The sequence below is a fragment of the Mycobacterium leprae TN genome, assembly GCF_000195855.1.
Lineage (GTDB): Bacteria > Actinomycetota > Actinomycetes > Mycobacteriales > Mycobacteriaceae > Mycobacterium > Mycobacterium leprae.
The window spans coordinates 2710560-2825902 of record NC_002677.1 but is presented as its reverse complement, the minus strand read 5'-3'; the positions used below and the strand labels follow the sequence as shown (position 1 = coordinate 2825902).

Here is a 115343-nt window from a genome sequence, read left to right as displayed (position 1 = left end):
GTACGCCCGAATTGGTCGGCCAACGCCGGTACGGTGCGTTCTATGCTCAGTGCTAGAGGTGAATTGTACCCCAGGCTGTACTAATGCTCGATGTCGAATCGAGCGAAAACTCAACCCGGCGATGCGTCGCGCTAGATCAACCAAATTATACTGGAATCTTGTCGAGTACGCGGTCAATGCCATGCGATCATTGGTTATGCCAACACTTACGCATCTGCCAACATGTTGGCAGATGCGTCTATCTAGCCCGCGTGTCATAGTAGTGGGGTACAGGTTCAATCTGAACTTGCCTGGACAAGTGGCGCATCAGTACACTGAAGATACAGATTGTAATCCTACTCTGCCGCTGGGCTGACAGCGTGGTTAGCCATAGTTTTTAGGTATAACAACGATAGGCAAATGGCGCTCACTGACGACGAACAAGTCGAACTGCTAGCTAAGTCCGCTGTATATGGGACTAGATTATGCGGACCCAGTGGCGCCGGCTGACCGCAACTTTGCCAGAACAGCCAAGGCAAGGATCTCCACGCCGGTTGAAGCAGTAGCAGCGATCAATCAAGATGTGGAAAACTTGTTGCTCTCGTTGTTGGCGTCAATCTATCATGCTGCACCGAGATTAAAATTGTTCGTGGGATTGGGTTCTCGATTTTGTGGTGCTGCCGCCGGGATCAATGCCCAACACTGAGTGGACACCACCAAGGTAGCTTGGCCACAAACCAAACCGTTTGTCGGCCATCTCTTCGTTGCCATCGCGGGTGCTTCCTTGACGAGAGTGCGTCGGACCTCGAGCAGGTTAGCCATCCCAGCATGCTCTGCTCGCCGGATAGTCGTCCGACGGTACCGGTGCGGCCAGTGTGCTCGTGCGCTCCAGCGTTCTCCGCATGTCTACCGGGTGCAGACCGTCGCTGCGCTGAGTGCCGTGCTGATGTCGCCCAAATCGGTTGCTGTCGAAGGCAAAGTATTCAGTAACGCCGTCAGATAAGACTTCGTCGTCTCTGTTTGATGCTCGAAGTGATGCTGCACGTTCTTAGACCAGGGTATGCTGGCGCGGTGAACGGGCACTCGAACAACGGCAACGATGATGAAACATCTACCACCCCTACGCTATATATTTTCCCGCATGCAGGTGGAGATGCGACATACTATGTCCCATTTTCCCGGGAGTTTTCAGCGGACATAAAGCGGATCGCTGTTCACTACCCAGGGCAGCGCGATGGGTATGGCTTGCCGGCGCTTACTAGTATTCCCGCTCTCGCTGACGAAATCTTTGCGATCATGAAGCCGTCGGCGCCGCCGGAGGGGGCAGTCGCTTTTTTTGGTCACAGCATGGGCGGCATGCTGGCTTTCGAAGTTGCGTTGAGATTCCAATCGGCGGGGTATCGTCTTATCGCCCTTTTCGTCTCGGCCTGCTCGGCTCCGGGGTATATTAGGTACAAGCAGATCAAAGATTTTTCCGATAACGATATGCTGGACTTAGTCGTCCGCATGACCGGCATGAATCCGGATTTTTTTGAGGACGAAGAATTCCGTGTTGGAGTGCTTCCTACATTGCGTGCGGCCCGCATCATTGCAGGTTATAATTGTCCGCCAGAGACGACGGTTTCATGCCCAATTTATACTTACATTGGCGATAAGGATTGGATTGCTACCCAAGAAGACATGAAGCCATGGCGTGAGCGAACTACGGGAGCGTTCGCGATTCGCGTGTTTCCTGGGGACCATTTCTACCTTAACGGAAATTTGTCAGAGCTAGTATGCGATATAGAAGATAAAACCCTCGAATGGTGTGATCGAGCTTAGCTGGGTCTATCGGTCGCGGATCGGTCGGCGTTCGACGCTAACTGTTGTCCACCCTGTCACGCACCATGACCCATGACCGGTGCAGTTGGAGTTAGGTGTGAATCTCGTTACAAATTGGGACATCAGTCCCAAAGTTGGCCGCAGGCTCCCTGTGTAACACGAATCGCACTTGGCCGACCATCGTCCGCCGATTTACCACAGGTCATACCAACGGCCGTAGAAATCGCGGGTAGGGACCAGTCAAGGTCTAGCTGATAGAGTAATAGAGTAGAAGCACCTGTCGATGATGTGGACGATCGCTGGGAAGCATATGGATTTTTCAACCAATGCACCCAGCTGTCTCTGGAAGAGATTACCCTAACATGTCAGGAAGATTGTATGGGGGGAATTGTATGGGGAGCAGGTTTAGTCAAGGGACAGTAGGTTTGACACCATGCAGATGGGCTTCGGTAGGCACGCAGACGTGCCTCGATAGCTAGAGCTGCGTAATCGTCACAGCAGCCTGGTCAGCTCAGCTTGCTGAGGTTTCCCAGCGTCGGGAAGTCGAGCTGTGCGATCCATCGGGGGGGTAGCACAGTTCGGGTACATCATGAACGCGGTCAGGCCAATGAGCTGTCAAACCGAACGGAAGGTGGAAGGTGTGGTATGGTCGTAACCAACTTTTCCGTCCCCGCTTTGCTGAAAGAACGGGCGGATCAGCAGGCTGACACTACCGCCTACACATACATCGACTACGGGTCGGACCCGAAGGGTTTTGTTGAGAGCTTGACGTGGTCGCAAGTTTATATGCGTTCATGCGTCCTTGCTGACGAACTCAAATTGTGTGGTGTGCCCGGTGATCGAGTTGCAATTTTGGCGCCACAGGGACTGGAATATATTATCGCGTTCTTAGGGGCTCTTCAGGCCGGATTTATCGCGGTACCTCTTTCGCCACCGCAGTATGCGATTCACGACGAACGCGTTTCGGCGGTGTTACGGGATTCTCAACCGATCGCTATTCTTACAACTTCATTTGTGGTTAGTGACGTGGCGAAATACGCATGTGAACAAGATGGGTGGAACGCTCCGTCTGTCATTGAGATCGATCTGCTTGACTTGAACGCGTCACTCCCGCTTCCAAAAGTCCCCCAGCCTTTTACTAGCCCGGCTTACCTCCAATACACATCCGGGTCGACACGTACGCCAGCCGGTGTTATGGTGTCGCATAAGAACGTTATCGCTAACGTGCAGCAAAGCATGAACGGCTATTTCGGCGATGCCGCAAAAACTCTGAACACGACCGTGGTGTCATGGCTTCCCTTGTTTCACGACATGGGCTTGATTCTTGGGGTCTGTGCTCCAATGGTCGCGGGGCGAAGCTCGGTGTTGTTGAGCCCTATGTCATTTTTGCGGCGCCCCGCCTGTTGGATGCAACTTCTTGCCACTACCCAGGCGTGTTTTTCTGCGGCACCGAATTTTGCCTTTGAGCTGGCCGTACGCAGAACGTCCGACGACGACATGAACGGACTCGACCTCGGGGATGTGGCCGGAATCATCAGCGGCAGCGAACGAGTCCATATCGCAACGGTGAAACGTTTCACCGAGCGCTTCGCTCGGTTCAATCTCAGCCCCTCGGTGGTACGACCCTCGTACGGGCTTGCGGAAGCGACCGTGTACGTGGCGGCTCCGGAACCTGGCACCGCACCTAAGGCGGTTCGTTTTGACTACGAATACCTGACGGCCAGTAAGGCTAAGGCCCGCCGAGCCGAAGGGAGTGTCGCGACCGAACTAATTAGTTATGGCTCCCCTGATGCATCGGCTGTGCGAATCGTCGATCCGGAGTCCATGATCGAGAACCCTGCTGGAATGGTTGGGGAGATCTGGGTACAGGGCGACCACGTTGCCATGGGGTATTGGCGGAAGCCCGAGCAGACTGCACGTACGTTCAATGCAAAGATTGTCAACCCCGCGCCTGGCACTTCGGAAGGTCCGTGGCTGCGGACCGGAGATCTGGGTGTTATGTCAGACGGCGAACTGTTCATCATGGGCCGCATCAAAGACTTGCTCATTGTCGATGGTCGCAACCACTACCCGGACGACATCGAAGCGACAATCCAGGAGATCACCGGCGGTCGGGTCGCGGCGATCACTGTGCCGGACGACCTCACCGAGCAGTTGGTGGCGATCATTGAATACAAGGAACATGGAGCGTCCGCGGAAGACCACATGCACAAAGTCCATTCGGTGAAGCGTGAAGTCACATCCGCTATATCGAAGTTACATAGTTTGCATGTGGCCGACCTCGTTCTGGTGTCACCGGGCTCAATCCCGATCACCACAAGCGGCAAGGTCCGACGTTCGGCCTGTGTCGAACGTTATCGCAGTGACGGATTCAAACGACTGGACGTGACGGTATGACGGCGAGCATTGGTAGCGAAGCTGACCTTTGCCACTGGCTAGTCAACTACTTGGTGACTAATATCGGCTGCACACCGGATGAAGTCGATCTTAATCTATCGTTGACCGACTTGGGTATGAGCTCCCGTGATGCAGTTGTGCTCTCCGGGGAATTGACCGATTTGTTGGGTAAGACCGTATCCCCGATTGACTTCTGGGAGCATCCGACGATCAACGCGCTGGCCGCCTATCTCATTGCTCCCGCACCTGACCCCGAATCAGAATCGGCGCCACGGCGCTCGGTCCAGGGTGCACTCGAGGAGCCGATCGCTGTCATCGGGATGGGGTGTCGTTTCCCAGGGGGGATATCTGGTCCAGAAGCGTTGTGGCAGTTTCTGTGTGACCGTCGTTCCTCCATCGGACAGGTTCCCAATGAACGGTGGGAGCTCTTCGACGACGGCTCGCCGGAAGTAAAAGCACTGCTCGCCCGTACTACGCGGTGGGGGTCATTCTTGGAGGATATTGACGCCTTTGACTCGGAATTTTTCGAGATCTCACCCAGCGAGGCTGACAAGATGGATCCGCAGCAGCGCCTTCTGCTGGAAGTGGCTTGGGAGGCGTTGGAGCACGCGGGAATTTCGTCCAACTCGCTGCGTCGTTCGCAAACAGGAGTATTCGCCGGATCGTGCCTGAGCGAATATGGTGCTATCGCTTCCACCGATCTCTCCCAAGTGGATGGCTGGAGCAACACGGGTGGCGCGATGAGCATCATAGCGAACCGCCTTTCGTATTTCCTCGACTTACGTGGTCCATCGGTGGCGGTTGATACGGCGTGCTCGTCGTCGTTGGTAGCGATCCACTTAGCCTGCCAAAGCCTGCGGACCGCGGATGCCAACCTGGCTATTGCGGCGGGCGTGAATTTGCTATTGTCTCCGGCCGTATTTCGTGGCTTCGACCAGGTCGGGGCGTTGTCGCCTACCGGTTGTTGCCGCGCGTTCGATGCTGCGGCGGACGGGTTTGTGCGCGGTGAAGGTGCTGGCGTAGTGGTGCTTAAACGGTTGACCGATGCGCAGCGCGACGGTGATCGGGTGCTTGCCATTATCCGCGGTTCTGCTGTCAATCAGGATGGCCGCTCCAACGGGCTGATGGCTCCTAACCCGGCGGCCCAAGTAGCGGTTCTGCGCACCGCGTATGCCAACGCAGCAATGCCACCGACTGCCATTGACTACGTCGAAACTCATGGGACCGGGACTCTGTTGGGAGATCCGATAGAAGCGCGCGCTTTGGGTGCGGTGCTGGGTCGGGGACGTGCCGAGGATTCTCCGCTACTGATCGGGGCTGTTAAGACTAACCTGGGTCACTTGGAGGCTGCTGCGGGCATCGCCGGCTTCATCAAGACAGTGTTGGCGGTGCAGCGTGGCCAGATTCCACCGAATCAGCGTTTTGAAAGCCCGAACCTGCATATTCCTTTTGCTGAGTTGCGTATGAAAGTTGTTGATAAGCATATGGAATGGCCGGATACAGGGCATCTGCGGCGCGCGGCGGTGTCATCGTTTGGCTTCGGTGGGACGAACGCGCATGTTGTCATTGAGCAGGGTCCTGAGCTGACACCGGTCACAGAATGCAGTTCCAACACTGCGGTGTCGACGTTGGTGGTGACGGGTAAGACGGCGTCGCGGGTGGCAGCGATGGCGGGGATGCTGGCCGATTGGGTTGAGGGGCCCGGTGCTGAAGTGGCGTTGGCTGATGTGGCCCATACATTGAATCATCACCGGTCGCGGCACGCCAAGTTCGGCACCGTGGTTGCCCGTGATCGGATCCAGGCAGTGGCTGGATTGCGGGCGTTGGCCGCCGGCAAACAGGCGCCCGGTGTGGTCGGGCAGCAGGATGGCACACCTGGGTCAGGAACGGTGTTTGTGTACTCGGGACGTGGTTCGCAGTGGGCGGGGATGGGGCGTCAATTGCTGGCCGATGAACCGGCTTTCACGGCCGCGGTTGCCGAGTTGGAACCGGTGTTTGTTGTCCACGCCGGTTTCTCGTTGCACGATGTGCTCGCTAATGGCAAAGAACTGGTTGGTATCGAGCAGATCCAGCTGGGGTTAATCGGCATGCAACTGACGCTGACTGAGTTGTGGCGTTCCTATGGGGTGCAACCTGATTTGGTGATCGGGCATTCGCTGGGTGAGGTGGCCGCCGCCGTGGTGGCTGGGGCGCTTACCGCCGCTGAGGGGCTGCGGGTGACAGCCACTCGGTCGCGGCTGATGGCCCCGCTGTCTGGGCAGGGCGGTATGGCACTGCTCGAACTCGACGCGGTCGAGACGGAGGCGTTGATTGTCGACTACTCGCAGGTGACATTGGCGATTTACAATTCGCCGCGCCAAACGGTGATTGCCGGGCCCACTGAACAGATCGATGAGTTGATTGACCGGGTGCGCGCGCAGAATCGGTTTGCCAGTCGGGTCAATATTGAAGTGGCCCCCCACAATCCGGCGATGGATGCGCTGCAGCCGCAGATGCGTTCCGAGCTCGCCGATGTGGCCCCACGGACTCCGACGATTCCGATCCTTTCCACCACCTATGCTGACCTTGGCTCGTGCCCGGTGTTCGATGCCCAGCACTGGGCCACCAACATGCGCAACCCAGTGCATTTCCAGCAGGCCATCATGACCGCTGGAACTGACCACCGCACTTTCATCGAAATCAGTGCACACCCGCTGCTGACCCAAGCCATTACTGACACCCTGCACGGTACCCGGTGCATCAGCATTGGGACCCTGCAACGCGATGCCGACGACACCGTCACCTTTCACACCAACCTCAACAACGTCCACACCGTCCACCCACCACACACCCCTCATCCTGCGGAACCACACGTAACTATCCCCAGCACTCCCTGGCAGCACACCCGCCACTGGATCCCTCGGAAACGTTCGGTCAACTCTATTGGATTGGCACCCCAGGTGGGCACGCTACTTGGCCAACACACCGCGGTCTCAGGGATTCTTCCTATCCACTTGTGGCAGGCGCGGCTAGCGCCGCAGGCCAAGCCGTACAGGGGTTGGCATCGAGTCCACGGTGTCGAGGTGGTCCCTGCTTCTATTGTGCTGCGCACAATCCTTTGTGCTGCAGCAGAATTGGGTTATTCTACGCTATTCGAGATCCGATTCGAGCAACCCATTTTCGCTAATCTCCCCCGTTTGATCCAAGTCGTCGTCGATAACCAATTGATCAGCCTGGCCTCAAGTCCGGCCACCGAAACTCCTCAGCACCGGTGGACGCGGCATGTGACCGCGCAGCTTTCCTCAGCATCGGCGCGTTCCGCGGTTCCATCGGACCACCCGGATCAGATTAATGGTCATCTTGAGGTGATTTCGGACCCGATTCCCGACGTAGCTTCGCTGCTCGCGCTGTGTGGGGTTGACGGCCTGCCTTTCGAGTGGTCCGTCAAGTCATGGGCGAAAAAGACGCAGCAGTCAACCAGCCGCACGGTTGAGATCGAATTTCCCGATACCCTGCCCGACGGGGCGATCGCGCCGCTACTCGACGCCGCAATTCTTATCCCAGCGCTGGCGGACGTTACCGAAACGCAATTTTACGTGCCGGCAAGCATTAAGCAGGTGTGGTTAGGCGACACCGCTACAGGACCATGTGGTGCGGTGACGCTAAATCGCACTGCTTGCGACGACGACGGGATTACCGTCGATGTCACCGTCGCCGACGGCAGCGGTGTGCCGTTGGCGTTGATGCGGTCACTTCGGTATCGAGCGTTAGACCTTGACAACGCGCAACAGGACTATTCGACTGTTTTCGTTGAATCCCATGTGGATGCCCTTACAGATGCCAGGAATTTCGTGCATGCGATCGATTGGCAACCGCGGACCGACCTGGATTGCTCCAACACCCCGGTAGCCAGTTCGGGGTCTGTCGCGGTAATCGGTGATGCTCGCGCTGGGTTTGGCTTGCTGCTCAAGGAGGCGGGCTATACGTTGGCTGCGCCTGCTGATGGGGTGTCTGAGGTACGTTACGTTGTTTATGTCGCGGATCCCCACCCGGCAACCACTGCCGAGACCGACGTCGACTTTGCCGTGCGAATCACTGCTGAGATCAGCGATTTGGTGAGGGCTTTGGCGAAGCGGGAGCCGGGCAAGCCTGTAGCACTGTGGATCGTCACACGCGGAGTTTACGAATCGGTGGCCTCGTCCGCGTTACGCCAGAGCTTCCTGTGGGGTTTTGGGGGCGTCATCGCCGCGGAGCATCCTGAGATGTGGGGTGGACTCGTCGATCTTGCGGCTAGTGCTCTTGGAGCCGATCGCGACGACATTCTCGACCAATTTGGGCCGACGCTTGCCAGTCTGCTTCAAACACCGACCAGGTCGATCGTGGTATTACGTGACGGCGTCGTGCTTGCCCCGACATTGGTGCCGATCCGAAGTGAGCCGGTGCGCAAATCTTTGCAATGCAAGTCCGATGGGGCCTACCTCATCACCGGCGGAATGGGTGCACTTGGTCTGCTGATGGCTGATTGGCTCGCTGACCGCGGCGCTCGTCGACTGGTGTTGATGGGCCGTACACCGTTACCGCCAAGGCGGGACTGGGAACTCGACACTCTCGATGCCGGACTGCGTCAGAAGATCGATGCTATTTGCGCCCTTGAGATGCGGGGAGTGACAGTCGAAGCCGTCGCGGTTGACGTCGGACACCACGACGATGTGCAGGCCTTGTTGGCCAAGCGTGACCGTGACGGCGCCGCGCCGATCCGGGGGATCATTCATGCGGCAGGCGTTACGAATGACCAACTAGTGACGAACATGACCGACGATCCGGTTCGTCAAGTTATGTGGCCTAAGATCGCCGGCTGCCAGGTGCTGCACGAGGCCTTTCCACCTGGCAGTGTGGACTTTTTCTACTTGACCTCCTCGGCCGCAGGAATATTCGGCATCCCGGGTCAGGGCTCTTACGCTGCCGCCAATTCCTACCTGGACGCGTTGGCGCGTACGCGTCGCCAGCAGGGCTGCCACACTATGAGCATCGACTGGGTAGCCTGGCGCGGGCTCGGATTCGCCGCTAACGCGCAGATTGTCAGTGATGAGTTGCAGCGAATGGGGTCGCGTGATATCACGCCTTCGGAAGCGTTCACCGCGTGGGAGTACGTCGATGCCTACGACGTTGCACAGGCGGTTGTATTGCCGGTCCCTAGGTCCTACGGGTCCGCCGGATCGACTGCCGGGGATAGCTATCTAGTCCCGGCACGAAATTGGTCGCAGATGGAGGCCGCCGAGGTACGGAAGGAGCTTGAAAGTGGCTTACGGACCATCATCGCCGCAGAGCTCCGGGTGGCCGAGGCGGAGCTGGATACAGATCGACCATTCGCCGAACTTGGACTCAACTCCCTTATGGCAATGGCGATTCGGCGTGAAGCCGAGCAATTCATTGGTATAGAGCTGTCGGCAATCATGCTGTTCAACCATCCAACCGTTGCGTTACTAGCCGCGTATCTGACAAAAGTTGTCGCACCGCAGCACGATTCGCAAGGAGACGAGATGGCCGCCTTATCCGCCTCGGCAGGAGGCGTATTAGATAGTCTCTTCGACCGCATCGAATCGACATCGACTGAGGCCGAAGGGTTGGTGTAAATGCGGACCGCTTTCAGCCGGATTTCCGGCATGACCACGCAGCAGCGCGCGGCTCTTATCGAAGAATTCACCAAGCTCTCTCGGATTGCTGTGGCAGAGCCCATCGCGGTAGTGGGGATCGGTTGCCGGTTTCCTGGGGACGTGACCGGGCCGGATAGCTTCTGGGATCTGCTGATCGACGGCCGCAACGCGATCTCGAGAGTGCCGGCTGATCGTTGGGACGCGGATGCGTTTTATGACCCCGACCCGTTGACGCCGGGTCGGATGACCACGAAATGGGGCGGTTTCGTCTCCGATATCGCGGGTTTCGACGCGGCATTCTTCGGTATCACGCCACGCGAAGCTGCAGCGATGGACCCGCAGCAGCGGATACTACTCGAGGTTGCCTGGGAAGCTCTCGAAAATGCTGGAATTCCACCGGATTCCCTGGGTAATAGCCGAACCGGCGTGATGATTGGCGTCTACTTCAACGAATACCAATCCATGTTGGCCTCCAGTCTGGAGAATGTAGACGCCTACAGCGGAACCGGAAACGCTCACAGCATCACTGTAGGCCGAATCTCCTACCTGTTGGGGCTGCGTGGTCCATCGGTGGCGGTTGATACAGCGTGCTCGTCGTCGCTGGTGGCGGTGCACCTAGCTTGCCAAAGTTTGCGGCTACGCGAAACTGACCTGGTCCTCGCCGGCGGAGTGAGCATCACGCTGCGCCCGGAGACGCAAATCGCAATTTCTGCATGGGGATTGTTGTCTCCGCACGGCAGGTGTGCGGCGTTCGATGCTGCGGCGGACGGGTTTGTGCGCGGTGAAGGTGCTGGCGTAGTGGTGCTTAAACGGTTGACCGATGCGGTTCGTGACGGAGATCTGGTGTTGGCGGTGGTGCGCGGTTCTGCTGTCAATCAGGATGGCCGCTCCAACGGCGTTACCGCTCCGAATACGGCGGCGCAGTGTGATGTGATCACCGATGCCTTGCGCTCTAGTGACGTTGCGCCCGAAAGCGTGAACTACGTCGAATCCCATGGCACCGGTACCGTCCTGGGTGACCCAATCGAATTCGAGGCGCTGGCGGCCACGTATGGCCGCGGTGAGAGCGCATGTGCGCTGGGGGCTGTTAAGACTAACCTGGGTCACTTGGAGGCTGCTGCGGGCATCGCCGGCTTCATCAAGACAGTGTTGGCGGTGCAGCGTGGCCAGATTCCACCGAATCTGCATTTTTCGCAATGGAATCCGGCTATCGACGCTGCATCGACTAGATTCTTCGTCCCCACTGAGAACTCCTCGTGGCCGATCTCGGACGGTCAAGCAGGGCCGCGGCGCGCGGCGGTGTCATCGTTTGGCCTCGGTGGGACGAACGCGCATGTTGTCATTGAGCAGGGTCCTGAGCTGACACCGGTCACAGAATGCAGTTCCAACACTGCGGTGTCGACGTTGGTGGTGACGGGTAAGACGGCGTCGCGGGTGGCAGCGATGGCGGGGATGCTGGCCGATTGGGTTGAGGGGCCCGGTGCTGAAGTGGCGTTGGCTGATGTGGCCCATACATTGAATCATCACCGGTCGCGGCACGCCAAGTTCGGCACCGTGGTTGCCCGTGATCGGATCCAGGCAGTGGCTGGATTGCGGGCGTTGGCCGCCGGCAAACAGGCGCCCGGTGTGGTCGGGCAGCAGGATGGCACACCTGGGTCAGGAACGGTGTTTGTGTACTCGGGACGTGGTTCGCAGTGGGCGGGGATGGGGCGTCAATTGCTGGCCGATGAACCGGCTTTCACGGCCGCGGTTGCCGAGTTGGAACCGGTGTTTGTTGTCCACGCCGGTTTCTCGTTGCACGATGTGCTCGCTAATGGCAAAGAACTGGTTGGTATCGAGCAGATCCAGCTGGGGTTAATCGGCATGCAACTGACGCTGACTGAGTTGTGGCGTTCCTATGGGGTGCAACCTGATTTGGTGATCGGGCATTCGCTGGGTGAGGTGGCCGCCGCCGTGGTGGCTGGGGCGCTTACCGCCGCTGAGGGGCTGCGGGTGACAGCCACTCGGTCGCGGCTGATGGCCCCGCTGTCTGGGCAGGGCGGTATGGCACTGCTCGAACTCGACGCGGTCGAGACGGAGGCGTTGATTGTCGACTACTCGCAGGTGACATTGGCGATTTACAATTCGCCGCGCCAAACGGTGATTGCCGGGCCCACTGAACAGATCGATGAGTTGATTGACCGGGTGCGCGCGCAGAATCGGTTTGCCAGTCGGGTCAATATTGAAGTGGCCCCCCACAATCCGGCGATGGATGCGCTGCAGCCGCAGATGCGTTCCGAGCTCGCCGATGTGGCCCCACGGACTCCGACGATTCCGATCCTTTCCACCACCTATGCTGACCTTGGCTCGTGCCCGGTGTTCGATGCCCAGCACTGGGCCACCAACATGCGCAACCCAGTGCATTTCCAGCAGGCCATCATGACCGCTGGAACTGACCACCGCACTTTCATCGAAATCAGTGCACACCCGCTGCTGACCCAAGCCATTACTGACACCCTGCACGGTACCCGGTGCATCAGCATTGGGACCCTGCAACGCGATGCCGACGACACCGTCACCTTTCACACCAACCTCAACAACGTCCACACCGTCCACCCACCACACACCCCTCATCCTGCGGAACCACACGTAACTATCCCCAGCACTCCCTGGCAGCACACCCGCCACTGGATCACCACACCGCTGGCAAGCACGACCGCGCTGCAACATCTCGACCGCAACAGGGTTACGACGCACGCTACCGGAATTGGAAACACGGAACTCGATGACTGGATCTACCAGCTTGACTGGCCGACTCGGCCCCTGACAAGTGAGCCTGGTGCGACGTGGGCCAGCAGCGGCTCGTGGCTGGTGGTGTCCGATGCCGGACTGTCGGATGAACTGGCTCGGTTGGTGGTATTGGCCGATCCTGCATCCCGGGTTGAGTACCTCGCACCTTCGGCGCTTGATCATGATGTGAGCACGCTGCATGACCTGCATAACGCTTTACGGGGTGTCGATAACGTACTCTATGCACCATCGGTCTCGACCGAATCTGTCGACCCTGTCGATCCGGAGTCCGGGTACCGGCTGTTCCATGCGGTGCGACGGTTGGCGGCCGCGATGGTTGCGGGTACTTCGAAACCGAAACTCGTCGTCGTGACTCGCAATGCTCAACCCGTTGCAGTGGGTGAGCGCGCCAACCCCGCCCACGCGGTGTTGTGGGGCTTTGGCCGAACATTGGCGCTGGAACATCCCGAAATTTGGGGTAGTGTCATCGATCTCGATGCGTCGATGCCTCCCGAGTTGGCTGCCCGGTGCATATTGGACGAAGTCGCTAGCCAGGACGAAAAAGACCGAGAGGACCAGGTCGTCTACCGAGCGTGTCTACGTCGCGCACCACGGCTGCAAAGGCGAACTGCATCCGCGGTGTCGTCGGTGAAGTTGAGTTCGGGGCAAGATACCACTCAGCTCGTCATCGGGGCCACCGGAAATATCGGACCGCATCTGATCCGTCAGCTCGCCGCGATGGGGGCCACGACGATCGTCGCCGTGTCTCGCAATCCCAGCACCCGGCTGTTAGAGCTGGATAAGAACCTCGCCGCAACCGGGACGAACCTCATCTCGGTTGCGGCGGATGCGACCGACCCTACCGCGATGACTGCGTTGTTCGATCGTTTTGGAGTGGATCTGCCTCCGCTAGAGGGAATCTACTTAGCGGCTTTTGCTGGCCGTCCGGTCTTGCTGAGCGACATGACTGATAACGACGTGGTCGCGATGTTCCGACCCAAACTGGACGTCGCATCGCTGTTGCACCGTTTGTCGCTGAAACAGCCTGTAAAATACTTTCTTTTGTTCTCCTCGATCTCAGGTCTTATCGGTTCACGATGGCTGGCGCATTACACCGCGACCAGTGCTTTCCTGGACATTCTGGGCTACGCCCGGCGGCTGGTAGGATTGCCTGCCACTGTCGTGGCCTGGGGCTTGTGGAAATCGCTGGCCGACGCGCAGCAAGACGCGACCCAGGTAAGCGCTGAATCCGGCCTGCAACCCATGACTGACGACGTAGCGATCGGGGCATTGCCGTTGGTGATGAGCCCGGACGCGCCAGTGCATTCGGTTGTGGCGGCAGCGGATTGGCCGCTACTGGCCGCTGCATACCAGACCCGCGGGGTGCTGCGCATGGTCGATGACCTGCTGCCCGCACCGGGCGAGGTACTGATGCAGGAAAGTGAATTCCGCAAAGCCCTACGGACTTGCCAGGCAGAACGCCGACATAACATGTTGTTCGACCACGTTAGTGCTCTGGTCGCCAAGGCGATGGGACTGCTTCCCGCTGAAACACTCGACCCGTCGGCTGGCTTCTTCCAACTAGGCATGGACTCGCTGATGAGCGTGACGTTGCAGAGAGCCTTGTCGGACAGCCTTGGCGAGTTTCTGCCGGCGTCTGTCGTTTTTGACTACCCGACCGTGTACAGTCTTACCGATTATCTGGCCACTATACTGCCTGAATTTCTGGAACCAGAAGCACCATCTGGGCGGACAACGGCCGACGCATATGACGAATTCACTGAATCCGAGTTGTTGGATCAACTTTCGGAAAGACTAAGAGGAACGCAATGACCGCCTCGACACCTGATCGCCGGGCGATCATCACCGAGGCGTTGCACAAGATCGATGATCTCACTGCACGCCTGGAAATCGCCGAAAAGTCCAGCACTGAGCCGATCGCAGTGATCGGCATGGGGTGCCGATTCCCGGGCGGGGTCAACAACCCCGAACAGTTCTGGGATCTGTTGTGCGATGGCCGAAGCGGCATCGTTCGGGTTCCTTCCGACCGATGGGATGCCGATGCCTACTATACGGACGATCACACCGTGCCGGGCACGATATGCAGCACCGAAGGCGGTTTTCTCACCGGCTGGCAGCCTGATGAGTTCGATGCGGAGTTCTTCTCAATTTCCCCGCGCGAAGCATCGGCAATGGACCCGCAGCAGCGGTTGTTGATTGAGGTCGCTTGGGAAGCGTTGGAAGACGCGGGTGTCGCGCCGCACACCATTCGTGGGACTCAAACCTCGGTATTCGTCGGTGTTACCGCTTACGATTATATGCTCACGTTGGCGGGCCGGTTGCGTCCCGAAGATCTCGACGCCTACATACCAACCGGAAATTCGGCGAACTTTGCTGCTGGACGGTTGGCCTATATCCTCGGGGTTCGTGGACCGGCCGTGGTCATCGACACGGCTTGCTCGTCGTCGTTGGTGGCGGTGCACCTGGCGTGTCAGAGCTTGCGTCACCGAGAAAGCGACGCGGCTTTGGTGGGTGGAACCAATTTGTTGCTTAGCCCGGGACCGAGCATTGCATGCTCGCGTTGGGGGATGCTATCTCCGGCGGGGCAATGCAAGGCCTTCGATGTGTCCGCCGACGGGTATGTGCGTGGCGAGGGTGCCGGGGTGGTGGTGCTTAAGCGGTTGGATGACGCGGTGCGCGACGGCAACCGTATCCTCGCCATAGTGCGTGGCTCGGCGGTCAACCAGGACGGCGCCAGCAGCGGAGTGACCGTTCCCAACGGGCCGGCGCAGCAGGAGTTGTTGCGCACCGCGTTAGCGTCGTCGAAGTTGACGGCTGCTGACATTGACTACATCGAGGCCCATGGAACGGGAACGCCGTTGGGTGATCCGATCGAACTCGACTCGCTGAGCAAGGTTTTCAGCGATCGGCAGAGCCGGCGGGGCTCTGTCCCGTTGGTGATTGGGTCGGTGAAGACTAACCTCGGCCATCTGGAAGCGGCAGCTGGGATCGCTGGGTTCATCAAGGCGGTGCTGGCTGTGCAACGTGGTTTCATTCCGCGGCACCTCAACTTCCACCAGTTGACAACACATGCCAGTGAGGCTGCATCGCGGCTAAACATTGCGTCCGAAGGCCTCGAATGGCCGACTGTCGGTCGGCCGCGCCGGGCGGGGGTGTCGTCGTTCGGCGTCAGCGGGACGAATGCACATGTGGTGCTCGAGCAAGCACCGGACCCGGTAGCAGTGCCAGCACCTGGGCCGGCGCTGCGCCTTGTTCCTGCGGTGTCGACACTGGTGGTGTCGGGTAAGACAGTGCAGCGGGTGGCCGCGACAGCATCGGTGCTGGCTGATTGGATGGAAGGCCCTGGAGCTGCGGTGCCGCTGACTGACGTTGCGCACACCCTGAACCACCACCGGGCCCGGCACACCAAATTCGGCACTGTGGCGGCCGTTGATCGGGGCCAAGCGGTGGCGGGGTTGCGTGCGCTGGCCGCGGGTCAATCCACCTCCGGTGTGGTGGCCCCCCGTGACAGCGTTGTTGGTCCGGGCACTGTGTTCGTCTATTCGGGCCGAGGATCGCAGTGGGCCGGAATGGGTCGCCAACTGATGGCCGACGAGCCGGCATTCGCCGAAGCTATTGCCAAACTAGAGCACGAATTTGTTGTACAGGCAGGTTTTTCGTTGCACGAGGTAATCGCCAACGGCAAGGAGCTCGTAGGCATCGAACAGATCCAGCTGGGACTGATGGGAATGCAGCTGGCGCTGACCGAGTTGTGGCGCTCCTACGGGGTAGAACCCGATGCGGTGATCGGTCACTCTATGGGCGAAGTCGCCGCCGCGGTAGTGGCCGGGGCTCTGACTCCTACCCAGGGTTTACGGGTCACTGCGACCCGATCGCGGCTAATGGCGCCATTGTCCGGTCAGGGCACAATGGCGTTGCTCGAACTCGACGCCGTGGCCACTGAGGCGTTGATCGCCGACTATCCGCAGGTGAGCTTGGGGATCTATGCTTCCCCGCGCCAAACTGTGATTGCCGGGCCGACGGCCATGATCGATGCTCTGATTGACAAGGTGCGCCAGCAGGACGGTTTTGCCACCCGAGTCAACATCGAGGTGGCACCGCACAACCCAGCCATGGATGCGCTGCAACCTCAGATGCGTTCGGAGCTAGCCGATCTCACTCCGCAGCAACCAACCATCCCGATCATCTCTACCACATACGAGGACTTCGGCAGCACCCCTGTCTTCGACGTCGAGCACTGGGCGACTAACATGCGTAATCCTGTGCGTTTTCAGCAGGCCATTACTCACGCTAGTAGCGGTGTCGGCGGCGACTATCACACCTTCATTGAGATCAGCGCACACCCACTGCTCACTCATTCGATCAGTGACATTCTGTGCAGCATCGCCGGCACAGCCGAAGAAAATGCTGTCGGTGCGGGCTATTTGAGCATCGGCACCCTACAACGCGATGCTCACGACACACTCGAGTTCCACACCAACCTCAACGCTACGCATACCAGCCGCCCTCCCCGAACTCCTCATCCGCCCGAACCGCACCCGGTGCTGCCCATCACTCCGTGGCAGCACACTCGCCATTGGATCAGTGCCATGTCGGCGGCATACCACAGGGCAGACACTCATCCTCTGCTTGGCGTTGGTGTTACCGATCCCACCAGTGGCACCAGAGTATGGGAAAGCCAATTGGGCCCTGATCTGCTGTGGCTGGGGGATCACGTTATTGACGATCTCTGCGTATTGCCGGGTGCAGCCTACGCCGAGGTTGCGTTGGCGGCCGCGACGGACACCTTTCCAAACGAGCGAGTCGAAGGAGATCAGCCGTGGATGATCTATGAGCTTGACCTTCATCAGGTTTTGCACGTGACCGAAGGCACTGTTCTCGTTACCACGCTCACCGGCGACCAGCAGCGGTGCCGGATTGAAATGCGCACTCGCAACGGTTTTTCGGGTTGGACCACTCATGCCACTGCCACTGTTGGTCCTGCCGAGTCAGTGCAACCGTCAGATCGCGAGGAGCGCACCGCAACCCCGGTCGATGTGGTGGATGAACTGGGCCCCGAAGACTTGTATCAGCGGCTGTGCAGCGCCGGTCAACAGCATGGTCCGGCGTTTCAAGGGATCGTCGGGCTTGCGGTTGAAGAATCTGGTGCCGCCCGCGCTGAGGTGCGGTTGCCTTCGTCGGCCAGAATGGGTTTCCGCGACTTCTTGCTGCACCCGGTAATGATGGATATTGCGTTACAGACACTGGGTGCTACCCGGATGGCGACCGATTTAGCCGGAGGGCCGACCGCCCGGAAAACATTGGTCCTACCAGTACGTTTTGCGGGCGTGCATGTGTACGGTGATGTCACTCGCGGTGTCTGTGCTGTCGGGTTGCTGACCGCAACCGAGGGCTTGGATCGGCTGGTTGGCGAAGTTGTCCTGACTGATCTGGACGGGCAACCGCTACTTGTCATCGACGAAGTCCAGATGACGGTGCTTGGAGCCGGCAGCGACGCAACGGAACTCACCGATCGCCTATTCACGTTGGAGTGGGAACCTACACCGCTGTATAAGGAGGTTTCGAGATCTTCCGCGCAAGGTGGCTTGTTGTTGATCGGTGACGTCGCCGCGGGTGACCCGCTGTTGCTTGCCTTACAGTCGTCGCTGCGCGCCCGATTGAGTGAAAATGGGCCTCCACCAGTGGATTGCGTCTCCTTTAGCGACGAAGTGAAGCTGCAGGCGGCGATCACTCGAACCGACATCAGCTGGGATGGCATCGTCGTGGTGTGTCCGCCGCGAGCGAGCGATGAGTCTTTGCCCGATGATGCTCAACTGGAACTAGCGCAGACGCGCACACTTCAGATCGCCGGCGTGGTTCAAGCAGTGACGCAAATGGGTGCTCGCAAGAGTCCACGGCTGTGGATCGTCACCCGAGGTGCGCAGCAGCTTAACGCAGGCGAGTCAGTAACGTTGGCGCAGACTGAGCTACGTGGAATTGTCCGAGTGCTGACGTTCGAGCATTCGGAACTCAAAGCGACCCTGCTTGACATTGAAGCTGACGGCACCGACTCACTTGACGACCTGACCGAGGAGCTGCTGGCCGGCTCGAACCACGACGAGGTCGCCTACCGGGACGGACAACGTTATGTCAACCGGTTGGTGCCGGCTCCCATCACGCCGAAAGGCGAACTTGCCGGCGAAACTCGTCGCAAGGTTGTAGAACTGGGTGGCTTAGGTGCTGTCCAGCTGCAGATCGATCAACCCGGACGACTGGACGCATTGACGGTGCACCAAGTCAAGCGGGGCGAGCCGGAAGGCGATCAGGTCGAGGTTCGTGTCGTCGCTGCGGGACTCAATTTCAGCGATGTGCTCAAGGCGATGGGTGTGTACCCGGGACTCGACGGTGGAGCACCGGCGATCGGTGGCGAGTGTGTCGGCTACGTGACAGCCATAGGAGACGACGTTGACTCTGTCGAGGTTGGTCAGCGTGTTATCGCCTTTGGCCCCGGCACATTCGGAACATACGTGGGTACGATTGCCGATCTCGTCGTCCCAATCCCCGACACCTTATCCGATCACGAGGCAGCCACGTTCGGCGTAGCGTACCTCACCGCCTGGCACTGCCTGTGCGAGGTTGGGCGGCTGTCTCCCGGTGAACGTGTGCTGATCCATTCCGCCACTGGTGGTGTCGGCATGGCTGCGGTTTCGATCGCCAAGATGCTCGGTGCCCGCATCTACACAACGGCCGGTTCGGATGCCAAGCGACAAATGCTGTCCGAGCTCGGTGTCGAGTATGTCGGTGACTCGCGAAGTGTGGACTTCGCCGACGAGATACTCGAGCTCACGCACGGTTATGGCGTCGATATCATTCTCAATTCTCTTGCAGATAAAGCGATTCAGCGCGGTGTGCAGATACTTGCTCCCGGTGGAAGGTTCATCGAAATCGGCAAGAAAGATGTCTACGACGATGCCAACCTGGGCTTGGCCGCGCTGGCAAAGAGTGCTTCCTTCTCCGTAGTAGACCTTGATTTGAATCTGAAACTGCATCCTGCCCGGTATCGCCAACTGCTGCAACACATCTTGGCGCACGTGGCCGATGGTAGATTGCCGGTGCTTCCTGTCACTGAATTCAGTCTGCACAACGCTGCCGATGCATTTCGGCTCATGGCCTCCGGCAAGCATACCGGCAAGATCGTCATATCAATACCGTATGAGGGCAACATTGAAGCGATCGCGTCCCCGCCACCCGTTCCATTGGTCAGCCAAGACGGCGGTTACCTGGTCGTTGGCGGTATGGGCGGTCTTGGCTTCGTCTTCGCGCGATGGCTGGCCGAGCAAGGAGCGGGATTGATTGTCTTGAACGGACGTTCGTCCCCCAGCGATGATGTTACGGCGGCCATAGCGGACTTGACCGCAGCGGGCCACCGGATTGAGGTGGTCACGGGCGACATCTCTGAACCCGGTACGGCGGACCGACTGGTGCATGCGGTCCAAAGCGCAGGCTTCCGGCTGGCCGGAGTCCTGCACAGCGCCATGGTTCTCGCTGACGAGATCATGCTGAATATGACGGATTCTGCGGCGAGGCGGGTGTTCGTTCCCAAAGTCACCGGCAGCTGGCGGTTACATCAGGCCACCGCTGCGTTCGAAGTCGATTGGTGGTTGACCTTCTCCTCGGCTTCCTCGCTGCTCGGTACACCAGGGCAGGGTGCGTATGCCGCCGCGAACGCGTGGGTCGACGGCCTGGTAGCCTATCGGCGTTCGCTTGGACTACCCGCCGTCGGAATCAACTGGGGCCCATGGGCTGAGGTGGGGCGTGCCCAATTCTTCGCTGGTCTCGGTGTTTCGCTGCTCACCGCCGAGCAGGGTCTGGCGGCGATGCAGACGGTGCTTGCCGCTGATCGTGCGCAAACTGGTGTGTTCAGCCTCGATGCGCGGCAGTGGTTCCAATCTTTCCCGGCTGTGGCGGGTTCGTCGTTGTTCGCAAATTTGCGCGACACGGCAACCCTGAAAAGCGGGGAGCGGCGCGGCGTGGGCAAGATCCGTGCGCAACTGGACGTTCTCGACGCAGCCGAGCGCCCGGGACACCTCGCGTCGGCGATCGCCGACGAGATCAGAGCGGTGCTACGCTCGAGCGATCCAATCGACCACGACCGGCCGCTGGAAGCGCTGGGTCTTGATTCCTTGATGGGCCTGGAATTGCGAAACCGGTTGGAAGCCAGTCTGGGCATCACGTTGCCTGTCGCGCTGGTATGGGCATATCCGACAACTGCTGACCTTGCGGCCGCACTATGCGAACGAATGGACTATGCGTTACCGGCCGAGGTGCAGGAGGCGACTGACACAAACGCGGAACTGTCCAAAGCGGAGATGGACCTGCTCTCTGATCTGGTCGAAGCCAGCGAGCTGGAAGCTGCAACGAGAGGCGAGTCATGACGAGCTTGGCAGAGCGTGCGGCGCAGCTGTCGCCGAACGCGCGCGCGGCACTGGCACGCGAACTTGTCCGTACCGGGACTGCTTTCCCAACCGACATTTCAGAGCCAGTCGCGGTGGTGGGCATCGGATGTCGTTTCCCGGGGAATGTAACTGGCCCGGATAGTTTTTGGCAGCTGTTGGTCGATGGCGGGGACGCGATCAGCGAAGTTCCGCCAGATCGGTGGGATGCGGATGCGTTCTACGATCCCGACCCGTCGGCGTCAGGGCGGATGACGACGAAATGGGGCGGCTTCGTTCCCGACGTTGATGCTTTCGACGCCGAGTTCTTTGGCATCACACCTCGCGAAGCCGTGGCGATGGATCCGCAGCATCGGATGCTGCTCGAGGTTGCCTGGGAATCCCTTGAGCACGCCGGCATTGCACCGGATTCGCTGAGCGGCACTCGAACTGCGGTGATGATGGGACTTTCCTCGTGGGACTACACGATCGTCAACATCGAGCGCAGAGCCGATATCGATGCCTACCTGAGCACCGGAACTCCGCATTGCGCGGCAGTAGGACGGATCTCGTATTTGTTAGGATTGCGTGGTCCGGCGATGGCCGTGGACACTGCGTGCTCGTCGTCGCTGGTGGCAATCCACCTGGCTTGTCAGAGCTTACGGTTGCGTGAGAGTGACGTGGCATTAGCCGGCGGTGTGCAGCTCATCTTGTCGCCTTTCACCGCCATCGCGTTGTCCAAGTGGTCGGCGTTATCACCGACCGGACGATGCAATAGTTTCGATGCCAATGCGGATGGATTCGTGCGTGGCGAAGGTTGCGGAGTAGTGGTGCTAAAACGGCTAGTTGACGCGCTGCGCGACCAGGATCGTGTGCTGGCTGTGGTTCGTGGTTCGGCGACCAATCAAGACGGTCGGTCCAACGGCATGACCGCGCCTAACGCGCTGGCGCAGCGCGACGTTATTACTACCGCCTTGCGGCTCGCGGATATCACCCCAGACAGCGTTAACTATGTTGAAACACATGGAACCGGAACAGTGTTGGGAGACCCTATCGAGTTCGAATCGCTGGCTGCCACTTACGGCCGCGGCGAAAGCTCCTGTGCTTTGGGGTCGGTCAAGACCAACATCGGCCATCTAGAGGCTGCCGCCGGAGTGGCCGGATTCATCAAGACGGTGCTGGCGTTGCAGCACGCGTACATTCCGCGTAATGTCCACTTTACTCAATGGAACCCGGCCATCGACGCATCCACGACTCGGCTGTTTGTGCCCACTGAGAGCGCACCATGGCCGGCAATTCCGGGCCCGCGTCGTGGAGCGGTGTCATCGTTCGGGCTCAGTGGGACTAACGCCCATGTAGTGATTGAGCAGGCGCCAGACACGACTGTACCTATATCGGCAGCTGTTGGTAGGCAGTATGTTTCGGCTCTGGTGGTGTCGGGTAAGACTGTTACGCGGGTGGCGTCGGCAGCCGCAGTGTTGGCTGACTGGATGTCGGGACCGGGCGCGGCGGCACCACTCGCCGACGTGGCGTACACGCTGAACCAGCACCGGGTTCGGCACCCCAAGTTGGCAACCGTGATTGCGCGTGATCACGCGGATGCCGTTGCGGGGTTACGGGCGCTGGCGGCCGGACAGCCACGAGTGGGAGTGGTGGGTTGTGATCAGCATGCAGCTGGGCCCGGTCGAGTTTTTGTGTATTCGGGTCAGGGCTCGCAGTGGGCCGGGATGGGTAGGCAGCTGCTGGTCGATGAGCCGGCCTTCGCCAAGGCGGTAGCTGAACTGGAGCCCACGTTCGTTGCTCAGGTAGGTTTTTCGCTGGAGCATACACTCGCCTATGGCGACGAGGTGGTAGGTATCGAACGCATTCAGCCGGTGCTGGTGGGGATCCAGCTGGCGCTCACCGAGTTGTGGCGTTCTTACGGGGTGACTCCGGATGCTGTGATTGGGCACTCGATGGGTGAGGTGTCCGCGGCAGTGGTAGCCGGCGCGTTGACGCCCGAGCAGGGCTTGCGGGTGATCGCTACCCGGTCCCGGCTGATGGCGCGTCTGTCGGGTCAGGGCGCGATGGCATTGCTAGAGTTGGACGCCGACGCCGCCGAGGCTCTGATTGCTGACTACCCTGAGGTGACGTTGGCAGTGTACGCTTCGCCACGCCAATCGGTGATTGCCGGCTTGCCGGAGTCGGTGGATGCGGTGATATCGGTGGTGGCGGAGCAGAATCGGTTAGCGCGCCGCGTCGATGTCGAGGTGGCTTCGCACCATTCGATCATAGATCCGATTCTGCCCGAGTTGCGAAATGCGCTAGCGGATTTGGTTCCGCAGACGCCGATCATCCCGATAATCACCACCACTCACGAACACACCCAGGCGGTGATGGACGCCGACTATTGGGCGGCTAACCTGCGCAACCCGGTGCGATTCCACCAGGCCATCGCACAGGCTGTTAGCGGCGTCGGTGGATTCAATCGTACCTGCCACTCTTTCATCGAGATCAGCCCCCACCCCGTGCTCACACACGCTATCACTGACACCGTCGGCGGGTCCGGAGGCCATGTTGTCACGTCGGCGATGAACCGCGACCTCGACCAGACCCTGTTCTTCCACGCCCAACTTGCCACCGTCGGGGTGACCGAGTCGGATAGCGCCAAGGGTCGATTGGTGGACCTGCCACCCACGCCGTGGCAACATTCGCGATTCTGGGTTGCGGATCGATCAGCGATGTCGGAGCTGGCCGTGGCCCACCCGTTGCTCGGTGTGCATGTCGAAATGCCCGGCAGTGGAGACCACGGCTGGCAGGCAGATGTCGGAACCGACGTATGTCCCTGGCTAGCTGACCATAAGGTATTCGGCCAGCCTATTATGCCGGCTGCTGCGTTTGCTGAGATCGCTGTGGCGGCGGCCAGCGAAGCGCTCGGTGTACCCGCTGGCACTTCTGGGGCCAATATTGTAATCCACCAGTTCGAGGTCGAGCAAATGCTTTCCCTCGACAACCACACACCGCTCACGACGCAGTTGACCTATCACGGGAACAGCAAAATTCGGGTCGAGATCTATTCTCGCTCACCTCGCGGTGATTTCTCTCGGCACGCCACGGCCAATGTTGAGCATGTATCGCACAATGCCGTGCAGCCGTTCCAGCAAGCACCCGGTTCTTCGAACGGGGTAACCGTGTCTCCAGCCGATTTCTACGCTGTGCTACGGCAGACTGGTCAACACCATGGCCCGGTGTTTGCTGTCTTGACCCGGATAACTCGGCTGCTTGACGGTTCCGCGGAAACCGAGATCACTCTTCCCGACGAGGTTCCCCGGCATCCCGGATATCGACTCCATCCCGTTGTACTAGATGCGGCATTGCAAAGCGTCGGTGCCGCAATACCTGACGGTGAGGTCGCTGAGTCGGCGGAAGTCAGCTACCTGCCGGTGTCGTTCGAGGCGATCCGAGTGTACCGCGACATCGGTCGGCACGCCCTGTGTCGGGCACGTTTGACCAACCTCGACGGGGGTACCGGCAAGTTGGGCAAGATCGTCTTGATTGACGACGCTGGTTACGTAGCAGCCGAAGTGGATGGCATTTACTTGCGACGTATTGAACGCCGTGTGGTGCCATTACCGTTGGCGCAGAAGATCTTCGACGCTGAGTGGATCGAAAGCCCGATCCCGGCTTCGCGAGCTTTGGAGCAGATTACCGAGACAGCGCGCGCAAGTTGGTTGGTACTTACCGACTGGGATCCTTCGATCAAATCCCTGACAGACGAATTCATTGCGAGATGGCGCTCACCAATGCGACGGGTGTACACTGCAAATCTCCACGACGAATCGGCGATGCTTGCCGCATTCGCAGAGACGGCGGGTGATCCAGAGCACCCACCTATTGGCGTGGTCATCTTCGTCGGCGGTGCGGCAACCGGGCTGGACGATGGGCTGGTGCAAGCGCGAGACTCGGTGTGGTCGATCTCGACTGTCGTTCGTGCGATCGTAAGTACGTGGCATGGCCGATCGCCACGGCTGTGGTTGATCGCCGGTGGTGGTCTTTCCGTTCAGGATGACGAGCTGGGGGCTCCCGCGACGGCTGCTTTGAAGGGCCTGGTGCGAGTGCTGGCCCTGGAGAATCCGGACCTGCGCGCCACCCTGCTCGATCTGGATGCCACGCAAGATCAGATCGCAGCACTGACTGCAGAATTGCACAATTCTGCGAGCGAGTTCGGTGGCGATGATGTGATCGCGTGGCGGGGTCAACACAGATTCGTCGAACGGCTGTGTAAGGCCACATTGGATGCTGGCAAAGACAATCCTGTGGTTCGCCCCGGAGCGGCATACATCGTGACGGGTGGTCTTGGTGGCCTTGGCTTAGTCGTTGCCAGATGGTTGGTAGATCGCGGTGCCGGCCGGGTGGTCCTGGGCAGCCGCAGCGACCCCACCGAGGAGCAGCGCAAAACTCTGGTCGAATTGGAAGCTCGTGCCGAAATTGTGTTTTTGCGCGGCGATGTGACGTCGCCAGGTGTGGCCGAGAGTCTGGTCGCGGCGGCAGGACGAGCGGGCGGCCAGTTGCGCGGCATCGTGCACGGTGCGGCGGTCATCGAAGACAGTCTGGTGTTCACCATGACCAGAGAAAACTTGGAGCGAGTTTGGGCGCCTAAGGCCACTGGCGCGCTGCGGATGCACCAGGCCAGCGTTAGCTGCGAGCTCGACTGGTGGTTGGGGTTTTCCTCTGTTGCTTCGCTCTTGGGCTCGCCCGGACAAGCGGCATATGCATGTGCCAGTGCATGGCTCGACGCTCTGGTCATGTGGCGCAAGGCATCCGGTTTGCCATCGGCGGTGATCAACTGGGGTCCGTGGTCAGATGTGGGTGTCGCCCAGGCTTTGGTAGGCAGTGTTCTAGATACAATCACTCCGGCAGAGGGCATCGAGGCTATCGACTCGTTGCTGGCTGCCGGTCGGACTCGCACGGGCGTTGCCCGGTTACGTGCCGATAAGGCTCTGGTCGCATTCCCGGAGATGCGTAGCATCAGCTACTTCACCTGGGTGGTCGAGCAGCTGGCCGCGGCGGGTGACCTGGGTGACTGGGTCGGGTCCGACACGCTTGCCGATCTCGATCCGGCAGAGGCCCAGCGCGTGGTGACCGAGCGGATGTGCGCGCTTATCGCGGCGGTTATGGGTTACGCTGACCGATCAACAGTTAATCCTGCTGTGCCGTTGACCGAGCTGGGGCTGGACTCCCTGATGGCGGTGCGGATCCGTAACGGTGCACGGGCGGACTTCGGCGTGGAGCCGCCGGTGACATTGATTTTGCAGGGCGCGTCCCTGCAAGACTTGACCGCCGATGTTGTGCGTCAACTTGGGCTCGCGGGCCCAAAGCAGGCGCTCGAGAACGCTGACACCGTTCGCGACCGCGTTCAGCAGCGTGCGGCGGTGCGACGTGGAGCCGTGATGCGGCGCCGACCTAAACCTGACGTACAGGGAGGATAGAAACCAGTGATTACCCCCGACAACGCGATCGCGGTGGTCGGCATGGCCGGCAAATTTCCGGGCGCCAACGATGTGTCGGCGTTCTGGACCAACCTTCGGCGCGGCAAGGAGTCGATCGTCACCCTGTCTGAGCAAGAGCTGCGCGACAACGGGGTCAGCGACAAAGCACTGGCCGATCCGGCGTATGTGCGTCGCGCACCGTTACTCGACGGGATCGACGAGTTTGATGCTGACTTCTTCGGTCTGCCGCCGCTGGCCGCGCAGGTATTGGATCCACAACACCGGTTGTTCCTTCAGTGCGCGTGGCATGCGCTAGAGGATGCAGGTTGTGACCCCGCGCAGTTCGACGGCTCGATCGGAGTATACGGAACCAGTTCTCCCAGCGGTTATCTCTTGCATAACCTGTTGTCGCATCGCGACCCCCACACCGTTTTGGCTGAGGGACTCAACTTCGACCAGTTCAGTCTGTTCCTACAGAACGACAAAGACTTCTTGGCAACTCGGATATCGCACGCGTTCAACTTGCGCGGCCCGAGTATTGCGGTTCAAACCGCGTGCTCGTCGTCGCTCGTCGCGCTGCATCTGGCCTGCCTGAGTCTGCTGTCCGGCGAATGCGACATGGCACTGGCCGGCGGATCGTCGTTGTGCATTCCGCACCGTGTCGGTTACTGGCACTCCCCGGGATCGATGGTCTCGGCTGTTGGCCACTGTCGGCCCTTCGACGTGCGGGCCGACGGTACTGTCTTCGGCAGTGGTGTTGCGTTAGTGGCCCTCAAGCCGTTGCAGGCCGCCATCGACGCCAGCGACCGAATTCATGCCGTCATCCTCGGGTCAGCGATCAACAACGATGGATCCATGAAAATGGGTTACGCGGCGCCCAATCCTGCCGCTCAAGCCGATGTCATCGCGGAAGCTCATGCGGTGGCCGGTATTGATTCGTCGACTGTGAGCTATGTCGAGACCCATGGAACCGGTACCCCGCTCGGGGACCCCATCGAAATCCAAGGGTTGAAAACGGCATTCGAAGTGTCGCAGATACCCCGCCCGGGCCCATGTGTACTGGGGTCGGTCAAATCGAACATCGGCCACTTAGAAGTTGCCGCCGGAATCGCGGGTCTGATCAAAACGATTTTGTGCCTGAAGAACAAGGCGATTCCCGCGACGTTGCACTACACCAGTCCGAATCGGGAGCTGCGTCTGGACCAAACTCCGTTCGTCGTGCAAAGCAATTACGGCCCATGGAAGTGGGACGGCGTGCGTCGGGCAGGGGTCAGCTCGTTCGGGGTCGGTGGTACCAACGTCCACGTCGTCTTGGAAGAAGCATCAGTTGAAGCATCCACTGTTGCTGCGTCGACCGGTCCCCAGGTGATCCTTCTGTCAGCGCAAACCGCTGCGGCGCTTGGTGAATCGCGGGAAGCTCTGGCCACGGTGTTAGAAAAACCAGGCGCACCGGACCTGTCCGACGTCGCTTATACGTTGGCCGGGCGCCGAAAGCACAACATCACGATGGCTGCCGTCGTCCGTGACCGGGAGCATGCGGTCACGGTTCTGCGGGCGGCCGAGCACGACAATGTTTTCGTTGGCGAATCCGGTGCTGATACCGGGCGCAGTGCCGCCGCCTCAATCACCACCTTGGGGTCAGATCGCGTCGTTTTCCTGTTTCCCGGGCAAGGTGCTCAGCACGTTGGAATGGCCAAAGGACTCTACGACACAGAGTCCGTCTTCGCTGAACACTTCGACACCTGTTCTGCCGGATTCCGCGAAGCGATGGATGACCTGGATTTGCATTCGGCGATATTCAATGGTACCGCAATCGATCTGGAGCGCATCGACCGTTCGCAACCGGCGCTGTTCACGGTGGAATACGCACTGGCGAAGTTGGTCGAAAGCTTTGGCGTAGGTGCCGGGGCCTACATCGGATACAGCACTGGCGAGTATATCGCAGCCACCTTGGCCGGGGTATTCGACCTCGAGACGGCGATCAAAACGGTGTCGTTGCGTGCCCGTTTGATGCATGAGTCGCCGCCGGGAGCCATGGTTGCGGTGGCGCTGGGCCCCGAGGACATCACCGAGTACTTAGCAGAGTATTCTGCTAAGGGCGTCGAGTTGTCCGCCGTTAACGATCCCGGTAACTGCGTGGTCGCCGGGCCCAAAGACCAGATTCGCGCGTTCAGCCAACGTCTTGACGAGGTGGGGATACCCGTACGTCGGGTCCGTGCCACTCATGCGTTCCATACAAGCTCGATGGAGCCTATGCTGAGAGAATTCTCCGAATTCCTTTCTCGTCAACAGCTTCGCGTTCCGAACACACCGTTGCTGAGCAACCTCACCGGAACCTGGATGTCCGAGCAGCAGGTCACCGATCCGGAAAACTGGACACGTCAAATCAGTTCCACGATCCGCTTCGCCGACGAGCTAGACGTGGTGCTGTCGCAATCCGGGCGAGTCCTTGTCGAAGTTGGTCCCGGTGGCAGCTTGACCGGTTCGGCGATGCGTCACCCGAGGTGGTCGAGTGGGCACCGCGCTGTTCGGCTCATGCGCCATCCGCTTCAGAACGTTGATGACCACGACACGTTCCTGCGCGCACTGGGTGAACTCTGGTCGGCTGGAATCGAAGTTGACTGGGCGCCGCAGCGTTCGGTCATGCCGCACCTCGTTTCCTTGCCCGGATATCCGTTTGCTCGACAACGTCATTGGGTCGAACCCCGATATACGATCTGGGCGCAGATTCCCGGCGCGAGCAGTGGTTCGCCGGTTGACTCCAGCGTCGATTCCGCCACCGTTGAAGGGGTGCGAGGCGGGGAGTCGCAGACTGAGGCCACGTTGCAGCGCATCTGGTCACAGTGCTTAGGTGTCAGTTCAGTAGATCGGAATGCCAATTTCTTTGATCTAGGCGGCGACTCCTTGATGGCGATCAGCATCTCGATGGCCGCGGCCAACGAGGGTATGACCATCACACCGCAGGATATGTACGAGCACCCGACTCTGGCCTCGTTGACGGCTGCCGTCGATGCCTCATTCGCGTCGAGTGGGTTGGCGAAACCACCGGAGGCCGCGGCGCATCCGGCGGTTCCACCCAACATTGCTTACTTCCTCGAGCGGGGGTTGTGCGACACTGGCCGCTGGCGCGTTCCATTGATCCTGCGGCTTGACCCCAAGATAGGGTCAGACGACATTCGAGCCGTGCTGACCGCAGTGGTCAATCACCACGACGTCTTGCGCCTCAGCCTCGTCGACAACGACGGAATGTGGGAACAGCACATCGCGGCGACCGGAGAATTCACTCGGCTCTTGACCCAGACGCTTCCCGACGGTGTAGCCGCCGGCAGTGCAGAGGAACGGGCCGTGGTATCCAGTATTCTGGCCGAACTCATTGCTAGTCAAAGTGATTTGAACGAGCCACTGACCGCCGTGCAGATCACAACCGCTCACGGTGGTCCGCACTATCTCGGTCTTGCCGTGCACCAGATGGTTATCGACGATGCATCGCGCCAAATCTTGGGGACCGATATCATCACCGCGTTTGGGCAGCGGCTGGCCGGCGAGGAGATCACGCTGGAACCGGTCACCACTGGGTGGCGGGAATGGTCACTGCGCTGCGCGGCCCTTGCGACGCATCCGGCAGCCCTCGACACTCGCTCTTTTTGGATCGAGAATGCGAACAAGGTGAACTTGTGGTTGGCTGATGTCTCGCTCAATACAGATGTTATTCAACCGCCCGGTGCCGACGATCTGATTAGGATGCCGTGCACGCTAAGCGTTGAGCAGACGTCCGAGCTGGATGATGCCCGGCGTAGGTTTCGCCGATCGATTCAGGCGATCGTGCTGGCCGCGCTTGGTCGCACAATTGCCCAAACGGTCGGTGATGGTGTGGTCGCCGTAGAGCTTGAGGGCGAGGGCCGTTCGGTGTTGCGGCCGGACGTCGACGTGCGCAGAACAATCGGTTGGTTCACGAACTATTACCCAATTCCGCTGGTCTGCGTGAAGGGCCAGGGCGCGCTTGCGCAACTAGACGCTGTTCATAACACCCTTAAATCCATTCCGCATTACGGAATTGGATACGGATTGCTGCGGTATATGTACGCGCCGACCGGACGTGTATTCAGTGCGCAGCGCACGCCTGACATTCACTTTCGGTACGTGGGCGTTGTCCCTGAGCCGCCATCCGTCGATGCTACGGTACAGTTCGACTCGGACATGACGATTCCGGTGCAAGAACCGGTTCCTGGGATGGGCCACGCCATCGAACTTCGGACGTATCGGTTTGGTGGTTCACTGCATCTAGATTGGTGGTACGACATCCGGCGGATTCCGCAGGTAACAGCAGAAGCACTCGCGCAGTCCTTCCCGGTCACGCTTAGCAAGTTGATCCAGGAAGGCATAGCTACGCAAAAGGATGCGCACGACGAGAGTGAAATGGCTGGGGCACCCCAAGCGGGCGTTCTGGTGGACCTGTCAACCCTGGATGCCGGCTGAGGAGGATCGGATGCGCAACAACGACAAGGCCGTGATGGTTCGCGGGGTTCGTAAGACCTACGGCAAGGGCAAGATTATCGCCCTGGATGATGTTAGTTTCGACGTGGATCGCGGTGAAGTGATCGGTCTGCTCGGCCCGAACGGTGCCGGCAAGACGACCATGGTGGACATCTTGTCGACGTTGACCCGGCCGGATCGTGGCTTGGCTACCGTCGCCGGCTACGACGTGGTTTCCGAACCGGCCGGGGTGCGTCGCTCGATCATGGTCACCGGACAGCAAGTAGCTGTCGATGACCAGCTTTCCGGTGAGCAGAACCTAATTTTATTCGGTCGTCTGTATGGGCTGAGCAAATCTGTGGCGCGCGTGCGGACGCAAGAACTGCTCGAGCAATTTGACCTCCTGCACGCCGGGAAGCGGCGGGTGGGCACGTACTCGGGCGGGATGCGTCGGCGGATAGATATCGCGTGCGGATTGGTGGTTCAACCCCAAGTGGCATTCTTGGATGAGCCCACAACCGGGTTGGATCCGCGGAGTCGGCAAGCTATTTGGGATCTAGTGGCCAGTTTCAAACAGATCGGTATTGCCACACTGCTGACTACGCAGTATCTCGAGGAGGCGGATGAGCTCAGTGATCGGATCATCTTGATCGACCACGGTACGGTCATTGCAGAAGGCACCGCGAGTGAGCTCAAGCACCGTGTTGGTGAGACTTTTTGTGAAATAGTACCGCGCGATTTGAAGGATCTGGGCACTGTCGTCGCAGCGCTGGGTTCGCTGTTGCCCGAGCGCAGCAGGGCGATGCTCACGCCCACGTCAGACCGGATTACGATGCCGGCGCCGGATGGCACGCAGACGCTTATCGAGGCTGCACGTCGGATCGACGAGGTGAGTGTTGAGCTGGCTGACATTGCGCTACGCCGGCCGTCGCTCGATGACGTATTCCTTTCGATGACAACGGATCCCAGTGAGTCGCTGAGCCATCTAGCGGCGGGGGCGATGCGATGAGCATGCCGGCACTAGCTCCGATTCCGGCCTCGAGGTGGCCAAGCACAATCATGGCAAAGCCACGTCGGTCGACGCTCCGGCAGTGGTGGGCGCTCACTACGCGCTATTATACGGACATCAAGTTGTTTGTGTTTGAGAAAACAATCCAAATTGGCGCACCAGTGGTATTCACGGTGGGCCTCTATCTACCGTTTGCCATACCGTGGAATCATTTTGTGGGTGGCCCTAGCTCAGGCATCGCCAGTAACTTAGGGCAATACGTCACTCCGTTGATCGTGCTGCAGTCTATCGCATTCGCCGCGATCGGATCAGCCTTCCGGGCAGCAACCGATTCTCTGAGAGGCATAAGTCGACGGTTTCGTACTATGCCGATCGCTCCGGTGACGCCGGTGCTCGCCCGTGTGACGGATGCCGTGCAGCGATGCTGTTGGGGTATGGGGGTAGCGCTGATTTGTGGACACGTGATCGGATTCCAGTTCCATCGCGGTCCCCTCTATATCGTTGGATTTTGTGCATTGGTGCTCGCAATCGGAGCCGCGCTGTCATTCGCCGCTGACCTGCTTGGCACTGCGATCAGGAATCCCGACGCGATGCTGCCGCTACTGACTTTGCCGATCTTGATCTTCGGACTGTTGTCGGTCGGTCTCATGCCAGTCAAACTGTTTCCTCGCTGGATTCACCCTTTTGTCCTTAACCAACCAGTCTCCCAGTTCGTGGTGGCGTTACGCGCACTGGCCGGGGAGACCACTAAGACAGTCATACCAGTGGCGTGGTCTGTTATGGTTCCGACGTTGGCGTGGCTGTTCGGTTTCCTGGTGGTTCTGGTGCCCATATGCCTCGTCATTTTGTTTAGACGGACATGATCACTATGATAAGTCAAACAGTAGGACTGGTACCCGCGAGCTTGCAGTACCCGAACAATTCTGTTCGGGCGCTCGTTTCGCAGACTTTGTTGCAGACCAAGCGGTTACTCACTCGGTGGGCGCGCGATTATGTCACCATCATTGGTGCGCTCGTGTTGCCGATTTTGTTTCTGGTGGTGTTGAACATCGTGCTGGGTAATCTGGCTTACGTTGTAACTTACGACAGCGGGCTATACAGCTTTGTGCCACTAATCACCCTTGGCGCCGCGATCACTGGTTCAACATTCGTCGCTATCGACCTTGTGCGCGAGCGTTCCATCGGTCTGCTTTCCCGACTATGGGTGTTGCCCATTCATCGGGCATCGGGTTTGCTTGCTCGAATCCTCGCAAACACAATTCGGACTTTCGTCACCACCCTTGTGATGCTGGTTACTGGGGTGATACTCGGTTTCCGGTTTCGGCAAGGTGTGATTGCAAGCCTTATGTGGGTTAGTGTCCCGGTGATATTTGGTATTGCCATCGCCGTTATGGTGACTACCGTGGCGCTTTACACAGAGCAAACATTCGTGGTTGAAGCGGTTGAGTTGGTGCAAGCAATCGCGGTCTTTTTGTCCACCGGTCTGGTACCACTAAACCAGTATCCAGGATGGATTCAGCCTTTAGTCGCTCATCAACCGGTGAGCTACGCTATTGCGGCGATGCGCGGATTATCGATGGGGGGGCCAGTCTTAGCTTCGATGGTTGCTATGCTGGTGTGGACCGCAGGCATTTGTGCCTCCTGTGCGGTACCCCTGGGAGTCGGCTATCGACGGGCGTGTACGCATTGACGCAATATGTGGTGGCCCCGCATGTGGTGACCAGTTGGGAGTCTTGAGGTGTTCGCCGGATCCGTGATCCGAAAGCTGTCGCACAGTGAGGAAGTTTTCGCGCGATACGAAGTTTTCACTTCTATGACGATCCAGTTGCGCGGTGTTCTAGATATTGATGCGCTGTCGGAGGCCTTCGACGCGCTCGTGCAGGCTCATCCAGTTTTGGCCAGTCATCTTGAGACAAGCTCCGATGGCGGTTGGAACCTCGTTGCCGACGACCTGCTCCACCCTGGGATCTGTGTTGTTGACGCTAACAACGGGGCGCAGTCGGGTTGTGGTGGAATACAGTCCGAAACGCGGCTCGACCAGAGCGTTTCCCTATTGAATCTGCGACTTACCCCCCGTGAGGGAGGAGGTGAGCTCGTACTCTATATTCATCACAGCATGGCTGATGGTCACCATGGGGCCGTTTTGGTCGATGAGCTGTTCTCCCGCTACACCGACGTGGTGACTACTGGTGACCCTGGCCCGATAATCCCCCAGGCTACACCGCTGTCTATGGAGGCCGTGCTACAACAGCGGGGTGTCAAGAAACATGCCCTTTCGGGAGCTGAGCGCTTTATGTCGGTGATGTATGCTTATGACCTTCCTGCCACCGGGACGCCGGCTGTCCTCGCCGAACCTGGATTGCCTCAAGCTGTTCCGGTAACCAGACTCTGGCTCACTAAGCAGGAGACATCGGATCTCGCGGCGTTCGGTCGTGAACATCGGCTCAGCATCAACGCCGTGGTAGCGGCGGCCATTCTGATGACCGAATGGCGACTCCGCGAAACCCCGCACGTTCCAATTCCCTATGTTTACCCCGTCGATTTGCGATATGTTCTTGCCCCTCCTGTGGCCCCGACCGAAAGCACCAATTTACTCGGGGCGGCGGGTTACCTTGCTGAGATCGGACAGGACACCGACATCGTTGATCTGGCAACCGATATCGTTGCCACACTTCGGGCTGACTTAGCCAACGGCGTGGTTCAGCAGTCGGGCCTGCACTTTGGTACGGCATTCGAGGGAACTCCGCCCGGGTTGCCGCCACTTGTCTTCTGCACTGATGCCACTGCGTTCCCGACGATGCGTACACCACCGGATCTTGCGATTGAAGACATTCAGGGCCGGTTCTATTGTTCGATTAGTGTCCCCCTGGATCTCTACTCCTGCGGTGTCTACGAAGGCCAACTGATCATCGAGCATCACGGACATATCGAGGAACCGGCAAAGGCTCTCGAGGCAATACGTTCCCTGCTGTGCACTGTTCCCTCGGAGTACGGCTGGATTATGGAGTGACGTGTAGTGTCCACCGTTGTAGATAATGGCTTGCACCCGGGGGTCGGGGCCGAGGGCATCTCCGTGCGAGACGACCTGTTGTGGTGTCATTGGAAGCCCCTGATGCCTCCGACTGGGCCGTCTGTGCGGTTGCCGGAACGGGACCTCAACAGTCCTGATACCGAGTTCTGGATTTATTCCGACTGGCCTTGTCTTCCAACAGATCCGCAGCGGCGTTAACGCTTTCGTCAGGTTTGCTCATCCGATTCGCGACCTCGCGAGCACGGGTAGCGTACTGCGGGGCAAGGATCGTGCGGAGATCAGCGGCCAGTGACCTTTGGGTGGTGGCGGAGAATCGCCGGCCTGCACCGACTTTCAGCCGCTTGATCTGAGCTGCCCAGACCGGCTGTTCGATAAAGATCCAGAGGATCAGTGTTGGGACTCCGGCCCTCAGGCTTGCGGCAGTGGTTCCGGCGCCACCATGGTGCACGACGGCGCGGCAGGCGGGAAATACGGCCGCATGACTTACTGATGTCACTATCTTGACGTGGTCAAACTTGGGCACCTGGGTTAAGTCCTTAGGTTTAACGGAAATTAACGCACGTTCCCCTAAATCCGCACAGGCTGCGGCAATCATCGCGACCGTATCGGTTGGTGATACGATCGGCATGCTGCCGAAGCCGAAGTAGATTGGCGGTGTCCCGGCAGCTATCCATGACAAGACTTCGTTGTCAGCGGCCGTCGGTAACTCTAGGGTTAGTGCGCCAACAAAGGGCCTGCGGTCACCGTATTCTGCCCACTCTGCGGCCAACCCAGGAAAGCAGAGCTCGTCATAGGCCTGGATCTCGAGCGCCCCTCGTTTCACGATCCGTCGTGTCGAGAGTGAGGTTGCTTTTGGCAGGCCTAGTTCGCGGCGCTGAGCATCTTCGGGTTTTTTCGCTAAGAGCCAGTGTGCTCTCCAGACCGTCGCGAGTATGGCGCGATTTAACGGCGACGGCAGGCTAGGAATGATTTTGCCGTTGACCCGTGCGGGAACGAAATGCAGCACTCCAAACGGAATGCCGTAGTACTCAGCGACGTTGGCGACGACCCCCTGATAGACCACGCCCGTCATCACCAGGTCGGCTCCATCTGCCAGTGACTTCAAGTCCGTGGCCATGTCCGCCCATGCTTGGCGGAGTTGCTGCAGAGCTTTGATCGGCGGCAGAATTTTCCACCATTGGCGCCATTGACTATAGGTATCGCGGGCCAGAAACTCCTGGGTATCCGGCCCGTAGGCAACCGCGGCCAGCCCGGCCGACTCGACGAAGCGAAGCATGTCAGGGGGGACACCAATGCGAACTTCATGGCCTCGGCGCTGCAATTCCAGACCGAGCGCGGCGAACGGCTCGACATCACCGCGAGACCCGCTGGCAGCCAAAGTAAATTTCATTTAGTGTCTCACTGCTTTCACGTAATTTAGTGTTCGTGTGTTGTGTGTGTGTCGTGAACGCCAATGGCATATTGTCACGGACGAATCGGAGTATTCAATGATTCAGCATCCACGATGAGAGTTCGGCTATCAAACGTCGACATATCCTGCAGCGGCAGGGACACGGTGATCGTGTTAGCCCATGCCAGTGTCATCGCTCTAATGGCCGCATGTTTCCGCTCATAACTTGACTGGCTGAACTTAAATTCTTTATGAACTCCTTAGTAAATCGACGACGGTCGTCATACTGGACTGTGGCGAGGGAAGTTAGCACGCGATCATTAAATACTAATTTTTTCTGTAAAATAACTTGATAGGAAACATTTAGAATTTTATATTCGCCTGCGTGGTACTTCAAAAACAGGTTGATTGCCCATGCGGGATTGGCTCGCGCGCGTAGATAGCCGGGCCATAAAAAGTCGTCGAAAATTAGTATCCCGCCCTTCTCTAACAGGCGCCAGGCGGTGATACCATCTGCTAAAACATCGTCACCAAAGTGCGATCCATCCACATAAATCACATCAAATTTCTGTTCTTCTCCGAGCAGTTGAGGCAACACGTGCAGCGACGATCCCTTACGCTTGGTTAACCGCGCTGCACACGGAGTTAGATTGCTATCAAAGCGAGCTTCGAGGCTTCGCAAATCCGACGGTGCATTGTGCTGGTGTTCATCGCTACCGGCCCATGTGTCCACGGCCGTCAAGTGCCCTTGGGTAAAATAGGTCAGCAAGAATAGGGTTGAGCGACCCTCCCATGATCCGATTTCGAGGATTCGCACAGGTGCCTTACGATCGAAGACCCTTGAAAAGATGTCGCTCCACACGACGATATTCCGATCGGTCATATCGAAGTATAGTTCTTTGAACTGCCCTTGAACTGATTGCTCTTCGAATTCGGCGCGGATCTGAGCCAAGTGTTTTGCAGTACCGGATGGAATTCCTTGCTTGACCAGAAAATAACGCAATAAGGCTGCAAATCCGTGCCATATAATGATAGGATTTACTATACCTGAATAAAATAGAAATGCAAACCCGAAGCGAAGTAAAAATACAAGGCATCGGAGCGTCCAACTAATTTTTGCTGCCACTATAATCACATTTTCCTTAGATATTATTTTGACACAACCCAACGTGCCCATTTTTCGCAGCTCAATACTGTACACTCTGATTCCATGTAATGTTTCAGCGAGATTGCCTACTAGAGCCTAATTCTTTAAGATCATAGCACACTTGAGTATCCCCGGGCGCGCCGTTACGCCAGCAGGCCGCCATGAATGCCCCATTGTAATGTTGTAGGTGGAGCCAGTGCGTACAGGGAGCGATCCTGCTACCTTGGCAGGTGACTCGGTGGTGGTCAACCTCGATCAGAAGCGATGCGCTCGCGCAGCTATGTGATGTTGATCATAGCTCACAGCGGGCCGTCTGTCGATAATATTAATATATTAGTTTTAGGGGAGGGGGATGGCATTATGGAGAAGCCTGATGAAGCGTCCGAACCTGATTATCGACGTTGGCATGCATAATGGACAAGACACCGCGTTCTATCTCGCCAAAGGTTTTGATGTTGTTGCGTTAGAGGCGAATCCCGTTCTTGTTGATGCCGCCCGTATTCGATTCGCATCAGAGATCGAGTCTGGACAGCTGCAAATCCTTCCGGAGGCTATAGCCGAGACGGAGGGCACATTGCCGCTAGCTATCTGTGACGAAGAGTCGCTTTGGACTTCGATGTCTCCTGCAATAATCGAGCGTAATAAGTCGGTGGCGGGGGTGACATACCACTACATCGATGTACCTGCTCGGACGTTCGCCAGTGTTCTTGAGGAAGTTGGGGTGCCCCATTACCTCAAGGTCGACATCGAGGGGTTGGACATGCTCTGTGTCCACGCTCTGAAGCAAGCCGACAATCTACCGGACTTCATCTCTATTGAATCGAACGTGAGTTCTCCCGGGGGCGCATTTGACGCAGCGTTTGAGGAGCTTGCGGTGCTCTGGGAGCTCGGATACCGCCGTTTCGCCTACGTGGATCAGCGCAAACATTCGAGGTATAAGCCGCCTAATCCGGCCAGAGAAGGTTGCTTTGTCGGCGTTGATTTTACAGAGCACTGCAGCGGGTTATTCGGTGAAGAATTGCCTGTTCGATGGGAGATGATAGATAAGGCCGTGCGGAAGGCACAGGTCCTACAGCGCCGCTACAATGTTAGGGGCTTTGGTGGCAAAGGGATGCGATCATTGCAACGACTACTGCCGATGCCTAGCTATCGCACGGTGTCGAATTTCACCAAGCGTCCGTTCGGACGGCGCGTTGTCACATGGACGATGGAGGTCGTCTTGTCCGGGTGGTACGACTTACACGCCCGGCTGGATTGAGCTAGGTCGATCAGGCGCCGACTTGAACGTGATTGTTGATGCGCTGAACTTCTTCCGAACAGATTCTAAGAGTGGAGAAGTCGACTCAATTTCTTGTCAAATAGCGAAATGATTCTGCGCTAAGAATTTTGCCCCGTCGCTGCCGAAGGCATTGTGGTTGTTTGAGCCAAGTTAGCTGGTTTGGCGGGTAAGCTGAGGTCCAGGCGCGGTCCGCGAAATCATGTCCTCATGCGACGCACTGGCCAGTTAGGTGATCTTTCCATGAACATCCATCCATGAACAAAGTTCGGTTATTCGGGATGCGTGGCCTTCGTGAGTGTCGAATCGCTGGGACCGCAGCAGTAGCTGTTTAGCGACCTAGTCAGGCACATTTACTGAAGATTAGATTGTCCAGTGCGTCATAAGTATACTGCAGACAGCCAGCCAATACCCGCGACAGATGTTCAGTGACTTCGCGATCAAGGCGTGTAGAAACTCGCGGTCCATCCAGTCCGTATGCACTTTCGTGATTGCGGACCGCGGTCGAGTCATGTGGCCTGGGGTCCACGACCTCAAGCTCGCCGAACACCTCGGCTGGTCCCAGGATGGCCATTAGGTGTTCATTTCTGTCTGGAGAGTTATGGCTAATCGTAATTTAGTTGGATTTGATGATATAAAGTTGCTCGCCGGGCTCTCCTTCTGCGAACACCGTCCGGTTTGGTGAGAAGGAAAACCGGGTGTACTTGTGTGCTTACCGCAGACCAGATATGCGGTTGCACTAACTCATAAAGGTATGGTGCTCGCCAAATTCATGTCTATACTAATAAAGATTGATTATAAGTTTTTCGCATCTTAGCCGCGCAATTTCTCGGTTTTCATAGTGGTTTGGTGTCATGCGCCTGTCCTCGTAGGAGGGGCCGCTGGACGGTTCCGCTCCGGCCTTCTCTCGCGATGTTGAGGAGGACTCTAACATCCTTGCTAGCTTCGTTCCACGGTCTGGGCAGCCCGCACAGCCATGTATCACGACCTGCTTTTGGCTGCCACCGGTCGAGGCTGGGGCAGCGGCAACGTAAGCCGGCCGGAACGGCCAGCGTCTCAAAGTTCTCTGCGCTCTGAGCAGATCACGCCAGGCGTTCGAGACCAGGTGCGGATCGATGTTCTGCCCAGAACCTGTTTTGTGCACTTATCAGCGATACACTCCTCGAGTTTACGGCGTACGAGGGTGTGGTTCGACGAGTAGGTACGGGGTTTAGGCATAACGGGCTCGGTTAGCCGCGGTGTGACTCATGGCCCGAAATATCAACAGAATGTTGTCTTATCGGGTCAAGAAGCATGGACTGGTGCTGCTGCGCAGTAAGCATGCACAACCCCCGGCAACGAAGTTCGTTTCCAACATCCCAAATGTTTAAACCTTGAACATCAATCACGCAGCGTTTAGGCAGTTTTGCGGTTATCGCCACGACCAGCCTAGGGAAGTAACGTGTCATCGTCCGCTTGTTGCGGTTGCTCAACTTGACCCGGCCGCCGTCGCGAAAGCATTCTGGACCTAAACCATCCCGTTTTGGGCTCATACGACGTATCCGTTGGGTTCGATCGAATCGACTTAGACGACATCGGCGAGTTCTTCTTCTTCTTCTTCTTCTTCTTCTTCTTCTTCTTCTTCTTCTTCTTCTTCTTCTTCTTCAATGCTAAACTTATTCCCGTCGGCGTGCTATATTATAGGGAGCTAAGTGCCCCCTGTAGCAGGTCCGGATGAAGCGCGTTGCCTTGACAACGCCTGGGGTTGGTTCTTCGATCGAGTTTTACAACGCTCAATTCATTTCCCCTAATGGCACCGTAGTAGTTCTGGTGTTCCCCAGTGTGTTCTTTGCCAACTTAGCGCCAGCAATGGCGACAGTTTCGTCGCCGGCAACGTTTGCTGCGGTGTTCTTTTCCCCACCGCTATTAGCCGGGATTTTTTCTTGAGGAGGGGCACTTCGGTGATCGTCTTGGTAGGGAAGCGACTTTGGTCGCAACGTTGTTTGATCATGGGCCTCTTCACCGTGGCGGTGGGTTTTCTCCCCGGCGTGGCTACCATCAGCTTGGCCGGCGTAATTGATCTTGCTTACGTTGCGGCTGCTGCAGGCAATAGCGTTCGGTGGCGAATGGGCTGGATTGGCACTGGCTAGTTGCCTAACACGCGCCGGGAGACATGCGACCATTATAGGAATGGCCATCCCACTCGGCAGCTGGTGTGGGCCTTATGCTTGCCAACCTGGTTATGCTGGCCGTCAACTTCACTCTACGAAGAGACCAGCCCCGCGTCTATGAGATGGAGGTTGGTGGATGCCGTTTCTGCCCAGTGCTATACTGGTTATTGTCGCTCTATTACGTGCGCCTGAACATTCGCTGAACCCCGGCTTTCGCGTTCTGTAAGCGGGATGAGCAGAAGGATGTCACCGTGCCTTGCGCCTCCATAACCGAACTTTTCCGGATCCAGCTTCGACAGGTCGTTCTTGCAGTCGGTTCCGTGATCAGGCTATTCGTGCTGAGCTTCGTAGTCGGGAACTTATCTTAATGAACTACGTGCCCTCGAACTTAACCATCTAGGGGACCTGATCCTGATTGTTGGTGCGCTAGGTGGGTTGTCGATGTTCGCTTTTTGTGGTGCCGGCGCCAGTCTGGCTGGATCGTTTCAGCCGACGAAGTATTATGTTGTGCGGCTTGGTTTTGGCGCGTCCTGGGCGTTTGTAGTGATGCCATTTATGGGTACTTATGACTCCGTCCTGATGGATGTTGTTGTCGCCGTATAGTATGCCACCGTGGGTGTGCTGAATGGGCAGTTGGCTTCATGTTATCCCGGGAACCTTCACCACCCGAAACCAATAAACCGTTGTGGGACTTATTATTTAACGTTATTTAACGAGGATGGAATTATCTGCGGTTCTGTGTAGCCGATAGTTGTTGGTGTAGCTAGCGGCAAGTGTAGGATTGGGATGTTTGGGTTGATGCTGGTCGTCCTGATACCCACCAGCGTAAATAGTACGTTCTTTTCCCTGGACCAGGGGGAAACACGCCGATGGATAGCAAAATACTTGTGACCGTAGTCATGTCTGCTGCCACGCCTCGCGAGCGATAACTTATGGTGCACGCATGGTGGGCTGCTGTGGCAGCCGGTGACGGTTTCGCGGACCAGCCTAGGTTGATCCCCAAGCATGGCACACCGGATGTCTTAATCTTTCTATCTCTACTCACCGGTTGTGTTTAGCGGCAACGTTTTTCAGCCACTCCTGGTTGGCATGCGACTACGCTGCGTCAAAGTGAAGCAGCAGGAAACTGTAGATTTCAGCATCAAGTCGCCAAGGCACCATGGGATCGCCGACTTCGACAGCGAGCATTGCGGTGAGAAACTGGATTTTCGCGCCGAGTGGATAGCTGCTGTTGTATCCGCTGGCTCAGTGCTCTTTGATGTCGATTGCGATGTGGATATGTGGATGTGGATATGTGGTTGTATCTAGTTGTGGTCGGGTTCATAGGCGACGGTTTCACCATCGAACGCTTCCACGTTGGTCGAGTGCCCTTGCTCCACACCGGGGAGTCCGGGTTTTTACTTTTGTTGTAGGTGCCTACGAGATCGATTTCGCTGAATCTGGCAATTAATGACGGAATGTTAGGTCTAGCGGACATTGACGCTTTGGCAAAATGTGGTCAACACTCCGTAAGGAGTCTTCGCTGTTATCGAATACCACGCTGAAGGCCCTTTCCAAAGTTAGTTCCGAGCTACGCACGTGCTGGCTGCTTGCAGTCGAAAAACTTGGACAAAAACATGTTTCATAATCTTTTCTCCTCTTGTTGTGCGGAGAAAGCGGCCCGTATACCCGTATAATGGTGGGGCCTGCATTCGTGGCAAGTAGTGCATGCATTGATCGGGTGTTGTCGTCCAGCGTGGTGGTAACCATGCTGATCCGAGGGGCGCTGAGATGCGTAGCAGGTACCACGAAACGTGCGGGTGGAACATTAACGAGTACAGGTTTGCCTTCGATGACTAAGCTGATTGGATCGTTGTTAGGCGATTCGAATGCGCCGTTGCTGGGTGGTGTGGGCTTTGCTTACCCGGGCTGCGGCATGGATTTTGTCGTCCATTACGATCAGGTAGCCACGAACTTATCGCCGCCAAAACGTTCGCGGGCCTGTCGTAGCTGGCTAGGTTGGGGCCTCGCATTGTGCCCGTGAACACGATGGGTTGTCGTGTCTGGCGAATGAGGCCAGAAGATATACTGTATACGGTCTTCTTGACCGTGTCGGTGCCCTGGATGACTACCACGCCATCGAATTCGAAGAATTGCTCTTGGATTGCAACGGCTAACGTGTCAATGTCACCGCGGGTAATACCAGCTCCTGGAACCTGGTTGACGGCCTCCTAGAGACCGGTCGGGTGACGCTCCCGTCGTGGCGAACCGTAGATACGCTGAAGGTAGATTTATCTCGCGGCTATTGTGTGGGCGGTGTGATGGGTACGATCACAGTGTACTAGTGGAATGTGTGCTATCCTGACTCTGAGCATTCCGACGAACCTGCGAATCGACTGGAATCTGCATCCCGACACCGACTTCAAACAGGCGTGCGCTCGATGTCGATGTGTTGCTCCTGGTGCTTGGCGTAGCTTGGTTTGACCGGGTACCCCAGAGGCATGTGGGGTACCCGGTCATGTTTTCCTGCGAATTTCCACTGATTAGGACTTCATCGATTGTGTGTCGGGCGGTAATCACGCTGGTACGCGAAGTAGAGCGCCGCGCACCACAAGCGGTGACCACGTAAGTGGTATGAAACAAGAATGGGGCGCGCGGCTCTTTCGTGGACTTCAGCCGGAACGCTCGCAACCGCACCATGGCGTCGTCGTATTCGGAGCGGCTCACCTAGGTCGTGACCGTGTCGATCCCGTTGACCTGGGACGAGCTGGCTGTAGCCGACCCGGATGGCTACACCATGGCGATGGTACCCGATCTGGTGCATGGCCGGTACGACCCGTGGGCCGGCATAGATGATGTTGATCTAGTCGATTGCTCCGCTGTTAGAGTATGGTCGCCGCCGACGTAGAACGCGGACTGGGAGGCTGCCATATTTGCCAAAACATCCGAAGATGTCAGGCGAGTCCGAACGGGTACAGCCGAGCCGGCTATTAATCGAAAATCTGGTACCAAACAAACTTGATGTGGTAGAAATCTGCGTAGGAAGTCGGCTGGTTTACGTGTTTCTGCTGATGATTTGTTCCCTGTGGTGGCCGCAGGCTGGCTGGCATGAGCGAGATAGATGCATGGCTTGACACGGCCGAGATACTGGCCCGCCGTGGGCGTAGACGCCTAATTGCGCTAACTGACCATGAACAGCGTCAATGTCCGGCGTTTGGTGCGTTGCCCTGGGATAATACGAAAACTCTGGGACCGTGCGGGGCGGACAGGCGGATGACGACGGCGTTGGTCTGCGTGGCGTGCGGCGCAGAATTGCGGTCGATCGCGAAGTTCTGCGATGAGTGCGGCTCACCGGTTGTCGAGGCCGAAACACCCGCAGAGTACAAGCAGGTGACGGTTTTGTTCGCCGACGTGGTGGGTTCGATGGATATCGCGGCAGCGGTCGGTTTGGAACGGCTGCGCGAAATCATGACCGAGCTGGTCAGCCGCGCCGCGGGGGTGATCGAGCGTTATGGCGGCACGGTGGACAAGTTCACTGGCGACGGCATCATGGCTATCTTTGGTGCGCCGACGGCGTTGGAGGATCATGCGTTGCGCGCGTGTTTAGCCGCGCTTGGTGTCCAAGAAAAGGCTAGGCGGCTGGCGGCCGAGGTTGGTGATCGTGACGGTGTTGATCTTCAGCTGCGGGTGGGCCTGAATTCCGGTCAGGTTATTGTTGGTGAAATTGGTTCTAGCGCTTTGGGGTACACCGCTGTTGGTGTGCAGGTGGGGATGGCCCAGAGGATGGAGTCGGTTGCGCCGCCGGGCGTGGTGATGCTCAGCGAATCCACCGCACGGCTGGTGGAGCAGACCGCAGTGTTGGGTGCACCGCAGACGGTGCGCATCAAGGGCGCCGAGGATGCGGTGCCTGCGCGGCGACTGCTACGCGTAGCCGAGCCGCGCCAGCCGACGTGGTTCTCGGAGTCGACGTTGGTGGGTCGCGAGTGGGAATTGGCCACGCTGGCGGCGATGCTCGATCGATCGATCGGTGGGCGGGGCTCGGTGGTGGGGCTGGTTGGTCCTGCTGGCATAGGGAAGACACGACTCGTCGCCGAAGCTGTGCAGCTCGCGAAAGGTCTTGAAGTCGAGGTGTTTTCCGTTTTCTGTGAATCGCACGCCACCGATGTCGCGTTCGATGTGGTGGCCCAGCTGGTGCGTGCCGTGGCGCAGATCAGCGGTCTCGATGATCGCAGTGCGCGGGCCCGTGTGCGGGAGCAGATTCCTGACGCCGATACGCAGGATCTTTTGCTCCTTGACGACTTGTTGGGCATTGCCGATCCCGCGGTGGAGCTGCCCAGGCTAGACCCGGATGCGCGGCGGCGGCGGTTGACTGCGCTGATCAACGTCGCCCAGTTGGCCTTGAGCCGACCAGCGGTCTTTGTGGTGGAGGATGTTCACTGGATTGACGAGGTCAGCGACTCCATGCTGGCCGACTTTTTGGCGGTGATACCTCAAACCCGGTCGATGGCACTGGTCACATATCGCCCCGAGTACCACGGAGCCTTGCGCCATGTTGTTGGAGCACAGATCATTGCTGTCGCACCCCTGAGCGATGTTGAGACCTCAACGCTGGTTGCTGAGCTGTTAGGTCTCGATCAATCCGTTACCCAGATCGGCGAACTTATCACCGAGCGCGCGGCAGGTAATCCCTTCTTTGCCCAGGAGATCACTCGAGAGCTCGCTGAACGTGGTGTTCTGACAGGTGAGCGCGGCCGGTACGCTTGCAGCACTGATGTGGCCGAAGTCTGCGTGCCAGCTACCCTGCAGGCGACTATAGCTGCCCGCATCGACCGTCTTAGTCCGCCTGCCAAACAGCTGCTTGTTGCCGCGGCAGTTATCGGGTTTCGCTTCGGCTCCGATCTGCTGGCCAGCTTGGGAATCGATCTTAGCGTCGATGAACTGATCGATGCCAACCTCGTCGACCAGGTGCGGTTTACCGCGCCCGTCGAGTATGCGTTTCGGCATCCGCTGATTCGTACCGTAGCCTACGAATCACAACTGAAATCCGATCGGGCCCGGTTGCATCGGCGGCTGGCCGCTGCGATCGAAGCGCGTGCCCCACACTCGGTCGATCAGCACGCGGTGCTGATTGCCGAGCATTTGGAGGCCGCCGGTGATTTGCACGCCGCGTACGGCTGGCACATGCGCGCCGCAGCATGGGCCACTAATCAGGACGTCCGCGCGGCGCGAGTGAGTTGGGAACACGCCACAAAGATCGCTGACGCACTAACTGCCGAAGATCCGCACCGAGCTGCGATGTGCATTGCTCCTCGAACCAGGTTGTGTGGCATCGCTTGGCGAGGGCGTTTCAATTCTAGCTCCGGTTTTGATGAAGTGCGTCAGCTGTGCAACGCCACTGGGGACAAGGCTCCGCTGGCCGTGGCCACGGTGGGGCCGGCGATCGACCACGTGTATCAGGACCGGTTGCACTAGGCGTCGTAGTTGGCTTCTGCAGCCAATGGCCATCATTGAGTTGCTCGAGGAGCGGATTCTGGATTGTGGGGCTGTCCTGATGGCAACAGATTTATGCAAAGGGTTGAGTGCGCCGAGTGGCCTGACGTGCTGTGGTGGTCAACTAGGGTGGCCGGTGTGGTCGATGGTGATCCAACCAAGGGCAACGTGTTCATCGGATCCTTGTTAGCTGCTTGCCTTTGACTATGTGTGCCGAGGTGCGTTGCTTTCTAGGTCATCTTGGGTGGCTACGACGACCTACGGCAGGGGCTGGCCATGGTCCGTAGCGCAGATACGTTGTCCCACGTCTACGGCTGAGGTATGCCGGGGCGATGTGCTGGTCATCGATGATCAGGTTTTGCGTGAGATTTGAAGATGCCCTGCAGAACGCCGAGCGGTACAATAACTATTTGGCATGGTCCTTGGCTCGGATACTGTATGTGCATTACGTTGTTGCATTGCCCAGCTGATGCCGACCGTAACCGCGGGGCGAAGGTACTGACTGAGATCGAGGACATACTTGTGCACCAGGGCCACAGCCCGGCCGGGTTACCTGTGGTGGTCGGTACGTACTTGGCGTGGGAGAGGGTTCGGCTTCGGTATAGCGATGACCTCGTACAGGTTTATCCACACTGCCACCGATCAGTTGGTCCGCGAGGATTGCCCTATTTAGCTGGGGCATTCCCGCGACAGGTGTGTTGGTGGAGACCCTGTTCGATCGTATCGTGGTGCCGATAATGACTTGACCGAAGCTGAGGCCGCGATTGAGTGGTTGGCTTTAGCGCCGGTTGATGGGGATTTGGCCTGCTAGCGACGTGTGGCTGTTGTGGCTCCGGGCTCAGACGCGAGGGAGCTCGGCTTATGTGGACTAGCGTAATTCCCACTGCGACATCGGGAAATTCTTTGGCTTCGAAGGGAGCGCTGTATTAGCAGCACGATTTTGTGGCGACGTTTCCACGCCCGCGATCCGTCCCGCCTCGGGGGCGTGGTCGCTCTGGAAGTACTCCATAAAGCCGATGCTTACTGGATGGGCTTGATAACAGCGTCGTCCTGCGTCAGCGCTGCTGTCGTCGACATCGCCCCACTGATCGTCATGGTTGCACAGCAGGGTGTCGTTGAGGCTGGGCACAGTTGACTGTCTGTATGTTTTTGCTGCTGGAAGTTGGAGCCTTGAGTTGGCTCCGGTGTCACGCTTACTGCAATTAGTGGGCCCTCTAACCCTGCCAGCGTGTTGACGGACCCATTATCCAGCCATGCCTCAGCCGATTGTGCCATTATAGACCATTAATGCGTACAGCAACGGTAGCCGCAGTGCACAGGCGAGGACGTCGGCGAGCTTACCTCGGCGATGCACAACGGTCTGTTGTGCTAGCGGATCCACGCTGATCAAGCGGAACTGTTTCGGCAGCTTCTCGATCAGCTGCTCTCCAAAAGCGCTGAACAAGGTGGTCATGGTACGTTTCCTGCGGACGAGCCTCTTGCTCGGCAGGGTGTAGTCGCTGTGAATTTTACGCACGCGAGCATGCGTATATGTATCGAGCATGCGTATATGTATTATGTACGCATACACAGCAGCATCCAAACCGCAAGCTGCTTGCCTAGCGACGATCGCCCCATGCTGGTTGCCAGTGAACCTGGTCGACCGTGATCTTGGCCGCTTCCAAGCTTCTCCAGCACGCTTAGGTGGGCACACGCGCCGCGCGCTGTTACCGGTTAAGGACGAGATCGACCGGCCGGGTGGCGAGTGGGTGCAGGTCGTTGGTGTAGCTACCGCGGCGGACCACATGCATCGACCGCAGCGTGATCAAGTTGCTCCCACGTGTACCGGTTGCTCTTGGTCAGTGGGGCGTCCGGCCAGCATCAGAAGAGGCACCCTCTACTGTTGCCGGCAACGGTTGTGCAGGCGGGACTGGGGTACCCGCAACCAAGCACTACCCGATCGGCAATGCCGCAAATAGCAAATAGAAGTCCCGCTACTCTGGGGCATGGGCGGCCGCCTGCAACATCACCCGATCCGTGGTCTGATTGTCGCTTTCCAGCCCGTTGCGGTCGACGTTGCTAGAGAGCTATTACCTTTAACCGGCTTAACGATGCCGCGCAAAGTTCGGTGGCCACCATTGCTACCGGCGTGTTGGTGCAGGCGTCGATGGTCGAGATTACCGTCTCGGGCGTTGTCTGGAAGGCCGCTCGCGGAGTCTGGTGTTGTCGTTGAGCGGGCACTTGCACCAGTGTCTCCAAGTACGTGGCCGCCGGCGATCTTGTAGAGTTCGGCGTTGGCCAGTCGGGCGAGGGACAAGTCGCGCACGGCTCGAACCGATTCCTAGCACGGCGCGCTGATCAACAACTCGCGCTCGCCGACCACAGCGCCGTGGCCCCAGCTCCGTGACCACGCCGAGCACCTGTAGGCGTCCGTTCTGCATCACTTAAAGCGCATCGGATGCATCGCCAGCGTGGAACAGAATTTAGCTCTACCTGCTCGCCGTGGTCTCGTAGTTGTGCCAGGATGATCGAGTTTAACTTGGAAAACACCGACGGAGCCCCAGCACGTCGACGTGGTAGTAAGCCGGCTGCGCCGGCTCAGGCCACGGACACCATTGATGGTTGCCCGGTCCTTGATCGGGGGGATCGACTGACTGCGCGGGGCTGGGGCTAAACTACCTCCGCGCACGCGGGTAGGGAGGACGTGACCCAGCAACACTGCCTCTACGACAACTGCGACAAGCCAGATTGTAACCATCGGCCCACCCGCGGCGCAGTAGCCTAGTTGGTCAAGTTGCAGGCCGCCATCGACGCCGGCGCGACGTCAATAACGGTGCGGATGCTGACGATCACGACCGAGGCGGTGGCATATATTTGCCTTATGCGGACAGCCCAGCTAGATAGGCGCTGCTCAGCAGTGGGGACGTGGCGCCCCCCGATTACCTGCAATATCTGTCCGGTCAACTTTTCACCGAGGAAGTCGGACTTGGACCCTACCTATTCTAGGTACCCAGAGCAGCCCAAAACAGCGCCCCGCCAGTGGATGACCAGGCTATACCCATGCCGGTCGTTGACGCGGCCCAGTATGCAGCCCCCGCAGCCGCAGCAGCGAAAATTTGGCGAGGGCCACGGCAAGGCCGGGAAGCAGCAGCGAGTAGCCCCAGACGTAGTTTTCAGAAACAGCACGTGTGTCAGCAGACAGGCCCGTAGAAGCCAACGCAGCCTATGGTGGGTGAGCACGCTGCCGTCCGCGAACGGTCGTATACGCAATAACGCGGGGTGAATCAGCGGTGCCGGGTGGGTATCGCGAGTTCATCACAAATTCAACCATTGCGATCGTCGCTGCTACCAAAATCCCGATCGTCTGGTAAACTTAGCTTAATTAAGTCTTTGTCCTTGACCAACCTCAAGGTCAGGGTGAGCAGGACCAGCGCTATGTCTAACTAGTGCTGCGCCACGCAAAGCGGGCACCCGGCGCTGTCCAACGGCTCGGCTCTCCACCAGCAGATGTCGACCAGCCAGCAAGGTAGCAACGCCCAACGGAAGATTGTCCAGGACCACTCACCAGCTACTTTAGCGCCTCAACTAGGGCACCGCCCACCGGCGAATTGAGGCCCGCGGCAAATAGGCTCCCACCACGCCCCTATGTTTACCCCATGTGCGCGTCGATTAGCTTCGAAGGCCTCGACGACTAGCTCGAGCGATGCCGGTACCGGAATCGCTGCGCAAATACCGTGCAGCACCTGACATGCAATCAGCTGCCCGACGGTGCACAGGCTAGAAGCTACTGTGAATAACACCACACCGGATATGAACAACCGTCGGTGTCCCAGCTAGATCACTGCGCTTACCCGCGGCCACCAAAGAATGCAGCGAAGCCGATGTTGTAGGCATTGAGCACCCGTGACGGGTTGTTGATGGCTGCTATGGAAGTACCACTGAATGTCGGGAAACGCGACGTTGACGATGGCGGAGTCTAGAAACGTGAGGAAGGCGCCGAAGCCACTACCAGTAGCACCATCGTGAGTGAGGACTGACGGCGTCGACGAAGTGGAGTTCCTGTGGTGATGTCGTGGTCTGCTGCTTCTTCCTGGTTCTGGGTCCACAACCGGCGCATGAGTAGGGGAGTAGGGGGAGACGCAGCGTTGGTGCGCACGGTCTGTAAAAGTACAGATGGCCGCCGGCATTATTTTGAGGGGGTTTTATCGGGCTAGGTGGTGGTGAAGGGAAAATCGCTGGACGAATTGATGTACGTGGTGGCAGTGCCACTGGTTCATGAAGTGTGACGAGGGTAGCTCCGCCTGAATCGGCCAACATAAAGTCGTTTCACTTTTATTGACTTGCGGGCAACCAAAGACAACCACCGAGGTTTCGGCCTGTCACGCATGGAATGCGTGACCACCGCAATTGTGGTGACGATACTGGTACTCCTGGGGATCGGCATTGTGATTAATCGGCTTCATCGGTTCAGGAACTGGCTCAAGAATTCGCCCCCTAGTGGGCCATTTGGTGAGGAGTACGCGCAACCTCCTGGGCCGACTCGATAACGTCTAGCTGCTTCGAAGGCTAGGTAGTTGGCCAATATGTCGCCCAACGACACTACTTGCTCGAGTGCTACAGCAACGGCGTGAATTGCTTTGTAGAGAAACGGAATTGTAATTTACAGGTGATTTGCGATGTAGTCCGCAGCCTGGCCTACCATGCTGTCTACTAAGTTAGAGTGCGTGCGCGGAAGGACTGTTGCCATCACCGCAAAGCGCATCGCCTCCAGCGCACAACTTGAAGGTTTTGGGCTGATACAGCGGGCCGATGGCGATCGGCGGAGCGTTGTATTGCTGTAGGAAATGATCCGAAGGTGTGCCGGAAAGCATGACCGCGGCGACGTAGCTTGCTATCTCTGGCGGCACCGCGGCGGCAGATATTGCCGGTGGGATGACAGCCGAGGTGACATACCCAGCCGCGGCTACGCTTTTAGAATATACGCCCAGCATCTTCTTGGTCTTGGGGGCAACTCGCTGTCATGTACTCGATCTGAGAGCTCACGTCACGAATTCCGTCGGTGACCGTGATGGGGAAATCACTGTTCCCGAAGTCGCTACTGGTGAGGTACTCTACCAGAGTATACTACAATAATTTACCTGGGCCCAGCCTGGTTGTGCAGTGAATCCATGCAAGGCCCTCCTACGCTGCCAATGCCAGGTGGCTCATCGGTTTGGCTAGCGAACACCACATCGACCTTCGGGACAAAGGGTCGCCAGTCGCTGTTGGCGCAGGCACACTCAGCAGTTCTCAAGTGGCCACAACCGGCTGCGACGTCCATTGCCACCGTAATCCCGCAGCATCCAATTGATGCCGATCAAATTGATGACGTCCACATCTATCTCATCACGTCGATTCGTAATCTTATCACAATTGAAATCAGCTATTGTGATGTTAATTGTGTTATTTTCTGGCCGGTGTCACTGGGCTTTGGCTGATCTAGCTCGCTTCAGCTGGACACCCGTCGGGTAATCGTCAAACTAAATCCAAGTTGCGCATGGTAGTTACTGATAACCCGTTATTCTCGGGATGGCATCAGGTCGGGTACATACCGTTCTCACGGTGGCTCGGTTGAGAGCGCGGGGCTACGCAGCGCAGTGACACCGGAAGCGTCTCCTAGTCACCGGCGATGGCTTACCGCGCAATGTGTCCGGTGTTGCAGAACCACATGTCGCAAACGTCATCAAGTTGTTCGCGCAACTGTTTGCACCTGTTTTCAGGGCAGTGGCTTGGTGTCGGAACCCTACAATATTTACATTGACGGTCGGCCGCCTATCGTTGACGTCTGGGAGAGGTATTCGCCGCGATCGGTATCAGCACTGAGCTTTGAACCGGCCCGACACCGGAGCAATGGTTTTTCGTCGGCCAAGGATGTCTCGTCGACGGTGATGCATCGGTTGGACGACCGCGGATTGTTATCCTAATGACCAGCCAGTTTGCTACGTCTGGCCGGGGTTCGTGGCCCACGGGGGGGCTGACATCACGGTTCGCAATGTACTTGCGGCATCGATCCGGGTTGTCGCATCTGCGAGGCTTAACTAAGACGGAGGTTATGCAACATCTCTGTATGGAGCAGCGCCTCGTCGTTGTGGAGGTCGATCTCTGTAGGGGATTCAAGTGCAGTATGCAGCTGACTATAGGGTAGTTGCTGTCTGGTTCGGCACGAGCGGTGACCGGCAAAGGCATGTGCCAGCTAATCTGCGAGGAGGTCGCGTACTTGCTCAGCACCCACGGCGTGCATTTTGGTCGCCTTCCTGCCGACTCGCCGATCCAGATTATGATGTCGTCTTAGCTGAACCTGCGCAATCCGTTGTTTAACTGCATAACACCGAAAAGGGACCGTTCTGCCGTTTTCGAGTGCCTTGTGAGCGGGTGTACTTCTCTGGCGTCATATCTTCGATTTTGTTCTTAATCAAAGGATTTGGTTACCTAAGGCTAGGATGGACCCTCGGATGGGCGGATCCTGAAACCCGCAGTTCGTTCGGTTACATACACAACCGGTTTGTGACACAACGGTTTTTCGACATGGAGTTATTAGCGGGTTTGGCCGGTACGCTGTGTAAAGCAATCGTGGCTGCCCGCCATCAAGACCCGCGCGAGGTACCGCCGCTTGATTCGATCTACAAGCCCGTTCGGCCCTGGGAACCCAGCCCTGGACACGGCAGTGCCAGGGGATGCGTAGGCCCGTGGGGGTTGTGGGCTAGCTGTTTGCCACCAACCTGCGCGGTAAGTTCCAGTGATAGGTTGGTGTATGTAGCGATGCCGGGTGTTGTGGCAGCGCCGTACGAGAATCACGTTAATAGTGGATATTACCGTCATGATGTACCCGAGCACCATCAAAGTCGGCGGTGGTCTCAGTCTGGAGGTACGGCGGCAGAAAGCCGACCGTGATGGTTACCGGCGGTTGCCCGTCGATCTGAATGACCCGACCTTTTTGATTTTTGTTATTCAGTATGGCTAGAGTGCGTCTACCTTGCACCACCGGACGTTGAGCTCCACCACAGATTTGCCACTAGCTATTCCCTGCCAGGTTGCGTAGATACCGGCCAGGCATCCCGCTGCAATCGTACAAGGATCCCAGCTCGAGATCGGTTGTGGTTTGAGCATACTCGGCCACGCAATGCATCTCGTCTAGTTCGGCGCCGAGCGTGTCGGTCACCAGCCGTACAGCTTAGCCGAACGTGGTCGTGCCCTGCACAGTAATCGAGGGCAACTGTGAGTGATTGATCGGCTAGCTAAATCCCCACGGGCTTCTTGGTCTGGTCGCTGGTGAACCATAGAAAGCGTTGTCCGCAACCCTATTTTAGGGTGACTTTGTCAACTCGGTTGCATACCGTCGCCGACCACATCGTGCCCGGTAATGAAAAACGCCGTAGTCACCATGTTGGTTTCGGTGGGCAGGATGCGGACTAACTTGTCGACGTCGATTTACTTCGGGTGGTACACCACGCAGTCCGGTTTGAGGGCGAACAGCGGGTCGACATCGTCGGTGGTGGTCACTACCCAGCGGCGGCATGCTGATTAGTTCGCCCGCGTCGCAGCCAGCTTTCTCTGGGCGACTAGGAATAACCCCCGACCAGTTCCAACGCGCGGTTGATGACGGTCGATTTCAGCGAACTTTTGTCGACGTTGCCGGTGCTCCCATTGCATGACGCGATATCTGTTTGGCACTTGCTCAGTATAGGGAATTAGACGGGTCGACTGAGGCACGTTAGCCACCGGAGTTTGACCGATCAGCCACACGTGAGAGAGTCGATCTTTGGTGTGGCTTCGTGGATTTGTCTTGCCGCCTTACGTTATGCAGGTAACCGAAGCCGCGTTCAAGCCCGGTAGATCGCTCCCGCGGGAAGGCGTTTCGCCGGAATTGCTTCTGCTAAAGCGTTGTGCTAATGGTGCTGTCATACGGTAAGTACAGACGGTGCGAGTTGCTACCGATACCAATTTTGGCATCAAGTCAGTAGGTTGCCTCAACACGGGCGCTTCGTTTCAACCAACTTAGTGATGTTGGGCGGCGATAGCCAGGTGGAGTGAGGCATCCGATAGCGGTAGAGGCTATTTTAGTCGTTTTGGCTAGGTAATCCTGAGTAACATGACTTTTCGGTGGCAGACTATTACTTTGGCTTGCTTGTGGACATCCACTCTCTCAGAGAGTTGACGGAGCAGTTGCAGGCCGGAACCCTTGTGCACAAGAAGGCCAAGACATTTCTTTGGGAAGAGAAGCTGCGCATGCTACCTGTTTACAATCCCCACGTCGTTTTGGATCTAGCCAAAATCAGAAAAGGCGAGCAGCTGTAGCCCATATTGCTGATACATGGTAACTACACGACGAGCGTTCCGCTACAGATCGTCGACAGCTACTATCGGATGTGCGTGAGTTATCACAACGACGAGAACACCGGTATTCCGGTCATACTCGCCCACCGTTAGTAGCATTGGTTCCGAGTCTGCAACCGGGAATTGGGGTTAGCCAGGAGCAACGCTGGAATGTGTCATTGATTGAGATCTAAACCGTGGGAATGGTGCGATTACTTAATCTTTCGTTGGGGAGCGTTAATGCTCTCGACGTTGAGTTGCTGGACGAGCTGAGTGAGGCCATCAGCGAGTTGCAATGTTCTGGCGTCGAGGTATTCGTAGTCGCAGGTAGCTAGTTGGGTGTCCTGAGCTGGAAGTGAGCTCAACCGCATATTGCGGGGCGGGGTTGGCTACATCGATAGGATGATGCCGACTCTAGTCCCATGTGTTTGAGGCTATGTTTTGCTATCCGGGGCCGACCGCGGACGCAATCAATGCGTGCCGCTATCGCGGGCTGGTGTGTTGCTGGTCTGCGTGTGGCAACTGTTGCCTATTGAGCTCCGATGAGCAGATCGGTGCGTCAGAGGTGCGTATCGGAGTGCTGTTTCCGTCGGCCCGCCTTTGAGGTTGTGTGTTGCGCGTGCGGATAGGGTGCTGCTTGGTGGTCGTATTTATCGACGGGCTAGAGGTTGTTCGAGGTTGGACTTGCCCCCGCGCGGTCACCGAAGATCTCGTCTAGGTGGCCGTTGCTAAAGCGTCAGACCTTGGCGATATTTCAGTCGATGTCTATCGGCATACGAAAGCTCAGCTGCGCTCTCCTACGTTGGCCCGAATTCGCGAGGCTGGGCCAGTATTGACCACGAGGTTCAGTCAACTGTGGGGGCCACACGCGTTAGCGTATCGCCAACTCTGTTGAGCACCTGCGGCGCTGCGATTGACTGCAAAGTTGGGCCGTTAATTCTCGACCGCGATCCCGCTGCGTGCACGCCTACGCTGATGTGACACTTTGCCGGTCGGGCGGCGGTTGTGCAGTCCGCGCCGAGGTTCGTCGGTCTCTTCGGTCTTGTTGGCTAGGAGTTCGTCAGGTTCTTTCTGTGCCCCTGATTCGGGTGCTGGCTGTGGGTTCTCCGAGGTGACCTCTTCGGCCTGCGCTGGCGTTTCGGCCTCGTTGTGCTCGCCAGCATCGGCTTCTTCATCCTCAGCCTCGTTGTCCTTGCGGCCTTTCCGCCGGCGAATACGTCGCTGGTTGGCTTTCTTCAGTTTGACCGGTTTCGGCGATGGCGGCGGCAGCGCGGCGACGAACGACAAATAGAAAGCGACGAAGCCGAGTACCGCACTGGCTGCAGCAGCTCCATAAATTCCGAACAAACACTGGACAGCGGTATCGCTGCTGAGCCAGATCTCGCCGATTGCGGTGCTCACGATTAGTACCCCGGACAGCACGTGGGCCACGATCGACCAGGTCCTGATGGACAGTGCCAGCTGCGGGATGCCGAGCTCGGATGTTTGGCTGCGCAACAGCGTGAAAACCACTGGCAGTGCGGCCAGGCCGAACAGCACGCCTGTCACGATGCGTAGTGTTGTTCCCAACGTGTGCGTGGTCTCGCCTATCAGCTCCGGCCAGCGGGGCAGCACGAAATAGAAGTAGAGGACGCCAGCGCCAATCGAAAATGACGCGTGCCACAGCGTGGCGACCTTGTATCCCATACCCCTCCTCGTGCTGGTGACTTCAAGCCGTCCTAAAAGTGACGAACCCGACTTCAGAAACGGTATCGAACATGGTCGTGTCTGGTGAAACAACGACCGAGTGCGGAGGATGCGGGATTTGAACCCGCGAGGGCTGTTAACCCAACCCGCGTTCCAGGCGAGCGCCATAGGCCACTAGGCGAATCCTCCGTGGCTATGGTAGCCGCTGGGCCGGGTCGCGTGTGTTGCGGCCTTCGTCGCCCGCTCCAACCCAAGGTAATACCGTGACGATCAGTTGCACCTGGCTGCGCCACACTTGCGGTCGCCGCGGTATTAGACTCTTGATGGACCCCGCGCGGCGTCTATCCTGTGAACTCCCCTAGGGCCGGAAGGCAGCAAGGGTCAATGGGCTCTGTCGGGTGCGCGGGGTCCCCTACCTTGGGGGCGCCGTAACCAGTGCTTATGGCTCAGGGTCTGCCCACGACCTGCGTATGTCACACAGTGTTCGATGGCGAAAGGGGGTTCCACTGGTGTCGTTCGATTCCCTCAGCCCTGACGAGCTAGCGGCCGTACATGCACGCCACCAGCAGGATTATGCGGAGCTGCAGGGCAGGAAACTGGCTTTGGATCTGACTCGCGGCAAGCCGTCACCAGAGCAGCTTAATCTGTCCAACCAGCTGTTGTATTTGCCAGGAGACGATTACCGTGACTCTGAGGGCGTCGACACCCGCAACTACGGCGGACTGCACGGTCTGCCCGGATTACGGGCTATATTCGCGGAGCTGCTTGGCATTCCGGTGCCCAACCTGATTGCGGGCATCAACTCCAGCCTGGAGTTGATGCACGATCTGGTCGTCTTCTTGGTGTTGTACGGCGGTTTGGACTCGTCACGTCCCTGGAAGGATGAAGCGAGCGTCAAGTTTCTGTGCCCCGTCCCCGGGTACGATCGGCATTTTGCCATTACTGAGACGATGGGCATCGAGATGATCCCGATCCCGATGCGCCACGACGGTCCCGACGTTGAACTGATCGAAGAGTTAGTCGTCGTCGATCCCACAATCAAGGGTATGTGGACGGTACCGGTGTTCGGTAACCCTACCGGGGTCACCTACTCCTGGGAAACGGTGCGCCGGCTCGTCCAGATGCGGACGGCAGCACCCGACTTCCGGTTGTTCTGGGACAACGCATACGCGGTGCACACCTTGACGCATGACTTCATCCGCCAGGTCGACGTGCTGGGGCTGGCCGCTAAAGCCGGCAATCCGCATCGGCCTTACGTTTTTGCGTCCACCTCAAAGATCACCTTCGCCGGTGGCGGTGTCAGTTTCCTGGGCGGATCGCTTGGTAACATCGCTTGGTACCTGCAATACGCTGGGAAGAAGTCGATTGGCCCCGACAAGGTCAACCAGTTACGGCATTTGCGCTTCTTCGGTGATGCCGAAGGAGTCCGTCTGCACATGCTGCGCCATCAGCAGATATTGGCGCCGAAATTCGCGTTAGTAGAAGAGATTCTGAAGCAGCGGCTCGGCGACTCCAACATCGCCTCTTGGTCCGAGCCCAAGGGCGGCTACTTCATCAACCTCGATGTTCTACCCGGAACGGCGCGCCGGACTGTTGCCCTGGCCAAGGCTGCCGGCATCGCAGTTACCGAGGCGGGTGCGTCATTCCCGTACCGAAAAGATCCGGATGATAAGAACATTCGGGTAGCGCCAAGTTACCCGTCGATGTCGGAATTACGTAATGCAGTCGATGGGCTGGCGACGTGTGCATTGCTGGCGGCTTCCGAGTCGCTGCTCAACGCTCGGTGCTAGCGTACTCGAGGTCGGCCGGTCGTTAGTCAGCGGTTCGGCTTGACCGGCCCGCCCCTTAGGCGGACCCTCCGGGGTTCGCATCGTCATTGGACCTGAGTAGCCTGCTGACGTGACTCTGTACCGCAAGTATCGACCGGCAGCTTTCGCTGAGGTGGTGGGGCAAGAACATGTCACCGAGCCGCTGTCTATCGCTTTGGAAGCCGGAAGGATCAACCATGCTTACTTGTTCTCCGGGCCGCGTGGCTGTGGAAAGACCTCTTCGGCGCGCATTCTGGCGCGGTCGCTTAATTGTGCGCAGGGGACCACGGCCACGCCGTGTGGTGTATGCGAATCATGCTTGTCTTTGGCGCCCAACGCGCCCGGCCACATCGACGTGGTGGAGCTTGACGCCGCCAGCCACGGCGGCGTGGACGACACTCGTGAGCTGCGCGACCGCGCGTTCTACGCGCCGGCCCAGTCACGGTACCGTGTGTTCATTGTCGACGAAGCGCACATGGTGACCACCGCCGGCTTTAACGCGCTACTCAAGATCGTCGAGGAACCGCCCGACCACTTGATCTTCATCTTCGCCACCACCGAGCCGGAGAAGGTGCTGCCGACGATTCGATCGCGCACCCATCATTACCCATTTAGGCTGCTGTCGCCACGCACCATGCGGGCTTTGGTCGGGCGCATCTGTGCGCAGGAGGGCGTCGTCGTCGACGATGCGGTGTACCCTCTGGTCATCCGGGCCGGTGGAGGTTCCCCCCGGGACACGCTGTCAGTGTTGGATCAGCTGGTGGCTGGCGCGGAAGGCGAGCACGTGACCTACCAGCGGGCGCTGAAGTTGCTAGGTGCCACCGACGTTGGACTTATAGACGACGCTGTCGATGCACTCGGGGCTCACGATGCGGCAGCATTGTTTGGTGCGGTCGAATCGGTGATTGATGCCGGCCACGATCCACGGCGTTTTGCTACTGATTTGCTAGAGCGATTCCGCGATCTCATCGTCCTGCAGGCGGTTCCTGATGCGGCAGCCCGTGGTGTGGTGGATGCTTCGGAGGATGTGTTAGACCGGATGCGGGAGCAAGCTGTCCGAATCGGACCGGCGACGTTGACCCGTTACGCCGAGGTGGTACACTCCGGGTTGGGGGAGATGCGTGGTGCAACGGCGCCGCGTCTGCTTCTCGAAGTGGTTTGCGCGCGGCTGTTGCTGCCTTCGGCCACGGACGCCGAGTCGGCATTGCTGCAACGGGTCGAGCGAATCGAGACCCGGCTGAACATGTCGATCCCCGCTGCCAGGGCAGCATACCCGCTTCAGTCAGCGCCCGCCGAGAAGGCTGCCCAACCTAGTCTCCCTCACCAGCCTTTCCTGGCTTCCCCGGATTCCCAGCCCGCTCCGGATGCTCAGTCTTCCAAACTGGCTACGCCACAGGCTGCCGCTGAACCAACCCCTGGCATGGGTGCACCCAATGCGGCCGCGGTACGAACCATGTGGTCGACGGTGCGTGAGAAGGTGCGCCAGCGCAGCCGCACTACCGAGGTGATGCTGGCGGGCGCGACCGTCCGCGCGGTTGAGGACAACACCTTGATTTTGACCCACGGATCGGCGCCACTGGCCAAGCGGCTGTCTGAACAGCACAACGTAGATGTTATCGCCGAAGCGCTCAAAGACGCGCTGGGTGTGAACTGGCGGGTGCGATGCGAGGCCGGCGTACCCGTGCCTGCTGTGGGTGCACTACCCGCTTGCGAGGGAATGGTTGCGCTGCCTACCCAGGAGAAAGTTCCTGTCCTTGACGTGGCTTCTGCCCAGCAGTATGAAGATGAGGGCATGCTAGCTGAACCCGGGCGTAGAGACCTGTCAGCACCGCGTCCCGACCTGGAAGAGGTTGCGCTCGAACTGTTGCAAAACGAACTGGGTGCCCGCCGTATCGATAAATGGCTGACTGACGCGGTTGAAGACTAAGGTGTCCACCAAGGCCGTGTCGGTAGGCTGTTGTCACCCCAGACGTCAACCTTTGTCGCCAGTATGTGATGCAGCTGGAGGTTGTTTTGTTCAAAAGCCACACGCGACGCCGCCATATACAAACCCCAGACCTTGGCTATGGGTAGGCCGACTTCGGCAACGGCGTCTTCCCAATGCTCGACCAGGTTGTGGCACCAGTCGCGCAGTGTCATCGCGTAGTGATGGCGGAAGTTCTCTTCGTGCAGCACTTCTAAACCGACCTCTTGGATTTCGGTGGTAATGCGTCCCGAGCCTGTTAGCTCCCCGTCGGGGAAGACGTAACGGTCGGTAAATCCACCGGCAAAGGAGGTCGACTTGTTGTCGCGTCGGGTTATGCAGTGATTAAGTAGCAAGCCGCCAGTGCGCAACTTCAACTTCAGAAAGTTGAAGTAGGCGGGGTAATTCTTGACACCGATGTGCTCGGTCAGTCCGATTGACGAAACGGCGTCGAATTCCGTCTCTCGTATGTCACGATAGTCGGAATACCGCACTTGTGCTATCTCTGCCAACCCTTCGTTGTCAATCGCTTTCCGAGCCCACTTCGCTTGTTCGGCTGACAGCGTCGCACCGATGACCCGGACCCCGCGGCGGGCGGCGTAGCGCACCATGCCGCCCCAGCCGCAGCCGACATCGAGCAGCCTGTCACCGGGCTGCAGCCGCAGCTTCTCGAAAATCAGCCTGTATTTGTTCTCCTGTGCCTCCTCTAACGTCGCTTCGGCATTCGGATAAACTGCGCAAGTGTATGTCATTGAGGGTCCGAGCACCCATTCGTAGAACCGGTTGGAAACGTCGTAGTGATGGCGGATGGCCTCGGCGTCACGAGTCTTGCTGTGCAGCAGGCCGTCAGTGATCCGGCGCCACCGAGGCGGTGTCTCCTGCGGAGGCGGTGCGATTGGCAGCAAATGCTCAACACCAAGCGAGCGGACGACACTGGCTAGTACGCGCAGTGACGGACGTTTGAATTGGACTCTGTCGGTCAGTGTTTTGAGCAGCGTGTAGGGATCACCGGGATGGACACCGCGGGCCTGCAGGTCACCGGCTACATATGCGCGCGCAATACCGAGTTCACCGGGAGCCGTGGCCAAGTAGGTGGCGCCGCGGGGGCTGCATAGATCCAGACCTATTTCGGCATCATCGTGGCCTGCGGTGCTGCCGTCATATGCGGTGAATTTCAGCGGTTGTTGCCCAGTTGCGGTCAAGATCCCCAGAATTTCGGCCATGGTCAGTTTGCCACTAGAAATTTGGGTGAAACGCTCGGAATCTTTGGTTGTGGTCATCGTCGTTGCACCACCTTTGCATAAAGGTCAAGGAGACGTGAATCAGGGTCATATATTTTCTTCACAGCATTGTAGGACTCTCCGCCGTAAAGCTCGTTAAATTCCTCACGGGTATAAAAGGAATCGGAATACAACGACTTGTGCCCATCGAGCGCACTGACCTTGGCCTCGATTGTCCTATTGGTCTCACCCTCGGTGGCGCCAGCCGGCACCGAGGACCAGAACCCAACGTTGACGTAGCTGTGGTCCGGTTGGATCGGATACAGCGGCCAACTGTTGTGGTCGCGAAGCCGCAACGGGCACAACCAGATCGGAGCAATGGGCACACTGCCTAGGAACCACTCCAAGAACTCGCAGGTCCGTTCGATCGGCAGCTCGACGTCCTGCACCACCCGCTCTCGCAGTGGACGGCCATTGCGCGCCTCGATCCGGTCAACGATGCCAAAGCGTCGGTCGGCAGCCATCAGCTTCCAATACACGCTACTACGCCGGTAGCGTCGCGGCCACCAGCGCCGCAGTTGCTGGTTCTGCGCGCCAAATGCGCGAGAGCACCAAAACCAGTCGGTGTCCCAGCGCCACACGTAGTCGTGGATCGTCAACCGGTCTTCTTTAACTTCGTTATCGTGTTGGATCGACCGGTAGTAGATGTGTTGTCCGGTGTAGTCGCTGACAGGTCCCGGGGTTGTGGTCCGTTTACCGATGCATAGGTAGCTTTCGTTAGCACTGAACACCACACCGTCCAGATAATCGACTGGGACGCCATCGTGTCCGCCGGTGTCGATGATGTTTTCCATCGCCGTGACCATCTCGGTCAACAAGTGAAATCGGATGTGTCGCAGTGCTACAAAGGGGGTTACAGGTTCCAGGGAGATCCGAAACCGTGTTGAATATCCTAACGTACCATAGGAATTGGGGAAGGCACGGTACAGGTCGCCGTGCTGGTTTGCAGATACTGTGAGCAATTCTCCAGCGCCGGTGAGGATATCCATTTCCAGCACCGATTCGTGTGGTAAGCCATTGCGAAACGAGGCCGATTCGATGCCCAGCCCGGTGACTGCACCGCCGAGGGTGATAGTCTTGAGTTGCGGAACCACCAGTGGCAAAAGACCGTAAGGCAAGGTTGCGGCTACCAGGTCCTCGTAGGTGCACATACCGGCCACGTCGGCGGTGCGAGCTTCGGTGTCGATACCTATGACACCGGTCAGCCCCGATGCATCCAAGCCGGGTGCATCGCGTTTAGCACGGGTGCGGAACAGGTTTGAGGTGGGCTTGGCGAGTCGTACGGGCGACGTGGCGGGGATAGATCTATAGCTCGCCACCAACCGCTTGACGCCAGATGTGTAGACAACCAGTGCAGATTCTTGGACAGACACCATATATATCCTAGTCTCCGACCACAATCCCCGAACCGGTCTTAATGGCCAAGTGCGGGGCATCGTAATCACAACAGAGGAGTCGCGCCTAATGGGACCGGTGAGCGCAGTCAGCACAATCTTGGTCAATGTTGAGCCCGTAGCCACGCTTGCTGCGGTAGCGGACTATCAGAAGATGCGCCCGAAAATTTTATCACCGCAGTATAACGAGTATCAGGTGGTGCAGGGCGGTCAAGGGCCGGGCACCGTCGTGAAGTGGAAGTTGCAGGTCACCAGATCACGTGTTCGCGATGTGCAGGTCAACGTTGATGTCGCTGGCCACACCGTCATTGAGAAGGATGCGAACTCGTCGATGGTAACTAGCTGGACGGTTGCTCCTGCGGGACCGGGATCCAGCGTGACGATGAAGACGGCCTGGACCGGTGCGGGCGGTGTCAAAGGCTTTTTTGAAAAGACCTTTGCGCCGCTGGGGCTTAAGAAGATCCAGGCCGAGGTGTTAGCTAACCTGAAGAACGAGCTGGAGCGCTAGTCCCACGGCGGGAGTTCAGCGCGCTCGGCTCTGGGTGGCAAGGAAGCCCTCGACGCCGCGGACCACGGCGTCGGCGTATTTCTTCCTGCCTTCTGACGACTCCATTAGTGCCGAGTCCGCTGGATTCTTCATGTTGCCCAACTCGATCAGGATCGACGAATATTGTGCCAGATTCAGGCCAGCCAAATCTGAGCGTCCGCACAGACCGCTCTGGCCAATGTAGTTAGCCGGAGGAATGCCCGAGGCCTGTAGCTGGTCGCGCATGATTCGGGCGAACTGCACCGATGGCCCGGCCTGCACCGGGTTGAGCGGCGGGGCAGAATAGATGACGTGAAAGCCCCGACCGGACGCCGGACCTCCGTCGCCGTGCAGGCTGACGGAGGCATTGGGGTGCAACGCATTGGCCATGTTGGCCCGTGCGTCTACGCACGGACCCAGCCCAGTGTCGTCTCCGCGTGACAGGGCGGTCCGCACACCCAGGCCGTCCAACGCGGCGCGCACCTGCAGTGCGGTGTCCCAGGTAAAGGTGTGCTCCGGATAGCCACTGTTCGTCGACGTGCCGCTGGCCTGGCAGTCTTTGGTGCCGCCACGACCGGTGGGTACCTGACGGCTGATGGATGCGTCATTGGAGCCGTTGTGGCCAGGATCGATGAACACGATCATGCCAGCTATATTGGCGGGATTAGAGGGATAGGCTACCGCGGTCGGGGTGATTGTCGTTAAGGCCGCTACTAATAGGCCTACGACCATTCGGAACCCGATACGGAGGCTAACTCGTGTGTTCACGGCGCAAAGATAGCCTGGTGCAGTCTAAACTCGAAATTTCAAATCGCCCTAATATCTGTAGGCGAAACCAATTCGAGACCAAGATGCGAGGGAGCTGTCATGCAACCCGGAGGTGATATGTCGGCGCTGCTCGCCCAGGCGCAGCAGATGCAGCAGAAGCTACTGGAAACCCAACAACAGCTCGCGAACGCGCAGGTGCATGGTCAGGGTGGTGGGGGCTTGGTCGAGGTCGTCGTCAAAGGCAGTGGAGAAGTGGTTAGTGTCGCTATCGATCCTAAAGTCGTCGACCCTGGCGATATTGAGACCTTGCAGGACCTGATCGTCGGCGCGATGGCTGATGCTTCTAAGCAAGTCACCAAACTGGCTCAGGAGCGTTTGGGAGCGTTGACCAGCGCCATGCGTCCGACGGCACCGCCACCGACCCCACCGACTTACATGGCAGGAACCTGAATTGCATCGACGTGTTTGAGGGGCCGGTCCAGAATCTGATTGACGAGCTTGGCAAGCTGCCTGGTATTGGACCTAAAAGCGCGCAGCGCATCGCCTTTCACCTGTTATCAGTGGAACCGCAAGATATCGACCGGTTGACAGCCGTGTTGGTAAAGGTTCGCGATGACGTGCGGTTCTGTACGGTGTGCGGCAATGTATCTGACGACGAGCGATGCAGAATTTGTTCTGATACCCGTCGAGATGCATCTGTGGTGTGCGTGGTTGAGGAACCGAAAGATGTCCAGGCCGTGGAGCGCACCCGCGAATTCCGCGGCCGCTATCACGTGTTGGGCGGTGCGCTTGATCCGCTATCCGGAATTGGTCCCGAGCAGCTGCGGATCCGCGAGTTGCTAAGCCGCATCGGTGAGCGGGTCGACGATGTGGGCATTACAGAGGTGATCATTGCCACCGACCCCAATACCGAGGGTGAGGCAACCGCCACCTATTTGGTTCGGATGCTGCGCGATATGCCCGGCTTGACCGTGACGCGGATCGCGTCCGGCTTGCCGATGGGCGGCGACCTGGAATTCGCCGACGAGCTGACACTCGGCCGTGCGCTGACCGGCCGGCGAACGATGGTCTGATTTCGGCGTTTCGCCGAAATCGACGTTTGCAGGTGCTTTCTCGGGTTTTATCTGCAAAACGTCGATCTGGGGAATGTCGATGGCGGTGTTAGCATGCTTGTCATGCGGAACGTCTTTATTAGCATGTGAGGTCATTAACGCTGGTCGGATGGCCATATATGAACTTCAGCACTGGCATTACGCGATCTACCCCGGCATTTACGTGCCGAGGTGTTCTGGCACCCACGCTGCGCGGCTGCGTTACCGGCGTCTGGCTGGCCTCGTGCGGTCAAAGGCTGTCCTTGCCGGCGCCGCTGCTTCCTCGATTGATTGTGCGCAGTGGGTGGACGACGGCTTTGCTGTCGAATTGATCGGGCCCAGCACCCGGCCACAACGCGGCCTTATCGTCTTGCAGCGAGGCCGTGGCCGACGACCAGATCAACCGTGTCGGCCCCCCGGGGCTGCCCGTCACTACGTTGGCCAGCACGGCGTATGACCGCGGTCGGCATCTGCTACGCTGGCAGGCGGTGGCGCGGCTCGACGCTCTCATGCGGGTAGACCCTGTTTTCGTGCGAAAATGTGCTGTTCTTTGCCAAGCGGTACTCGGATACACGACGGCTGCGCGCGGCGTTTGCGCTCGTCTATCCGGGCGCCGCTTCCCCCAAAGAGACTTGGTTGCGTTTGTGGTTGATCGACGTCAACCTGCCCGTTTCCACCGGGCAACCGGTGCAGGAGAACTGACGTCCGATAGGCGTATTTGATTATGGGCTGGGCGGGGTACAAGGTGGACGTTGAATATGGCGTTGACCACCATCACAGCGATTGTCCGCAATATACCTGCGTCCAGCGATGGCTACGCAAGTTGGAAGACTTAACTTGGGTCATTACGACGTAATTTCCCAAGACAAATCCAAACAAATCCAACGAAGTGTTGGTTCGGGGCCCAACACGCTGCTCGCCAGGGGTTGGAGGGCCTAACGAGCCGCCAGTCGCTCGCGGCGCAGCAACTCCACCTCGGGTAGCTCTAGTGGCGCCAGCTCACCTACCACTTTACTCAACAGTAGGTCGGCAAGTTCGGGGTTACGGGCCAGACATGGTCCGTGCATGTAGGTAGCCATCACACTGCCCTGAATGACGCCGTCGAAGTGGTCACCAACTCGGTTACCCGCTCCCTTGACCACTGCGCCTAGTGGCGTCGCAGCTGGGCCGAGCACGGTGCCACCGCGGTGGTTTTCGAAGCCGCTCAGGCGTTGGTTCAAGCTGGTCAGCAACGGCGTGCTGACCAGTTCGCCTATGGTGCGCACATCTTGCGGTGCGGTAGTCACATCCAGCAAACCCACCCCGTCGACTCGTTCCCTAGACGCTGTCTCGTACCATTGGCCGAGCACTTGTACAGCCGCACAAATCGCTAGCACGGGTGCGCCGTAACTGGCTGCATGCTGCAGGCCCGGATACCGCAGCAGGTGTCTTGTGGCCAGCCGCTGTGCGTAGTCCTCCGCGCCGCCTAGCGTGTACAGGTCCAGCGACTCGGGCACCGGATCGGCGAGCGTCAGCTCGACAATTTCGGCAGCGATGCCTCGCAACAGCAACCGTTGTCGCAGCACCACGGCGTTGCCGCCGTCGCCATAGGTGCCCATGACGTCGGGCAACACCAGCCCGATCCGCACTGTCGAGTCAGCCATGACGCGCCAACCTGCGTTGTAGCTGACGGAACGCGGTGTAGTTGGCGACGACCTCCACCTGCCCGGGTGGGCACGAGGCGATCGCGGCTACGGTGTCGTGCACCAGAGTGTGTTCCACGCCTGCATATCTCAGGCGCACAGCTAGGTCGGTGCCGCGTTCGCCAGCGGCTACCACGGGAATCTTCTCGAAGTGTTCGAAACGCACATCCCACAACCACGACAGGTCCTTGCCGTCGGGTACCTGCCCGTTGATCGAGATGACCACCCCGGCGGCCTGTGTGTCCACCATCGACAGCGCCTCCTGCCAGCCCGCCGGATTCTTAGCCAGCAAGATCCGGGTGGTGTGTTCGCCGATCCGTACGCTCCGGTATCGTCCGGCGACTTCGTCGACCTTGGACACTGCTGCTACTGCTGTTGTGGCGTCGGCACCTAGCATGACAGCAGTGGCCACCGCCTGGGCGGCGTTGCCGCGATTCACCGAGCCGGGCAGCGCCAGCCGCATCGGCAGCGCCAACTCATCGGGCCCATACAGGGTGTTGTCGTCGAACCACCAGTGTGGGCTGGGTCGCTTGAAATCAGCGCCGGTGGAATACCAATGTCTATTTTTGCGGACGATGACTTCGCCGCTGCGGGGGCAGCTGACTGAGTCGTTCGACCAGGTGCCGCCCGCGGCCACCCAAACCACGTTCGGACTGTCGTAGGCGACTGAGGTCATCAGCACGTCGTCGCAATTGGCGATGACGACTGCCGTCGGGTGCCGGGCCAGGCCGGTGCGCAGCGTGCGTTCGATCACGTTGATCTCGCCCACGCGGTCCAGCTGATCACGAGACAGGTTGAGCAGTACGACGATGTGAGGCGTGAGGGCATCGGCGACGCGCGGCACATGCATCTCGTCGACCTCGAGTACTGCGAGTGTGGCGGCACGATTCGCAGCTAGCGCGGCCACTAGGCCAGCGTCCATGTTGGCGCCTTCAGCATTGGTCGCCACTGAGCCAGGGGCCAGTGTGCTCAACGCATCCACAGTCATCCGGGTGGTCGTTGATTTGCCGTTGGTGCCGGTGACGACGATGGTGCGCCGGCCCGCTCCCAGCTGGCTGAGAATTGAGCGGTCCAAGGTTATCGCTACCAGGCCGCCGATCATTGTCCCAGCTCCGCGTCCGGTAATGCGTGATGTCCACCGCGCGCTTGCTCCGGCGGCCAGGGCTAGACGTGCGCGGACGGTAAACACCCGTGCAGTTTAGGGCGATCGTAAGCGCGGCGCTTGCGCTGGGTGCAGCGGGTCGCCCTCATATAGTGGCAGGCCTACACGACGTGCAACGACATTGGTGATGTCGACTGGACATGCAATCCTGCAGTTAACGAACCCGACGCTTTGGGGTCAGCCAGCGAGCCGAACGCGGGTTGGGCAGTCCTCGTAGGACAGGTCGAGCCGTCGGGTTTTCGTCCGGGTCTGACCCGGATAATCAGCCTTGCTATACTCGGCCTCGATGTCGACAGACGCGTGGAGTGGTCCCTGGTCAGCCTGCTCAATATCGGGTCCCACCCACGTACATGGCCTGACGGCCGTCATGCTCTCGAAGGTCAGCTTCAATTTACCGGCATTGTCGGTGACGTGTCCGAGATGTTGCTCGGCCGCACGCTGGTGGCGCACAATGCTGCGTTTGCCTACGCATTTTTCGCCGCGGAGGCCGAGATCCTGGAGCCGAACTCCTCGTCGACAGTGCCATGTGCACGATCTAGCTGGTCCGGCGGCTAGGCCTGAGGATCGGATAATCTGCTCTTGGAAACATTCGTGGTGCACTGGGGCATCCTCCAGAAACGGTCGCATCATGCCTTCGACGAGGCAATGGTTTTTTGACCGGGGTGCTGGCTGTGGCGCTCAAGCGGGTGCGCCAACTCGACGTGTGACTTCCGGTGACTCGGCGCCGCTGGCCCAACGGCCGGCTGGCTCACGACGGGCTGCGACCGTTAAAGGCGCTGGTTGCCCGTATGTCGTGTCCGTATCTCAACCTGGGGAGATACCGTTGGCGAGGTAGATCGCTGGCCCAGGGCATGCGGGTGGACCTGGCGGCCGAGTTGGCACGTACCCACGAGGAACTCGTCGGGTGAATCCTGCACGCCGGGCTGGCCTACTGTGAGGCCGTTGACCGTGAAACGTCGCTGGTGATTTGCAACGAAGCCGCTCCCGCGCAGGGCAAAGGTTATCTCGCCAGGCAATTGGGTGTGCCGGTGGTTTCTGGGTAGTAATTCATGGACTACGTTCGCGCTGTCATCTGTAGTATTTTCCTGAATGAATTCACTAGCGCCGAGGCTACCGACGAGTAATTCACGCTGTTTTTTGATGAGTTAGATAACCCGGAGTCAGCCTGCTGCTGAGGCCGCTCGTGTCCGATATACTTTTTTTCGCCGAGCAGACCGACTGGCCCGGATGGGCCAGGCACGCCGATGACAAATGGAGCCTTGGGCGGGGAGGTGCCGCCGAGGACGGTGTCTCTGACTAAAGTCCTAGCGGGGCATTGCCCTGTTGACCGCTGAGACGACGGCACGTAGCGACGCTGTGGTGATCGACGGTGCAATGCCCACACCCCATGCTGTGTGCCCATGTACCGATGCCTCGACGTAAGCAGCAGCCTGCGCGTCGTCGCCGGCGTTCATCGCGTGTTCGGAATAATCCAGAACGGCTACCTGCAAGCCGACGTGGCCCAGTGCGTCGATGAAAGCGGCCAGTGGGCCGTTGCCGACTCCGCTGATTTCGGTCTCTTCACCGTTGATCTTGACGGTAGCGGCAATACTGGTGCTGCCGCCGTCTTCCTCTGCGGCATTGACCCGCTGCTTTATGCGTTCCAGCGGCTGCACCGGTGAGAGGTACTCCTCGAAGAACACGTCCCACATCTCCGTGGGTGTGATCTCGCCTCCTTCGCCCTCACTGATTTTCTGGATCGCTCGAGAAAACTCGATCTGCAGCCGTCGCGGCAGTTCAAGACCGTGGTCGGCCTTCATGATGTAAGCCACGCCGCCCTTACCAGACTGCGAGTTGACCCGGATCACCGCCTCGTAGGTGCGGCCGACGTCGCGCGGGTCGATCGGCAGGTACGGTACTTGCCACAGGATGTCGTCGACATCGGAGTCGGCGGCGTCCGCATCGATCTTCATCTGGTCCAGGCCCTTGTTGATGGCATCCTGGTGGCTGCCAGAGAACGCGGTGTACACGAGGTCTCCCCCGTAGGGGTGACGTTCGTGCACCCGCAGCTTGTTGCAGTACTCCACCGTTCGCCGGATCTCATCGATATTGGAGAAGTCGATCTGGGGATCCACACCGCGGGAAAACAGGTTCAGTCCCAACGTTACCAGGCACACGTTGCCGGTGCGTTCCCCGTTGCCGAACAGGCAGCCCTCGATTCTGTCGGCACCGGCGTGATAGCCCAATTCGGCTGCGGCGACAGCGGTTCCGCGGTCGTTGTGTGGATGCAGGCTCAGGATGACGGACTCTCGGTTGGCCAGATTGCGGCTCATCCACTCGATCGAGTCAGCGTAGACATTGGGGGTGGCCATCTCCACGGTGGCAGGCAGGTTAAAGATGATCGGGTTGTCCGGTGTCGGTTGAATGACTTCACCGACGGCGTCGCACACCTGTTTGGCGTATTCCAGCTCGGTCCCGGTATAGGATTCCGGTGAATACTCGAATCGCCAGTGCGTGCCCGGGTACTTGAACGCCTCTTCGACACACTTACGAGCACCGTCGGTCGCGATAGCCTTTACCGTGGCTTGGTCGGCGCGAAAAACCACGCGGCGCTGCAGAATTGACGTTGAGTTGTAGAAGTGCACTATAACCCGCGACGCGTTTTCGCAGGCTTCGAAGGTGCGCTCAATCAGTTCCGGTCGGCATTGGGTCAGAACCTGGATGGTGACGTCGTCCGGAATAGTGCCGTCGGTGATGATCTCGCGGACGAAGTCGAAGTCAGTCTGGCTGGCCGACGGGAATCCGACCTCGATCTCCTTGTAGCCCATGCGAACCAGCAGGTCGAACATGCGGCGTTTGCAGATTGGGCTCATCGGGTCGATCAGCGCTTGGTTGCCGTCCCGCAGATCCACCGCACACCACAGAGGCGCGCAATCAATGACGCGGTCGGGCCAGGTGCGGTCAACTAGCCGGATAGGCTCGACTTCCTTGGCGAACGGCCGGTACCGGAAGACTGGCATCGATGTAGCTCGTTGGGGATTCCACTGGGGTTGGCCGGGACTGGGCGGGCCCATGGGTTTGGTGATGGAGGGTGCCGATTTATAGGCATCTGCTGGATCCTGGCTCAAAGACTCAGAAAAGCTGGCCACAATAATTGCTCCGGGATGTGAGAAGGAACCTCAGACCGGCGCATAGTGAACTTCCACAACGGGCAGCCGGTCTGGGATCAGACCCCGTCGCGGCGTTCGAGGAGGAGTACCTGCTGCACGATCTGAACTATACTGCGATCGGCGTCGCTGCCAAAATTACAGGCTGAGCTTCGGTCTGTGCACCAGGTCTGAGCCGTAGGCACTGGGGTCGGATCAGCTTGCCTTACAGTCGCTCGTTGGTGTCGGCGTTACCCCTGTGCCGCGCACACCGACGAGCCGATACCCTGTAAATCCTGTGCCGCTGCCAGCACTAACTCCGGGCCGTGACCACAAACGACATGTGCTGCGTCCCCGCCAAGCAGGATCTGGCGATTTCCCGCCACCAGAGAATCGGCGACGTATCGTGGTCGCCGGGGTGTCTGTAGATTTTCCGCTCAAGTAACCTGATAGTACGTCGATTAAATTTAATAGGTTCTAAAAGGGGTTTCAGGCTCAGCCGGCCAATCTTGTTGACATCGCCAGCTTGCTACATAACTATGCTGGCTTTCATCCGCTGCTAGGTGCCGGTAAGCGACCGGTGCTCGACGCATTGGTGTGCATCGTCGCAGTGCCAGCCCCACGTATTCTGTTTTGGACCTAACTAGCCAGGTATATAACCAGAAAGGCAGGTATATAACCAGAAAGGCAGTGCAACAGTGGCGCTTGTCGTGCAGAAGTATGGTGGATCCTCGGTGGCCGACGCCGATCGGATTCGCCGTGTTGCTGAGCGCATCGTTCAGACCAAAAAACAGGGCAATGACATCGTTGTGGTGGTTTCCGCAATGGGCGACACCACCGACGACCTGCTAGACCTAGCGCAGCAGGTATGCCCGGAGCCGCCGGCCCGCGAGTTGGACATGCTGCTGACCGCGGGGGAGCGCATCTCCAATGCGCTGGTGGCCATGGCTATCGAATCATTCGGTGCCCAGGCACGCTCGTTCACCGGTTCGCAAGCTGGCGTTATCACCACCGGCACCCACGGCAACGCCAAAATCATCGATGTCACCCCGACCCGGCTGCAGTTCGCGCTCGACGAGGGGCGAATTGTGTTGGTCGCCGGATTCCAGGGCGTCAGCCAAGACACCCGCGATATCACCACGCTGGGTCGCGGCGGCTCGGACACCACCGCAATTGCCATGGCCGCGGCATTAGGCGCCGATGTATGCGAGATCTACACCGACGTGGACGGTATCTTCAGCGCCGACCCACGGGTCGTGCACAACGCCCGCAAGCTCGACACCGTGACCTTCGAGGAGATGCTCGAGATGGCGGCTTGCGGCGCTAAGGTGCTTATGTTGCGCTGCGTGGAATACGCACGCCGCCACAACATTCCGGTGCACGTCCGATCGTCGTATGCGGACAAACCAGGCACCGTCATCGTTGGATCGATCAAGGACGTACCTATGGAAGACCCCATCCTGACCGGAGTTGCGCACGATCGCAGCGAGGCCAAGGTGACCATCGTCGGGATACCCGACATCCCGGGTTACGCGGCCAAAGTGTTTCGCGCTGTCGCCGACGCTGATGTGAACATTGATATGGTGTTGCAAAACGTATCCAAGGTCGAAGACGGCAAGACCGATATCACTTTCACCTGCTCCCGCGATAGCGGGCCCATCGCGGTGGCCAAGCTGGGCTCGCTCAGAGACGAGATCGGCTTCACCCAGCTGCTCTATGACGATCACATCGGCAAGGTATCGTTGATCGGAGCCGGCATGCGCAGTCACCCTGGGGTCACGGCGACCTTCTGCGAAGCGCTGGCTGCTGTTGGGGTCAACATCGAGCTCATCTCCACCTCGGAAATCCGGATATCGGTGCTGTGCCGCGATACCGAACTAGACAAGGCCGTCTTTGCGTTGCATGAGGCGTTTGGACTCGGTGGCGAGGACGAGGTGACGGTGTACGCGGGGACGGGGAGGTAATGGCTACCAGAGGTTTGGCAATCGGGGTAGTGGGTGCCACTGGCCAAGTCGGCCACGTGATGCGCACACTGCTCGAACAGCGCGATTTCCGGGCCGATTCCGTGCGTTTTTTTGCCTCAGCTCGGTCGCAGGGTCGTAAGTTGGCCTTCCGCGGTCAGAAAATCGAGGTGGAAGACGCTGAGACGGCCGACCCCACCGGTCTAGACATCGCGTTGTTCTCTGCCGGTGCATCCATGTCTCGGGTGCAGGCGCCGCGCTTCGCCGCCGCTGGAGTGACGGTAATCGACAATTCGTCGGCGTGGCGCAGGGATGCGCAAGTGCCGCTGGTGGTGTCCGAGGTGAACTACAACAGGGATGTCCGGGACGCTTTTCCGCTGCCCAAGGGCATCATTGCTAACCCCAACTGCACCACCATGGTCTCGATGCCGGTGCTCAAGGTGCTGCACGACGAAGCTCAGTTGTTGCGCATGGTGGTGTCGTCGTATCAAGCGGTCTCTGGCAGTGGTCTGGCTGGGGTAGCCGAGCTGGCCGCTCAGGTGCGTGCGGTTATCGACGTTGCTGAGCAACTAATACACGACGGTGGTGTCGTGCAATTCCCCGCGCCCAGCAAGTATGTAGCGCCGATAGCCTTCAACGTGGTGCCCCTGGCCGGATCGCTGGTGGACGACGACTCAGGAGAGACGGATGAGGACCAGAAGCTGCGCTTTGAGAGCTGCAAGATTCTGGGCATTCCCGACCTATTGGTTAGCGGTACCTGTGTTCGGGTTCCGGTGTTCACTGGGCATTCGCTGTCGATCAATGCCGAATTCGCCCGGCCACTGTCGCCGCAACGAGCCCGCGACCTGCTGGGCGGTGCTCCGGGCGTGAAGCTGGTCGATGTGCCGACGCCGTTGGCTTCCGCTGGTGTCGACGAATCACTGGTCGGCCGCATCCGGCGCGACCCGGGGGTACCCGACGGGCGTGGCTTGGCACTGTTCGTCTCTGGTGATAATTTGCGCAAAGGCGCGGCGCTCAATGCGATCCAGATCGCCGAGTTGCTAGCCACGCAGCTATGATCCACGGGTGAGTTTTGCCCGGCTCGTGGAGTGCTCGTGGTATGCCGCTTTGTGTTTGTTTGTCGCACAGGCTTTTTCGGTTGCTTCTTGGATAGCGCATGCCGATCCACCCGCGCCAGTACCAGAGCCGATTCTGCAGCCGCTGGTGCCGGGTCAAGTGTTGCGGATCGGTCCGATGGCGGGCACAGGAACCCGCACCGGTGACTACGGCATCGGCGCCACCGACTTGTGCGAGTTCATCGAGTTCCCCGCCGAGCTTTTGCAGATTTGTGGTGACAGCTTTGCTGGCCAGGGGGTAGGTTTCGGTGGTTGGTACTCACCGGTCGCCCTGCACGTGGACACTGCGTCAGTCGACGACCCGACCGGGGTGCGTTACATCGGCGTCACCGGTGTCGATAAGCCGTTGCTGGCCGACCCCGCACCTCCGGGAGATTCACAGCTGCCTGCTGGCGTGGTGCAGATCAACCGGCACAACTACCTGATGGTGACTACGACCAAAAACCTGGAGCCACAGGACTCACGGCTGGTCACGGCTGAGCCCGCGCGTGTCGGTTGGCAGACTGTCCCAGGATCGCGACGCGCCGCGACCTCCCAGGACAGCCGGCAGACCCAGATCAGCGGGTACTACGATCCGATCCCTACCCCCGACTCGTCGAGCGGGTGGGTGTACATCGTGGCCAACAGTTTCACCCGCAGAGATTCCGTGCAGCTCTTCCGGGTCACACCGCAAACGTTCACCGACCGGTCTCGGTGGCAGGGTTGGGCGGCTGGACCTGATGGTGGTTGGAACAAGCCTCCGACACCTCTCTGGCCTGACAAGGTTGGCGAGATGTGCATTAAGCAGATAGGCGGCCAGGCCGTGCTGTCCTATTTCAACGCCACTACTGGCAATATGGAGGTCCGAGTTGCCGCCGACCCGACGTTGCTGGGCACCTCCCCGGTGACTACAGTGGTGCAACACGATGAGTGGCCCGATCCGGCGGAAAGCCTGCCGCCTCCGTACGACAATCGGCTCGCCCAACCGTATGGCGGGTACATCTCACCCGGTTCCACCCTCGATGAACTGCGGATCTTCGTTAGCCAGTGGGACACCCGTGCACGGGTGAGTGAGCTGTACCGGGTGATCCAATTCGCGGTCAACCCGTTAAAACCCTGATCAGGAGCCTAGACTGCGCGTCCCGCCACCGCATGAGCTGCGGTGTGTCCAGTCTGTATGGCCTCGTCAAAATAGGCCGTCCATTTAGGGGACTTTCGTATCAGCTCAGTGAATATGGCCCACAGATTCGGCTATGGCTGGGCCGTAAGTGGTAAATATATTGGGGTAGAATACAGCGTTGAAAGCTTCTTCAGTCCATTTCTCACTGGTCTAATTTGTTTCGATGAATTGGATCGGGCGCATCGCTTTTTTGCCGAAATACCTGGCTAGGTCCGAGGGTACTGTTTATTTTATGGGTGTCGTCGGATTCATTTATTAACCGGCTGGTGGCATGCCCAACGACGAAGTTAATCAAAATTCCTGGGATACCTCTAGGCTAAGAGCTGTATGCTGTTTGTACGACGATTTGATCACTCACAGTTGCTCTGCTGAGCCCTTTCGTGCACCTCGGGTAAATGGAGGCATATTTGATAACCGATCCCATTGGAGCTATTGGATACGACGAGTGGGTAGTGGCGGACTGTAATCAATCGCTCCGACTAAAATATGAGGAATTGCGACTATCACAAAGTTCTTTCAGTAAATCACCATAGCTAGTAGTGACGGTCGCTCCGCGGGTGTCCTGCACGATTAGGAGGGTGGGTTGTTCAAGAAGTATGCGCTCCGGTGGTGAATCAGTTTGCTGACCTGCCGCTCCTCTAAAGAGCCACTATTCTGGTTTCTTCTCTTGCTGGGGCTCGCTGCGTAGGGTGCGAGAATAAACAGCACTGATACAATGGCCAGCGCGACGCTTTCTTGATCGAGTGTTCAGTTGGTAACACAGAAACCGGAGAAACCGGGGCGTGGTGGTAACGGCGAGCTAGCTGCTGACGGTCAGCAACGTCGGCTGACGAGCTTGCTGGTGATGTTTTGGTCGGTGGCAAGCTGCCATCGACGGTCGACAAGGGGCCATTGCACCAGACGATAGTGTGTGTCCCACATCGTGGTAATCGAAATGCATGACACCCAGTGACTCGGCGAGCGAGAGAATACCGCTTTGGGTGGGCCCGCTAGATTGATCGCCGATGTCAATTTAACCGCCGCTGATGACAGGCTTGCGAACCATTCGACCACCTACCCGATGACGCGCCTCCAGAAACTTACCTTGTTGGATTAGCGCACGGGCCGCACACAGCCCGGATAGGTCTGCGCCGACCATGATCAGGTCGGCCATGGAAACATCAGTTTGTCCACCGAAACCCAGCCAGGGCCCCGGACGTGGTTGTGCACCCTTATCCTGGCCCGCAGCTTTCGATGACTCGCTATGGCGTGTTTGCGGGCCATGACAACCTGGATTGCGGGCCAGCTGCTGCCGACAAAGAATCACCTCCGCGGGTAAAATACCCCCACCTCGCGGATTCGCTGCACTCCATGAAGCGAATTACACCTTCGCCCGACGCTACCAGATGCCCGCCAAGGAGGCCAGAGGACACAAAGTCAAAACCACCATACGTGTCTGGAACACATCCTGACGCCTCCGCACTCCATTACCTGATCTCAGGAGTCTAGCTGCGCTTCGGCGAATTGCGTCACTTGGGTATCGACCGACAGACCGGTCAGTCTTTTCGTTGGCAGCCACGGCCGCCTTGGCGGCAGCCTTACGTACGGAGAGACGACGAGACTTCGGCTTGTGGTTCGCTGCTATAGGCCAGACCACCGACAAGACAAACAACGTTATTTCATGCTTGTGCCGGCGCATCGCCTACTATGGCAGATCGGACAGCTGAATTTCGGTATCCGCCGTCCCGGCAGCGCTGTGGCTTTGGCGGTTGTTCCAGGTAATGAGGTTGCGGGGGCTCACAGCTTCTACACAAGTAACGCCAAGCTGAAACTATTGTTTACTCCGGCATTATGCGTCTCATGAGTGGAACATCTGAAACCTCAACCGTGCGGACTTCGACTGCAACAGCACCGGCGCCCCCTGGAGCAGAGGTGCCATTATTACAAAACCCCCAGGTCTTCTATAACCCCGGCCCGGGTCGCTATCGTCGCCGTGACGTGTTCTTCTTGGCTGCCGTGATCGTGGGGTCTCCACCATCCCTGCCATTACCGCTATGAACACGGCATGTTCAAACCCTGGGGGACCTCCCGATCCGTGTGTCATGCCGGGGTACTTTGGGCACAGGGTGGTCCTGGTCAATCGCTAACGAGCACGCCTTTCAGCACGGCCTTAGCGTTTACTCGTACGGGACGTCGAACAGAAATTATTGAGTCTGGCGCACCTGCCCGGCCTGGCACAGCCCGCGTGGAAGGGTATAGTTTTGCGTGGAAGGGTATAGTTTTGAGAGTGTGTGACGGCCACTCGCGTTCCGATTATCGAAGCTGGTGGTCGCGTTACGAAATGATAGATTACCATGCCGCTTCGCGATTTCCGTGAATCCGTCCGGCTTGGGTCTAGGTGCTCAACTCTCACGGCGGTACCCGGGACGATCCGTCGTGCGCCGCTGAGGACGGTAGTTCTTGATGATATTCGCTGTGCAGCGTCGGGCTGGCATGATCGAGATCCATGACAATCGAAGTCCGTTACATCACGGAATCCACAGCGACTGTCGGCCGCCGCGATGACCGCCGGAAGTCAGTGGATGGCTTTTATCATTCTCGATGTCTCGGCCATGGTGCAGCTGGGCTGGTGAGCTGGGTGATAAGGATATCAGCTGTGGTGATGAGTGTCGGTTTGGGCCTGGGGGTACCTGTCGCGAGTGCGCGCCCCTCTGAACCGGGAGTGGTGTCATACGCGGTCCTCGGCAAGGGCTCGGTGGGCAATATCATCGGTCGACCCATGGGGTGGGAGTCGCTATTAACCGAGCCGCTGCAGGCGTACTCGGTAGATCTACCGATGTGTAACAACTGGGCGGACATCGGGTTGCCTGAGGTGTACCATGATGTTGACTTAGCGTCGTTCAACGGAGCTATTACCCAGACGTCCGCTAATGACCAGACGCATTTTGTCAAGCAGGCGGTCGGGGTATTTGCTACCAATGACGCTGCGGTACGGGCCTTTCATCGGGTCGTGGACCGGACCGTAGGTTGCTCGGGACAGACCACTGCGATGCACCTGGATAACGGAACAACCCAGGTCTGGTCGTTTGTGGGTGGCACGCCGACCTATGCCGATGCGAATTGGACTAAGCAGGAGGCGGGAACCGATCGTCGGTGTTTCGTACAAACCCGGCTGCGTGAAAACGTGTTGCTGCAGACGAAAGTTTGCCAACCTGGCAACGCCGGTCCTGCGGTCAACGTGCTGGCCGGGGCGATGCAGAACGCACTGGGTCAATAGCGTGGGAGAATGTGGGTACCCACGTACGGCGGGGCGGGTGACCATAAAGTACCGAAATACCGAATATGTTGGGGCACTATGCATGACGAAAAAATAGGGTGGCGGCTTTCGTTCCGATAACTGTGTAACAAGCGGTCCGCGAGATTTGCTCAGTCCCGGAGAGTATTATAATACCCCGATAGCTAGTGTTTGGCTGCCGCCCAGTAAATTGCTGACGGCTTTTCTGGTCAATGCGCTGCTGGGGCCGGATGGGTTTTCGGAATGGAAGCCGCACGTTACGACCCGGCCGATCCGCAGCGCAGGCCGGGCTGGTATGGAAATATTACGGTTTTGCAGTGGCTTAGCCCGCTGCCGGGCGGTAGCGTGGTGAAGGTCGAACCCGGTAGTGGTATCGAACTGTACGGTCAGTTGGCCGACGCCGGGGTATTTGCGATCGATGGGACGAAGTACGACCAGGCCGCGCTGTGGTCGGCCTTTGCCGGCGCCGATCTGGAGCTGGTTTTCCTGGGCGCGAACTCGTTGCAGCCAGCTGAGTCCGTTAACCCCGGTGTGCGTTAATAGGCGACGGAACAGTTCTTCGCGGCCAACGACTCGCGGGTGACGGATGCTGGTGATGAGATCACGTCGGCCGCCTTAGTTCGGGTTAACGTGGACGCTGGGCCACAAGCCGGATGGGCGGTGCGGATGTGGCTAGTATACGACCTGGCGTTAACTGGGATATCGTTATCGTCGCCAACTTCCCGATAGCTTGTGTGGGGAATTCTCTGGCCGGGTCTACACCCGGCAGCGGGTGTGGGGGCCAGGTGGACTCCGCACGCTGCGGCCTCATCCTGGAGCCAGTGGCGATTATCCCCTGCACCGACTGGGCTCGCTATGAGCTCAAGCCGTCGGCGATGCTGGTGCACAATCTGGACGTTGCGGACCTGACTGCGATCGCGTATTTACGCTCTTTGCCAGCTGGGCGGAAGGCTTTGGTCCTGTCCGCGGCTACCGCCGTCCGATCGTCGTCGACCTAGGTTATGCGCTTGACGACCTTGTTCACATAGGTCTGCCCACGACAGTGACTGAAAATTCGCTATCTTGATAGCTCATCGGATACCTTCTGGGCCGCCCTGGCGTTTATTCTGTTGGCTCTGCCTCGACGACTTGACCCGACCCGCCGCCGAAATCGTGGCTGAGGCCGTTGAAACGGTGATCACCGCCTGGGACACCGCGGCTTGGGTCGGTCTGCGTGACCGGCGGTTGTACGTGGCGACCAACCAGTGTGTGTGTCCGTCGCCGTTGCAAACGCTCCGATACAGTTTCAACGGCACTATGGAACGACTGGTCCGCAAGGTTGAGCAGGGGCGCTGTCCCGGCTACGACTTTTCCGACCGGGCAATCAAGTACGACATCGCGGCTACGTTAGCTTCCCGAGTCCGGCGCGGTCGGCCCAAGGGGTTTGTGACGTCCTGAGGAGGGCAGCTAGCCGACTATCTGACACCCGTACCTTAGATGTCTCGACGTTGTGGCTAGTAAATTTCGACGACGCCGAACTTGGCTGGCATTACGATCTGTTGATGAGCCCACTGGCGTGGGATCTGGTGCACATTGGTCAGCAGGAAAAGCTGTGGTTGCTGGGAGGCGGTGACTCGAAGTAGGCGTAGACGAATCTGTCGATGGCCCAGCAACTCGAGCTTGGCGAGGCCAATATCACTGCGCGATTGGGTTTTGGTAGCCCTGGGTCAACATTTGGCATGCGGACCGGTGACCGTGCGGGCACACTTGGCCGTGCTAGGCAGCATCAGCCGGACGGTGCTGGCCGATGTGTGCTGGGTGACGGGTGGTCGAGGAGGGTCGACAAGCCAAGTGCGATCCCTATACTTGCTCCGGATGAGGATGCCGATCCGCAGGCGGTGCGGGCATGACTGTGCTAGCTGAACGGCGGATTTTGATCGCCTCCGCTTCAGTGGAGCGACCTCCTCTGCGGCTGGCTGCTCCGGTGTTGCAGATCTCGCCGTACGGCCCAATACCACTGCCGACGATCGGTAGTTTCCCTTCGTCGAGGTTTTAGAGGGCGCAACCACCGGCTATCTGATGCCGCTGAATACCGCAGCAAAAAAAGTTAAAGTTAGAGTGGTCTCCCGTCCGGGCTCTATACGATAGCGCTTTGGACAATTGTTGATGACGATTGAGCGAGGGAGATACGGATACTGTAGATTACAGTTGGGCGAGAGATATGTGGCAATCGCCGCGAAGGATTTGGCAAGTATTGGCTCGGCTATCAGCGTTGCTAATATGGCCGTCGCGGCCTCGACTACGGGGGTGTTAGCGGCCTGGTGTCGGTGGCCCCGGCGGCGTTGTTTTCGGGTAACGTACAAGCAACTATCAGGCGCTGAGTGCTCAAGCGGCGATGTTGCAGTGGCAGCCGGTGGCAATGCCGTGGTCGGTCTCGTCGACTTCATTGGGTCCGCTTTCCAGCTCGGCGGGAAAGCGGACCCTCGGCGAACACCAGCACTTAATGGCTGACGTCCGAGGCTGACCCCACGTGGTAAACCGGACTCAAGTACCCGTCGCGACTCTCCACCGGTAACGAGGGTAACAGCGTGGAGTCGACCACCGTATTGAACCGCCCGTCATTAGCAAGTCAATGCAGTGATATCGGCCTGTACGAAGCTGGTGGTGGCCAACCTGCGTTCCTGGGCTGCCCTTTTGGCTGTCGCGACCGCGGTGCGTGTGGGATAGATGTCTAGCACGGTGTCGTCGGCGATCAGCGCCAACGACAGCGCAGCAAACTCGTAGCCAGCACCCAACACGTCATTGCGGAATTTGCTTGCTGCCTATCAACACAGCCAACTCTTGCTGCGGGTCAACCATATTCTATGGCTGCAGATCCTCGAATTGGCTCTACCCCCGGTAGTCGCTGTCTCAGTGCATTACTTCAAGATTACATAGTTTCCAACTTATGCGCGGTTACCTGGTCCAGATGTGTACCGGCCGTTGGCATGTATGTACTTGCAGTACTGTAGCAGCATCTTGACCATTGCAGCTGGGCATCTACCCTGTCTAGGGTAGACTCGCAGAAATTTTCCTGTGCTGTAAAGAAACCCATCTTGGTCCACAGTGGACGCTCCTATTCGGACATGTTGTGTAGCGCGCCGTAGTGAAATGCTGAATTCGCAGACATGTAAACAACGTTTAGTTCTGGCTGGCAACACCGGTTCTCTAACAGTAAGCGAGGAAGATCCGACTCTTGAAGGCCGTATACTGCACTGAATAGCTCATCCAGCTGTCGATCAGATAGCGTCGGCAAGATGCCGATCATGACGATATGGGTCACACTGGAGTTTGACTTGGCCTCAGCATCGTTCAGGCTGGTGCGCACTTCGCCCTCCAGACCCAGACTCGTATGTCCAGGCAGTGGTCGGAGTGTAGCATTGAATTCGATGTTGTAAAATGATAATTCGCTTTGGTAGACGGGATCGTCACTGGCGTCCAGCACGTACCGGCTCGATCTGGAGGGCTAGCAGTCAGCGGCGAAAAGGTTACATTCGACCTCCATGCGGGTAAGTGCCCAGTTGGCATCGAACTGGGCACTCCGCAAGTTTCGTTTCGAAGATGTTTGAATACTACCGCATCTTGCGCTGGTATTCACGCTGATGTGTGCGATTATACTTATTTATGTGGGCCGCTTAACTTCTTCTTCCACATTGCGGATGCAAAAGGTTTACCAGCTGTCACGTAAGGATGACAGGCTGACCTGAGCTGGAATACGCCGGGTGATAGACCATCATGGACCATGAAGTGTCACAGTTCACGTCGAAGGAGCGCAGTTGGCCGAGTTCGCTGAATTCATAGCCGCCATCGACCAGGGCACCACCAGCACCCGCTGCGTGATTTTCGATCATAATGGTGCTGAGGTGGCCCGCCACCAGCTTGAGCACGAGCAAATCTTGCCCCGCTCCGGCTGGGTCGAACATAATCCCGTTGAGATTTGGGAACGCACCGCGTCAGTGCTGATGTCGGTGCTGAACGCCACTAATTTGTCAGCTAAAGATATTGCAGCGCTTGGAATTACTAACCAACGTGAGACTACCCTGGTGTGGAATCGGAACACCGGAAGGCCGTATTGCAATGCGATCGTTTGGCAAGACACCCGCACTGACCGTATCGCGGTCGCGCTTGACCGAGATGGCCGCGGAGAGGTGATCCGCCGCAAAGCCGGGTTGCCGCCGGCGACCTATTTTTCCGGCGGGAAATTGCAATGGATCTTAGAGAACGTCGACGGGGTAGGCGCCGCTGCTGAAAACGGTGAAGCACTCTTCGGCACCCCCGATACCTGGTTATTGTGGAATCTGACCGGTGGTCCGCGGGGTGGCGTACACGTCACCGATGTGACCAACGCTAGCCGGACCATGCTGATGGACTTAGAGAAGCTGGATTGGGACGACGAGCTGTTGTCGTTTTTTTCCATCCCTCGGGCGATGTTGCCGGCGATCGCGTCGTCTTCACCGCTGCAGCCCTACGGTGTCACTTTAGCGGACGGACCCGTCGGTGGTGAAGTGCCGATCACAGGAGTCTTGGGCGATCAGCATGCGGCGATGGTTGGTCAGGTGTGTCTAGACGCGGGGGAAGCGAAAAACACTTACGGCACCGGCAATTTTTTGCTGCTTAACACCGGTGAGGCTATCGTGAGATCCGGTAACGGCCTGTTGACCACCGTTTGCTATCAGTTCGGGGATGCCAAACCCGTCTACGCGCTTGAAGGTTCGATCGCGGTGACTGGCTCAGCGGTGCAGTGGTTACGTGATCAGTTGGGCATCATCAGCGGCGCTGCTCAAAGCGAATCGCTGGCCCGTCAGGTCGTTGACAATGGCGGGGTGTACTTCGTACCGGCATTTTCCGGGTTGTTTTCCCCGTATTGGCGGTCCGATGCACGAGGCGCAATTGTGGGGCTATCACGGTTCAACACCAACGCGCATCTGGCCCGCGCGACGTTGGAAGCTATCTGTTATCAGAGTCGGGACGTGGTGGACGCGATGGCAGCAGATTCTGGTGTGCGCCTTGATGTCTTGAAGGTCGATGGTGGTATCACCAGTAATGACTTGTGCATGCAGATTCAGGCCGACGTGCTGGGCGTGGACGTGGTACGCTCGGTAGTTGCTGAGACTACTGCGCTGGGCTCTGCCTATGCGGCGGGTCTAGCGGTCGGGTTTTGGGCTGGTCCGTCAGATCTACGGGCCAATTGGCAAGAGGATAAGCGTTGGACGCCGACGTGGGGCGAGGACCAGCGTGCCGCGGCGTATGCGGGTTGGCGTAAAGCCGTGCAGCGGACGTTGGATTGGGTCGATGTGTCCTGACGTAGTGCATGAGGACTGCTGACCGGGGTTCAATCTCTGTCGACGGGAAGTGGTGGCACTTTTTGTGGGTGCCCTCACTTCCGGCTTCTCCAGTCCCGCGCTGTTGCGGATGAAGCATTTGGCTCGCTCGACTGTATTGCCGTAGAGTTCTATCAACATTTGTTGAAGCGTCCGCTACCTGGTCCGTCGAGTGGCTTGAGTGGACTTTTCTGCACAACGATACGTTAGTCTGGCTGGCCTGTTCATGGTGTGTTCACGGGATAGGTCAGTTCTCGCCGAGGATGCCGTAGATCTCGCGTCGTGCGTTGTTGATGGTGTCGATGATGCGCTGTTGTTGGTCGGCGCTGGCGGTGTGTGCAGATTGCGTGACCGCGCCGAACAGCTGGTTCATGGCTGTTCGTAGGTTGATGTATCCAGGATTGATGCCTTGGGCGATCTGGTCCCACGGCGGCATCTCAACTTTCGCGGCCGCAGCGCGGCCATCGTCGGTTAGCTCGAAAAGCTTCTTGCTGCCGTCGGTTGCACTTGCCGTGATCAGGTTTTTGTCGGAGAGCAGCTGGAGCGTCGGGTACACTGAGCCGGGGCTTGGCCGCCATATTCCGTTGCTCCGTTCGGCGATTTGTTGGATCATTTGGTAGCCGTGCATCGGCCGCTCGGTGAGCAGCATCAGAATGGCTGCCCGCACGTCGCCGCGTCGGCCTCGGCCCGCGTCGCCGCGGCGACGCGGGCCAAAGCTGAAACTGAACTCCGGGCCAGGGCCAGGGCTGAAACCGAATCCGAGGCTTGGCTCTGCCGCGAAAGGTCCGTTAGGAGGAAGGAATGGGTCGTTCATATTCGTAATCCTTTGTGTTTGAGAAGCACTGGCCATAATCCTACGATGATAATATCACGAAATATCGTTTAACTAACGTGATGCACCGTTATCTGTGTCAGGCTTGTTGCGTTCAGCTGTGTGAAGGTCGCACCGCTTGAGGAACAGTTAAGAACGGCACCCTATCGTTGGGCGCGCTGTGCGTGTTGTGCACCGGGTTGGTGGCTGGCAGTGACCGTTATGTTTTTGCGCTTCGTGCCGTGATGAGTACCGATGGTCACCTATGTACCAACCCAGGATCTGGGGAGATTGATTTAGGCGTGTTGTTCTACGGCTAACCTCTGCTGGCGGTGTTGGTCATCGGGTACTCTGCTTTTTTCGTGAAACGCCCCGCGAGCATCGCAGTCTCACTGTGTCGATGGGGCGCTGTTGGTTGCCAACTTCGCCACACTGGCGGCCGTGGCCGTGCATTAGCGAAAGGAGCGAAAATCTACCGATGTCCGGATGCGACTAGGAATTGGGTGCTGCAAATGCCTGCCCAGGCAACCCGGGGAGGGACGGGATATTTGGACACCGTCGGTGACGACGGTGTCGGGCCGACCGGTGTTGGACGAAGCTGTACCAGCTTATGGCGATGTCTTTCGGCGAGCACGGCGGCCAGCATCAGTTGTGGCGGGGTGCTGGACGGGGGTGGTGGGGCTATACGAGACATCACGTCACCAGTAATCCGGTAAGCCATTTGTTCTTGTAGTTGGGGATCAAGTTGCGGTGCTCGGGAAAGGAATTGGTGTGCGAGCTCGGCCTGCCTAGTGTTGAGGCCCGATAGCTGCAGCGACGACGCCCACCACGCCAATGACGGTGGCATAGCCGGCGAAGGACCGCGCTGAGGACGGCGTTCACTGATTACGACTGTGCCGGGAAAGATATCGCCGATATGTTTGGCCTTAGGTGACAACATGCTGCAGATTACCGCGGGACTTCCTAACAACATCCAGATTTCCACCACCGACGCCAGCACGCGAAACAGCGCCTGCCGGAAATGTTCCGGGCTACCGTCGTCGGAAACCACCCGCAGGCCCATCGCAATCTTTCCCAGTGACTGTACCCGCGTTGCGGTTTCTAAGACCCAAGTTGCTGGCCGCGATCCAGACCGAGGTACTCTCGGATAAACAGGCGAGATAGCTCCCTGACGACGAGGTTGTCAGGGTATTGGCTAGAGAATCCCGCAAACGTGGCGAGTTCGTCGACACGAAGTGCCCAGTTGAGGCGCCGCGCATTTTAGTGATGCAAGCCGAATAGCAACATCAGGGTCACCGCCACTAGTGATTCGGCGAGGGCGACTTCAATGCCGTACCGATACGCCGAATCCAGATCTGACACAGCCAATAGATTAAGTGAAGAGCTGGTGGGTGCAGCCGCAAGCGGTGCCTCCGCGCCGTACTCGTCGAATTCGATCGCCCCGAACATTGTCTTGGCCATCGTCTGTTAGACGGTGGAATCGTCCAGGCGTGCGGATAGCCTGTCGTGAGGTTATACAAATACAACGATCTGTGCATGAAGTATTCGCGCATCTGCTGTCAGCTTCTGTTGTCGCGTAAACAGTATGATGGAACTGTGCTATCCGCGGGGATCTGTTGAGAGCACTTCCATTCGGTTACCAATGTTTAGCCTGGTTCGATTGAACTGACGTCGTGGCACACGCCTGCCAGGAAAGCCCGCTCCAATTCTGCACCTAGCTGCAGCAACATTGGATTCCATTACCAGGCCGCGTCCACGTATGCAAAACCTCGGTAATGCAGCTCTTAGCAAATGAATAGGCCAGCTGCAAGTCAGAGTCCGAATCACGTGCAGATGCGCTTATGTGGATGCGGTGCGGGTACGGTGAAGATGCGTCGCACGGCCGTCGATAGTGATCCGTTTGCCAACGATAGGTTAAGGGCTCGACCTATGTAGGTTGCTGGACTCCCGTTCCCCACTGGGCACGGCAGGCAGCCAGCCATGGGTAATCGGTGAGCGAGTCACATCCATCTTGTCCCCTACTGCGGGTCAATGAAAACAGTTTACTTATGCGGTAGTGCAGGAGGAGTTCATACGATCACGCCTTGACCGCAGGCTATTTCATGTACGGTGGCTCCAGTTCAGGAAAGATAGGCACACTACGGTAGGAGATATCGTAGCGTGGTTCCGGGTGAAGCCTTGTCCAGCTCTACCGAGTTGTTGATGGCCCTGATTAGTATCAAGCTTCGTCCGCTATTCCTCGGGTCGACGGTCGGTTCCTTCCACGAGCTGTAATCGGCTACCCGACAGTGGATTTTGCTACAACATCAACTTCAATTAGCATTTTTCCGACATTGTGTCCGCGATGTGTGTGCTCAACGCTGTTGGTGCATGCAGCGTTGACAGCGAACACGGTGTCGGTTCCCAGTGCTTCCGTAATGTCAGAAGCCAGCAGCCACCTGGCAAGCCGGTGCCTAATATCGCGATTTTATCCGGGAAAATATCTATATTCGGTTCGAATCGGCTTCTGTTGGTGCCGGTATTATCACCATCGCGGCATCCCCGCCATATCCCGCTGTTGGAGCCAGGCCGCGAAGCATAGCATCTGCCACGGCAGTTTAATGGAAAACCCATTCTATCTACTCAAGAGTTTGCTGTGTAGGTGATTTCGTCGTAAATAGCCTTGTATTTTCGCTAGACTAACCCATCGGTGAAGAACATCGGTGTCGAGCGGGATTCTTAGTATCTGGAAGGCTTGCTGACGGGGTTCGTCGTGGTGGACCACAAGCGGAACGGACGTGGTATCCAGTCAGTACTGCTATGTCGACGCTGTAACCGGACCCAGAATCCTTCACCGACGACTTTAACGTATTTCTACGCTTGGGTATTGCGTATCACCAACTAAATTTGGGGACGTGCGCTTACAGCGTCTCGGTACAATTTCTGATAGGGAAAACAGTGAAGACGTTGCGATTGGTGGAACTGGGGTACTCGGGGAAAGAATTGTAGACAAAATGCGCTACCACGCTACGGATTTTTCACTAAATTGACGGCTATTTTGGTGGCTGCTGCGAAAGCAGCTGACGTTGGACACTACGTCGTAGATGTTAATCGTTGATGTCGAACAATTTATCCTAAGCTACTACTAGCGGGCGAAGATCGTTCAAGAGAAGCTCTTCGAAGAATCGGAAATTCCATATTTACTTGATCGTGCGAGCCACCCAGTTCGCGGAATTCACCGATGCGAGTTCGGCGTAGCTCATGGCCGACGGTGAGGTGCGACTACCGGACGCGTTTATCCAGCCTATCGTTGCCGCCGAACTCGCAGCCGAGGTCGCCCGTGTGGCACAGGTGAACGATTGGGCGGCATCGTGAATGTCATAAGGCCGAAGAAGATCTCGTTCGAGCAGATGGCCCGCTAAATCGTGACCTGGTCAGACGAAACCAAGACAGTCGTCTTAGACCCCGAAGCGACTTACTTCAGGACACCGTTTTCCATGAACGGCCTGGTTACTGCATAGGCCTGTCTGTTTGCATCGGCAGAGGTGGCAGCAATGTACGCGATGGTGCAGTCACTTTCGTCGACAGTTAGGTGAAAGAGTCAGAACCATTTCGCCGGAAAGGATCTCATTACTGTGTGCGGAACAGAAAGAAGTTAGCAATGGCCCGTCGTGTCGGGGTAGTTACCGGGACGCCGTCACCGCGCAGGCTGAGGAAGTGGCGGCGGTGATTGTCGTGGCCGGCGGACCTTGATTTCTCGGCGAACCCGATCATTTTGTTCCTTGCGATTCATATCGGTGACAATCCTTAAACCTGCGAGGTCTTGGATGCTCTTCAGCCCCGAATCGCCGTGGCTTTCGAGTTTATCCAAGATCGTGCTCGAGCTGTTGACGCAGCGAGTTGGCGCGACACCTAACCTGTGCGCTCACCCGCGCGACTGCGGTATCCGGAATCTTGCCCTAGGACTTGAGCAGGGTTTGCAACATTTCTAGATCCATCGGGTCAGGATTCGCCGTTCTGGCTAGACGGCTGTTAGCAACGTTGTGCTCAAGCCGTAATTGGTTGCCGTCAATGACAACAGCCCGGCCAAGAAAACTATCTGGGGTGACAACCTTTGCCACCGGGCACTTTCAGTCGGGGTGGCGGGATTTGAACCCACGGCCTCTTCGTCCCGAACGAAGCGCGCTACCAAGCTGCGCCACACCCCGCTTTAAGCGACGACAGCCTATCGCACCGGCCGTCATACTGGCCAAATTGCGGTGCCCTAGGCAGTGCGAGTCAGCTCTCCAATGGCACGATCGTTCGAACTTCACCAGCGTCTCGGCAGGCCTGTTGAGATTGCATCCTTGGGCGCTGCCCCCAGTCGTCGTTGCATTAGGGGTCGACGTAGTGGTTGCCACTGTCGTCGAGCAAAGTGACCACCGAACGGTTGTGGCTACCATCTCGGTGAGCAGGACGAACGTTCCCTGCGGGTGGCGACGATCGATGCTGGGTTTGGAACCGCGAACATGCCGGTCGACCACCCCGGGCAGGAATGATGGCTCAGCCAGCGGTCGCCCTATGCCCTCGATGCAGGACGACGTGGGCATGACGATGTCGTATCGAACTTTGGCGTACGTACCGTACCGCCGGTAACGGATGGAGCGGACGATCGTCGCGCTGGTTCCGCCAGTGCCAGTTTCTATCACAATCCATCTCGGAATGAGGTGTTTCTCTTCGAGTATTTGTAATTTAGATCGATTCGACGATGTTGTTGTTGCCGCGTCAGTCGGTCGCCTGCTCGGTGTTGGCAACCTGGTCCAGATAGTGCCGCTGTTATTCTGCGCGAGACGTTGAGCCTAGGCGTAGATATCTTGCTTGAGTTCTTCACGAAATGGCACTGGTTCGCCTTGTGAGTCGATGAGTGCCACCTTAGAAGCACTGGGTTGCCGCCGGCATCACAAGAGATGAACGGCAGACCGAGCAATGCCTGCGAAGCAGACCTCGGAGACCGCCGTCGCCTCCACCATCGTGATGCCTTCGTTGATACACTTTTTGCCACAGCGCATAGAGTAACGACGAGCGTCTCAGTTGGTGTTTGAGACTGCCGGTTATACGGGTTGTCTCGTCTTTGAGGTACAGATCGATGTCGACATCTATGTATCAGGCCGACAGCAGGCGGGTACCGTAGCAAGTGGGTGTCAGCACTGCGACGAGCGTCGGTCTCGATCAGCTGGATTGCGTTGTCAGTCCAGTTGCGTGGGAGGTCGTGGCCCGCTATCTCGATGTGCCCGTTCAACGCACTGCAGCTGTTGGTTGCGAACGGCCCCGGTTCTTACGGGACTCTCGACTCGACTACCCATCGGGGTGGCGATCAACGTCAGCAGGGTTGCTTCGGGTCGGCAGCAGAATCGCATTGGCGCAAGCGGTGAGGTGCCTATTCCCGCGGAGACATGCAACCGCATATCCGCATCCCAGCGTGATAGCCCCTTCGCCCGAGACCGGTCCAGGCCACAGTTGGTGACTAGGGCTCCGTAGAACGGCAGGCACAATTGGCCGCCGTGGGTGTGGCCGGCCATCACCAGCTGGTAGCAGTCGGCGGCGAAGCGATCCAGCACCCGCGGTTCCGGCGAATGGGTCAACCCCAGTCGCAGGTTCGCAACCGGGCTGGCGGGGCCTGCAATTGTGTCGTACCGGTCCCGGCTGATGTGCGGGTCATCCACGCCTGCGGCGGCAATGTGCAGTCCAGCTACCTCGAACTCGCGACGGGTGTGGGTCAGGTCAAGCCAGCCGCGTTCAGTGAACGCTGCCCGCAGATCCTTCCACGGCAACGGTTTACCACGGACCCGGTGCGTCGGGTTGGTCAGGTAGTTCACCGGATTCTTTAGGTGTGGTCCGAAGTAGTCATTGCTGCCGAACACAAAGACACCTGGCCGAGACAGCAGATTGCCCAATGCTTGGATCACCCCGGGTACTGCCTTGGGATGCGCCAAGTTGTCACCGGTGTTGACTACCAGGTCGGGTTGCCAGGTGGCCAGGTCGCGGAGCCAGGCTTGTTTGCGACGCTGGTGGGGCATCATATGGATATCGCTGATATGCAGTACTCGCAATGGCGTGGAGCCCGGCGTCAAGATTGGAATGGTCAGCTCACGTAGGACGAACGCGTTGCGCTCGACGATCGAGGCATAACCGACCCCTGTGGCTGCGGAGCTGAGCACTAAGGCACCGGTGCGGATCAAAATGGGCCATGCTCGGTGACCCCTGACTTTCGCGCGGGCCGCAGGACCAGTGTGGAGGCGTCTCCAGCAGCGCAGCGGCGAGGGGGAAAGTGGGGTAGTCAGGCGTGTGTCAGCCATGCAAGCAGCCTACTGTTAGTCTCGGACCGACAAGACAACGCAAGTCCGTTGGCAAAGCGCCCTTTGCGGGTTTACGGAGGCGCTAGTAGCGGAATGGTGATTGGCGGCAAGCCGGGAATTTCGATGACCTGCGATCCAACCGAGGGTGGCATCGGCGGGCCGCCTTCCGGCGGCGGTGGCGGAGCCGGCGGTATGCCGCTGCTGGTTTGAATTGTAATGATCGAACCCGGAATTGTTTGGCCGCTGGGTGTGGTGCCGACCACTGCGCCGAGCTTGGCGGTGCTGTTGATCAAGGTGGGCTGATCGGCAACCTGGAAACCTGCCCCCTTCAGGCGCTGGCGCGCCGCGTCCAGGTCCAGTCCGGTCACGCTTGGCACCTGTGAACCGGGAGAACCGTCGACGTAGCGCGGATCGGTCGGTGGCAAGCGGACTTCACCGAATTTGGTGGCGATCGGCTTCATCGCGGTGAACCAGGTTCGGGCTGGCTCGTTACCGCCGTATAAGTCACCGTTGCTGCAGTGCCGCAGTGGACCGGAGCACAGATTCGTTGGCGAGGTGGAATCGTCGTAGATATAGTTGGCCGCTGCGTAGTGGTTGGTGAAACCTACGAAGCCGGAGGATCGGTGGGCTTCTGTGGTGCCAGTTTTGCCTGACATTGGTAGATCCCAGCCTGCTGCACCGGCAGAACCGGCCGCGGTGCCGCTGCCCTTTGTGTCTTTGCTCATTGCGTTGGCCAACGTGTTGGCCAAACCCTCGGGCACCACCCGATCGCAGGTCTCGACCGTAACGGCAACTTCGTTGCCGTTACGGTCGAACAGTTTGTCAATTGGGTTCGGCGGGCACCACATCCCACCCGATGCCAGCGTCGCCGCGACATTCGATAACTCCAGCGCGTTGACCTTGATCGGGCCCAGGGTGAACGAACCGATGTTCTGCCGTTTTACGAAGTCGGCTAAGCTTTCGTTGCTGTCCGGATTATAGTCGCGGGCTGTGCCGGGGGTTGTATAGGACCGCAACCCGAGTTTGATCGCCATGTCCACCGTGCGCGCCACCCCGACTTGCTGGATCAGCTTGGCGAATGCGGTGTTGGGTGAGGTGGCTAGGGCGTCGGTGACGTTCATCGACCCTCGGTAATTACCGGCGTTGATCACGCACCAGGTTTCCTTAGGGCACCCCTTGGCTCCGCCGCTTCCCATCCCTTTGGCCTGGAACCGGCTCGGAACCTCGAGTTTGGCGTTGATGCCCATCCCCATGTCCAGTGCGGCGGCCGTGGTGAAGATCTTGAAGACCGACCCAGCCCCGTCGCCGACCAGGGAAAATGTCTGTGGTCGCATGGTTTCACCGGCCTCGGTGTCTAGCCCGTATCTGCGGTTGCTGCCCATCGCGATCACGCGATGGGCATCTTTGCCCGGGGTGATTACGCTCATCACACTGGAGATGCCCGCCAGGTTTGGGCTGGCGAACTTGTCGATGGCCGCTTTGACCGGGGCTTGGACGTTAGGGTCAAGAGTGGTGCGGATGAGGTAGCCGCCCTTGGCTAGCCGATCTTTGCTGATCCCGGCGTGGGACAAATACTCCTGGACATAGTCGCAGAAGAATGCTCGGTCGCCTGCCGCGATGCAGCCCCGAGGCAGCTCGTTGGGCCGTGGCAATATCCCCAGCGGCTCAGTCTTGGCGGCGCGCAGTGCCTCGGCGTCCTGCGGTAGGTTTTCGATCATGGTGTCCAGCACCAAGTTTCGCCGGGCCAACGCGCCTTCAGGGTTGGTGTACGGGTTGAGCGTGCTGGTCGATTGCACCATGCCGGCGAGTAGTGCTGCTTGTTGCCAATTTAGGTCGGACGCGTTGACGCCGAAGTAGGTCTGCGCTGCATCTTGCACGCCGAAAGAGTTGTTGCCGAACGACACCAGGTTCAAGTAGCGGGTCAGGATCTCGGGTTTGGTGAACGTCTTGTCCAGCGTGAGCGCTATCCGGATCTCGCGCAGCTTGCGTGCCGGGGTGGTTTCGACGGCCGCACGTTTTTCGGCGTCGGTTTGAGCGGTTACCAGTAACTGATAGTTTTTCACGTACTGCTGCTCGATCGTCGAACCGCCGCGAGTGTCCACGTCGCCGGATGCGTAGCCGGCCAGTCCGGTCAGGGTGCCCGGCCAGTCCACACCGTTGTGGTCGGTAAAGCGTTTATCCTCGATGGAAACGATGGCCAGCTTCATGGTGTTGGCGATCTTGTCGGTGGGTACCTCGAATCGGCGTTGCGAGTACAGCCACGCGATCGTGTTTCCCTTCGCGTCGACCATTGTCGATACCGCGGGCACCTCGCCCTCGAGAAGTTGGGCCGATCCGTTGGCTACCACTTCCGAAGCACGGTTGGATATCACCCCCAGTCCGCCGGCCAACGGGAACATCATTGCGGTGGTGACAACGCCGGCCAATAGGCAATACCCCGCAAGCTTGAGAACTGCGAGGACGGCTGGGAGGCGCTCTGACATGTGTACTACGGTAGCCCCCAGTTGTGGCGACTAGCAGTGAAGTCGCATAGAAATCTTGAGCGACTGGTTATCAGCAACTTTGTCGATGATCAGCACCGAAGTTTTCGTGCGCGTCGCTGGTTGGCTCCTACGCGTCACTGGTTGGCTCCTAAAAGTGGTGCGCAGTGCTCCTTACCATGATCACGTCGGGAAGGAACGCTTGTCCTTAAAAAAGCGTTATCAGATTGTTGTGCAATTGGCCTCTGGTCACACTTAACTGTAGACTCACAGTGAGATATATAACAACTATGAAGATGGTGTGGCGTAGATCGCATAACGGTCTTCACCAGAGGAAGGCGGCCGTGAATTGCGGCCGGGAGGAAGGTAACAGCTCGTGGCAAAAACACGACCGGCCGCCCGTAGAACAAACCTGTCCGCCGCCAAGAGTCCTCTCCATAGTGTCGACGCCGAGGAGCGCATTGCCTGGGTTTCCAAAGCGTTGTGTCGGGCGACGGATCCGGATGAGTTATTTGTCCGGGGTGCCGCTCAACGTAAAGCCGCGGTGATCTGTCGTCACTGCCCGGTAATGCAGGAGTGTCGGGCAGACGCGTTGGACAACAAGGTTGAGTTCGGTGTTTGGGGAGGCATGACCGAGCGCCAGCGCCGGGCACTGCTCAAGCAGCATCCCGAGGTCGTGTCGTGGGCGGATTTCTTCGACACGCGCAAGCACCGCAATGTTAGCTAAGTTTGTATAGGCTCAGTCGATCAGGGGCTTTAGTTCACCGAGGACGCCTCCGGAAGGCCCGCATTACTCAAAGTTACTTAACTTGTTACTATTCCCGGGGTTCTTCAGTGGCTCGCAGTGAGGCGATCGGCGATCGCACGCAGCGCCTCTAGGTCCGATACGTCGAACGGCAGCAACGGTATCCCGATGACTGGTACGTGGGGGTTAGCGCCGGTGAAGCGAGACAGCAACCGGGCCTCGCGCTTGGCGGTCTGCCCGCGGTCGGCATGAATCCTCAGCACTGCTGTCGCCAGGGATGCGGCCGCGGAATTGGTGATCTCGTCTTGCAGCGTCTTGCTTGCGTCGATCGCCTGCTCCACGGGCAACGCGCACAATGTCGGGTGGGTGCGATTTAACATGAGCCCTGCCAGCGGCATATTTTCCTGCGATAGCCGGTCGACGAAGAAGGACGCCTCGCGCAGTGCGTCGGGTTCGGCCGCCGATACCACCACGAACTGGGTGCCGCGCTGCTTCAGCAGCGCGTAGGTGCGATCGGCTTTTCCGCGGAAACCGCCGAATGTCGCGTCCAGCGATTGCACGAAAGTTGCTGCGTCGGCCAGCATCTGTGAACCGAGCACCGTAGACAGGGCTCTCATCGCCAATCCCATGGCTCCGGTCACCAGCCGCCCGATACCTCGTCCGGGGGTGAGTAGCAGCCTCCCCAGTCGGCTATTCATGAAGTTTCCCAACCGTTTTGGCGCGTCCAGGAAATCCAGTGCGTTGCGTGACGGCGGGGTATCGACCACTACCAAGTCCCAGCGGTCCTGGCTAAGTAGTTGACCGAGCTTCTCCATTGCCATATACTCTTGCGTGCCAGCAAGCGATGTGGCGACCGTTTGATAGAATTCGCTATTCAGAATCGCTTGTGCCCGCTCCGGTCCGGAGTATTGGACGACCATTTCGTCGAATGTGCGGCGCATGTCAAGCATCATCGCGTGCAATTCACCGGGGACTTCGGGTGCTAGCGGGACCCGCTGTGGGGTGTTGCCGAGGTCGTTGACTCCCAATGCCTGTGCTAACCGCTTGGCCGGGTCGATCGTCAAAACGACTACAGTGCGGCCATATTCGGCCGCCTGTAACGCCATCGCGGCCGCAGTGGTCGTTTTGCCTACGCCCCCGGCGCCGCAGCACACCACCACTCGATTGGAAGTGTCCGCCAAAATCGCTGCCATATCGAGGGTAGGCGGCCTGTGGGAAGTAGGGGCAGTCATCGAACCCCCTGTTGTGCAAGCGATTCCGAAAGCTCATACAGGTTACCAAGGTCGACTCCGTCGGAGATGGCCGGTAGGTCTAGTCGTGGTACCTGCAAGGTGTCCAGCTGCTGAGCTGCCTCGGCGCGCGTGGTAATTACCATAGCATACTGAATGGTTTCGGTCAGCAGGCCGGCGAAGTCGGCGTCGTTGAGCTTGATTCCGGCCATCGCTAATCCCTTCCGCACTGTGTCTGCGTCGATGTCACCCTCTGCCACCTTTGCCAGGTCGTGGTGCCCTAGGTAGCACGGTATGTTGCGGTTCACGATCACGCTGCCGATCGGTAGCTCCATGTCGGCAAGCTCCTGAATGGCTTCCAGCGTCTCTTGTACTGGCAATGCCTCGAGCAGGGTGACTAGGTGGATAGCAGTCTGGTCGGAGTGCAGCAACTCCACCACGCCTTGGCTTTGCGAGTGCACTGGTCCGTCCTTGGCCAAATTGGACACCGCTTTGGTGACATCCAGGAAACGCGTGATGCGGCCGGTCGGCGGCGCATCGACAACTATCGCGTCATAGACTGGGTTTTTGGCTCCTTTGTTTATGCGAACCACCGACTCTTTGATCTTACCGGTGAGCAGCACGTCGCGCAGACCGGGAGCGATCGTTGTTGCGAACTCGATCGCACCGATGCGGCGCATAGCCCGCCCGGCAAGGCCCAGGTTGTAGAACATGTCGAGGTATTCCAAGAACGCGGCCTCGATGTCGATGGCCAAGGCGTTGACCTGGCCGCCACCCGCAGCGGTTGCGATTTTTAGTTCTTGGTAAGGCAGGGGTGGGACATCGAAGAGTTGTGCAATCCCTTGGCGCCCTTCGACTTCGATGAGAAGGACTTTGCGGCCTCCTGCTGCCAGGGTCAGTGCCAACGCGGCAGCGATCGTCGACTTTCCGGTACCGCCTTTGCCTGTAACAAGATGCAAACGGGCCTTGGACAAGCGGGTGGGCCAGCCGATGGCACTATCTTTACCAGAGGTGGGTGTCACCATCGCATGCTAGCCCGCTCGACCTGCGTTCCTCGTAAAGCAGTGTAGGTGCTTACAACACGGGCTCGTGGCTGGCCACCAGGCTGACCAGAGCTGTATGAAATCCGACCGTTAAGCTCGCATCATGAGCCAAACTACCGCATGGGAGTATGTCACGGTTCCTCTGCTGACGCACGCCACCAAACAAATCCTCGATCAATGGGGCGCCGATAGTTGGGAGTTAGTGGCGGTGCTGCCCGGCCCCACGGGCGAGCAGCATGTTGCATACTTGAAGCGTCCGAAATGAGCGTTTTAGCCCGGCTTGGACAACTAGGTATCGAGCTTCCGCAAGCGGCGCCGCCGTTGGCTTCCTATGTTTCGGCGGTGCGCACCGGTAACTTGGTATACACCTCGGGCCAGCTGCCAATCGAGGACGGGCGGTTGCCCCAGACCGGTAAGGTCGGTGCCGATGTCAGCCTAGGCGAAGGCAAGGCGTTGGCGCGGATTTGCGCGCTCAACGCGTTGGCGGCTGTGGATTCCTTGGTGGGTCTCGACTCGGTGACCGGGGTGGTCAAGGTCGTTGGATTCGTTGCCTCCAGTTCAGGCTTCAATGGCCAGCCGAGCGTCGTGAATGGAGCATCCGACTTGTTCGCTGAGGTATTCGGTGATAGAGGTAGGCATGCGCGTTCGGCAGTCGGTGTGGCAGAGCTACCGCTGGGTGCACCAGTGGAAATTGAGTTGATCGTGGAACTAGGCTAGCTTCCGTGGCCGAGGTGGTCAAGTGGCTAGCCCATCCCGCATACGGCCGGCTGCGGGCGGTCACCGACACAGCGTCGGTTCTGTTGGCTGATAACCCTGGTTTGTTGACGTTGGAGGGCACCAACACTTGGGTGTTGCGTGGCCCGGGCAGCGGTGAGTTAGTCATTGTTGATCCCGGGCCAGGTGATGAACACATTGTACAGGTTGCTACGTTGGGTCGCATCGCGTTGGTGTTGATTAGCCACCGGCACCCCGACCATACTGACGGCATCGACAAGTTGGTCGAGCTGACCGGCGCACCGGTGTGCGCCGCAGACCCGCAGTTTTTACGGGGCGATGGGGTGACATTGACCGACCGTGAGGTGATCGATGCTGGTGGGTTGACGATTACCGTGTTGGCTACCCCGGGCCACACCGCCGATTCTATGTCGTTCGTCCTCGCTGACGCCGTGCTGACCGCCGATAGTGTGTTGGGCCACGGTACCACCGTGATCGATCCCGACGACGGCAGCCTGGCGGACTACTTGGAATCACTACATCGGCTAAGCGGCCTGGGCCGGCGAACGGTCTTGCCTGGACACGGGCCGGACTTGGCTAACCTGGAATCGGTCGCGTCAGGGTACCTGGTGCATCGGCAAGAGCGGCTGGAGCAGGTGCGCGCTGCGTTACGGGAACTTGGTGACGACGCGACTGCACGGCAGGTCGTTGAACATGTTTATGTCGACGTCGACGAGAAGTTCTGGGATGCGGCCGAATGGTCTGTTCAAGCGCAATTGGATTATCTGCGCCGCTAACACTCGCCGAGATTGATGTTGTCGTGGAAAAATGTCGAGAAAGCTTGTCGGCAAGTCGATTTCGATGTTAACGGCGCTTACCTCGCTCGTCGGGCGAGGCGTTCGGAGTCCGAGATCAGCACGCTCTTACCGTCTAAACGGATCCAGCCGCGGTGCGCGAAATCGGCCAGCGCCTTGTTCACCGTTTCTCGGGAAGCGCCTACCAATTGCGCGATCTCCTCTTGCGTCAGGTCGTGGGTGACCCGCATCGCGCCACCTTCCTGGGTGCCGAAACGCTGGGCGAGCTGCAACAGTTGCTTAGCCACCCGACCAGGCACGTCAGTGAAGATGAGGTCAGCTAGATTGTTGTTGGTCCGCCGCAGCCGCCGGGCTAGCACCCGCAATAGCTGTTCGGCGATTTCGGGACGATCGGCGATCCATGCTCGTAGAGCATCGCGGTCCATTGATACCGCTCGGACTTCGGTGATCGTGGTCGCGCTGGACGTCCGTGGTCCTGGGTCGAAGATTGACAACTCGCCGAACATGTCTGACGGGCCCATGATCGTGAGAAGATTCTCCCGGCCATCTGGTGAGCGGCGACCGATCTTGACCTTTCCCGAAACGATGATGTATAGCCGATCGCCTGGCTCGCCTTCAGTGAAAACTGTATGGCCACGGGGGAAGTCGACAGGTTGGAGTTGCTTGGTCAGCGCAGCTACGGCGCTGGGTTCCACCCCTTGGAAGATTCCTGCCCTTGCCAGGATCTCGTCCACTTTGCCCCTTAATTAGTTTTCTTGCGATGTCATATGGGTAGGCTAACCTCGGTTTACCTCTGTTTCGCTGACGAGCCTAGAGACTAGGGCTAACAGATTCAATTTGCCAACGCTACACACGATTGACGTGTTGGGTCGCATTAACCTGTGGATTGATCCGCCGACGCTGGTGTACTGGCGTGGGTAAGCCGGCCTTAGCGGGATCAAGAAACTCGGCGACGTTGGTCACGCTAACGGTGTCATGGGCCAGATTCCTTTTCCAATCGCTCCAATCCAAGCGTTGCGAGCATAAGCGTCATCGGCACACAGGTCATCAGCAACCATGACACAAGGAGAGTAAACCTGGCTCAGGTCTCAGTGGGATTACGAAATTCGGTACTCTGTCGTGGGTGACAGCAGCAAAGTTATACGGGCGTTCTAAAGTAATGCCCCTCACGCCTGGTGTCGACGTGGCCCGGCGCTGGTCCGGGGAAACCAGACTGGGTTTGGTGCGACGGGCGCGGAGGATGAATCGTGCATTGGCGCAAGCATTTCCGCATGTGTACTGTGAATTGGATTTCACGTCGCCGCTGGAGTTGACGGTGGCCACCATCCTTTCGGCGCAGAGCACCGATAAGCGGGTGAACTTGACGACACCAGCTGTGTTTGCGCGTTACCGGTCGGCGCTGGACTACATGCAAGCGGATCGCGCTGAACTAGAAAACTTCATACGTCCTACGGGTTTCTTCCGTAACAAGGCGGCTTCGCTTATCAGGCTCGGGCAGGCCTTGGTCGAGCGGTTCGATGGCGAGGTGCCCTCGACCATGGTTGACCTGTTTACGTTACCCGGTGTAGGACGCAAGACCGCTAATGTCATTCTGGGAAATGCGTTCGGTATCCCCGGGATCACTGTCGACACGCATTTTGGACGATTAGTGCGGCGATGGCGTTGGACGGCCGAAGAGGATCCAGTCAAGGTGGAGCATGCTGTCGGTGAACTGATCGAACGCGATCAGTGGACTTTGCTGAGCCACCGAGTGATCTTCCACGGTCGTCGGGTGTGCCACGCGCGCAAACCGGCATGCGGTGTTTGCGTACTTGCCAAGGACTGTCCCTCCTTCGGCCTTGGCCCCACTGAACCGCTGCTGGCCGCGCCTCTCGTCCAAGGCCCGGAAGCCGGGCACTTGCTGGCCCTGGCTGGACTATAAGTTCAGGTTGTAGATAACGGACCGTCCAACTCTGCCGCGTTGGGACCGCAATGAAGACCTTAACCCCGAAAACCTGTGGGACCATCGTAGTACTTGCAGTGGTGGTCGCGCTGGTGGCGGCTTTGGTGGGCCAGCTGCGCGACAACGCGCGAACCATCGAGATGACCCAGGCAACCATCGAACGCGAACATCGTGATGCCGACACTCCGGCTGCGTTGGCGGGGCCACGGGAGCATGCGAACCTGCCACCGTGTCCTGATGCCGGGAGTGGTCCAGGTCCGGCGGTATTGCGCGGTGTGGTGTTGGAATGCGCGTCGGACGGTTTCGCCGTCGATGTCGCTCGGGCGCTGGCCGGACGCCGGGTGGTCTTGAACTTGTGGGCCAGTTGGTGTGCGTCATGCCTGGGCGAACTGCCTGCGATGGTCGAGTATCAACGACGGGTCGGATCTGACGTGATGGTGGTTACGGTGCATCAAGACGAGAATGAGATGGCCGCGTTACTGCGGTTGGCGCAGCTCGGTGTGCGGCTGCCGACCCTGCAGGACGGTCGCCGGCGTGTTGCGGCGGCGTTCGGGGTCGCAAATGTGATACCCACTACTGTGGTCTTGCGCCCGGACGGTAGCGTTGCGCAGACGCTGCCTCGGGCTTTAGTGAGTGTCGACCAAATCGCGGCTGCGGTAGGGAACGACACGGGATGAGCGAGGTCGGCAATCCGGAGCGGTGGGAGGCCGGGCAACTGTGAGGTGCCGGTGAGTGCTGGATGTACTGCCCGCGTGCAGGGGACGGTTCCTCTGGTGTTTGACGTCGGACCGTCCTGGCTGCGTCCGCTGGTTGACAACATCGCTGTGATGCCGGGTGTATATCAGCGTCTTCTACCGGCAGATGTGCTGGCAATAGTGACCGCGGCCAGGGCGATACCATCGGTGGCTTTGCGCCGCGACGGGCGTGAGGCTGCTGTACTGGTGCTGTTCTCGGGTCCGGAATCTGGGCCGCCGGACGGTGGTGCGCCCGACGACGCCGATCTGTTGCTGACTGTGCGGGCGTCGACACTGCGTCACCATGCGGGGCAGGCGGCATTCCCCGGGGGTGCCTCCGATCCCACCGATGACGGGCCGGTCGCGACCGCTCTTCGCGAAGCACACGAAGAAACCGGGATCGACCTCGCCAGGCTCCATCCATTGGCCACATTGGAGCGGATGTTTATTGCGCCTTCACGGTTCCATGTGGTGCCGGTGTTGGCCTACTCGGCTGATCCCGGGCCTGTGGCTGTCGTGAACGAGGCCGAAACGGCGATCGTGGCGCGGGTTCCGTTGTGTGCCTTCATTAATCCGGCCAACCGGCTGATGGTGTACCGTCGTGCCCATGGCCACCGCTGGTACGGGCCGGCGTTCCTATTGAACGATATGCTGGTGTGGGGATTCACTGGCCAGGTGATCGCTGCGATGCTCGACGTCGCCGGCTGGGCTCAATCCTGGGACGTCACCGACGTTCGCGAGGTGGGCGAGGCGATGGCGCTGGTCGATAGTCAGGGAGATCCGCGATGAGTTCGATGACTCTGTCGGAGTGGCTGGATATCGCTGTTCTAGCGGTCGCGTTCATCGCTGCCATTTCGGGCTGGCGTTCGGGCGCGTTGGGGTCTCTGCTGTCGTTAATCGGCGTACTGTTCGGCGCAATGGCGGGCGTGCTGCTGGTGCCGCACGTCGTTAGCCACATCAGTGCTCCGCGCGCCAAATTATTCGCCGCCCTTTTTCTGATCCTCGCATTGGTTGTGATTGGTGAAGTCGTCGGTGTGGTGCTGGGACGTGCGGTGCGCAGCGCGAACCGCAGCCGGACAGTGCGATTGGTTGACTCGGTCATTGGGGTTGGGGTTCAGCTCATTGTAGTGCTGACCGCGGCTTGGCTGTTGGCGACACCGCTGACCCAGTCGAAAGAGCAGCCAGAGCTGGCCTCCGCGGTCCGGGGTTCGCGGGCGCTCGCTTCAGTCAATGAGGTCGCGCCACCCTGGCTGAAGACGGTGCCTAAGCGGCTCTCGGCGCTGCTGAATACGTCTGGTCTGCCTGCAGTGCTAGAGCCGTTCAGCCGCACCCCGGTCCTTCCAGTCGCGTCGCCGGACCCGGCGTTGGTCGACAATCCGGTGGTGCTGGCGACCCAACCCAGTGTGGTTAAGATCCGCAGTGTGGCGCCCAGCTGTCAGAAAGTGTTGGAGGGAACTGGATTCGTGGTATCGCTCGATCGGGTGATGACCAACGCACACGTGGTGGCCGGGTCCGACGGTGTGCAGGTGTACGCCAGCGGCAATCCGTTTGACGCCACCGTGGTGTCCTACGACCCGTCGGTCGATATCGCTATCCTAGCTGTCCCGCATTTGCCGCCTGCGCCGCTGCGCTTCGACGACACTAAGGCCAAGCCGGGCACCAACGTGGTGATGCTGGGGTATCCCGGCGGCGGTAACTTCACCGCAACCTCGGCCAGGATTCGCCAGGCCATCAAACTCACCGGACCCGACATCTACCGAGGTCTGGCGCCGGTCACCCGCGACGTGTACACTATCAGAGCTACTGTGGAACAAGGCAATTCAGGTGGACCACTGATCGACCTTAATGGTCGGGTGCTTGGTGTGGTGTTCGGTGCGGCTGTCGATGATTCCGAAACTGGTTTCGTGTTGACGGCTGAGGAAGTGTCCCACCGGCTTACCGAAATCGGTGAGACCCAGGAGGCGGTGGCCACTGGGGCCTGCGTCAGCTGAGCCGGGGCCCGTGAACCTGCTTGAGAAACCGCGTCAGGTATCTGTTAATTTCCTCTGGTGCTTCTTCGTGACTGAAATGTCCTGCGTCGGAAACGGATACGTAGCGTCCGTGCGGTGCATAGCGCCGTGTTCGGTCCACCGAGTCGGCTAGCAGGTAGGGATCCGCGTCGCCGCGTACGTGCAGCAGCGGTACGCTGAATGGTCGAGACATCGATTTCATGAATTTACGGCCTTCGTTACGTAGCTGGCTACGCACTGCCCAACGCTGATACTCGAGTGCACAGTGCGCGGCAGCCGGAATCTGGATCGCTATACGCAAATGGTCGATCGTGACCGCGAAATCCTCGCAAGCTTGCCATTTGGCACTGCTGCGACTGCGGACTAGGCGTTCGATCTCCGCTGCGTTATTGCGGGTCAGCAAACGTTCCGGCCAAATTGGTAACTGGTAGCGTAGCAACGTCGGCAGCAGTGCGTAACCTTGATTACGGTGCGTCAGCATTGATCGTCGTAACGCTGCTGGGTGCGGTGAGTTGATCAGGGCAATGGCGCGCACCAGCCGTGGGTGCAGCAGCGCGGTGGCCCAGCACGCAAGCCCGCCTTCGGCGTGGCCAACCAGTGTCGCCGATGAGTGCCCCAGTGCTCGGATGAGCCCGGCTGTGTCGCCGGCAAGTGTCCAGCCGTCATAGCCGCGGGGCGGTTTGTCGCTGCCACCGTAGCCACGCAGGTCCACCGCGACCAGTCGCGCTTCGGTCAGGCCGCGTAGCTGATGACGCCAGGACCACCAGAAAGAACCGAAACCATGCAGCAGCATTACCAGTGGTCGTGCCGTAGCCGAAGGGGCGCAGTCCTGGCCGGCTGGCTGGGTGGGCACCGCCTCGACGACGTGGAATCGGATGCCGTTGGCGTGCACGTCCAGATGGTGCCATGGCCCGGCGATACGGGTCACCGACGGGTTCGACATTGCCATCTACCAACCCGAGGGATCGGCGGGGGTCCTGCGGTCGGGATTGTTTTCCGGGTTAGTGCCGGATCCGGTGAGTTTGCGCGGCCTGGCTTGCGCCTTATCGTGGCCGGGGGTGAGGGCGGTGCGTGTCTCCTTGACCGACTCGATGGTTTGGTGCGGTCCCCGGATCCGGCGGATCTTCACGTAGCCCAATAGTGCTAGCGCAGCCGTGACCATGACCATAATCGCGAAAACGATCAGTAAGGCCACCCAGCGCCATAGCCAGGTGTCAAGCAGCTCGGCGAGGAACAAGAAGAAAAAGAATGTCGAGTAGAACAACACCACCAGTGCGGCGATGAAGAAAACGCTGCCTGTCAGACCCTTCTTGACGTCACGAATGATCTCGGCGCGGGCCAACTCAACCTCGGCGCGCACCAGCGTGGATACTTGAGTTGTCGCATCTTTGATCAGATCACCTATCGATGGCTCAGTGGGTTCGGCGTGCGGGTCGACCAACGGAATCGTGGTCAGGGTGCTGGGCACACCGTTCTTGCGATCGCCTTTGCTCATAGCCCGGTCCTTTCGAGAATTCGCCGTCGTCGCGGTTTATGTTGCCATGCGGTTCTGTATTCAGACGAAGCCAATTGAACCGACAGCAGAATTTGGGGTCGACTAATTGACGTCCATCACAATTTGTACGGAACCGGTACTGCACGGTGATCGTTTACACTGGCGCCCCTGCGCTCCGACCAGGTTAGAGGTTAGAGGGGAGTTTGGTTTTGCGAAGGGGGCACTGGTGCATTCTGGTGGCTCTGGTTGCCGTGCTCTTGGCCGTGGTGAGCATGCCCGCCAAGACCGTGTTTGCTGACGGTAGGCTTCCGATGGGTGGCGGTGCGGGTATTGTCATTAACGGTGACACGATGTGCACCCTGACCACGATCGGCACCGACAGCGCTGCCGAGCTCATAGGTTTCACCTCGGCGCATTGTGGCGGTCCGGGCGCACAGGTTGCCGCCGAGGGTGCGGAGAACAGAGGCCCGATGGGAACCATGATTGCGGGTAATGACAACCTCGACTATGCTGTGATTAAGTTTGATCCGGCTAAGGTGATGCCGGTGGCCGCCTATAACGGCTTTGTAATTTCTGGCATCGGTCAGGATCCGGCCTTCGGCCAGATCGCCTGTAAGCAGGGGCGCACCACTGGCAACTCGTGTGGCGTTGCTTGGGGGATGGGCGAGACGTCTGGCACCCTTGTTATGCAGGTGTGCGGACGACCAGGAGACTCCGGAGCGCCGGTGACCGTCAACAATCTGCTAGTCGGTATGATTCACGGGGCGTTCACTGACAACCTGCCGGTCTGCATCACCAAATTCATCCCGCTGCACACGCCGGCGGTGGTAATGTCGATGAACGCGATTCTGGCCGACGTCAACAAAAATAACCGGCCCGGCGCAGGATTTGTGCCTCAGCCGGTCTGATCGCGGCTAACTAGCGTGGATCGTGTCGAGCATAGCTGGGAATCTAGCAACGTTGCCTGTCGCCCAGCTAGCTGGTTCTGGGCGGCGTCGCGTAGCGAGCGGCGCATGATTTGCGATTTGCCGCTGCGTGTCTTTGGGCAGTTCCGGCACGATGTGGCCCCTCATTTCAGCCGGGTGATGGGTGAGATTTCCTAGGCCATCTCGGCCGTGCAGCTCGTGGGCGGTCCCGTCGCGGGCCTCGTAATTGGCCAGTAGCATGACGAACGCGCAAAATGGCGTGACCAGTGGGATCGAAGCGGGTACTGTCCCCGGCGAAATAGAAGCTTTGCTAGCCGAACTTGGACCAGTTAGGTGTTCTGGTGCCGCTCCGGGTCACCCTCGATGCTACGCAGCGTCGAGGGCGGCTGCTGATCCAAGTCCAGGTAACTGGTGGCTTTCTTGGCATTATATATTGTAAATGTCTGGCTGTAGTGCATTGCCGTGGTCGTCGACGATCTTGTCCGAGATACTTGGCAATGGCGTCATCGTCGAACCTGGATTGGCTGCAGCAACTTCCGGCACCGGCGAGATCATCGCGGAACCGGTCTCAGTCTTCCACCAGGTGTCCATTATCGGGAGCTTGTCGGCGCCTATGACATTCGCGGTACCAGCGCCAGGCCTCGGGATCGATCGGTTCGCCAACCTACCCAGTAGCCGCAGGATAGTAGCAGTGTAATAGATCTGAAAACTTTACTTTTCGATGATCTGAAAATTCCGGTGCCGGTCTGGGGTATTGGGTGTGCTCTCATAGAGCACCTCGATTACGTCGTGCGATAGTGGACCGTAGAACCGGTAGGTTGTGCCCGGTGACCCAAGCAGGGGTCGACGATACACCAGAAAACGTCACGGTCCGGCTGGAAAGCGAAAATGTTGTGAATCGTGTAGCTACACTGAGTGAGATAGTCACCACTGGTGTGCACGATACCCTTGGTTTTTTCCAGTGGGCACCCGAGGTGTAGTGCAGAAATAATGGCTACTTGGTGTTGAACGGCTCCGGAGTATGCTTGATACTTCTGGAGTCGACAACGTCGTGTCACCACGGGTAGCTTTTGTTGTTCTAGGACAGATCAATTCCGGTGCGCTGCACCACCAGAATATGCTCGACGGTGCTGGTTGCGCCGTCTGTGCCCGGCGTCAAGGCTTTGTCGGCGGTGTTCTTGAGCGACACTGGTTTGTTGCGCCGGAACTGCCCGTCGCTGATGATCAGCAGTTTCGTGTCAGCATCGGTGATCCGGGCTCGTAGCGCGTGTGTGGCAAAGCCGCAGAACACCACGCTGTGTATAGTGCCCACACCAAAATCGCGATACAGGCACAGCAGTTAGATGGCAACCAGACTGATGCCGTTCAGCGCGTTGGCCGCTTTGCACACCTGGGTCTTTAGATACCGAACTAGCTCAGCCAGCGACTATCACCGGGCTTGTCCTCCCAGCGAGATAGTGGCCACGATTCTTGTGGACCTCCGCGACATGACGGTTCAGGCAGTTGTAGGTGACGTTGATCGTGTCGCCTACAAAACCACCTGGCGAATGGCTCCCCGACCAGTTCAGCACCTCGGCGAATGGCGTTGACCACAATAGCTGATTAGCTGCTTGCGTCAAAAGGTCAAAAGCTAGTCGGTCTTCTTCGGTTTCGCGGTAGAGTTCGGAGTTGGCTTGCTCAGAGAATGGCGTTTACGACGGATACGACGACGGGCCGGCGGTTTCGGTCACTGGTTCTCAAGTGCGCGGCTAAATGACATGATCGATTCCGGTGAGCCTAAAGACCGCATAGTGGATAATCACCGCTATGGCCGGAGCTTATGTGAGGCGCCCCGTGGTGGTGGCGTCGAGTGGTTGCTAGCTTTGACGTGGCCACAACGAGTTACGCCGCCGCCGTGCGGGCTTTACCCGTATTGGCCACACTTGCCAGCAACGAGGCGCCGGCGGCACGGGTGAATACCAGTTCAACGGCTTCTCCCATGGTCAAGGTGGGAGCTGGTGGGTCGCAGAGTGTTATGCTGAACCAGCGCTATGCGGCTACATTGAGTGGCTTGCCGGTCACTGTAGTGGGGATGTCTTGCCCACCGTCATTCTATCGTTATCCCAGCAAATGTAAGTTCTCGTCGAGGGCTTGGCCATCTACGGCAGAGGCAACCCGTGCCTTGCCTACACTGAGCTGTGTGTCAACCCTTACGACGCCGTCCGGGTGTTTGCGGTGCCGGTCACCATCGGGACCTGCTGGCTGTAAGTGTACCCGCTGACCGCGGATTCATGAAAGGCGGTGTCTGGCGGCGGCGTTGTGTTATTTGAGTTGGTCGCGGCGCGGCATGGCAGCTGAGCGTCGCCGCAAGTCCTAGGGTCGCTGTCATGTTGCGTCGGATTCGGGGGCTGCGTTGGCTGTGCGAGCCTGGCTTGCCGGCCGGACTGCTGGTTGGTCGGCTGTGGAGGTGGGTTGCTTAGCACCGTTGTGGTGATCGTCAATGGCGGGGAATCCTCGAACACACTGATCCCGGATCATAGATCCGGCTCTTCGCTGGTCTGATTTCCTATAACGCCGCCGGCCCACCTTCGCCGAATGCCGCACTCCGATCATCAGTAGAACCATCACAACAGCTTTCCGAGCTGCGTGGCAAAGTGACTATTGGTCGATGATAGAGTCCGTTGCCTCACTATCTGCCGCCGGAGCGGGATCTAACGACGTCGGCGACTTGGACGACGCGCTTGAGCCGGCCGAAGCTGCCCCCAGCATGCAGAAATCTTATGCGCTGACCAAGCTGCACATCAAATCCTGTTGCGCGACACGCTCCTTTGTGCCGCTTTGGGACTACAACAGCGTAGTCAGGTGGTCATCTGCGGTAAGCAACGTGCCCTTCACCGTGAACGGTTTGCCCGACTATGAGAACCTCGTCCAGGCTTGAGATGGGCTGGTATATCGCGCGTCGGCCCTGGTATGCTAGTTCCTTTTGACGCCCCAGGGCGATCTATGGCATGGTCTTCATGCTGCTTGGTGATCCGGTGGTCGCTCTGGCCGCTTACCTGCACTTACTTGTGCAGCTGCGGACCCGTTACCACCTCGATGATCCCTTCCTGCTGCAGTACCTGCGTTATTTAGGAGGCATCCTTCATGGCGACTCGGGTCGTTACTATTTCGGGCTCTCGGTCAGTGCTGTTCTGGCACATGCATTTCCGGTGACCTTTAGGCTGGCGCTGATTGTGCTGACGGTAGAGTCCGCGCTGAGTTATTGGATTCGGCGTGATCGCCGGCATGCGCTCGTATGGAATTTTCGATTCTCGGTCCTGCTCACCGGACTGATTATCATCATCGCGATCCCCATTTTCGTGCTGGGTTCTCTGGCGCAATTCGTATTCGAGATCCGGCTGTTAATCGCGCCGATCACCGTCGGCGAACGGGCGATGGTAGCACTTCTGCTGCTCCCCAGGAGCGTATTAATTTCGATGCTATCCGCCCACGTGGTACGGTTGACCGGCTCGGCGGTGGTTGCCAATGCGTACGCCTATACTATGTTCGCACTGCCACCGCGAAAAGGCTGTTCTGGCGCGGGGTGGTGATGGTGTGCATTGTGCGCAATTCGCTTATCCCGGGTAGTGACCATCCTCGATGTTGATCTGGGGGCTCTGATGGGTGGAGCCATGGTGGCCGAAGGCATCTTCAATATCCATGTGTCGATGGCGTCCTGTATGAGGACGTCACCCGGCAATAGGAGTGCACGGTGGTCTCGAAGTGACTGTAGCTCTTGCTGATCTATCTGGTCACCAAATTTGATAATGGACCTGTTATATACGGTCCGTGGATCTGTTATGGCTGAGCAGATCCCGCACCGGCGTGGCTTTTGGCGTGCACTTCGCTGCCGTTTGGTGTTCGTAATAGCCGGCATGTTGATTCTGTTCATTGGGACGGTCGCGGCTTTTTTGGCGTTGTTCACCAGGGACGATCCAACCTATGTATGTCGACTCTACCCCGGGTCTACTGGATTCGTCGACAGTGCACTGGTTCGGTGCCGATTTGCAAGGCCACGACATCTACGTGCACATCATTTACGGTGCGCGAGCATAGGTCACCGTTTGGTTGGGGGCTACTTTGGCCGTCTTCTTCGTTGGTAGGGTGCCGGATACGTTGGCTGGGTGCTACGGAGGCTGGGTCGATATAGTGATCTCGCATATAACCGACGTATTCTGCGGATCGCTGTTGTTGCTGGTTGCTACTGTACTGATCCAGGTTATCCATCACCGCACGATATGGACAGTGATTGCCATCTTGGCGCTACTCGGCTTGCCTCAAGTAGCCAGGATCGCCCGTGGCGTGGTATTCGAAATGCGGGCTAGTGGACTGTGTTCTTGCAGCTCAAGCATTGGGGATAAGTCGATGTCGAATCCTGCTGCGGGGTGTCCCGGCCAACGTTTGTTTTAGGTCCGGTAATTGCAGGTGTACACTATAACCTTCGGTATATTTACCGCGGCCACCGCTGTCCTACCTCGGGGTGGGTCTGGCCGATATCGGTGGTGTCTTGGTGCGGCCATATCACCGTCGACCAGACCCGTTGTGGTCGTACCCACCCACATTAGATCATCTAGATTTAGCCCGCCGGCGCACTGGCAGTTACGGTGCTCGTTTTTAACGATGATGGGTGACCCTTTGGTACCGGTATCATGAGCGTGGCGAACATGAGCCACTGCGCCGGTGACTAAGCATCGCCGCTACTCTACTCTAAAGGGTCTGGAAGTCGGGTTCGGCACGAACGCTCCGTCGGTTCACGGAATGAATCTGAGGGTGCTGTTCGGTCAGATTTTGGAGGTCGTCGGCGAATCGGGATCGGGAAAAGCCGCCGCTCCCGCTACGATTCTTGGCTTTCTGCCGCACGTTCGACGAATTACCCTGGTAAGTATCGATTTCGATGGTACCGACATCACTGCTGCTGATCGCTGAATACTCCGGTCGATCCGCTGTCGTTGCATCGTATACGTACTGCAGGACCCGATGACCAACCTCAACCCAGTATGGAAGGTCGGTTGTCAAATATCAGAAGCGTTGCGGCCCAATACTGAAAGCCGTAGTGTATGAAGAAAGGCGTTGGAATTGCTCGAAGAAGATTGGCATGCAAGACCCGGCAAAGCTAGCCGGGCCGGTACCTGCATAAGCTTTTGGGCGGCATGGGTCAGTGTGCGTTGATTGCCATCGGGTTGGCCTATTGGCCGCGATTAATTATCGTCGAAGAACCGACTTCCGTGTTGGACTTGCACCGTGCAACGGCAGATGCTTGATCATTTGCGGCGGCTCATCGACGAACGTGGTATCGCGTTGCTTTCGATCACTCAGGATCTGGCGTGATCTCCAAAAGAATTGAATCAGAGGTAGTCGTCCGTCGTGGGGTAGTAGTGGAATCAGTTGCAGTGCAATCAATCCTGAAAAATCCACAACACGACTACACTCGTAGATAATCGCCGCGGCTCCATCGCTGGCGGCGCGTAACAGAGGTTATGCACATCTCCAATCGCAGGAGTTCACAAAAGCCGCTGTGCGCGGTGTTGTTTCGTCTCCTCTGTCCTGGCCAAGATCTTCCGGAAGTCTCGTGGTGCACCGTGGTGCCGGGTGGCGTTTTGTGCCGTCGACGCGGTGTCATTTCTGCTACGACGGGCTAGAACTGTAGCAATCGTTGGAGAGGCCTGCTAGGGGAAGTCGACGGCGGCGAGAGCGATGCTGGGTTTGCTGCAAACTACTTCGGGCACAGTAGTGTAACAGGGTGCCAAGGTCGTCGGCCCACTCAACTGGGACGAGGCGTTAGTGTTTCGCCGGCAAGTGCAATCTCTGTTCCAGAATCCTTGCAACAGTTTGAGTACCATGTATTCGGTGTTTCGTGTTATCGGGCAATTTTTGCGGATACACCGGGTCGCGATGACCGCAAGCAACGTGAACGAGCGGTGTGCGAGCTGGTCGGACAGTTGGCGCCGCTGTCGTCGGTGTTGGGCCGGCTGCTTTGTGCAACTTTCTGATGTTCAGCGGCAACGGGTTGCGATCGCTCGGTCGTCGGCGCTGCGGCCCGAAGTGTTGGTAGCGATGAAGCGGTATCGACTAGATGCGTTGGTTCAGGAGAAGATATTCGATCTGTTAGTCGATATGTAGACTCAATTAGCATTTACGTACCTGTTTATCAGCTATGATTTTGCGGTGGTACGGTAGATTGCCGACGATGTTCTGGTGATGCCCGCCGGCCGGGTGATAGAGCGGGTCCTCACCGACGGTGTGTTCATTCAGCCTGTTGACAAGTAAATTCGTCAGTTTTTGGAGGCCATTCTCCGGTACGCTAATACCTACAAGGAGATAGGGCGATAACTTGACAAGCTGTGACAGCTGATCTGCTAGCTCCACTGATGGAGCTTCCCGGCGTCGCCACGGCTAGTGACCGAGCTCGCGACGCGCTGGGTCGGGCTCACCGACACCGGGCAAACCTGCGAGGCTGGCCGGTGACTGCGGCTGAAGCGGCGCTGCGGGCGGCGCGGGCTTCATCAGTGCTTGACGGTGGCCCGGTGCGACTAGACCACCTGCCGGGGGCCTCCCCGCAGGCCGGTGGGGTTAGTGATCCGGTGTTCGGCGGTGCGTTGCGAGTGGCCCAGGCGCTGGAAGGCGGTGCGGGCCCGTTGGTCGGGGTATGGCAGCGGGCGCCACTACAGGCACTGGCCCGCCTACATGTGCTAGCGGCCGCTGATCAAGTTGGTGACGAGTGGCTGGGCCGCCCACGAATGGATGCTGAGGTGGGTCTGCGGCTCGGGTTGCTCGTGGATGTGGTCAGTGGTCGCACTTTTGCGGCGGCACCGGTGGTCGCTGCAGTCGTACACGGAGAGCTGCTGACGCTGCAGCCGTTTGGCAGTGCCGATGGTGTGGTGGCTCGGGCTGTGTCGCGGTTGGTGACTATCGCTACCGGGCTGGATCCGCACGGGCTAGGCGTGCCCGAGGTAAGTTGGATGCGTCGAGCCGCAGTTTATCGGGACGCGGCATGTGGATTCGCCGGTGGGACACCGAAAGGTGTTGCTGCCTGGCTGGTGTTGTGCTGCAGGGCATTGCACGCCGGTGCGCAGGAGGCTTTGTCGATTGCCGAGTCGTTGCCTAGTCGATAGCCGCCGTTATCGGTAGCCGATGTGCGTTAAAAGACGCTGGATATTTGTTGTTGAAATGTTAAAGTGGATGATATTCTGAATCATCTGTACACCCTTAGCTAACACGGAATTCGCGCGCCGCGCGTGCATTTCTGTGCTAACGGGATGGCCTCGGCTATTTGCAACGTTTCCGGCTGCAGCCCTAACTAAAGGCCGTTGCGACCATCCCGTTTTCGGGATTACGTAAGTCCACAAAGCTTTTGCCATTATTGGGGCTATGACTGCACCTGGATGCCGAGAACCGTACTAGGGTGCCGGATCGGAAGATCGACACCTTCTCTGGATAAACCTAGGGCTCACCAAGCTTCCATGGCTCCTCTGTACTATTAAACCTTTAGCGCAGCAGAGCCCAATACTGTGGAAGTTACAAACGGTCGCCTTATCGTGTGCGTTACATGCTTGCTGTTTGGGTGCGCCCAGTAGTTATGAGCGTAAGCGCGGTGAAGCCGGGCGCAACAACGAATTAGGTAACCGCTTCGGTAGGTGAAGTCAGTGATACTTACCGCAGCGGTGGTCGCTATTAGGGCGTCCACCACCGGTGCCTCGGAGAGCGCAGCAAATGCCTCGCCAGCTGCATCCGACAGCGTCACCGAGCAACACCGCAGCGGTTTGTTGCCGACGACCCAGCAGGCCATTCAGTTGTCGTCGCCGCGCCCTTAGCCATCGTCACCGGCGAGTTGGTGTCGCCAGCTCGCTGGTACTGGGCTGATGGTCGCAGCTTTTGTGATCTTAGCCGTCACCAACTCCTGGGGTGAAACCCTCACCAGGGGCTGGCAGCAGTTGCTCGTTAACACCGTCGGCGTGCTGGTGACCACGCTGTTCTCTGGCAACACTACGGTTTCGCCAGCCGCGATCTTCGTATGCCTGTTTTGTGCTTTCTATATTTATGACGGCAATTTACAGCCCGATGCCCGATGTATGGGCAATACCTAATACTCGGGAAAGCAGAAACGATAGAGCGCTCGCGCACAAGGTCAATAGTGTTGTCGATACCTTGGCCGCCGACCTCGGCCGCGACATGAGGATAAATGATCTATCGGAGTGGGCCGTCGGTACGACGAACAGAGCATGTTTGAACCGCGTCGGCGGGCAGAATCGCAGTATTGAGGATCACTATAAGCGGTGCCGGTGTGGCAGACGCTGCGTTCGCCCACGGGTTTCCTCGCACCGGCCGCACCCCGACGGTGATTGAGCAGGCACCGAAATTCCGCACTGGAGGCTATGTATCCACTTTTGTGGAGTCGGCTACCAAGTAGCTAAACGCATGGACATCGATGACCCGATCCACAACGTCGGCTACCAGGCTTAAGGCTTGCGCTCCGTACGCCAGGGCGGTGAGATAAAGACGTAACTGAGCGTTAATGTCTTTCGCAGCATGACCGTCGACAACTTTATCAGCTTGCTTCGCAGCGACCTGGCCGCCGCGATCTACGCTATCATCAAATACCAAGTCAAAACAGTCTTAGGCGACATAGCATTACCACCCTTGACGAACAGGCTTATGATGTCGTCCTGACTTTCGATAAGGGTAAGCTACGTGATTCGACCTGATTATGGGCGTCGATGGCCAGCACTCGAATGTGCGATATCTCAGCTTCGGATACGAAAAGACCTTGAAGCATTACCTTGGTTGCAAGGTCGCGGCCTGCGTGGTCGATGGTTACCAGCTGTGTGATGCATTGATGTACGTCACTTAACAACACACCCACCAAACAGTGAGGCGATTCTCGCTGCGTTATGACCACACAATGTTCCTGTTCAACTTACGTGCCGAGTACGACAGCGGTAGCTTGGCACTAAAAGAACAGTTGTGCAACCATTTTGGTGACATCTGCTGGGAATTCCGGTATATCCGCGCAGTGCTTGATGATATCGGCGAGCTGTACTTCGACGTGGTCAGCCAGATCCACATTGGTGGTTGGTAGCGCCACCGGGTACTACCGATCGGCGATGCAGCGGCTTGCATTTGGCTGCCTGGCCTTGAGGACGATGACCCAATCGTATGTTCTGGCCGGCTAACTGGTACGTTGGTGGCCACTGCCGCCATACTTTCACATGCCTACGTCTCTTTTATCGAAGTCAAGCAAGCAGGCAGCGATGAGATTTATCTCGTTCTTCGCCACCCGAACTAGACTCGGGCTATGGTTCCGCAACGCGACACTATGCACAATGAGCTTCAGGCTGTTGGCCTATTTGTTCATCGGCAGCGTGCGCGACGACTTTGCGTTGCCCCGAGTATGGTATCTAGTTATTGCTGCCTGTAACCGAAACAGAGGTTTTGTCGGCAATGCCCAGGATATCCAGTATTTTTCGCTGGGCATTGTGGATTACGTTGAGCGGGTGTGGTATCCATGATCCGTTATCCTCGTTTAACTCATTCGGCATGTACTTTCCGTACAGAAGCCATTCTATATAATCCTTATTTTGATCGACGGCGTAAGTCGGTGGCGAAGCGACGGGCCAGGGACACCTGGTCTTGGTAGTGGTCGTTATGGTTAGTTTATATCGTTATGGTTAGTTTATACTGGCTTCCAGCGCTGCCAGAACAGCGGTACGCTCAAATGGGAGGCCACTGATCTGGGCGAGCGATCCGGCAAGCAGTGTAGGTGCCGCAAATTTGTCGGGAAACATGCTCCAGTCAAGTTCTGCTCGCGCCGCCGTGGGCGGTCCTTCTGTGGTCTAAGCAAAATTTATCAGGCTGCTGCTTACTCGGCGAAAAGCCTTGTGCACCAGTCTGTCCTGCAGGAAATCATTGCAGTTCCAGGACAATAATGGCGCCACCGATGTCCGCCCTGTTTGGTTAAGTCAT

General features: G+C 58.4%; 75 protein-coding genes, 2 tRNA genes, 1 other RNA gene and 14 pseudogenes. 55 read left to right on the top strand and 37 right to left on the bottom strand.

Annotated elements, in window-relative coordinates; all coding sequences use genetic code 11:
• Positions 1 to 1014: 1014 nt before the first annotated feature.
• The 11 genes from ML_RS12105 to ML_RS12055 all read left to right on the top strand — a co-directional run bounded on the left by ML_RS12105 (position 1015) and on the right by ML_RS12055 (position 34991).
• Positions 1015 to 1800: a thioesterase II family protein gene (locus ML_RS12105; RefSeq protein ID WP_010908858.1), complete on the top strand. Its 786-nt coding sequence runs from the start codon at positions 1015 to 1017 to the stop codon at positions 1798 to 1800.
• Between the two features lie 645 nt (positions 1801 to 2445).
• Positions 2446 to 4197, top strand: coding sequence for a long-chain-fatty-acid--AMP ligase FAAL26/FadD26 (fadD26, locus tag ML_RS12100; RefSeq protein WP_010908857.1), 1752 nt, complete (start codon positions 2446 to 2448; stop codon positions 4195 to 4197).
• Complete coding sequence (locus ML_RS12095; protein ID WP_010908856.1) at positions 4194 to 9809, top strand: type I polyketide synthase; 5616 nt, start codon at positions 4194 to 4196, stop codon at positions 9807 to 9809. Before fadD26 ends, ML_RS12095 begins: the two co-directional genes overlap by 4 nt.
• The gene (locus ML_RS12090) at positions 9810 to 14432 is read left to right on the top strand and encodes a type I polyketide synthase (RefSeq protein ID WP_010908855.1); all 4623 of its coding nucleotides are present in this window, start codon (positions 9810 to 9812) and stop codon (positions 14430 to 14432) included.
• The gene (locus tag ML_RS12085) at positions 14429 to 21034 is read left to right on the top strand and encodes a type I polyketide synthase (RefSeq protein ID WP_010908854.1); all 6606 of its coding nucleotides are present in this window, start codon (positions 14429 to 14431) and stop codon (positions 21032 to 21034) included. The genes ML_RS12090 and ML_RS12085 overlap by 4 nt, the downstream gene beginning before the upstream one ends.
• Positions 21031 to 26499, top strand: coding sequence for a type I polyketide synthase (locus tag ML_RS12080; RefSeq protein ID WP_010908853.1), 5469 nt, complete (start codon positions 21031 to 21033; stop codon positions 26497 to 26499). The genes ML_RS12085 and ML_RS12080 overlap by 4 nt, the downstream gene beginning before the upstream one ends.
• A gap of 6 nt (positions 26500 to 26505) precedes the next feature.
• Entirely contained in the window at positions 26506 to 30975 is a 4470-nt protein-coding gene (locus ML_RS12075) for a type I polyketide synthase (protein ID WP_010908852.1), read from the top strand.
• A 10-nt stretch (positions 30976 to 30985) separates the two neighbouring features.
• Positions 30986 to 31981, top strand: a complete 996-nt coding sequence (locus ML_RS12070) for an ATP-binding cassette domain-containing protein (protein ID WP_010908851.1) — start codon at positions 30986 to 30988, stop codon at positions 31979 to 31981.
• Positions 31978 to 32844 (top strand): ABC-2 transporter permease, encoded by an 867-nt coding sequence (locus ML_RS12065; protein WP_010908850.1) that lies wholly within the window; start codon positions 31978 to 31980, stop codon positions 32842 to 32844. The genes ML_RS12070 and ML_RS12065 overlap by 4 nt, the downstream gene beginning before the upstream one ends.
• A complete protein-coding gene (locus tag ML_RS12060; protein WP_010908849.1) occupies positions 32841 to 33671 on the top strand; it encodes an ABC transporter permease in 831 nt (276 codons plus the stop codon). The genes ML_RS12065 and ML_RS12060 overlap by 4 nt, the downstream gene beginning before the upstream one ends.
• Positions 33672 to 33719: 48 nt before the next feature.
• A complete protein-coding gene (locus ML_RS12055) occupies positions 33720 to 34991 on the top strand; it encodes a phthiocerol/phthiodiolone dimycocerosyl transferase (RefSeq protein ID WP_010908848.1) in 1272 nt (423 codons plus the stop codon).
• Positions 34992 to 35136: 145 nt separating this feature from the next.
• On the opposite strand, the gene ML_RS12050 is transcribed toward ML_RS12055, so the two are convergent.
• Both ML_RS12050 and ML_RS12045 read right to left on the bottom strand, forming a co-directional pair.
• Positions 35137 to 36402: a glycosyltransferase gene (locus ML_RS12050; protein WP_010908847.1), complete on the bottom strand. Its 1266-nt coding sequence runs from the start codon at positions 36400 to 36402 to the stop codon at positions 35137 to 35139.
• A gap of 190 nt (positions 36403 to 36592) precedes the next feature.
• Entirely contained in the window at positions 36593 to 37603 is a 1011-nt protein-coding gene (locus ML_RS12045; RefSeq protein WP_010908846.1) for a class I SAM-dependent methyltransferase, read from the bottom strand.
• A gap of 319 nt (positions 37604 to 37922) precedes the next feature.
• Between ML_RS12045 and ML_RS12040 the strand changes: the two genes are divergently transcribed.
• On the top strand, positions 37923 to 38807 hold the full coding sequence (locus ML_RS12040) for an FkbM family methyltransferase (RefSeq protein WP_231846635.1): 885 nt from the start codon (positions 37923 to 37925) through the stop codon (positions 38805 to 38807).
• A gap of 1446 nt (positions 38808 to 40253) precedes the next feature.
• Here ML_RS12040 and ML_RS14470 read toward each other — a convergent pair.
• A complete protein-coding gene (locus tag ML_RS14470) occupies positions 40254 to 40472 on the bottom strand; it encodes a hypothetical protein (RefSeq protein WP_164920152.1) in 219 nt (72 codons plus the stop codon).
• Positions 40473 to 40538: 66 nt separating this feature from the next.
• On the opposite strand from ML_RS14470, the gene ML_RS12030 reads away from it, so the two are divergent.
• The 3 genes from ML_RS12030 (at position 40539) to ML_RS12020 (ending at position 42283) form a co-directional block, all read left to right on the top strand.
• Entirely contained in the window at positions 40539 to 40751 is a 213-nt protein-coding gene (locus ML_RS12030) for an MHS family MFS transporter (protein ID WP_145985219.1), read from the top strand.
• A gap of 14 nt (positions 40752 to 40765) precedes the next feature.
• Positions 40766 to 40954, top strand: a complete 189-nt coding sequence (locus ML_RS12025; protein ID WP_156511810.1) for a hypothetical protein — start codon at positions 40766 to 40768, stop codon at positions 40952 to 40954.
• A gap of 1131 nt (positions 40955 to 42085) precedes the next feature.
• Entirely contained in the window at positions 42086 to 42283 is a 198-nt protein-coding gene (locus tag ML_RS12020; protein WP_145985218.1) for a hypothetical protein, read from the top strand.
• Between the two features lie 527 nt (positions 42284 to 42810).
• Here ML_RS12020 and ML_RS19605 read toward each other — a convergent pair.
• Positions 42811 to 43140, bottom strand: a complete 330-nt coding sequence (locus ML_RS19605; protein ID WP_414085567.1) for an asparaginase domain-containing protein — start codon at positions 43138 to 43140, stop codon at positions 42811 to 42813.
• A gap of 548 nt (positions 43141 to 43688) precedes the next feature.
• Here ML_RS19605 and ML_RS12010 point away from each other — a divergent pair.
• Both ML_RS12010 and ML_RS12005 read left to right on the top strand, forming a co-directional pair.
• The gene (locus ML_RS12010; RefSeq protein WP_156511812.1) at positions 43689 to 43862 is read left to right on the top strand and encodes a hypothetical protein; all 174 of its coding nucleotides are present in this window, start codon (positions 43689 to 43691) and stop codon (positions 43860 to 43862) included.
• A 200-nt stretch (positions 43863 to 44062) separates the two neighbouring features.
• Complete coding sequence (locus ML_RS12005) at positions 44063 to 46426, top strand: ATP-binding protein (protein ID WP_231846633.1); 2364 nt, start codon at positions 44063 to 44065, stop codon at positions 46424 to 46426.
• A gap of 886 nt (positions 46427 to 47312) precedes the next feature.
• On the opposite strand, the gene ML_RS14465 is transcribed toward ML_RS12005, so the two are convergent.
• From ML_RS14465 to ML_RS11990, 5 genes and pseudogenes are all read right to left on the bottom strand, one after another.
• Positions 47313 to 47573: a hypothetical protein gene (locus ML_RS14465; RefSeq protein ID WP_049769881.1), complete on the bottom strand. Its 261-nt coding sequence runs from the start codon at positions 47571 to 47573 to the stop codon at positions 47313 to 47315.
• Positions 47574 to 47702: 129 nt separating this feature from the next.
• Positions 47703 to 47897 carry a patatin-like phospholipase domain-containing protein gene (locus ML_RS14460; RefSeq protein ID WP_049769880.1) on the bottom strand — a complete coding sequence of 65 codons (195 nt, stop codon included), beginning with the start codon at positions 47895 to 47897 and terminating at the stop codon, positions 47703 to 47705.
• Between the two features lie 1307 nt (positions 47898 to 49204).
• Positions 49205 to 49387 carry a hypothetical protein gene (locus tag ML_RS19600; protein WP_064430282.1) on the bottom strand — a complete coding sequence of 61 codons (183 nt, stop codon included), beginning with the start codon at positions 49385 to 49387 and terminating at the stop codon, positions 49205 to 49207.
• A gap of 1751 nt (positions 49388 to 51138) precedes the next feature.
• Positions 51139 to 51414, bottom strand: coding sequence for a cutinase family protein (locus ML_RS16790; RefSeq protein WP_111481090.1), 276 nt, complete (start codon positions 51412 to 51414; stop codon positions 51139 to 51141).
• Positions 51415 to 53082: 1668 nt separating this feature from the next.
• Positions 53083 to 54133: pseudogene (locus ML_RS11990) on the bottom strand (dihydrodipicolinate reductase).
• Positions 54134 to 54562: 429 nt separating this feature from the next.
• Between ML_RS11990 and ML_RS11985 the strand changes: the two are divergent.
• Complete coding sequence (locus ML_RS11985) at positions 54563 to 54757, top strand: hypothetical protein (RefSeq protein ID WP_049769879.1); 195 nt, start codon at positions 54563 to 54565, stop codon at positions 54755 to 54757.
• Between the two features lie 230 nt (positions 54758 to 54987).
• Here the strand turns inward: ML_RS11985 and ML_RS11980 are convergent, their stop codons facing one another.
• From ML_RS11980 to ML_RS11970, 3 genes are all read right to left on the bottom strand, one after another.
• On the bottom strand, positions 54988 to 55140 hold the full coding sequence (locus ML_RS11980; RefSeq protein WP_156517091.1) for a hypothetical protein: 153 nt from the start codon (positions 55138 to 55140) through the stop codon (positions 54988 to 54990).
• Positions 55141 to 55708: 568 nt separating this feature from the next.
• Positions 55709 to 56461, bottom strand: a complete 753-nt coding sequence (locus tag ML_RS11975) for a hypothetical protein (protein ID WP_010908843.1) — start codon at positions 56459 to 56461, stop codon at positions 55709 to 55711.
• A gap of 103 nt (positions 56462 to 56564) precedes the next feature.
• Positions 56565 to 56650: transfer RNA gene (locus ML_RS11970), tRNA-Ser, on the bottom strand.
• 132 nt (positions 56651 to 56782) lie between these two features.
• Here ML_RS11970 and ffs point away from each other — a divergent pair.
• From ffs to ML_RS11955, 3 genes are all read left to right on the top strand, one after another.
• An RNA gene (gene ffs / locus ML_RS11965) (signal recognition particle sRNA small type) lies at positions 56783 to 56879 on the top strand.
• 91 nt (positions 56880 to 56970) lie between these two features.
• The gene (locus ML_RS11960) at positions 56971 to 58251 is read left to right on the top strand and encodes an aminotransferase class I/II-fold pyridoxal phosphate-dependent enzyme (RefSeq protein WP_111481087.1); all 1281 of its coding nucleotides are present in this window, start codon (positions 56971 to 56973) and stop codon (positions 58249 to 58251) included.
• A 109-nt stretch (positions 58252 to 58360) separates the two neighbouring features.
• Positions 58361 to 60196 carry a DNA polymerase III subunits gamma/tau gene (locus tag ML_RS11955; RefSeq protein WP_010908841.1) on the top strand — a complete coding sequence of 612 codons (1836 nt, stop codon included), beginning with the start codon at positions 58361 to 58363 and terminating at the stop codon, positions 60194 to 60196.
• Here ML_RS11955 and ML_RS11950 read toward each other — a convergent pair.
• Together ML_RS11950 and ML_RS11945 are read right to left on the bottom strand one after the other, a co-directional pair.
• Positions 60193 to 61512, bottom strand: coding sequence for a class I SAM-dependent methyltransferase (locus ML_RS11950; RefSeq protein WP_041323340.1), 1320 nt, complete (start codon positions 61510 to 61512; stop codon positions 60193 to 60195). The two genes, ML_RS11955 and ML_RS11950, sit on opposite strands and share 4 nt — an antisense overlap.
• Positions 61509 to 62888 (bottom strand): FAD-binding oxidoreductase, encoded by a 1380-nt coding sequence (locus ML_RS11945; protein WP_010908839.1) that lies wholly within the window; start codon positions 62886 to 62888, stop codon positions 61509 to 61511. Before ML_RS11945 ends, ML_RS11950 begins: the two co-directional genes overlap by 4 nt.
• 88 nt (positions 62889 to 62976) lie before the next feature.
• Here ML_RS11945 and ML_RS11940 point away from each other — a divergent pair, with 88 nt between their 5' ends.
• A complete protein-coding gene (locus tag ML_RS11940; RefSeq protein WP_010908838.1) occupies positions 62977 to 63414 on the top strand; it encodes an SRPBCC family protein in 438 nt (145 codons plus the stop codon).
• A gap of 15 nt (positions 63415 to 63429) precedes the next feature.
• Here ML_RS11940 and ML_RS11935 read toward each other — a convergent pair whose 3' ends face one another.
• Positions 63430 to 64164, bottom strand: coding sequence for an Rv3717 family N-acetylmuramoyl-L-alanine amidase (locus ML_RS11935; protein ID WP_049769878.1), 735 nt, complete (start codon positions 64162 to 64164; stop codon positions 63430 to 63432).
• 135 nt (positions 64165 to 64299) lie between these two features.
• On the opposite strand from ML_RS11935, the gene ML_RS11930 reads away from it, so the two are divergent.
• Positions 64300 to 64650 (top strand): YbaB/EbfC family nucleoid-associated protein, encoded by a 351-nt coding sequence (locus ML_RS11930; RefSeq protein WP_010908836.1) that lies wholly within the window; start codon positions 64300 to 64302, stop codon positions 64648 to 64650.
• Between the two features lie 11 nt (positions 64651 to 64661).
• Positions 64662 to 65273, top strand: coding sequence for a recombination mediator RecR (gene recR, locus ML_RS11925; RefSeq protein ID WP_010908835.1), 612 nt, complete (start codon positions 64662 to 64664; stop codon positions 65271 to 65273).
• Positions 65274 to 65541: 268 nt separating this feature from the next.
• Here the strand turns inward: recR and ML_RS14450 are convergent, their stop codons facing one another.
• From ML_RS14450 to ML_RS11910, 3 genes are all read right to left on the bottom strand, one after another.
• On the bottom strand, positions 65542 to 65802 hold the full coding sequence (locus ML_RS14450) for a hypothetical protein (RefSeq protein ID WP_156517092.1): 261 nt from the start codon (positions 65800 to 65802) through the stop codon (positions 65542 to 65544).
• 424 nt (positions 65803 to 66226) lie between these two features.
• Positions 66227 to 66934 (bottom strand): type 1 glutamine amidotransferase, encoded by a 708-nt coding sequence (locus tag ML_RS11915; protein ID WP_041323333.1) that lies wholly within the window; start codon positions 66932 to 66934, stop codon positions 66227 to 66229.
• Positions 66927 to 68162, bottom strand: a complete 1236-nt coding sequence (locus ML_RS11910; RefSeq protein ID WP_010908833.1) for a Mur ligase family protein — start codon at positions 68160 to 68162, stop codon at positions 66927 to 66929. The genes ML_RS11915 and ML_RS11910 overlap by 8 nt, the downstream gene beginning before the upstream one ends.
• Before the next feature lie 144 nt (positions 68163 to 68306).
• On the opposite strand from ML_RS11910, the pseudogene ML_RS18205 reads away from it, so the two are divergent.
• A pseudogene (locus ML_RS18205) lies at positions 68307 to 69259 on the top strand (DEDDh family exonuclease).
• A gap of 180 nt (positions 69260 to 69439) precedes the next feature.
• Here ML_RS18205 and leuA read toward each other — a convergent pair.
• On the bottom strand, positions 69440 to 71188 hold the full coding sequence (leuA, locus tag ML_RS11900; RefSeq protein ID WP_231846813.1) for a 2-isopropylmalate synthase: 1749 nt from the start codon (positions 71186 to 71188) through the stop codon (positions 69440 to 69442).
• 92 nt (positions 71189 to 71280) lie between these two features.
• Between leuA and ML_RS16775 the strand changes: the two genes are divergently transcribed.
• Positions 71281 to 71430: a hypothetical protein gene (locus ML_RS16775; protein ID WP_156511813.1), complete on the top strand. Its 150-nt coding sequence runs from the start codon at positions 71281 to 71283 to the stop codon at positions 71428 to 71430.
• An 81-nt stretch (positions 71431 to 71511) separates the two neighbouring features.
• Here the strand turns inward: ML_RS16775 and ML_RS17600 are convergent, their stop codons facing one another.
• Positions 71512 to 71646, bottom strand: a complete 135-nt coding sequence (locus ML_RS17600; RefSeq protein WP_269147032.1) for a hypothetical protein — start codon at positions 71644 to 71646, stop codon at positions 71512 to 71514.
• Positions 71647 to 71958: 312 nt separating this feature from the next.
• On the opposite strand from ML_RS17600, the gene ML_RS11895 reads away from it, so the two are divergent.
• From ML_RS11895 to ML_RS11885, 3 genes are read left to right on the top strand one after another with little or no spacing between them, the layout of a single operon-like run.
• The gene (locus tag ML_RS11895; RefSeq protein WP_010908831.1) at positions 71959 to 73224 is read left to right on the top strand and encodes an aspartate kinase; all 1266 of its coding nucleotides are present in this window, start codon (positions 71959 to 71961) and stop codon (positions 73222 to 73224) included.
• The gene (locus ML_RS11890; RefSeq protein ID WP_010908830.1) at positions 73224 to 74279 is read left to right on the top strand and encodes an aspartate-semialdehyde dehydrogenase; all 1056 of its coding nucleotides are present in this window, start codon (positions 73224 to 73226) and stop codon (positions 74277 to 74279) included. The genes ML_RS11895 and ML_RS11890 overlap by 1 nt, the downstream gene beginning before the upstream one ends.
• A gap of 49 nt (positions 74280 to 74328) precedes the next feature.
• Positions 74329 to 75435 carry a DUF4185 domain-containing protein gene (locus ML_RS11885; RefSeq protein WP_231846812.1) on the top strand — a complete coding sequence of 369 codons (1107 nt, stop codon included), beginning with the start codon at positions 74329 to 74331 and terminating at the stop codon, positions 75433 to 75435.
• Positions 75436 to 76507: 1072 nt separating this feature from the next.
• Here ML_RS11885 and ML_RS11880 read toward each other — a convergent pair.
• Positions 76508 to 76648 (bottom strand): FAD-dependent oxidoreductase, encoded by a 141-nt coding sequence (locus ML_RS11880; RefSeq protein ID WP_156517093.1) that lies wholly within the window; start codon positions 76646 to 76648, stop codon positions 76508 to 76510.
• A gap of 1467 nt (positions 76649 to 78115) precedes the next feature.
• Here ML_RS11880 and ML_RS11875 point away from each other — a divergent pair.
• From ML_RS11875 to ML_RS16770, 7 genes and pseudogenes are all read left to right on the top strand, one after another.
• Positions 78116 to 78751, top strand: coding sequence for a sensor domain-containing protein (locus ML_RS11875; protein WP_162618340.1), 636 nt, complete (start codon positions 78116 to 78118; stop codon positions 78749 to 78751).
• Between the two features lie 261 nt (positions 78752 to 79012).
• Entirely contained in the window at positions 79013 to 79309 is a 297-nt protein-coding gene (locus tag ML_RS11870; protein WP_049769876.1) for a glutamate--cysteine ligase family protein, read from the top strand.
• A 113-nt stretch (positions 79310 to 79422) separates the two neighbouring features.
• A complete protein-coding gene (locus ML_RS11865) occupies positions 79423 to 79767 on the top strand; it encodes a hypothetical protein (protein WP_111481085.1) in 345 nt (114 codons plus the stop codon).
• A gap of 130 nt (positions 79768 to 79897) precedes the next feature.
• A complete protein-coding gene (locus tag ML_RS11860) occupies positions 79898 to 80206 on the top strand; it encodes a hypothetical protein (protein ID WP_049769874.1) in 309 nt (102 codons plus the stop codon).
• Positions 80203 to 80382, top strand: a pseudogene (locus ML_RS11855) (hypothetical protein); the annotation flags it as partial. The gene ML_RS11860 and the pseudogene ML_RS11855, both read left to right, overlap by 4 nt.
• A 21-nt stretch (positions 80383 to 80403) precedes the next feature.
• Positions 80404 to 80753: pseudogene (locus ML_RS11850) on the top strand (ergothioneine biosynthesis PLP-dependent enzyme EgtE); the annotation flags it as partial.
• 161 nt (positions 80754 to 80914) lie between these two features.
• Positions 80915 to 81150 (top strand): annotated as a pseudogene (locus tag ML_RS16770) (PE family protein); the annotation flags it as partial.
• Positions 81151 to 81369: 219 nt separating this feature from the next.
• On the opposite strand, the gene ML_RS11835 reads toward ML_RS16770, so the two are convergent.
• On the bottom strand, positions 81370 to 81543 hold the full coding sequence (locus ML_RS11835; protein ID WP_156511815.1) for a hypothetical protein: 174 nt from the start codon (positions 81541 to 81543) through the stop codon (positions 81370 to 81372).
• Positions 81544 to 82563: 1020 nt separating this feature from the next.
• On the opposite strand from ML_RS11835, the gene glpK reads away from it, so the two are divergent.
• Positions 82564 to 84090 (top strand): glycerol kinase GlpK, encoded by a 1527-nt coding sequence (gene glpK, locus ML_RS11830; RefSeq protein WP_010908827.1) that lies wholly within the window; start codon positions 82564 to 82566, stop codon positions 84088 to 84090.
• 265 nt (positions 84091 to 84355) lie between these two features.
• Here glpK and ML_RS11825 read toward each other — a convergent pair whose 3' ends face one another.
• Positions 84356 to 84922: a PadR family transcriptional regulator gene (locus ML_RS11825; RefSeq protein ID WP_172591924.1), complete on the bottom strand. Its 567-nt coding sequence runs from the start codon at positions 84920 to 84922 to the stop codon at positions 84356 to 84358.
• A 469-nt stretch (positions 84923 to 85391) separates the two neighbouring features.
• A pseudogene (locus ML_RS11820) lies at positions 85392 to 86039 on the bottom strand (RDD family protein); the annotation flags it as partial.
• Here ML_RS11820 and ML_RS11815 point away from each other — a divergent pair.
• Positions 86033 to 86140: pseudogene (locus tag ML_RS11815) on the top strand (GatB/YqeY domain-containing protein); the annotation flags it as partial. The pseudogenes ML_RS11820 and ML_RS11815 overlap by 7 nt on opposite strands.
• 39 nt (positions 86141 to 86179) lie before the next feature.
• Here ML_RS11815 and ML_RS11810 read toward each other — a convergent pair.
• The 5 genes and pseudogenes from ML_RS11810 to ponA2 all read right to left on the bottom strand — a co-directional run bounded on the left by ML_RS11810 (position 86180) and on the right by ponA2 (position 93716).
• Entirely contained in the window at positions 86180 to 86380 is a 201-nt protein-coding gene (locus ML_RS11810) for a hypothetical protein (protein WP_049769872.1), read from the bottom strand.
• Between the two features lie 2652 nt (positions 86381 to 89032).
• A tRNA-Pro gene (locus tag ML_RS11805) sits at positions 89033 to 89106 on the bottom strand.
• A gap of 78 nt (positions 89107 to 89184) precedes the next feature.
• Positions 89185 to 90176, bottom strand: a pseudogene (locus tag ML_RS16765) (pyridoxal-phosphate dependent enzyme); the annotation flags it as partial.
• Positions 90173 to 91233 (bottom strand): annotated as a pseudogene (locus tag ML_RS11800) (metallophosphoesterase). The pseudogenes ML_RS11800 and ML_RS16765, both read right to left, overlap by 4 nt.
• 71 nt (positions 91234 to 91304) lie before the next feature.
• On the bottom strand, positions 91305 to 93716 hold the full coding sequence (gene ponA2, locus ML_RS11795) for a transglycosylase/D,D-transpeptidase PonA2 (protein ID WP_010908823.1): 2412 nt from the start codon (positions 93714 to 93716) through the stop codon (positions 91305 to 91307).
• Between the two features lie 373 nt (positions 93717 to 94089).
• On the opposite strand from ponA2, the gene ML_RS11790 reads away from it, so the two are divergent.
• Positions 94090 to 94440: a WhiB family transcriptional regulator gene (locus ML_RS11790; protein WP_041323318.1), complete on the top strand. Its 351-nt coding sequence runs from the start codon at positions 94090 to 94092 to the stop codon at positions 94438 to 94440.
• A 104-nt stretch (positions 94441 to 94544) separates the two neighbouring features.
• Here ML_RS11790 and ML_RS11785 read toward each other — a convergent pair whose 3' ends face one another.
• Both ML_RS11785 and ML_RS11780 read right to left on the bottom strand, forming a co-directional pair.
• A complete protein-coding gene (locus tag ML_RS11785) occupies positions 94545 to 95690 on the bottom strand; it encodes an ArsA family ATPase (protein WP_010908821.1) in 1146 nt (381 codons plus the stop codon).
• A complete protein-coding gene (locus ML_RS11780) occupies positions 95687 to 96712 on the bottom strand; it encodes an ArsA-related P-loop ATPase (RefSeq protein WP_010908820.1) in 1026 nt (341 codons plus the stop codon). Before ML_RS11780 ends, ML_RS11785 begins: the two co-directional genes overlap by 4 nt.
• Before the next feature lie 121 nt (positions 96713 to 96833).
• Here ML_RS11780 and ML_RS11775 point away from each other — a divergent pair, with 121 nt between their 5' ends.
• From ML_RS11775 to ML_RS11765, 3 genes are read left to right on the top strand one after another with little or no spacing between them, the layout of a single operon-like run.
• The gene (locus ML_RS11775; protein WP_111481084.1) at positions 96834 to 96995 is read left to right on the top strand and encodes a DUF4177 domain-containing protein; all 162 of its coding nucleotides are present in this window, start codon (positions 96834 to 96836) and stop codon (positions 96993 to 96995) included.
• Complete coding sequence (locus ML_RS11770; protein ID WP_041323316.1) at positions 96992 to 97447, top strand: RidA family protein; 456 nt, start codon at positions 96992 to 96994, stop codon at positions 97445 to 97447. The genes ML_RS11775 and ML_RS11770 overlap by 4 nt, the downstream gene beginning before the upstream one ends.
• A gap of 5 nt (positions 97448 to 97452) precedes the next feature.
• Entirely contained in the window at positions 97453 to 98241 is a 789-nt protein-coding gene (locus tag ML_RS11765; protein ID WP_010908818.1) for an MBL fold metallo-hydrolase, read from the top strand.
• A 77-nt stretch (positions 98242 to 98318) separates the two neighbouring features.
• Here the strand turns inward: ML_RS11765 and crp are convergent, their stop codons facing one another.
• Positions 98319 to 98993: a cAMP-activated global transcriptional regulator CRP gene (gene crp / locus ML_RS11760; protein WP_010908817.1), complete on the bottom strand. Its 675-nt coding sequence runs from the start codon at positions 98991 to 98993 to the stop codon at positions 98319 to 98321.
• A gap of 190 nt (positions 98994 to 99183) precedes the next feature.
• Positions 99184 to 99307, bottom strand: a pseudogene (locus tag ML_RS18200) (hypothetical protein); the annotation flags it as partial.
• Positions 99308 to 99442: 135 nt separating this feature from the next.
• On the opposite strand from ML_RS18200, the gene nth reads away from it, so the two are divergent.
• The 4 genes from nth to marP are packed head-to-tail and all read left to right on the top strand — an operon-like array spanning position 99443 to position 102926.
• A complete protein-coding gene (gene nth, locus ML_RS11755; RefSeq protein WP_162618339.1) occupies positions 99443 to 100180 on the top strand; it encodes an endonuclease III in 738 nt (245 codons plus the stop codon).
• A 50-nt stretch (positions 100181 to 100230) separates the two neighbouring features.
• Positions 100231 to 100878 (top strand): TlpA family protein disulfide reductase, encoded by a 648-nt coding sequence (locus ML_RS11750; protein WP_010908815.1) that lies wholly within the window; start codon positions 100231 to 100233, stop codon positions 100876 to 100878.
• 45 nt (positions 100879 to 100923) lie between these two features.
• Entirely contained in the window at positions 100924 to 101724 is an 801-nt protein-coding gene (locus ML_RS11745) for an NUDIX hydrolase (protein WP_010908814.1), read from the top strand.
• 5 nt (positions 101725 to 101729) lie between these two features.
• A complete protein-coding gene (marP, locus tag ML_RS11740; protein WP_162618287.1) occupies positions 101730 to 102926 on the top strand; it encodes an acid resistance serine protease MarP in 1197 nt (398 codons plus the stop codon).
• On the opposite strand, the gene ML_RS11735 is transcribed toward marP, so the two are convergent.
• Both ML_RS11735 and ML_RS11730 read right to left on the bottom strand, forming a co-directional pair.
• Complete coding sequence (locus ML_RS11735) at positions 102919 to 103893, bottom strand: alpha/beta fold hydrolase (RefSeq protein WP_010908812.1); 975 nt, start codon at positions 103891 to 103893, stop codon at positions 102919 to 102921. The genes marP and ML_RS11735 overlap by 8 nt on opposite strands.
• Positions 103894 to 104439 (bottom strand): phage holin family protein, encoded by a 546-nt coding sequence (locus ML_RS11730; RefSeq protein ID WP_010908811.1) that lies wholly within the window; start codon positions 104437 to 104439, stop codon positions 103894 to 103896.
• Positions 104440 to 104648: 209 nt separating this feature from the next.
• Between ML_RS11730 and ML_RS11725 the strand changes: the two genes are divergently transcribed.
• On the top strand, positions 104649 to 105347 hold the full coding sequence (locus tag ML_RS11725) for a chymotrypsin family serine protease (protein ID WP_197492480.1): 699 nt from the start codon (positions 104649 to 104651) through the stop codon (positions 105345 to 105347).
• Here the strand turns inward: ML_RS11725 and ML_RS19595 are convergent.
• A pseudogene (locus ML_RS19595) lies at positions 105335 to 107095 on the bottom strand (AMP-binding protein). The gene ML_RS11725 and the pseudogene ML_RS19595 sit on opposite strands and share 13 nt — an antisense overlap.
• 917 nt (positions 107096 to 108012) lie before the next feature.
• On the opposite strand from ML_RS19595, the gene ML_RS11715 reads away from it, so the two are divergent.
• The 6 genes and pseudogenes from ML_RS11715 (at position 108013) to ML_RS11695 (ending at position 113467) form a co-directional block, all read left to right on the top strand.
• Positions 108013 to 108282, top strand: a complete 270-nt coding sequence (locus ML_RS11715) for a hypothetical protein (protein ID WP_041323307.1) — start codon at positions 108013 to 108015, stop codon at positions 108280 to 108282.
• Position 108283: 1 nt separating this feature from the next.
• Positions 108284 to 109171, top strand: a pseudogene (locus ML_RS11710) (ABC transporter permease); the annotation flags it as partial.
• A 12-nt stretch (positions 109172 to 109183) separates the two neighbouring features.
• A pseudogene (locus ML_RS19590) lies at positions 109184 to 110036 on the top strand (ABC transporter permease).
• Between the two features lie 27 nt (positions 110037 to 110063).
• Positions 110064 to 111638 (top strand): annotated as a pseudogene (locus ML_RS11705) (ATP-binding cassette domain-containing protein); the annotation flags it as partial.
• A gap of 86 nt (positions 111639 to 111724) precedes the next feature.
• On the top strand, positions 111725 to 112495 hold the full coding sequence (locus ML_RS11700) for a hypothetical protein (RefSeq protein WP_010908809.1): 771 nt from the start codon (positions 111725 to 111727) through the stop codon (positions 112493 to 112495).
• Positions 112496 to 113242: 747 nt separating this feature from the next.
• Positions 113243 to 113467 carry a hypothetical protein gene (locus ML_RS11695; protein ID WP_010908808.1) on the top strand — a complete coding sequence of 75 codons (225 nt, stop codon included), beginning with the start codon at positions 113243 to 113245 and terminating at the stop codon, positions 113465 to 113467.
• Positions 113468 to 113753: 286 nt separating this feature from the next.
• On the opposite strand, the gene ML_RS19585 is transcribed toward ML_RS11695, so the two are convergent.
• The gene (locus ML_RS19585; protein ID WP_414085499.1) at positions 113754 to 113984 is read right to left on the bottom strand and encodes a hypothetical protein; all 231 of its coding nucleotides are present in this window, start codon (positions 113982 to 113984) and stop codon (positions 113754 to 113756) included.
• A gap of 298 nt (positions 113985 to 114282) precedes the next feature.
• On the opposite strand from ML_RS19585, the gene ML_RS19580 reads away from it, so the two are divergent.
• Positions 114283 to 114459, top strand: a complete 177-nt coding sequence (locus ML_RS19580; protein WP_414085498.1) for a hypothetical protein — start codon at positions 114283 to 114285, stop codon at positions 114457 to 114459.
• Between the two features lie 244 nt (positions 114460 to 114703).
• Complete coding sequence (locus ML_RS19575) at positions 114704 to 114889, top strand: hypothetical protein (RefSeq protein ID WP_041323304.1); 186 nt, start codon at positions 114704 to 114706, stop codon at positions 114887 to 114889.
• Positions 114890 to 115343 lie beyond the last annotated feature (454 nt).

Excerpts from the sequence above, each read along its gene's own strand:
- ML_RS12105 (WP_010908858.1), top strand. The coding sequence starts at position 1,015 with ATGCTGCACGTTCTTAGACCAGGGTATGCTGGCGCGGTGAACGGGCAC.
- fadD26 (WP_010908857.1), top strand. The coding sequence starts at position 2,446 with ATGGTCGTAACCAACTTTTCCGTCCCCGCTTTGCTGAAAGAACGGGCG.
- ML_RS12095 (WP_010908856.1), top strand. The coding sequence starts at position 4,194 with ATGACGGCGAGCATTGGTAGCGAAGCTGACCTTTGCCACTGGCTAGTC.
- ML_RS12090 (WP_010908855.1), top strand. The coding sequence starts at position 9,810 with ATGCGGACCGCTTTCAGCCGGATTTCCGGCATGACCACGCAGCAGCGC.
- ML_RS12085 (WP_010908854.1), top strand. The coding sequence starts at position 14,429 with ATGACCGCCTCGACACCTGATCGCCGGGCGATCATCACCGAGGCGTTG.
- ML_RS12080 (WP_010908853.1), top strand. The coding sequence starts at position 21,031 with ATGACGAGCTTGGCAGAGCGTGCGGCGCAGCTGTCGCCGAACGCGCGC.
- ML_RS12070 (WP_010908851.1), top strand. The coding sequence starts at position 30,986 with ATGCGCAACAACGACAAGGCCGTGATGGTTCGCGGGGTTCGTAAGACC.
- ML_RS12065 (WP_010908850.1), top strand. The coding sequence starts at position 31,978 with ATGAGCATGCCGGCACTAGCTCCGATTCCGGCCTCGAGGTGGCCAAGC.
- ML_RS12060 (WP_010908849.1), top strand. The coding sequence starts at position 32,841 with ATGATCACTATGATAAGTCAAACAGTAGGACTGGTACCCGCGAGCTTG.
- ML_RS12050 (WP_010908847.1), bottom strand. The coding sequence starts at position 36,402 with ATGAAATTTACTTTGGCTGCCAGCGGGTCTCGCGGTGATGTCGAGCCG.
- ML_RS12040 (WP_231846635.1), top strand. The coding sequence starts at position 37,923 with ATGAAGCGTCCGAACCTGATTATCGACGTTGGCATGCATAATGGACAA.
- ML_RS12030 (WP_145985219.1), top strand. The coding sequence starts at position 40,539 with ATGAAGCGCGTTGCCTTGACAACGCCTGGGGTTGGTTCTTCGATCGAG.
- ML_RS12005 (WP_231846633.1), top strand. The coding sequence starts at position 44,063 with ATGAGCGAGATAGATGCATGGCTTGACACGGCCGAGATACTGGCCCGC.
- ML_RS14460 (WP_049769880.1), bottom strand. The coding sequence starts at position 47,897 with ATGACCACCTTGTTCAGCGCTTTTGGAGAGCAGCTGATCGAGAAGCTG.
- ML_RS16790 (WP_111481090.1), bottom strand. The coding sequence starts at position 51,414 with ATGCTGGGCGTATATTCTAAAAGCGTAGCCGCGGCTGGGTATGTCACC.
- ML_RS11975 (WP_010908843.1), bottom strand. The coding sequence starts at position 56,461 with ATGGGATACAAGGTCGCCACGCTGTGGCACGCGTCATTTTCGATTGGC.
- ML_RS11950 (WP_041323340.1), bottom strand. The coding sequence starts at position 61,512 with ATGACCACAACCAAAGATTCCGAGCGTTTCACCCAAATTTCTAGTGGC.
- ML_RS11945 (WP_010908839.1), bottom strand. The coding sequence starts at position 62,888 with ATGGTGTCTGTCCAAGAATCTGCACTGGTTGTCTACACATCTGGCGTC.
- ML_RS11940 (WP_010908838.1), top strand. The coding sequence starts at position 62,977 with ATGGGACCGGTGAGCGCAGTCAGCACAATCTTGGTCAATGTTGAGCCC.
- ML_RS11935 (WP_049769878.1), bottom strand. The coding sequence starts at position 64,164 with ATGGTCGTAGGCCTATTAGTAGCGGCCTTAACGACAATCACCCCGACC.
- ML_RS11930 (WP_010908836.1), top strand. The coding sequence starts at position 64,300 with ATGCAACCCGGAGGTGATATGTCGGCGCTGCTCGCCCAGGCGCAGCAG.
- ML_RS14450 (WP_156517092.1), bottom strand. The coding sequence starts at position 65,802 with ATGAGAGCGTCGAGCCGCGCCACCGCCTGCCAGCGTAGCAGATGCCGA.
- ML_RS11915 (WP_041323333.1), bottom strand. The coding sequence starts at position 66,934 with ATGGCTGACTCGACAGTGCGGATCGGGCTGGTGTTGCCCGACGTCATG.
- leuA (WP_231846813.1), bottom strand. The coding sequence starts at position 71,188 with ATGGGCCCGCCCAGTCCCGGCCAACCCCAGTGGAATCCCCAACGAGCT.
- ML_RS11890 (WP_010908830.1), top strand. The coding sequence starts at position 73,224 with ATGGCTACCAGAGGTTTGGCAATCGGGGTAGTGGGTGCCACTGGCCAA.
- ML_RS11880 (WP_156517093.1), bottom strand. The coding sequence starts at position 76,648 with ATGGCCGACCTGATCATGGTCGGCGCAGACCTATCCGGGCTGTGTGCG.
- ML_RS11870 (WP_049769876.1), top strand. The coding sequence starts at position 79,013 with ATGGAAGCCGCACGTTACGACCCGGCCGATCCGCAGCGCAGGCCGGGC.
- ML_RS11865 (WP_111481085.1), top strand. The coding sequence starts at position 79,423 with ATGGGCGGTGCGGATGTGGCTAGTATACGACCTGGCGTTAACTGGGAT.
- ML_RS11825 (WP_172591924.1), bottom strand. The coding sequence starts at position 84,922 with ATGAACGACCCATTCCTTCCTCCTAACGGACCTTTCGCGGCAGAGCCA.
- ML_RS11810 (WP_049769872.1), bottom strand. The coding sequence starts at position 86,380 with ATGGCCAAGACAATGTTCGGGGCGATCGAATTCGACGAGTACGGCGCG.
- ponA2 (WP_010908823.1), bottom strand. The coding sequence starts at position 93,716 with ATGTCAGAGCGCCTCCCAGCCGTCCTCGCAGTTCTCAAGCTTGCGGGG.
- ML_RS11785 (WP_010908821.1), bottom strand. The coding sequence starts at position 95,690 with ATGACTGCCCCTACTTCCCACAGGCCGCCTACCCTCGATATGGCAGCG.
- ML_RS11780 (WP_010908820.1), bottom strand. The coding sequence starts at position 96,712 with ATGGTGACACCCACCTCTGGTAAAGATAGTGCCATCGGCTGGCCCACC.
- ML_RS11775 (WP_111481084.1), top strand. The coding sequence starts at position 96,834 with ATGAGCCAAACTACCGCATGGGAGTATGTCACGGTTCCTCTGCTGACG.
- ML_RS11770 (WP_041323316.1), top strand. The coding sequence starts at position 96,992 with ATGAGCGTTTTAGCCCGGCTTGGACAACTAGGTATCGAGCTTCCGCAA.
- ML_RS11750 (WP_010908815.1), top strand. The coding sequence starts at position 100,231 with ATGAAGACCTTAACCCCGAAAACCTGTGGGACCATCGTAGTACTTGCA.
- marP (WP_162618287.1), top strand. The coding sequence starts at position 101,730 with ATGACTCTGTCGGAGTGGCTGGATATCGCTGTTCTAGCGGTCGCGTTC.
- ML_RS11735 (WP_010908812.1), bottom strand. The coding sequence starts at position 103,893 with ATGGCAATGTCGAACCCGTCGGTGACCCGTATCGCCGGGCCATGGCAC.
- ML_RS11730 (WP_010908811.1), bottom strand. The coding sequence starts at position 104,439 with ATGAGCAAAGGCGATCGCAAGAACGGTGTGCCCAGCACCCTGACCACG.
- ML_RS11715 (WP_041323307.1), top strand. The coding sequence starts at position 108,013 with ATGATAGAGTCCGTTGCCTCACTATCTGCCGCCGGAGCGGGATCTAAC.
- ML_RS11695 (WP_010908808.1), top strand. The coding sequence starts at position 113,243 with ATGGTCGCAGCTTTTGTGATCTTAGCCGTCACCAACTCCTGGGGTGAA.
- ML_RS19580 (WP_414085498.1), top strand. The coding sequence starts at position 114,283 with ATGTTCCTGTTCAACTTACGTGCCGAGTACGACAGCGGTAGCTTGGCA.
- ML_RS19575 (WP_041323304.1), top strand. The coding sequence starts at position 114,704 with ATGAGCTTCAGGCTGTTGGCCTATTTGTTCATCGGCAGCGTGCGCGAC.